97 protein-coding genes, 1 tRNA gene and 1 pseudogene (2 of these 99 running past the window's edge) are annotated in these 114,851 nt (G+C 67.0%); 48 read left to right on the plus strand and 51 right to left on the minus strand.

Translation table 11 applies throughout. The features are described 5' to 3' along the window. From Q333_RS0109025 to arsH, 5 genes are all read left to right on the plus strand, one after another. Positions 1-114 carry the 3' portion of a bleomycin resistance protein gene (locus Q333_RS0109025; protein ID WP_029416418.1) on the plus strand. It extends 246 nt beyond the left edge of the window, so the window shows 114 of its 360 coding nt (coding positions 247-360); its start codon lies off the left edge, out of view; the stop codon is at positions 112-114. 78 nt (positions 115-192) lie between these two features. Beyond that, positions 193-528: an ArsR/SmtB family transcription factor gene (locus Q333_RS0109030; protein ID WP_029416419.1), complete on the plus strand. Its 336-nt coding sequence runs from the start codon at positions 193-195 to the stop codon at positions 526-528. Between the two features lie 8 nt (positions 529-536). Further along, positions 537-962: an arsenate reductase (glutaredoxin) gene (gene arsC / locus Q333_RS0109035; RefSeq protein ID WP_029416420.1), complete on the plus strand. Its 426-nt coding sequence runs from the start codon at positions 537-539 to the stop codon at positions 960-962. After that, positions 959-2,047, plus strand: a complete 1,089-nt coding sequence (arsB, locus tag Q333_RS0109040; protein WP_029416421.1) for an ACR3 family arsenite efflux transporter — start codon at positions 959-961, stop codon at positions 2,045-2,047. Before arsC ends, arsB begins: the two co-directional genes overlap by 4 nt. Then, entirely contained in the window at positions 2,047-2,793 is a 747-nt protein-coding gene (gene arsH / locus Q333_RS0109045) for an arsenical resistance protein ArsH (RefSeq protein WP_029416422.1), read from the plus strand. The genes arsB and arsH overlap by 1 nt, the downstream gene beginning before the upstream one ends. A gap of 10 nt (positions 2,794-2,803) precedes the next feature. Here arsH and Q333_RS0109050 read toward each other — a convergent pair whose 3' ends face one another. The 4 genes from Q333_RS0109050 to Q333_RS17615 all read right to left on the minus strand — a co-directional run bounded on the left by Q333_RS0109050 (position 2,804) and on the right by Q333_RS17615 (position 5,609). Further along, positions 2,804-3,007 (minus strand): hypothetical protein, encoded by a 204-nt coding sequence (locus Q333_RS0109050; RefSeq protein WP_029416423.1) that lies wholly within the window; start codon positions 3,005-3,007, stop codon positions 2,804-2,806. 547 nt (positions 3,008-3,554) lie between these two features. Then, positions 3,555-3,839 carry a hypothetical protein gene (locus Q333_RS0109055; RefSeq protein ID WP_029416424.1) on the minus strand — a complete coding sequence of 95 codons (285 nt, stop codon included), beginning with the start codon at positions 3,837-3,839 and terminating at the stop codon, positions 3,555-3,557. Then, positions 3,836-5,158 (minus strand): TolC family protein, encoded by a 1,323-nt coding sequence (locus Q333_RS0109060; RefSeq protein ID WP_245591515.1) that lies wholly within the window; start codon positions 5,156-5,158, stop codon positions 3,836-3,838. Before Q333_RS0109060 ends, Q333_RS0109055 begins: the two co-directional genes overlap by 4 nt. Positions 5,159-5,204: 46 nt before the next feature. Next, positions 5,205-5,609, minus strand: coding sequence for a hypothetical protein (locus Q333_RS17615; RefSeq protein ID WP_157072409.1), 405 nt, complete (start codon positions 5,607-5,609; stop codon positions 5,205-5,207). 207 nt (positions 5,610-5,816) lie between these two features. Between Q333_RS17615 and copC the strand changes: the two genes are divergently transcribed. The 4 genes from copC (at position 5,817) to Q333_RS0109085 (ending at position 9,483) form a co-directional block, all read left to right on the plus strand. After that, positions 5,817-6,179: a copper homeostasis periplasmic binding protein CopC gene (copC, locus tag Q333_RS0109070; protein ID WP_029416426.1), complete on the plus strand. Its 363-nt coding sequence runs from the start codon at positions 5,817-5,819 to the stop codon at positions 6,177-6,179. Between the two features lie 6 nt (positions 6,180-6,185). Beyond that, positions 6,186-7,127 carry a copper homeostasis membrane protein CopD gene (gene copD / locus Q333_RS0109075; RefSeq protein WP_029416427.1) on the plus strand — a complete coding sequence of 314 codons (942 nt, stop codon included), beginning with the start codon at positions 6,186-6,188 and terminating at the stop codon, positions 7,125-7,127. Between the two features lie 402 nt (positions 7,128-7,529). Beyond that, positions 7,530-7,934 (plus strand): four-helix bundle copper-binding protein, encoded by a 405-nt coding sequence (locus Q333_RS0109080; protein WP_029416428.1) that lies wholly within the window; start codon positions 7,530-7,532, stop codon positions 7,932-7,934. Between the two features lie 277 nt (positions 7,935-8,211). Continuing rightward, on the plus strand, positions 8,212-9,483 hold the full coding sequence (locus tag Q333_RS0109085) for a hypothetical protein (protein WP_029416429.1): 1,272 nt from the start codon (positions 8,212-8,214) through the stop codon (positions 9,481-9,483). 44 nt (positions 9,484-9,527) lie between these two features. On the opposite strand, the gene Q333_RS0109090 is transcribed toward Q333_RS0109085, so the two are convergent. The 4 genes from Q333_RS0109090 to Q333_RS0109105 form a co-directional block, all read right to left on the minus strand. After that, positions 9,528-10,256, minus strand: a complete 729-nt coding sequence (locus Q333_RS0109090) for a PepSY domain-containing protein (RefSeq protein ID WP_029416430.1) — start codon at positions 10,254-10,256, stop codon at positions 9,528-9,530. Positions 10,257-10,267: 11 nt separating this feature from the next. Then, positions 10,268-10,738, minus strand: a complete 471-nt coding sequence (locus Q333_RS0109095; RefSeq protein ID WP_035294032.1) for a DUF411 domain-containing protein — start codon at positions 10,736-10,738, stop codon at positions 10,268-10,270. 54 nt (positions 10,739-10,792) lie between these two features. Then, complete coding sequence (locus Q333_RS0109100; protein WP_029416432.1) at positions 10,793-11,266, minus strand: YybH family protein; 474 nt, start codon at positions 11,264-11,266, stop codon at positions 10,793-10,795. A gap of 94 nt (positions 11,267-11,360) precedes the next feature. Then, complete coding sequence (locus Q333_RS0109105; protein WP_051651211.1) at positions 11,361-12,011, minus strand: DUF2231 domain-containing protein; 651 nt, start codon at positions 12,009-12,011, stop codon at positions 11,361-11,363. Positions 12,012-12,130: 119 nt separating this feature from the next. Here Q333_RS0109105 and Q333_RS0109110 point away from each other — a divergent pair, with 119 nt between their 5' ends. From Q333_RS0109110 to Q333_RS0109130, 5 genes are all read left to right on the plus strand, one after another. Then, complete coding sequence (locus Q333_RS0109110; protein WP_029416434.1) at positions 12,131-12,412, plus strand: hypothetical protein; 282 nt, start codon at positions 12,131-12,133, stop codon at positions 12,410-12,412. Then, complete coding sequence (locus Q333_RS0109115) at positions 12,409-12,849, plus strand: Spy/CpxP family protein refolding chaperone (RefSeq protein WP_029416435.1); 441 nt, start codon at positions 12,409-12,411, stop codon at positions 12,847-12,849. Before Q333_RS0109110 ends, Q333_RS0109115 begins: the two co-directional genes overlap by 4 nt. Before the next feature lie 8 nt (positions 12,850-12,857). Then, complete coding sequence (locus Q333_RS0109120; protein WP_051651212.1) at positions 12,858-13,454, plus strand: RNA polymerase sigma factor; 597 nt, start codon at positions 12,858-12,860, stop codon at positions 13,452-13,454. Between the two features lie 84 nt (positions 13,455-13,538). Then, positions 13,539-13,871, plus strand: a complete 333-nt coding sequence (locus Q333_RS16470) for a hypothetical protein (RefSeq protein ID WP_157072410.1) — start codon at positions 13,539-13,541, stop codon at positions 13,869-13,871. Positions 13,872-13,897: 26 nt separating this feature from the next. Continuing rightward, entirely contained in the window at positions 13,898-14,308 is a 411-nt protein-coding gene (locus Q333_RS0109130; protein WP_051651214.1) for a copper resistance CopC family protein, read from the plus strand. A 491-nt stretch (positions 14,309-14,799) separates the two neighbouring features. Here the strand turns inward: Q333_RS0109130 and Q333_RS17305 are convergent, their stop codons facing one another. From Q333_RS17305 to Q333_RS0109160, 6 genes are all read right to left on the minus strand, one after another. Then, positions 14,800-16,419, minus strand: coding sequence for a copper resistance protein B (locus Q333_RS17305; RefSeq protein WP_245591516.1), 1,620 nt, complete (start codon positions 16,417-16,419; stop codon positions 14,800-14,802). Then, positions 16,416-18,284, minus strand: a complete 1,869-nt coding sequence (locus Q333_RS0109140) for a copper resistance system multicopper oxidase (RefSeq protein WP_029416439.1) — start codon at positions 18,282-18,284, stop codon at positions 16,416-16,418. The genes Q333_RS17305 and Q333_RS0109140 overlap by 4 nt, the downstream gene beginning before the upstream one ends. Before the next feature lie 139 nt (positions 18,285-18,423). Continuing rightward, positions 18,424-18,894 (minus strand): DUF305 domain-containing protein, encoded by a 471-nt coding sequence (locus tag Q333_RS0109145; protein WP_029416440.1) that lies wholly within the window; start codon positions 18,892-18,894, stop codon positions 18,424-18,426. 27 nt (positions 18,895-18,921) lie between these two features. Next, complete coding sequence (locus Q333_RS16965; protein ID WP_051651215.1) at positions 18,922-19,617, minus strand: DUF305 domain-containing protein; 696 nt, start codon at positions 19,615-19,617, stop codon at positions 18,922-18,924. A gap of 327 nt (positions 19,618-19,944) precedes the next feature. Beyond that, entirely contained in the window at positions 19,945-20,796 is an 852-nt protein-coding gene (locus tag Q333_RS0109155; protein WP_029416442.1) for a sterol desaturase family protein, read from the minus strand. Positions 20,797-20,841: 45 nt separating this feature from the next. Then, positions 20,842-21,558, minus strand: a complete 717-nt coding sequence (locus Q333_RS0109160) for a helix-turn-helix domain-containing protein (RefSeq protein WP_051651216.1) — start codon at positions 21,556-21,558, stop codon at positions 20,842-20,844. Between the two features lie 250 nt (positions 21,559-21,808). Here Q333_RS0109160 and Q333_RS0109165 point away from each other — a divergent pair, with 250 nt between their 5' ends. Next, positions 21,809-22,936, plus strand: a complete 1,128-nt coding sequence (locus Q333_RS0109165; protein ID WP_029416444.1) for an acyltransferase family protein — start codon at positions 21,809-21,811, stop codon at positions 22,934-22,936. A gap of 79 nt (positions 22,937-23,015) precedes the next feature. On the opposite strand, the gene Q333_RS0109170 is transcribed toward Q333_RS0109165, so the two are convergent. Genes Q333_RS0109170 through Q333_RS0109185 form a run of 4 tightly spaced genes read right to left on the minus strand, consistent with a single transcriptional unit; the run spans position 23,016 to position 28,372 of the window. Beyond that, a complete protein-coding gene (locus Q333_RS0109170) occupies positions 23,016-23,765 on the minus strand; it encodes an amino acid ABC transporter ATP-binding protein (protein WP_029416445.1) in 750 nt (249 codons plus the stop codon). Beyond that, entirely contained in the window at positions 23,762-24,985 is a 1,224-nt protein-coding gene (metC, locus tag Q333_RS0109175; protein ID WP_029416446.1) for a cystathionine beta-lyase, read from the minus strand. The genes Q333_RS0109170 and metC overlap by 4 nt, the downstream gene beginning before the upstream one ends. Continuing rightward, on the minus strand, positions 24,978-27,122 hold the full coding sequence (locus Q333_RS0109180) for an ABC transporter permease subunit (protein WP_084175875.1): 2,145 nt from the start codon (positions 27,120-27,122) through the stop codon (positions 24,978-24,980). The genes metC and Q333_RS0109180 overlap by 8 nt, the downstream gene beginning before the upstream one ends. 59 nt (positions 27,123-27,181) lie before the next feature. Further along, entirely contained in the window at positions 27,182-28,372 is a 1,191-nt protein-coding gene (locus Q333_RS0109185; protein WP_084175930.1) for an amino acid ABC transporter substrate-binding protein, read from the minus strand. On the opposite strand from Q333_RS0109185, the gene Q333_RS0109190 reads away from it, so the two are divergent. Beyond that, entirely contained in the window at positions 28,295-29,218 is a 924-nt protein-coding gene (locus Q333_RS0109190; RefSeq protein WP_029416449.1) for a LysR substrate-binding domain-containing protein, read from the plus strand. The genes Q333_RS0109185 and Q333_RS0109190 overlap by 78 nt on opposite strands. Positions 29,219-29,255: 37 nt before the next feature. Here the strand turns inward: Q333_RS0109190 and Q333_RS0109195 are convergent, their stop codons facing one another. From Q333_RS0109195 to radC, 9 genes are all read right to left on the minus strand, one after another. Next, positions 29,256-32,141 carry a TonB-dependent receptor plug domain-containing protein gene (locus Q333_RS0109195; RefSeq protein WP_245591525.1) on the minus strand — a complete coding sequence of 962 codons (2,886 nt, stop codon included), beginning with the start codon at positions 32,139-32,141 and terminating at the stop codon, positions 29,256-29,258. Then, positions 32,023-33,264 carry a DUF3363 domain-containing protein gene (locus Q333_RS0109200; RefSeq protein WP_029416452.1) on the minus strand — a complete coding sequence of 414 codons (1,242 nt, stop codon included), beginning with the start codon at positions 33,262-33,264 and terminating at the stop codon, positions 32,023-32,025. Before Q333_RS0109200 ends, Q333_RS0109195 begins: the two co-directional genes overlap by 119 nt. A gap of 327 nt (positions 33,265-33,591) precedes the next feature. After that, positions 33,592-34,539 (minus strand): DUF2493 domain-containing protein, encoded by a 948-nt coding sequence (locus Q333_RS0109205; protein ID WP_029416453.1) that lies wholly within the window; start codon positions 34,537-34,539, stop codon positions 33,592-33,594. A 1,228-nt stretch (positions 34,540-35,767) separates the two neighbouring features. After that, positions 35,768-36,184, minus strand: a complete 417-nt coding sequence (locus Q333_RS0109210; protein WP_029416454.1) for a single-stranded DNA-binding protein — start codon at positions 36,182-36,184, stop codon at positions 35,768-35,770. A gap of 36 nt (positions 36,185-36,220) precedes the next feature. Beyond that, complete coding sequence (locus Q333_RS0109215) at positions 36,221-36,586, minus strand: single-stranded DNA-binding protein (protein ID WP_029416456.1); 366 nt, start codon at positions 36,584-36,586, stop codon at positions 36,221-36,223. A 125-nt stretch (positions 36,587-36,711) separates the two neighbouring features. Further along, positions 36,712-40,974 carry a strawberry notch family protein gene (locus tag Q333_RS0109220; RefSeq protein ID WP_029416457.1) on the minus strand — a complete coding sequence of 1,421 codons (4,263 nt, stop codon included), beginning with the start codon at positions 40,972-40,974 and terminating at the stop codon, positions 36,712-36,714. A 155-nt stretch (positions 40,975-41,129) separates the two neighbouring features. Continuing rightward, positions 41,130-43,178 (minus strand): ParB/RepB/Spo0J family partition protein, encoded by a 2,049-nt coding sequence (locus Q333_RS0109225; protein ID WP_029416459.1) that lies wholly within the window; start codon positions 43,176-43,178, stop codon positions 41,130-41,132. Positions 43,179-43,227: 49 nt separating this feature from the next. Further along, entirely contained in the window at positions 43,228-43,968 is a 741-nt protein-coding gene (locus Q333_RS0109230) for a DUF7146 domain-containing protein (RefSeq protein WP_342667389.1), read from the minus strand. 175 nt (positions 43,969-44,143) lie between these two features. Then, on the minus strand, positions 44,144-44,836 hold the full coding sequence (gene radC / locus Q333_RS0109235; protein ID WP_084175878.1) for a RadC family protein: 693 nt from the start codon (positions 44,834-44,836) through the stop codon (positions 44,144-44,146). Positions 44,837-45,076: 240 nt separating this feature from the next. Between radC and Q333_RS0109240 the strand changes: the two genes are divergently transcribed. The 17 genes from Q333_RS0109240 (at position 45,077) to Q333_RS18040 (ending at position 59,305) form a co-directional block, all read left to right on the plus strand. Further along, entirely contained in the window at positions 45,077-45,460 is a 384-nt protein-coding gene (locus Q333_RS0109240) for a helix-turn-helix domain-containing protein (RefSeq protein ID WP_029416463.1), read from the plus strand. Between the two features lie 129 nt (positions 45,461-45,589). Next, positions 45,590-47,461, plus strand: coding sequence for a type IV secretory system conjugative DNA transfer family protein (locus Q333_RS0109245; RefSeq protein ID WP_245591517.1), 1,872 nt, complete (start codon positions 45,590-45,592; stop codon positions 47,459-47,461). Continuing rightward, positions 47,461-47,922 (plus strand): hypothetical protein, encoded by a 462-nt coding sequence (locus Q333_RS0109250; RefSeq protein WP_029416465.1) that lies wholly within the window; start codon positions 47,461-47,463, stop codon positions 47,920-47,922. The genes Q333_RS0109245 and Q333_RS0109250 overlap by 1 nt, the downstream gene beginning before the upstream one ends. Beyond that, positions 47,923-48,879, plus strand: a complete 957-nt coding sequence (gene trbB / locus Q333_RS0109255) for a P-type conjugative transfer ATPase TrbB (protein WP_029416467.1) — start codon at positions 47,923-47,925, stop codon at positions 48,877-48,879. A gap of 263 nt (positions 48,880-49,142) precedes the next feature. Further along, entirely contained in the window at positions 49,143-49,463 is a 321-nt protein-coding gene (locus Q333_RS0109260) for a TrbC/VirB2 family protein (protein WP_029416468.1), read from the plus strand. Beyond that, on the plus strand, positions 49,463-49,732 hold the full coding sequence (locus Q333_RS0109265) for a VirB3 family type IV secretion system protein (RefSeq protein WP_029416469.1): 270 nt from the start codon (positions 49,463-49,465) through the stop codon (positions 49,730-49,732). Before Q333_RS0109260 ends, Q333_RS0109265 begins: the two co-directional genes overlap by 1 nt. An 11-nt stretch (positions 49,733-49,743) precedes the next feature. Further along, positions 49,744-52,170, plus strand: a complete 2,427-nt coding sequence (gene trbE / locus Q333_RS0109270) for a conjugal transfer protein TrbE (protein WP_029416470.1) — start codon at positions 49,744-49,746, stop codon at positions 52,168-52,170. Between the two features lie 19 nt (positions 52,171-52,189). Next, positions 52,190-52,888 carry a conjugal transfer protein TrbJ gene (locus tag Q333_RS0109275; protein ID WP_245591526.1) on the plus strand — a complete coding sequence of 233 codons (699 nt, stop codon included), beginning with the start codon at positions 52,190-52,192 and terminating at the stop codon, positions 52,886-52,888. A gap of 53 nt (positions 52,889-52,941) precedes the next feature. After that, positions 52,942-54,312: a P-type conjugative transfer protein TrbL gene (gene trbL / locus Q333_RS16475; RefSeq protein ID WP_245591518.1), complete on the plus strand. Its 1,371-nt coding sequence runs from the start codon at positions 52,942-52,944 to the stop codon at positions 54,310-54,312. A 3-nt stretch (positions 54,313-54,315) separates the two neighbouring features. Next, positions 54,316-54,999 carry a conjugal transfer protein TrbF gene (gene trbF, locus Q333_RS0109290; protein WP_029416473.1) on the plus strand — a complete coding sequence of 228 codons (684 nt, stop codon included), beginning with the start codon at positions 54,316-54,318 and terminating at the stop codon, positions 54,997-54,999. After that, positions 54,978-56,054: a TrbG/VirB9 family P-type conjugative transfer protein gene (locus tag Q333_RS0109295; protein WP_029416474.1), complete on the plus strand. Its 1,077-nt coding sequence runs from the start codon at positions 54,978-54,980 to the stop codon at positions 56,052-56,054. The genes trbF and Q333_RS0109295 overlap by 22 nt, the downstream gene beginning before the upstream one ends. A gap of 115 nt (positions 56,055-56,169) precedes the next feature. After that, a complete protein-coding gene (locus tag Q333_RS16970; RefSeq protein ID WP_157072412.1) occupies positions 56,170-57,234 on the plus strand; it encodes a TrbI/VirB10 family protein in 1,065 nt (354 codons plus the stop codon). Then, positions 57,231-57,734: a S26 family signal peptidase gene (locus Q333_RS17310; protein WP_029416477.1), complete on the plus strand. Its 504-nt coding sequence runs from the start codon at positions 57,231-57,233 to the stop codon at positions 57,732-57,734. Before Q333_RS16970 ends, Q333_RS17310 begins: the two co-directional genes overlap by 4 nt. Next, complete coding sequence (locus Q333_RS0109310; RefSeq protein ID WP_029416479.1) at positions 57,728-58,357, plus strand: lytic transglycosylase domain-containing protein; 630 nt, start codon at positions 57,728-57,730, stop codon at positions 58,355-58,357. The genes Q333_RS17310 and Q333_RS0109310 overlap by 7 nt, the downstream gene beginning before the upstream one ends. Then, a complete protein-coding gene (locus Q333_RS0109315; RefSeq protein ID WP_029416480.1) occupies positions 58,354-58,632 on the plus strand; it encodes a hypothetical protein in 279 nt (92 codons plus the stop codon). The genes Q333_RS0109310 and Q333_RS0109315 overlap by 4 nt, the downstream gene beginning before the upstream one ends. Then, positions 58,629-58,850, plus strand: a complete 222-nt coding sequence (locus Q333_RS0109320; protein WP_029416481.1) for a hypothetical protein — start codon at positions 58,629-58,631, stop codon at positions 58,848-58,850. Before Q333_RS0109315 ends, Q333_RS0109320 begins: the two co-directional genes overlap by 4 nt. Continuing rightward, the gene (locus tag Q333_RS18040; RefSeq protein WP_084175884.1) at positions 58,847-59,305 is read left to right on the plus strand and encodes a helix-turn-helix transcriptional regulator; all 459 of its coding nucleotides are present in this window, start codon (positions 58,847-58,849) and stop codon (positions 59,303-59,305) included. Before Q333_RS0109320 ends, Q333_RS18040 begins: the two co-directional genes overlap by 4 nt. Positions 59,306-59,418: 113 nt before the next feature. On the opposite strand, the gene Q333_RS17620 is transcribed toward Q333_RS18040, so the two are convergent. Then, the gene (locus Q333_RS17620) at positions 59,419-59,751 is read right to left on the minus strand and encodes a hypothetical protein (RefSeq protein WP_029416483.1); all 333 of its coding nucleotides are present in this window, start codon (positions 59,749-59,751) and stop codon (positions 59,419-59,421) included. A 274-nt stretch (positions 59,752-60,025) separates the two neighbouring features. Here Q333_RS17620 and Q333_RS0109330 point away from each other — a divergent pair, with 274 nt between their 5' ends. Together Q333_RS0109330 and Q333_RS0109335 are read left to right on the plus strand one after the other, a co-directional pair. Then, a complete protein-coding gene (locus Q333_RS0109330) occupies positions 60,026-61,030 on the plus strand; it encodes an AAA family ATPase (RefSeq protein ID WP_211249705.1) in 1,005 nt (334 codons plus the stop codon). Then, positions 60,936-63,446: a S8 family peptidase gene (locus Q333_RS0109335; RefSeq protein WP_051651221.1), complete on the plus strand. Its 2,511-nt coding sequence runs from the start codon at positions 60,936-60,938 to the stop codon at positions 63,444-63,446. Before Q333_RS0109330 ends, Q333_RS0109335 begins: the two co-directional genes overlap by 95 nt. Before the next feature lie 271 nt (positions 63,447-63,717). On the opposite strand, the gene Q333_RS0109340 is transcribed toward Q333_RS0109335, so the two are convergent. The 4 genes from Q333_RS0109340 to Q333_RS16485 form a co-directional block, all read right to left on the minus strand. Further along, on the minus strand, positions 63,718-64,857 hold the full coding sequence (locus tag Q333_RS0109340) for a hypothetical protein (protein ID WP_029416488.1): 1,140 nt from the start codon (positions 64,855-64,857) through the stop codon (positions 63,718-63,720). A 4-nt stretch (positions 64,858-64,861) separates the two neighbouring features. Next, complete coding sequence (locus tag Q333_RS0109345; protein ID WP_211249706.1) at positions 64,862-65,668, minus strand: DUF3307 domain-containing protein; 807 nt, start codon at positions 65,666-65,668, stop codon at positions 64,862-64,864. Positions 65,669-65,779: 111 nt separating this feature from the next. Continuing rightward, complete coding sequence (locus Q333_RS16980; RefSeq protein WP_029416491.1) at positions 65,780-66,430, minus strand: hypothetical protein; 651 nt, start codon at positions 66,428-66,430, stop codon at positions 65,780-65,782. Continuing rightward, positions 66,430-66,840 carry a hypothetical protein gene (locus tag Q333_RS16485; protein WP_157072413.1) on the minus strand — a complete coding sequence of 137 codons (411 nt, stop codon included), beginning with the start codon at positions 66,838-66,840 and terminating at the stop codon, positions 66,430-66,432. Before Q333_RS16485 ends, Q333_RS16980 begins: the two co-directional genes overlap by 1 nt. 663 nt (positions 66,841-67,503) lie before the next feature. On the opposite strand from Q333_RS16485, the gene Q333_RS0109360 reads away from it, so the two are divergent. From Q333_RS0109360 to Q333_RS0109380, 5 genes are read left to right on the plus strand one after another with little or no spacing between them, the layout of a single operon-like run. Then, positions 67,504-69,078: an adenylate/guanylate cyclase domain-containing protein gene (locus Q333_RS0109360; RefSeq protein ID WP_029416495.1), complete on the plus strand. Its 1,575-nt coding sequence runs from the start codon at positions 67,504-67,506 to the stop codon at positions 69,076-69,078. Further along, a complete protein-coding gene (locus tag Q333_RS0109365; protein ID WP_051651222.1) occupies positions 69,075-70,790 on the plus strand; it encodes a ThiF family adenylyltransferase in 1,716 nt (571 codons plus the stop codon). The genes Q333_RS0109360 and Q333_RS0109365 overlap by 4 nt, the downstream gene beginning before the upstream one ends. After that, complete coding sequence (locus Q333_RS0109370; protein WP_084175887.1) at positions 70,762-71,322, plus strand: Mov34/MPN/PAD-1 family protein; 561 nt, start codon at positions 70,762-70,764, stop codon at positions 71,320-71,322. Before Q333_RS0109365 ends, Q333_RS0109370 begins: the two co-directional genes overlap by 29 nt. Before the next feature lie 11 nt (positions 71,323-71,333). Next, positions 71,334-72,260 carry a TIR domain-containing protein gene (locus tag Q333_RS0109375; RefSeq protein WP_029416499.1) on the plus strand — a complete coding sequence of 309 codons (927 nt, stop codon included), beginning with the start codon at positions 71,334-71,336 and terminating at the stop codon, positions 72,258-72,260. Beyond that, positions 72,257-72,790 carry a Pycsar system effector family protein gene (locus Q333_RS0109380; protein WP_051651223.1) on the plus strand — a complete coding sequence of 178 codons (534 nt, stop codon included), beginning with the start codon at positions 72,257-72,259 and terminating at the stop codon, positions 72,788-72,790. The genes Q333_RS0109375 and Q333_RS0109380 overlap by 4 nt, the downstream gene beginning before the upstream one ends. A 260-nt stretch (positions 72,791-73,050) precedes the next feature. Here Q333_RS0109380 and Q333_RS16490 read toward each other — a convergent pair. The 6 genes and pseudogenes from Q333_RS16490 to Q333_RS0109415 all read right to left on the minus strand — a co-directional run bounded on the left by Q333_RS16490 (position 73,051) and on the right by Q333_RS0109415 (position 79,604). Continuing rightward, positions 73,051-74,489 (minus strand): annotated as a pseudogene (locus tag Q333_RS16490) (IS1182 family transposase). A 127-nt stretch (positions 74,490-74,616) separates the two neighbouring features. Continuing rightward, positions 74,617-75,846, minus strand: a complete 1,230-nt coding sequence (locus tag Q333_RS0109390; protein WP_029416502.1) for a tyrosine-type recombinase/integrase — start codon at positions 75,844-75,846, stop codon at positions 74,617-74,619. A gap of 249 nt (positions 75,847-76,095) precedes the next feature. Then, a complete protein-coding gene (locus tag Q333_RS0109400; RefSeq protein ID WP_029416504.1) occupies positions 76,096-77,616 on the minus strand; it encodes a tryptophan halogenase family protein in 1,521 nt (506 codons plus the stop codon). A 128-nt stretch (positions 77,617-77,744) separates the two neighbouring features. After that, positions 77,745-77,821: transfer RNA gene (locus Q333_RS0109405), tRNA-Pro, on the minus strand. A gap of 50 nt (positions 77,822-77,871) precedes the next feature. Next, the gene (locus Q333_RS0109410) at positions 77,872-79,071 is read right to left on the minus strand and encodes an exo-beta-N-acetylmuramidase NamZ family protein (RefSeq protein WP_029416505.1); all 1,200 of its coding nucleotides are present in this window, start codon (positions 79,069-79,071) and stop codon (positions 77,872-77,874) included. Next, complete coding sequence (locus tag Q333_RS0109415) at positions 79,068-79,604, minus strand: DOMON-like domain-containing protein (protein WP_245591519.1); 537 nt, start codon at positions 79,602-79,604, stop codon at positions 79,068-79,070. The genes Q333_RS0109410 and Q333_RS0109415 overlap by 4 nt, the downstream gene beginning before the upstream one ends. Positions 79,605-79,654: 50 nt before the next feature. Between Q333_RS0109415 and tyrS the strand changes: the two genes are divergently transcribed. The 4 genes from tyrS to Q333_RS16495 all read left to right on the plus strand — a co-directional run bounded on the left by tyrS (position 79,655) and on the right by Q333_RS16495 (position 83,286). Then, positions 79,655-80,911 carry a tyrosine--tRNA ligase gene (gene tyrS / locus Q333_RS0109420; protein WP_029416508.1) on the plus strand — a complete coding sequence of 419 codons (1,257 nt, stop codon included), beginning with the start codon at positions 79,655-79,657 and terminating at the stop codon, positions 80,909-80,911. A gap of 11 nt (positions 80,912-80,922) precedes the next feature. After that, a complete protein-coding gene (locus Q333_RS0109425) occupies positions 80,923-81,378 on the plus strand; it encodes a peroxiredoxin (RefSeq protein ID WP_029416509.1) in 456 nt (151 codons plus the stop codon). Positions 81,379-81,584: 206 nt separating this feature from the next. Beyond that, on the plus strand, positions 81,585-82,730 hold the full coding sequence (locus Q333_RS0109430; protein ID WP_029416510.1) for a M23 family metallopeptidase: 1,146 nt from the start codon (positions 81,585-81,587) through the stop codon (positions 82,728-82,730). Beyond that, on the plus strand, positions 82,720-83,286 hold the full coding sequence (locus tag Q333_RS16495; protein ID WP_029416511.1) for a bactofilin family protein: 567 nt from the start codon (positions 82,720-82,722) through the stop codon (positions 83,284-83,286). Before Q333_RS0109430 ends, Q333_RS16495 begins: the two co-directional genes overlap by 11 nt. A gap of 41 nt (positions 83,287-83,327) precedes the next feature. Here Q333_RS16495 and prfB read toward each other — a convergent pair. From prfB to Q333_RS0109450, 3 genes are all read right to left on the minus strand, one after another. Beyond that, positions 83,328-84,450, minus strand: a protein-coding gene (gene prfB, locus Q333_RS0109440) for a peptide chain release factor 2 (RefSeq protein WP_157072414.1) whose coding sequence is annotated in 2 segments (ribosomal slippage) — positions 83,328-84,380 and positions 84,382-84,450 — 1,122 coding nt in all. Because the reading frame shifts where the segments join, the coding sequence is not laid out codon by codon here. A gap of 72 nt (positions 84,451-84,522) precedes the next feature. Beyond that, a complete protein-coding gene (locus Q333_RS0109445; protein WP_035294044.1) occupies positions 84,523-86,946 on the minus strand; it encodes a PBP1A family penicillin-binding protein in 2,424 nt (807 codons plus the stop codon). Positions 86,947-87,028: 82 nt separating this feature from the next. Further along, on the minus strand, positions 87,029-88,234 hold the full coding sequence (locus tag Q333_RS0109450; RefSeq protein ID WP_245591520.1) for an N-acetylmuramoyl-L-alanine amidase: 1,206 nt from the start codon (positions 88,232-88,234) through the stop codon (positions 87,029-87,031). Positions 88,235-88,717: 483 nt separating this feature from the next. On the opposite strand from Q333_RS0109450, the gene Q333_RS0109455 reads away from it, so the two are divergent. Genes Q333_RS0109455 through Q333_RS0109465 form a run of 3 tightly spaced genes read left to right on the plus strand, consistent with a single transcriptional unit; the run spans position 88,718 to position 93,616 of the window. Further along, positions 88,718-91,336, plus strand: coding sequence for an Rne/Rng family ribonuclease (locus Q333_RS0109455; RefSeq protein ID WP_029416515.1), 2,619 nt, complete (start codon positions 88,718-88,720; stop codon positions 91,334-91,336). 56 nt (positions 91,337-91,392) lie between these two features. Next, on the plus strand, positions 91,393-92,805 hold the full coding sequence (locus Q333_RS0109460; RefSeq protein ID WP_029416516.1) for a M48 family metalloprotease: 1,413 nt from the start codon (positions 91,393-91,395) through the stop codon (positions 92,803-92,805). A 22-nt stretch (positions 92,806-92,827) separates the two neighbouring features. Beyond that, positions 92,828-93,616, plus strand: a complete 789-nt coding sequence (locus Q333_RS0109465) for a DsbA family protein (RefSeq protein WP_029416517.1) — start codon at positions 92,828-92,830, stop codon at positions 93,614-93,616. Here Q333_RS0109465 and Q333_RS0109470 read toward each other — a convergent pair. The 6 genes from Q333_RS0109470 to Q333_RS0109495 all read right to left on the minus strand — a co-directional run bounded on the left by Q333_RS0109470 (position 93,613) and on the right by Q333_RS0109495 (position 102,151). Beyond that, on the minus strand, positions 93,613-94,998 hold the full coding sequence (locus Q333_RS0109470) for an ABC transporter permease (protein ID WP_029416518.1): 1,386 nt from the start codon (positions 94,996-94,998) through the stop codon (positions 93,613-93,615). The two genes, Q333_RS0109465 and Q333_RS0109470, sit on opposite strands and share 4 nt — an antisense overlap. After that, positions 94,995-95,960 (minus strand): ABC transporter ATP-binding protein, encoded by a 966-nt coding sequence (locus Q333_RS0109475; RefSeq protein ID WP_029416519.1) that lies wholly within the window; start codon positions 95,958-95,960, stop codon positions 94,995-94,997. Before Q333_RS0109475 ends, Q333_RS0109470 begins: the two co-directional genes overlap by 4 nt. Positions 95,961-96,049: 89 nt before the next feature. Next, on the minus strand, positions 96,050-96,670 hold the full coding sequence (locus Q333_RS0109480) for a M23 family metallopeptidase (protein WP_029416520.1): 621 nt from the start codon (positions 96,668-96,670) through the stop codon (positions 96,050-96,052). Positions 96,671-96,883: 213 nt separating this feature from the next. After that, the gene (locus Q333_RS0109485) at positions 96,884-98,707 is read right to left on the minus strand and encodes an SGNH/GDSL hydrolase family protein (protein ID WP_029416521.1); all 1,824 of its coding nucleotides are present in this window, start codon (positions 98,705-98,707) and stop codon (positions 96,884-96,886) included. A 90-nt stretch (positions 98,708-98,797) separates the two neighbouring features. Next, positions 98,798-100,687, minus strand: coding sequence for a phosphoglycerate dehydrogenase (serA, locus tag Q333_RS0109490; protein WP_029416522.1), 1,890 nt, complete (start codon positions 100,685-100,687; stop codon positions 98,798-98,800). A 75-nt stretch (positions 100,688-100,762) separates the two neighbouring features. Then, entirely contained in the window at positions 100,763-102,151 is a 1,389-nt protein-coding gene (locus Q333_RS0109495) for an SDR family NAD(P)-dependent oxidoreductase (protein ID WP_029416523.1), read from the minus strand. A 120-nt stretch (positions 102,152-102,271) separates the two neighbouring features. Here Q333_RS0109495 and Q333_RS0109500 point away from each other — a divergent pair, with 120 nt between their 5' ends. Then, positions 102,272-103,189 (plus strand): Hsp33 family molecular chaperone, encoded by a 918-nt coding sequence (locus tag Q333_RS0109500; protein WP_029416524.1) that lies wholly within the window; start codon positions 102,272-102,274, stop codon positions 103,187-103,189. A 134-nt stretch (positions 103,190-103,323) separates the two neighbouring features. Here the strand turns inward: Q333_RS0109500 and Q333_RS0109505 are convergent, their stop codons facing one another. The 4 genes from Q333_RS0109505 to rpoB all read right to left on the minus strand — a co-directional run. Further along, positions 103,324-106,035, minus strand: coding sequence for a beta strand repeat-containing protein (locus Q333_RS0109505; RefSeq protein ID WP_051651224.1), 2,712 nt, complete (start codon positions 106,033-106,035; stop codon positions 103,324-103,326). Between the two features lie 139 nt (positions 106,036-106,174). Continuing rightward, positions 106,175-108,016 (minus strand): gamma-glutamyltransferase family protein, encoded by a 1,842-nt coding sequence (locus Q333_RS0109510; protein WP_029416527.1) that lies wholly within the window; start codon positions 108,014-108,016, stop codon positions 106,175-106,177. A gap of 145 nt (positions 108,017-108,161) precedes the next feature. Then, positions 108,162-112,355 (minus strand): DNA-directed RNA polymerase subunit beta', encoded by a 4,194-nt coding sequence (gene rpoC, locus Q333_RS0109515; protein WP_029416529.1) that lies wholly within the window; start codon positions 112,353-112,355, stop codon positions 108,162-108,164. Positions 112,356-112,489: 134 nt separating this feature from the next. Beyond that, positions 112,490-114,851, minus strand: the 3' portion of a protein-coding gene (gene rpoB, locus Q333_RS0109520; protein WP_035294047.1) for a DNA-directed RNA polymerase subunit beta. Its footprint extends 1,754 nt past the window's final position; the window shows 2,362 of its 4,116 coding nt (coding positions 1,755-4,116); its start codon lies beyond the right edge, outside the window; it ends in the stop codon at positions 112,490-112,492.

Consider the following 114,851-nt stretch of genomic DNA (forward strand, 5'->3'; position numbering starts at 1 on the left):
GAGACGTGCATGGGCCAACCACGCCTGCACGCACCTAAGACCGAGGAGTCGGGATTGCGGATAGGTGCCCTGGTAGACCCGGACGGGACCTTGATTAGACTGATCCAGAACTAAGATCACGTCGGACTGGAAAGTCACCGGGGGCTTAAGACTCACCTTGCAATCCTCCGACTTTTCGAGGATTGTCGAAGAATGGATAACGAACTCGCCGTCAGATGCTTTTCCGCGCTTGGGCACCCTCGGCGGCTTGATGTCCTTCGGCTGCTTATCAAGAACGCTCCCGACGGACTGAAAGCCGGCGAGATCGCCGATAAGTTCGGCCAGCCCGCTAGCACGATGTCATCCCACCTTCGGATACTCACCGAGGCCGGTCTGGTGTCGTTCGAGCGAAAAGGCCGCGAGATTTACTTCAGGCCGAATATCGACCGTGTTCGGGGTTTGATTCTGTTCCTCGTCGCCGACTGTTGCGGTGGCCAGGCCGACAAGTGCGAGCCGCTGCTGGCCGAACTCCTGCCCTGCTGCCCCTGAAGGTCGCCATGGACATCGTCATCTATCACAACCCCGCCTGCGGGACGTCTCGCAACACCCTAGCCCTGATCCGACACGCCGGGATCGAGCCGCACGTCGTCGAGTATCTGAAAACGCCACCGGCCCGAGAATTGGTGGGCCAACTGGTCGTTCGCATGGGGATCGCCGTGCGCGAGGTGCTACGGGAGAAAGGCACGCCCTATGCGGAACTCGGTCTCGGCGACCCAGCGTTGACCGACGACGACCTGCTCGACGCGATCGAAGTCCACCCGATCCTGTTGAACCGGCCAATTGTCGTCGCCCCTTCGGGGGTAAAACTGTGTCGGCCGTCTGAAGCAGTCCTCGACTTGCTCCCCACGGAAGGACTGAAGCCCTTCGTCAAGGAGGACGGCGAAGTCGTCATCGACGAGTCCGGGCACAGGGTGCGCCGATGATCGACACCCCCGTGACCTACGACAACGCGCCACGCCGGCTCTCCTTCCTCGACCGCTGGCTCACCCTGTGGATTTTCGTCGCCATGGCGCTGGGCGTGCTTCTGGGCACGGCGGTTCCCGGCCTGCCTGCGTGGCTGGACAGCTTATCGGTTGGATCGACCAACATCCCCATCGCCATCGGGCTGATCCTGATGATGTATCCGCCCTTGGCGAAGGTGAAATACGAGGAACTGCCGCGCGTCTTCGCCGACAAGCGGGTGCTGGCGCTGTCGCTGTTCCAAAACTGGGTTCTCGGCCCGGTGCTGATGTTCGTGTTGGCGGTGATCTTCCTGCGCGACCAGCCGGAATACATGACCGGGGTAATCTTGATCGGTCTGGCTCGCTGCATCGCCATGGTGCTGGTCTGGAACCAACTGGCGCGTGGCGACAACCAGTATGTCGCCGGGCTTGTGGCCTTCAACTCGGTCTTCCAGATCGTCTTCTTCAGCGCCTACGCGTGGTTCTTCCTGTCGTTCCTGCCGCCGCTGCTCGGCTTGGAAGGCAGCGTCGTGGATGTCAGCTTCTGGACCATTGCCGGCGCCGTCCTGATCTACTTGGGGCTACCGTTCCTCGGCGGTTTTCTGACCCGCCGCACCCTCATCGGGCGCAAAGGCGCCGACTGGTATGAGCGTCGCTTCCTGCCGCGCATCGGGCCGATCACCCTGATTGCTCTGCTGTTCACCATTGTCGCCATGTTCAGCCTGAAAGGCGGGGACGTCGTCGCCCTCCCGTTCGACGCCCTGCGCATCGCCATTCCGCTGACGATCTACTTCCTGGTGATGTTCGTGGTCAGCTTCCTGATGGGCCGCTTGATAGAGGCGGACTATCCGCGCACCACCGCCCTTGCCTTCACCGCCGCCTCCAACAACTTCGAACTCGCCATCGCGGTGGCGATCGCCGCCTTCGGCTTGGCCTCTCCCGTGGCCTTCGCCGCCGTCATCGGACCGCTAGTCGAGGTGCCGGTGCTGATCCTGCTGGTCTCGGTCGCCCTGTGGCTGGGCCGGCGGTTCTTCCCGGCGACCGCCCCCGGCAAGGACGTCTGTTGATGAGTCGTCTACGCACCCTACCGGAGCCGGACAACCTGCCCGCGCTGGACCCCGCCTACCTGTCGCTCACGCCGGCCGTCGGCCTCGGTCCGAACGACCACCCGCCCCGCATCCTGCTGCTCTACGGCTCCTTGCGTCAGCGGTCCTTCTCCCGCCTCTGCGTCGAGGAAGCGGCCCGCCTGCTGCGCCTGATGGGCTGCGAGACCCGCATCTTCGATCCGTCCAACCTGCCACTGCCCGGCTCGCCCGGCGACGATGAGCACCCGGCAGTGAAGGAACTGCGCGAGCACGCATTCTGGTCCGAGGGGATGGTCTGCTGCAGCCCCGAGCGCCACGGCCAGGTGTCCGGCCTGATGAAACTTCAGATCGACCACTTGCCGCTAAGCATCGGTGGCCTGCGGCCGACCCAAGGACGCACACTGGCCGTGATGCAGGTCTCCGGCGGCTCGCAGAGTTTCAACGCAGTGAACACCCTGCGCCTGCTTGGCCGCTGGATGCGCATGATCACCATCCCGAACCAATCAAGTGTCGCTAAGGCGTTCCAAGAGTTCGATGAGGCGGGCCGGATGAAGCCGTCCAGCTACTACGATCGCATCGTCGATGTGATGGAGGAACTTGTGCGCTTCACCATTCTCACCCGGCCACATGCCACCGCGCTGGTCGATCGGTATTCCGAACGCAAGGCCGCAAAGCTGCCCGTGGATCACGAGGCCGACTTGTCCGCCATCGCCGTCCGCGCCGGCTGATGCCGGCTCACTAGTCGTCGGCGAGCGGGGGCATTTGCTGCGCGAGTCGCCTCGCGATCGCTTTGATCTTCTCTGGGGAGGGGCGCGGGTGCTGGCGCGACAGGCCAGGGTCCACGGTCCCCTCGGGATCGACATAGGGCGTCCCGTCGGGGTTCACCTCGCCGACCAGCTTGTCCACTTCGCGGGCCAGCGCCGCGCGCTCCGCCTCGTTCATTCTGCCTTCTCCGGCAACCAATGCGACCATATCAAGCGGTCTCCACTTCATCAATCACGACACAGTCGTGCATCTATTTCACCCGAACGAGTCAACCAGCTTACGAAACGAGTCTTCGCCCTGACGGAACGCTATAAAGATCGTTAACGCGGAGTCCAACCTAATTATTGACGGTAAGAATTGCTCTCTCATATAATTGAAACAACTTCGATGATCGTAGAAAGGACTCCGCGTCGGTTTCTGTCGCCGCAATACATCTCAAGTAAACTCGATGTAACTGCGATTTCCGCGACAATTGTCGATTCACGACTTCAATGAACTACTGCATGGCAGGCCCGCCGCAACAGCGCCTGGACAGCACCCTCGAACGTCGGCGAGCAAACGCACTCGCGCCCGTCTATGGCACCGACGAACTGCGAGGCGCCGTTCACCCAGCGACGCCGCACCGCCAACCCCGCCATCGGCGCGGTCACCACATCCATCCTGTATCGCATTGGCACAATCCTTCGGTTCAGGTCGAAGGTCGTGTCGCGGGCTGGGACGCCCCTCAATGCCTCATTTCAAACTGTGCCAGTGCCCGGGGATCGAGGGGCTTGTCTTTCAGATAGGGATAGAGCCGGAACAGCGGCTCTGGCCCTTCCTCATAGAGGGTGATCTCCAAGGCGAAGTCGCCGTCTCGCAGCAGGCGGCCGTTGTGCGGGCCGCGCTCGTAGTCGCCGGCTTCGGCTTCGGCCTTTTCGGCGGACGGGGCGTCCGAGCAGGAGGCGACGCCGACGACGCCGGCCAGGAACAGGGCCGCCGCAGCCGCCCGAACGAGATTGGACGGGCTCATCGGCGCGCCTCCGATTGCAGGATGAAGGGATCGTGGGCGCCAGTCAGCCGATCGCGTCGCGCGACGTCTCGATGGAGTTCGGAAAGGACCTCGACCAGCCGCAGCCGCAGATCGAGTAGGGCGCGGTGCGCGGAGACCACGTCGTTGTAGGTGAAGCCGCCTCTCGCGAAGCCGGCCTCAACCTCGGCGACGGCGCGCTCGGCCAGCGGCAGGGCGTCTTCGCGCAGGCGACTGGCCTCGCTGGCCCCGGCCGAAATGTCCACCTGAAGCCGGGCGACCTCGCGGTCCTTTTCCACGCGGAACGCGTTCCGGTCCGCTGTCGCGGCGGTCGCCAGAGCCTCCGCTTGGTCGATGGCTCCCTGGTTACGATCGTAGCGCTGAAGCGGGATCGACCCGCCGATCACCAGGCCGACACCCCCCGTGTCCCAGTCGTGCCGCAGGCCGACGTCGACCGTGGCGTTGGGCACGGCGGCGGCGCGCTGGACCGCGGCGTCCGCCGCCGCCAGATTGCGCCGCGCATCGAACACGAGCAGGTCCGCCTGGGCGATTTCGCCGACGGGCGCCCGCGACGCGGAAGTGTCGTAGAACAGGTCCGACGGGATGGAGAAGTCCACCGTGCCGTCCCAGAACTTAGCCAGGGCGATGCGGGCGACGCGCAGCCTCGTCTCCGCCTGGTCCAGATCGATCTGGGCCTCGACCAATTCCGCCTCCGCCCGCGACCCTGCGAACAGGGGATCGCGCGCCGCCGCCACCCGGCGCGACGTCTCGACGTGAACCCGCTCCGCCAAAGCAAGCCGTTGCCGGGCGACGTCCAGTTCCGCTTCGGCGACCAGCACCTCGACATAGGCGAGCTGCGCCTGCTCCAGGCGGTCCAGCCGCCTGACCCGGGCTTCCGCCGCGACGAGATCGGCTTCGCCGCGCGCCCGGCCGGTTCGCGCGACCCGATCGCCGCCCCGCTCCAGCTCCTGGGAATAGGTCAGTCGCACCTCGGTCCGGTCGATCAGTCCGCCGCCGCCGACCGTCGGCAGGTTCTCGACTGCGACGCCGAGGCGGGGGTTGGTGCGCACATCGGCCTGACGGACGCCGGCCTCGGCGGCACGGGTGCGGGCGTCCGATCCAGCGATGGCCGGGTCGGACTGGGCCGCTCGGACCAGCGCGTCAGGCAGCGTCAGGGTCGGAAGCGGTGCCTCGGCAGCCGGCGTGGCGTTCTGGGCCAAGGCCATGCCGCAGGGCAGGCCAAGGCCTGCGGTGATGGCGAGCACGGACGCCATCGCGGCTCGCGCCCGCCGTCCGGCCAAGCCGGCGGTTGGGTGTCTCAAGGAAATCTCCGGAAAAGGGCGCGCGCGACCGCTCGGCCGCGCCGGTTCAGATGACCGTCAGCGTCCGTTTCGGAGGGTCTTCAAGGCCTTCTCGGTCCCAGCCAACCAAGGCGTGATCCGCGCCGGGCGTCAGCGGGTCGGCCGCCAAGGCGAGAACATGAACCGGAGACCGCGAAAGCGTCGGGATCGCGGCGTGCGGATCACCGCCGCTGTGGTGATGGTGCCCGATGGGTTGTTGTTCGCCGTCCGTCTCCGGGTCTTCGTCTGGAGCCTCAGCCGGCGCGACATGCACGTGAACCCCGTGGTCGTCATCGACAGACGTCAATGAGACAGGCGGCCAGCCGGCACCGTGACCAAAGGAGTGCTGCGCTTCCGCCACCGCATGCGCGTTCAACGCCGCCAAAAGGGCGACGCTGAAGCAGATGCAGATGAGACGGAAGACTCGCGGCAAGATCGGCGCTCCTCAGAGTCCTGTAGCGAGTCGACCGGCGACGGCAACGACCGTTCCCAAATTGGGGGCGAAACTTGCTCGGTCGTCGTTTCGCTTGGCTCGCACCGCTATTAAGCGGACGCTTGGCTAAATTTTGAAGAGAGAGAGGGGCCGGCCGCAAGCCGCCGTATTATCTAGTGGGGCCCGTAAATCCGTGGAGTTGTTCCTATGCTTAATCGCCAAGCTCTGTCCTTCGTCGGCGCGGTTGGAGCCGTGTTTCTCATCGCGACCCAGGCTGACGCGCACGCTCGGGTCGTCGCATCGACGCCGGCGGCGAGCGCCACGGTCAACTCGACCCGTTCGATTTCGGTGACCTTCAGCGAGCGCGTCGCCCCCGCGTTTTCAGGGCTCGACCTTGTCGGCGCTTCAGGCTCGGAGATCGCCGTGACCTCCAGCGTGTCGGCCGATGGAAAAACCATCACCGGTCAGACCGCCCGGCCTCTCTCCGCCGGGGCCTACACGGTGAACTGGCGCGCTGCGTCGGCGGACGGACATCGGATGACGGGCAACTTTACCTTCACCGTCCGGTAACCTGCGGTGCTCGACATTCTGGTGATCGCCCTGCGGTTGGCGCAGTACGGCGGGGCGGTCATCCTGCTCGGCGCCCCGCTGTTCCTGCTTTACGGACTGCAGGAGCGCGATGCCGCTTCCCAGGCCTGGTCACGTGGCCTGATCGCGTCGGCCGCCGCCGTGGTTGCGATTGCCTCGGCGGCGGGCTTGATCGCGCAGACCTCCGTGATGGCGGGGTCGATCACCGAGGGGCTCAAACCCTCGTCGATCGGCTTCATGATCACCGGGACGAGCCTGGGACCCGCCTTCGTTGTCCGATCGGCGATGGCCTTGGCGGCCTTGGGCGTGGTCCTTTTCGTGCGACCCTCAAGACTCCAGTGGATGGGTCTGGTCTTCGCGGGTCTCGTGATCAGCGCGAGTTTTGCCTGGACGGGTCACGGAGCCGCGACCGAAGGCGCGGGCCGCTATCCCCACCTCGCCGCGGCCATCCTGCACAGCTGGGCCGCCGCACTCTGGCTCGGAGCGTTGGCGGCGCTCCTCATCATGACCTTGCGGCATCGGCCGGGCGATGCTCGATCGGATCGAATCTTGCATGCCGCGCTGCACGGGTTTTCGGGTGTTGGAACCCTCGCCGTCGCTCTCTTGATCGTAAGTGGAGCCGTGAACAGTCTGTTCCTGGTCGGCCTTGATCGGATCAGCGGGCTGTGGACCACCCTCTACGGCGGCCTGCTTCTGGCCAAGCTCGGTATGTTTGGGCTCATGCTGGCGATGGCAGCGTCGAACCGCTTCCTGTTGACCCCCGGCCTGTCGGACGCCCTCGACGATCCGGAGGGTCTGCAAGCCGCCGTGGCGCGGCTGAAGGGGAGCCTTGTGCTGGAAACCCTTCTCGCCCTGGCCCTTCTTGGCCTCGTGGCGATCATGGGCACGCTGGCGCCGGTGTCTGCGATGGATATGTCCATGTCGTCGTGAGCGTCGGCGGTCGCGACGGCTGGCTACCGCCCAGCTACACCGCCGCTCAACGACAAACATTCCGGCGAACGGGAGGGTTTCAACGCTTCATCATGCCCAGCCGAGGTGACTTGATGGCGCGTGTGCAACACAGCACGGCCCCCTCTGCTTCCAAGGTTTTGCAACCCGGTCTGCGGACGATCACATCATCGCCGCCTCGCCGGGGCATAACGCCGACCCGTTGATTGCAGGCTTTCGGGAATTCGAGAATGACCGGCGATCTCGCTGATGAAAAAACAGGCGGCCCAGCGTCGCTGGACGACACGCTCCCTCTCCTGCGCGAGCATTTTACAGGACAAGGCACCAACACGCGGAACGACCGCCTTCGCCTGGGATTGACCAAGTTCATCCCCGGAGAGTTCGATGCATATCCAATCCATGATCAGCACCCATCCCCACGTCGAAGGTTCGACCAATGACGCGCTAATCCGCGCCGTTGAAGCGGCCTATGACTGCGCCGCGACCTGTCGCATCTGCGCCGATGCGTGTCTCGGCGAAGCCATGGTGGCCGACCTCGTCCAATGCATTCGGCTGACCCTCGATTGCGCCGACGTTTGCGCGTCGGCGGGCGCGGTCGGTGCCCGACGGACGGGAAGCAACGAGGCCGTCATCAAGGCTCTGCTCGAGGCTTGCGCCGACACCTGCGCCACCTGCGCGGCGGAATGCGACAAGCACGCGGATATGCATGAACACTGCCGTATTTGTGCCGAGGCATGCCGACGGTGCGAGACCGCCTGTCGTGAAGCGGTTGAGACAATCACGCCATAGGACAACTGATTGGGCACCGGTCTCTTGCTGCCCTTGAACAACGCAGACGTGGGGCGGTGCCCCCTGCTGGATAGGTGGCGCTGCCCCCCCCCAAGAGCGACGACTGTGGCCATTGGTCCTATCCGCTCTCTGTAAAGACCCAGTCACTGGCTGCCCGTACGGACACGCGGGCTCCGCAGCTCGGCAGGCATGAAGCGCCTGAACGACCCTTTGTTCCCGTGGCGCGGCCGGATCGATTCGCCTAGGCTAGAAGGCGTGGGCGACTGAGGGGACGTGCGTGCAGGATCGACTTCGAGACCTTATCGAACGGTGGCGTGACGACCCTGCGGCGACCTACCAAACCTGGTTTCTGTGGGACGAACGGTTGAAGAACTTCCGGTCGATCCGCAGAGGCATCGGCCAAGTGGTTGAGGAAATCGAGACGGGCCGGTTCGGCGTCGCCTATCGCGGCTCGTCTCTGGAGACCATCGTCCATTCGGTCGCTGAGCAGCGCCAGATCTTCAAGGGCGCCGACCACGCTTTTCTGTGGAAGCCCAAGCTGCGGATCCCCGACATCTACGAGAACTCGGCGAACCAGCGCGCCTTTGGCCGTCTCCTGCATCATTGCAGCGGCTGTTCGACGGCCGACGAGATCCTCTCAGGCATCCGCACGATCGATCAGCTGAAGATCAAGGGCCTCGGACCGGCCGTCGCCAACCTCATCTACTTCCTGCACCCCACCCACGCGCCACCGTTCAACACCGCCATCGTCAACGGCTACAATGCGATCACAGGCGCAAAGGTGAAGCTCGGCAGTTGGGACCACTACCTGGCCATGCGGGAAGGTCTGCTGGCTTTGAACGCCCGGTACCGCGACCTGCTGTCGAACGATTTGGGCGCGATCGCAGGATTTTTGTTCGATGTGGGTTCCGGCCGGTACCCGGCCCCGCCCCTCGAGGGCGACACCCTCCCTCGTCAGGACTGGGAGGACCGGCTCGCACAGGCCCGCTTTGAAGCGATGAAGTTCGAGAAAGCAACGGCGCAGCAACGCGAGACGGACCGCACGCATACCGAAATTCAGGCCTGGCTCCGCGATCTGGGACGGGCGCTCAGCTACCGTGTCTGGATCGCCGCCAACGACCGAGGCCGGTTGCACGACGGCGCGCGCCTCGGCGAGGGATGCCTCGATCAACTTCCCGCGGCCCTAGCGAACGGCGCGGGGGCGGAGTCGATCCGCCTGATCGACGTCCTGTGGCTGGACGCCGCCGCGGATCGGGTGGCGGCGGCCTTCGAAGTCGAACACTCCACCACCATCTATTCCGGCGTGGTGCGCATGCTGGACCTGGCGCTCTCGGGCGAGTTGCACTCGTCAGCGGGGCTGTTTCTGGTGGCCCCGGACAGCCGGGAGGGCGACGTGCGCGCCCAGCTGCAACGCCCGGCTTTCAGCCGGATCGCGGATCTGGATGTCCGGTACCTGCCCTATGGCGAGCTGGATCGACACCGGGGCTCGATCGCGCGTTTCGCCTCCGACCTGCGGGCCCTGACCGAGATTTCCCACCGCCTGACATGAGCGCTGTCTGCGCGATCCCGCGACCGGCGTCCGCGCCGGACGGATCACCCTGAACTGCTCGTCCGTCGAGAGGCTCGAAGCGCTTTGAGATCGCGTCCCACGCGGATCCACAACAGGATGATCCCCGTGATGACGATGCTCAGAGTGAGGAGGGTCGTGACGATGATCAGCGGATGGTTGAAGTTTTCGCCCGCCTGCCAGTCCATGATGTGGAGCCGCCAGAAGAGGTCATAGAAGCGCCAGACGTCCGAGCGGCGCGTCACCACCTCTCCCGTCGTTGGCGACAAATAGAAGCTCGTCCGTTCCCGGTCGGCAAAATCGACGCGCCAAAGCGGTCCCGTCCGCCCCGTCTCCTGCGGGGCCTGGGGCAACAACGCCGTGCCCGAGATATCGGCCTCGCCCCTGTAGGCCTGCTTGGCGAAAGTCGACGCCTCGACAGGGGACATCGGCGCGAACGGGACGCCTGTCGCGGCGGATACGACGACAGGCTCCCCGTCGGCAGGCGTCAACGTCCAGGCAGGACCGCGCGGCGTCGTGCTCAACTCCGCCTGCACGGGGTCCACACCGGCCCGAAGCGCCACGGCCGCGAGCGTCGGAAGATCGTCCAGATAAATCGCGCTGGGTCTGACCTCGGCCGCGCGATGCTCGCTGCGCACGGTCTCGATCGGAATGACGGTCATGACAAGGCCGCCGCCGACCCAGAACAGGACCTGCAGCCCCACGACCAGCCCGACCCATTTGTGAAGCTGGGTCGATAGCTTGAGCACCTTCATCGGAACGCCCGTCAGGCGTGGCGGGCGAACACGCGCGTGCCGCCGCCCTCGAGGATCAACAAGGTCTCATAGGGCTCGCGCTGCCCGTCCGGCGTCTCCATGCCCGGCGATCCCAGCGGCATCGCCGGCACGGCGAGGCCCACGGCGCTCGGGCGCTCGGCCAGAAGCCTTCGAACATCCTCGGCCGGCACATGACCCTCCAGAACATAGCCGCCGATCAGAGCGGTATGGCAGGACGCCAGGGCCTCCGGCACGCCCTGGGTGCTGCGGGTCGAGCTCAGAGTCGGCAGCTCGGTGATTCGGGCCTCGAAGCCGGCCGACCGCATATGATCGACCCAGGCCGTGCAGCAGCCGCAGGTCGGCGTCTTGTAGACCGCGAGCTCGCTCGACGCGCGGCTGATGGGCGCGCACGCCGCGACGGCGAGGGCGCAGGTCCCGGTCGCCAGGAGGCTGCGGCGCGACAGCGGTAGAGAGAGTTCCATGAGGCCTCGAGGAAACGATCTGTCGAACAAGCCCCAGCTCCGGGCCCGGGCGGCTCAGGCGGCGGGCCGGAAGGGGCGCGCCGAGGAATGATAGATGTCGAACCGCCACTCATCGCCGCGCTTGCGCAGGACGCTGGTGGCGACGCCGCGGCGCTCTATGGGGGCCCGGGCGTCGTCCTCGAAGGTGATGTGGTAGGTGTAGGTCTCCGATACGAAGGCGGTGTCCCCATCGATCTCGACCTTCACTTCATGGTCGCGGAAATCGAAGCCCGCGAGTTCGGAAAACTCGGGTCCCAGGTGGTGCTCCAGATAGTGGGCGAACGAGCCCTCGACGCCGCCATTCTCGAAGACCTCGGAGTCTGACCAGAACAGGGTCGGGGTCTGCGACACGTCCATCTGCTCGATCGCGGTCTTGTAGGCTGCAACGACGGCGCGGACGGCCTGCTCGTCGGAGGCTTGAGCCTGGGCGGGAGGCGCAATGGCGAGACTGGCGGCGATCGCCAGTCCGGCGAAGGTTGAACGAAACATCGTGGATGGCACTCCTGGTGGCTATGGCTGTGAAGGCGGGTCTGATGAAAGAGAGGCAACCGAAAGGCGACTGAGCAGGGCGTGGTCGTGACCGTCAGAACATCAGATGCCTCATGCCGTGGGTGAGCATGCCGCCCAGCAGGCCGTTGATCACGACAGCTCCGGCGGTCAGGGTCAAGAGACCGAGGTAGACCACTTCTCGTGCCGCTTCCGGTCGTCGAACCCAATGTTCCTTGGCCCACCAGCTGAGAAGACCCAGGGCCGCGATCGAGGTCCCTAGCCATCGATGATAGGCGTGGGTCGCGTCGTCCCGTCCAGGCAGGCCCATGGCGAACCACCCCAACGCCACGGCGGCGATACCGGAGATCGCGGCCAGTGCGATGATCACGCGCGTGCCTTGGGTCAGGACCGGGCGACGAAGCGTCAGGGCGGCGATCTCGAGAAGGGCGGCGACGAGAAACAGGGCGATGGGGAAGTGGACGGCGGCCGGATGCATGGCGCCGAGCCAACGATACAGCCGCTGCGGCATGGGTTTAGGGCCCTGATCCGCCATCTCCGCATGATCCATGTCGGAGGCCATGCCCGGCATGGCCGTCGTGCCCGACAGAGGTCCTTCGGCGGCCGGCGCGGCGCTTTGGCTGCGGGACGACGTTGCCGGCTCATGAGCCTCATGCGCGGTTGCGGGAGCGCCAAGCGACAAGGCCAGTCCGAAGACCAGCCCGATGAGGAATTTGCGTCCTCCCATAATCTCGCTCCAATAGGCGTCCCTTCCTAGACCTACGCAGCACCGGGCCTCCTCCCCTCGTTGGAGGGATTGCGCGGGTCCAGCCGTATGAGACTCTAGGGGCGCAAGGAGAGTGTTCGATGTCGGTTGATCTGGATGACATTCTGACGAAGTCGGCGGCGGCGCCGATCGGTCGGTCTCTCGACGGGCTGGAGTCCCTCGTCTGGAGCCGGGTCGAAGCCCTGCGTGGCGAGCGACTGGCTTCCCAGCTGCGTGTGGGGGCTGTAGCGATCGCCATGGTGACGGGTCTCACCGCGGGCGGGGTCGGCGCGACCGCCGCACCCCAGCCGCCCGGGGAAATGGCGATCTTCACGGTCGATGCGGGTCTTTCGCCGCTGGTGAGACTGGAAACCGGTCGATGATGCGCGGCTGGCGGGCGATCGCCCTCACGGCCGTGCTGGCGGCGCTGGCCAGCGGCGTGGGCACCTGGATCAGCGCGAGTTGGGTTCTGAGCCAGCGCGAAGCGCCGTCCCTGCACGACATCGTGCACCATGACCTGGAACTCTCGCCCGAGCAGCTGACGCGGATCGAGGCGATCGAAGCTCGGTTCGCGACGCGTCGACCCGCGCTCGAAGCGGAGGTTCAAGCGGCCAACTTGGAACTGGCGCGCGCCATTGAACAGAGCGATGGCGACGGTCCACAGGTGCAGGCGGCGGTCGATCATTTCCACGTTGCGATGGGCGCCCTGCAGAAGGAGACGATCGCCCACGTCTTCGAGATGCGGTCTGTGCTGACGCCTGCCCAGGCCGAGGTCTTCGATGATCGCATCGTCTCCGCGCTTGCGCCCGACGAGCGATAGCGGTCCAGGTGGATGATCCAGGCCCCCTTTCCGCGCGTGCGGCTGGAGGCGACCGCGCGGCCTTCAGCGAATTGATGCGACAGACCAAGACGGCTTTGTTCCGGGTCGTCCGCCGCTACGCGGGGGATGAGCAGGACGCTTGGGATCTGCTGCAGGACACCTACGCGGCGGCCTGGATCAACATCCACCGCTACGATCCCACGCGGCCGTTCGAGGCCTGGATCCGGACCATCGCCCTCAACAAATGCAGGGACTGGAGCCGGCGGCGGATGGTGCGACGACTGATCCGAGGCGACGTGGATTTGGCATCGCCCGAGGCGATGTCGGTGGCGGATGGGCAGGAACCGGCGGACGACCAGATTGAGTCAAGCCGGAGGTTCTCCCGGTTGAACGAGGCGATGAATCGCCTCCCGCCTCATCTCAAAGCCCCACTTCTGCTCACCGCGATCGAAGGCCACAGCCAGGCGGAAACTGCCGACATGCTCGGCGTGTCGATCAAGGCGGTGGAGACACGGGTGGCCCGTGCCCGTCGAAAATTGCTGGAGCTTCTCGGCGACGATGAGCGTCGGGTCTCCAATAACGTCGCCCCGCGGTCGCGGGTGTGAGGGCTGGAGCCCGCCGCCGCGTAATTCAGTATGAAGGTGCTGCCGGAGTTTGGATCCGACAGTCGCCATCCAGGAGTTTGTCGCATGAGAGTTTTGATCCTGGCCGCGGGCGCGGCCTTCACCCTGGCGGCCTGCCAGCCCGCCGCCGATCCGCAGCCTGTCGACGCCGAGGGGACGGCCGACGCGACGCCGACAGCCCCCGCAGAGGCGGCTCCGGTGGCCGCAGCGGAGGAAGCCGCTTCGCCTGCGGCCGCCGCGGTCGAGGCGGATCCGCCGGCTCGGGCGCCGGCGCCCCGCCCAAGCCGCCCGGCGCCCACGGCTGCGCCGGAGCCCGCTCCGACGCCACCGCCCGCCGATCCGATGGCCGGCCATGACATGTCCAAGATGGACGGCATGACCATGCCGCCCAAGCAGTAGTTCGCCTCAAGCATCAGGAGTTTTTCATGAAGTGCTCAATCCTTGCCGGTTCCGTCGCCCTCGCGGCCTTGGCCCCCCTCTCGATCGCCCAAGCCCAGAGCCATTCCCATTCGGGCATGTCGGCTCAAGAACACGCCGCCATGCAGGCGCCGACCTCTGGCGTCGTAACGAGCCCGGCGGACAACGCCATGCTCGCCGCTGCCCCTACGACGTTTTCGGCGACCTTTCCCCACGCCATGGTTCTGACGTCGCTGCGGCTGACCGGCGCGCCCTCCGGCGAGCCGATCGAGGTGGCGGTCGCCGCAGACGTGCAGCCGGCGACCACCGTCACCACCCCCCTCCCCGGCTTGGCCCCCGGCTCCTATTCCGCCGCCTGGAGCGCCAAAGGCGCCGATGGCCATGAGATGACGGGCGTCGTGCGGTTCATGGTTCACTGAGACGGCGGCCTCCTCCCCCGAGGGGCCAAGGCCGACGTGAAGAAACGCCGCGCAGTTCGCTGTGCGGCGTTTTTCGCGTCAGTGCTCAATGTCTCCCCTGGCGATTGATCTGACGGAGCGGTGTCGCGTCTGAGATGTTACTCGCCGCTACATCGAAGCACCCGCAAGGTGGAGGCGTTGCAAAAGTCGATAGGTACTGCAGGCGGCGCCAGACGAGCTTGCCGGCTTGATGGCCGTCCTTGGCTTTGATCGCCCCGGCACCCTTACTGGACATCTCGCCCGACCCGACTTTGTTGGAGAGCCGCTCATCGGAAACGCCGATGGCCACTAACGAGGCAGACCTCAACGTTAGGAACGCACCCCGACACGCTGCGGTCACCTTGGACCCGACGACGACCCGCACAGGAGAGCCGCTGCGCCGAGCCTGCGAGCAGCCGCTCCCTGGCTCGATGAGCCAGGGAGCGGACAACGTCAGCCGAAGAAGATGTGCCCTAGAACCACGTCCGGATGCCGACCACGAACCGGGTCTCTTCCGAATTCTTGCCTTCGGCTTCGAGGAAGTCTGCCGTGCCCCCGAAGCTCTTGGTCCACTCCAGACCGACGTAGGGCGCAAATTCCTTGCGGAACTCATACCGTAGCCGCGCCCCGACCTGGAGCGTCGATAAGCCTGACCCGATCCCCAGCTCGGGGATGTCCTCCGCCGAAAACACCACCTCCGCTCGAGGCTGGACGATCCAGCGGTTGGTGATGCGTTGGTCGTACTCGGCCTCCGCCCGCGCCGTCAGCTCGCCCTTGTTGGAGAGGAACGCCGCCGCATCGACCTCGAACCAGTAGGGCGCCAGCCCTTGCACACCCACGACGAGGTCGGTCCGGTCGCCCTCGGGGCGATAGGTCTGGCGCACGCCCGCCTGGAAGTCGAAGAACGGTCGGAACGCGCGGCTGTAAAGGGCCTGGAGCTCGGCCTCTTCGACGTCGCCGTCGAATGCCCCCTCCCCTTCAGATTTCCACCAGAAGCGGGTGATGTCTCCGCCGATCCATCCTTGGGCATCCCAGGCGAATCCCTCTTCGCCGTCTCCAAAGCTGGCTTCGAGCTGGTCGAGGATGACGGCGGTGGTGCGCACGTCCCCATTTTCGACCCGCAGCTGCTCGCGCGCCGCCGCCATTTCCGCAGGATCAAAGAAGGCGTCGGCGGCGTGGGCCGGGCCGCGCGTCGCACCCGGCGGGAGAGGCATCTCGGGCGGGCGACCCGGATTGTCCGCGCTCGTCGGCACGTTCGGCGGCATGGCCATGGCGGACATATCATGCCCAGGGGGCATCTGGCCCATGGCGGACATGTCGTGCCCGGCGTGAGGATCCAGCTGACCGGCCGTGGCCGGCCGCTGGCCAGCCTGCATCGCCGACATGTCGTGGCCGGCGTGTGGATCCGGCTGGCTTCCCGCGGACGACTGTTGGCCGCTCTGCATGGTCGACATGTCGTGGCCCGCCGGCATAGCCGGGGCCGCCGCCGCCTGACCCATGGCCGACATGTCATGCCCAGCGTGAGGGTTCGGCTGAACGCCGGATGAGGCTGGCGGGCTGGCCTGCATCGGCGACATGTCGTGGCCGGCGTGTGGATCCGGCTGGCTTCCCGCGGACGACTGTTGGCCACCCTGCATCGTTGACATGTCGTGGCCCGCCGGCATGGCCGGGGCCGCCGCCGCCTGACCCATGGCCGACATGTCATGCCCGGCGTGAAGGTTGGGCTGAACGCCGGCTGGGGCTGGCTGGCTGGTCTGCATCGTAGACATGTCGTGGCCGGCGTGAGGATCGGACTGGTCGGCCCCTGTCGGCGCAGCCTGCCCCATCGCCGACATATCGTGGCCCGCGTGCGGATCCGTCGCCGCCTGCGCCCGCTCGGGCACGGCGCCGATCGGGCAGACGGGCGCGCCAGGCGCGCCAACCCGGGACGGATCTCCGGTCGGTGCGCCGCGCCGCACACAGCCGGCTGGCAGCGGGGCGGCGGGCTGTGCAGCGGCCGATGCCGATCGGTGCCCGGCGTGGCTCTGAGCAAAGACCGGGCTGGCCGAGGCGGCGATCAGCAGGGGAACGAGACCGACAGATCGGCGGATCATGACGCGCCTCCTTCCAAGGGACGAACAGTGACGACGTTGAACATGCCGGCGTGCATGTGCATCAGCATGTGGCAGTGGAAGGCCCAGTCGCCTGGGGCGTCGGCGGTCAGGTCGAAGGTGACCTTGCCTCCCGGCGCGACGTTGACCGTGTGCTTGAGCGGCTGATGTCCTACAGGTCCGCCCGTCACCAGCTCGAAGAAGTGACCGTGCAGGTGGATGGGGTGGGCCATCATCGTGTCGTTGACCAGGGTCACCCGCACCCGCTCGTTCAGCTCGAAGCGGATCGGCTCGACGATCTCTGAGAACTTGCGCCCGTCGAATCCCCACATGAACCGTTCCATATTGCCGGTCAGGTGGATCTCCATTGTCCGGGACGGCGGGCGCTGATCCTTGTTCGGCGCCAGCGACACCAGGTCGGTGTAAACCAGCACACGGTGGGGAACGTCCTGCAGCCCGAGCGGGCGCTCGCCAAGCCGGTTGGCCGGTGCCATGGCGATGGAGTCCACGCCCACCCCGACGGCCATATCAGGGGGCGCATTGTTGGGGTCGCGCATATTCATGCCCGCCATGCCGCCATGATCCATCCCGGCCATCGCACCCCCGGACTGCGTCGCCATGGCGCCGTGATCCATCCCCGCCATGGCTCCGCCCGCGGAACCGGCCATGGCACCATGGTCCATTCCCGCCATCGCACCATTCTGTGAGCCACCCATCGCGCCATGGTCCATTCCGGCCATGTTCCCGTGATCCATGCCGCCCATACCCATGTCGCGCATGGTCAGGTTCGGGACCTCGCGAAGCGGCGGAACCTCGGCCGTCATGCCTAGGCGGGGGGCCAGGGTGGCCCGGCCCATTCCGGAGCGGTCGATGGCCTCGGAAACGATGGTGTAGGCGCGGTCCTCGGTCGGCCGGACGATGACGTCATACGTCTCGGCGACCGAGATCTGGAACTCGTCGGTCTCGACGGGACGCACGTTTTCGCCGTCGGCATTGACCACCGTCATCGGCAGGCCGGGGATGCGGACGTTGAAGATCGACATGGCCGAGGCGTTGATGACGCGCAGGCGGACCCGTTCTCCCGGCCGGAACAGGCCCGTCCAGTTCTCCTGGGGCCCGTGACCGTTGATCAGATAGGTGTAGGTGGTGCCGTTGACGTCGAGGATGTCGCGCGGATCCATCCGCATTTCGCCCCACATCCGGCGCTCTTCCAGGCTGAAGCGGTCGCTGCCGTCGAAGAGACCTGAAAGGCTGGTCCGTTGCCGGTTGAAGTAGCCTGGGCTCTTCTTCAGCTTGTCGAGGATTTCATGCGGATTCATGAAACTCCAGTCCGACAGGACCAGCACATGCTCGCGGTCGTAGGCCACGGGGTCGGCGCCCGCCGGGTCGACGACGATCGGGCCGTAGTGCCCCAGAGCCTCCTGAAGGCCGGAGTGGCTGTGGTACCAGAAGGTGCCCGATTGGATCAGCGGGAACTCGTATACGAAGGTCTCGCGGGGGCGGATGCCGGGGAAGCTGACCCCTGGAACGCCATCCATGTGGAACGGAAGAAGAATGCCATGCCAGTGGATGGAGGTGTCTTCGTCCAGGGTGTTGGTCACCGAAAGCCGCACATTCTGGCCCTCCCGCAGGCGCAGGAGCGGCGCGGGGAGCACGCCGTTGATCGTGGTGGCCGTAGCGGTGCGCCCGTTCACGGTGAAGGGGGAATGACCGATGGTCAGATCGACGTTCGGGCCCGTCAGCGTGGGCAGGTCAGCGCGCAGCCCCAGTGAGCCCGTCTGGGCCCAGGCGGGCATCAGGCCCTGCAAAGCCGCAAGGCCCGCCCCCGCGGTGGCGCCGCGCAGCAGCATTCGACGATCCAGCTTCATAGGATGCTCCTGAAAGACAGGATCGCCGCCTCCGCGAGACGGCGATCTATAGGGTCTTACGCAGACGCGACGGTCGGCCCTCGCGACAGGCTGCCGCAGTGCCGGCCCGACGAACGATTTCCGACGCCAGGCGCGGGACCTACCGCCGCGCGAGGAGCGCCTTCATCTGCGCGATCTCCTGTTCCTGCGATCTGACGATGTCCTCGCAAAGACCGCGGACCTCCGGATCCGTCAAGGACGCCTGCTGACACATGAGGATTGCGCCTGAATGGTGCGGGATCATCGAACGCAGGAACTCGGTGTCGCCCACCGCCGCCTGCGTCCGCATGCCGTAGAAGCTGCCCAGGAACACCAGGGCGGCGGCACCGCCGATGAGCAGATTGGTCCGCTTCGACGGATACATCGATCGCATGAAGATCAACATGAGGATCGCCATGGGCGAAACCATCATCAAGGTCATGTAGACGTTGTTTAGATTGAAGTAAAAATGATCGAGCGAGGCGATCATCGTGTACATCACCAAATACATGATGATGAAATCCAGGACGAGCTCCAGCCCGAACGACCGGTAGCTCCCCTTCATCGTGTGTCCTGCGTTCATGGTCTCCATGGATGCGCCCTCCTTCAAACGCCCATCTTACCCAGCCGCCGGTCGAACGGCGCCGGCCGGGCGGGCGTCCAGCCAAGCGCGCAGCTCAGCGATGTCCGCCGTCTGCATCTCGACCGTCTTCTGCGCCATGCGCCGGATGTCGGCGTCGTCACTTTCGCGCAGCACGACCTGCGACATGTCCAGCGCGCCCTGATGATGGGCGATCATCTTGCGGGCCCAGGTCTCGTCCGTGTCGGCGCCCACCGCGGCCATCATGGCGTCCTTCATCTTGGCTTCGGCCGACATGAAGGGATTTTCGGCGTCCGCCCCTGTCGCCGCCGCTCCGGCGGCCGCGCCTTCGTTCGCCTCGAGCCAACGCCGAAGCTCGGCGATGTCGCCCGTCTGCATCTCGAGGGTCTTCTGCGCCATCCGCCGGATTTCCGCGTCTTGGGTGTCCCGCAGAACGATCTCGGACATGTCGAGCGCCCCCTGGTGATGGGGGATCATCTTGCGCGCCCACGTCTCGCCGGCATCCGCTCCCGTCGCCGCCATCATCGCCTCGTGCATCTTCGTCTCGGCGGCCGCGAACGGCGTCTGCGCCATCGCCATCGGCTCTTGGGCGGGCGCCGAGGCCTCGGATGACGCCTGCGCGGCCGGCTCTGCGGCCGGGCTGCAGGCCGTGATCACGACAGAGGAACAGCTGAGGGCCAAAAGGGACAGACGTGTGAGGGTCGGGGTGTACATGAGAAGTCTCCTCTTGGCGCAATAGGACCGGGGTCAACGACCGGCTACGCGATGAATGTATCCGGCAGGGCTCACCAAGTGCGGATAGGATCGCCGCCTCGGTCGCCCGTGTCGAACGTCGATGCGGGCGTAATCCGGGCTCGCAGCCACGGTTCCGTCTCCAGAAAATATTCTCGAACACCGTTGCCTGAGATGAGGGAAGGCCGACCTGAATGCGTATAGCCATACAGAACTCGTCCTCTGCGCGGTGACTCCTCGGCCTTGAGGCGAAACAATCTGAGCAACGGAGCGTCTCGCCCCGGGCAGGCCACCATTCGCGCATGGGCGTCAGGAACGCCCCCGGAACGGTTCCGCGAGTTGTCGCAGATACGCGCGCGGATAGTCGGGGCGGCCTGACACTCCGATCTGCCCCGCACGCGGCGTATCGGACCCGTGGCGGAAGGTCCCGAGAAGATGGTCCCAAAGACTGGTGAAGAGCCCGAAGTTGACGTCGCCATCGCTTTGCGACGCCAGATGATGGTGCCGATGGGCCGGAGCGACGGCCCAGATGTACACCAGCGGCCCGATCCTCATGTCGACGTTGGAATGCTGGAGCATCAACTGGATGGCGACAGCGAAGGCCAGCAGCCAGGCGACGTCCATAGGCATGCCAAGAAGGACGAGGGGGGCGACACCCGCCGTCAGTTCAATGGCCTGATGCAGGGGGTGTTTCAACAGTCCGTTGAAGCCATACATCCTCTCCACGGAATGGTGCACGGCGTGAAGCGGCCATAGCGCCGGGATGCGGTGGCTGGCGTAGTGCGCCAGGGTGATCCCCAGGTCCGCCACCAGGATGGCGAGCGCCAACTGCCCGTACAGAGGCCAGTCTTCGGGCCACACGCCCGAATACGGGAGAAGCCCCGACAACAGCGGGAGAACCAGAACGGAGGCGGCGATCGACAGCTCGTTGAAGACCGCATGGGCCACGTCGCGAGCACGGTCACCATGCGGTTCGTTCCAGATCGGCTCATAGGGAGCCAACCGCTCCATGGCGAACGACACCCCGAGGGCCAGGCCGAGCAGAAGCGGCAGGACCCACGGGGGTTGGCCGGTTTGGACGGCGCTCATGGCCGCCCAGAGAAAGCCGACGAAAAAACACGGCGCATAGGCCAGGCGGATCACAAACCGTAGAGCGGACATCGAGGACTCCTTTGAGCCTCGAACCTCGCATGGGGCTGAGCAGGCCTATTGAACGGAACGCTTGTCGCTCGGTCGAACGACTTGGGCGGCCTCGAACGGCGTCACCCCGAACATGCGCTTCATCGTTCGGTTTAGGTGGGCCTGGTCCGCGAACCCACCCGCGAGCGCGGCCTCCGACAGAGGGGCTCCGGCCGCCAAGGCGCGACCGGATCGCTCCAGCTTCCGCCACAGCAGCCACTGCGACAAGGGCGCCGACAACTGAGACTGCGCGAGCGCCCGAAGCCGGGCCGTCGAGAGATCGAGCGCGGAGGCCGCCCGCGCGATGGTTCCGGGCGCCGGGCTCTGCGAGGCCCTTAGCAAGGCCCATTCCAGCCGGGGATCCAGCACTCGAGTCGCTTCGCCGAGATCCGCCTTCAGTCCGCGCATGATCTGGTCCGTCGGCTCATTGCTCAGCAGCCGATCCCGCACGATGGGCGGGGCCGGACCCGCATCGTCGGGGGCGATCAGCGCGACGAGTTTGGAGGCGAGCGGCGTATGGGTCTCGACATAGACGAGGAGGACCACGTCCGCGCTCGCCGGCATGCGGTGGCGGACGCGAGGCGCAAGGATGAGCGCCTCACCCCACAGCTCACGCCCTCTGTCCGCCGCCAGGTGAACCAGGCCCGAGCGCGCGGCCGTCAACTGAACCGCCACATGGGCATGGCTGTCGTGCGCCGCGCACGGGCCCTCGTAAGCGGCCCAGCCGTCGCCGAACACGAACACGGGTCTGGGGCTCGGAGACCACATCGGGTTTCACATAGGCCGTGTCGGACGCTGCAGCCAGCGAGGCGACGCCGAACGCAGAAGCGGGCGCCGTCCCCAGTGCGCGGCAAGCCGGTCGACCTGTTCCACCGACAGACCTGCCCGTGTGACACTTCATCCGGGGCCGGCGCGCCCGGCTGAGGGATAAGCGAGGCCGGTGCGTATATCCGAGGGGCAGGACGGCGATGGCCGTCCTTCATCGGGGCTGACCATGACCTCCATCTCGCCTTCCAGCGAAGGCTATCCCGCCGACCTGCGCGCCCTGACGAGCCTGCGGGCCTTCCTGGCCTTGGGCGTCGTGCTGTTTCATTATCAGCTCCAATGGGATCCGGCGCTCGGCTTCAGTCCGATTATCGAGCGCAGCAGACTGGCGGTCGACGCCTTTTTCTTTCTGTCGGGGTTCATCCTCGCGCATGTCTATGGACCGTCCTTTGCGGCGGGCACGTTCAGCTACCGGCGCTTCATCGTGGCCCGCCTCGCGCGGCTGTACCCCTTGCATCTCGCGGTTCTGGCGGGAGCGACGGTCATGGTTTTGGGAGCGATGGCGGCCGGGGTCCGCTACGATCCCTCGACCTACACCCTGGAGGGTTTCCTCAAGACGCTGTTCCTGGTGCAGGCCTGGTTTCCCAGCGAGATCGGATACAACTGGAGCGGACCGAGTTGGTCCCTGTCGGCGGAGTGGTTCGCCTACCTCCTCTTTCCCGCCTACGCCTGGCTGGCTCTGCGGATGCGACGTCATCCGGGGGTGCTGCTGATCTTGGGCATCGTGGCCTACGTCGCCATCGACGCCCTCTATCGGGCAGCGTTCGGCAAGGTTCTGCCTCGGGCCGAGGATGACATGGGCATCCTGCGGATCGGGCCGGCCTTCCTCATTGGCGTGGCCATGTACGGTCTTGGCCGCAGCGTCGTTTGGCGTCCCCTCGTTTCCGTCGCGGCCTGCCTGGCGGCAACGGGACTGCTGCTGGCGGCCATGCAGATGTCGCTCGACGACCGTCTGGTCGTCGCCTTGGCTGCTCCCGTCGTCTTCTCCTGGTCCATGCTCGCCAAGACGCAGAGCGAGGGCTTTCTGGCGTCAGAGCCCCTGGTGTTTGCTGGTGAAGTCTCTTTCGCCTTCTATCTGGCGCACATGCCGCTCCTCGTCGCCTACAAGGGGATCGCAGCAGAGATGCGCGGGATCGACAGCGGTTTTTACATGGTCCCATGGGAGCTGGCTGGCCTGCTCCTCGTGACCGTGCTGGTTTCCGTGGCGTTGCATATGTTCGTCGAGCGGCCGGGCCGGAGCGCGATCCGCAGATGGTTTGAGAAACGCGACGTCAGACCTGTTGCGATCAGCGAGTAAGGGATGTGGCCGGAACGTCTTCTGCCGTTCACGCCCTCTCGACAGTCCGATCCGGGCCTCGGGGCTTGTTCCACCGCAGTCAGTGGACGATCTGACTCAGGAAGGTTCTGGCGCGGTCGCTGACTTCGCCTTTGAAAAAGGCTTCCGGCGGGGCGTCATCGATCAGGGCACCCTTGTCCATGAACAACACGCGGTCGGCAACCTGACGGGCAAAACCCATTTCGTGGGTGACGCAGATCATGGTCCGGCGTTCTTCGGTGAGGGCGATCATCACCTCCAGGACCTCATTGACCATCTCCGGATCGAGCGCGGAGGTGGGCTCGTCGAACAGCAGGATCTCCGGGTCCATGGCCAGGGCGCGCGCGATGGCCGCGCGTTGCTGCTGTCCGCCCGACAGCTGGCCGGGGTATTTTTCCGCCTGATCGGCGAGGCGCACGCGCTCGAGAAGAACCCGCGCCCGAGCTTCAGCCTGCGCCCGGCCTTCCTTACGCGCCAACCGAGGAGCGAGGGTGCAGTTGTCGAGGACGCTCATGTGGGGAAACAGATTGAACTGTTGAAACACCATACCCGTCGTCTTCAGCGCGGCCTGGCTCGCGGCGGACTTGGAGGTCACATCCGCTCCCCCGATCAGGATCGCGCCCTCCTCCGGAACCTCCAGCCGATTGAGGCAGCGAATGAGAGTGGATTTTCCGGAGCCGGACGGACCACAGACCACCACGCGGGAGCCCGGAGCGATCTTGAGATCGATGCCGTGGAGCGCCTGGAAACTTCCGTACCATTTGCTGACCTGCCGCAGCTCGACGGCGGGGTGGGCGTGTTCGACGGTCATGCTGCGCTCTTCCGCAAGGCCCTCAGCCGGACAAAGGCCCGCTCGAGGTCCGTGACGAGATCCTCAACGGACTCCAGGCCGGCGTGCACCCGGACCAGGGCGCCCGGGTCCTGCGGGTGACGCCGGACGGGAGCCGGCCAGGCCGGGACAAGGAGGCTTTCGTACCCGCCCCAGCTCGACCCGAGGCGAAAGATCTCCAGATGATCGAAGAAGGCCGACGCCTGGTCTCCGGACAGCGGCTCCATGTAAAAGCCGAAGAGGCCGGAGGCGCCCCGGAAATCGCGTCGCCACAGGTCGTGTCCTGGATCCTCCGGTAGACCGGGATGGAGGATCCGACGGACCTCCGGCTGCGCCCGCAACCATTGGGCAAGCGCGAAGCCGTTGCGTTCATGCCGCTCCAGCCGCACCTGCAAGGTTCTCAGGCCGCGATGCACCAGATAGCAGTCGTCGGGGCTCGCCCTCTGGCCCCACCGGCCCGCCGTGTCCTTGATCCGACGATAAAGCCCGTCGTCGAGGGTGCAGATCGAGCCGATCATGGCGTCCGAATGCCCCGAGACGTATTTCGTGGCCGACATGATGGAGACGTCCACGCCGAGGTCTAGCGGGCGGAGGTACAGGGGTGTGGCCCAGGTATTGTCCGCCAGGGTCAGAACCCCCGCGGCGCGACAGGTCTGGGTGATCGCCGGAAGGTCCAGAATCTCGAACGTCTGAGATCCCGGCGATTCCAGATAGACCGCCCGCGTCGTCGGCCGCAGGAGACCGCTCAGCGCTGAAGCATCGCCCGGCGCGAAGAACTCGACCTCGACCCCAAACGCGCAAAGCACCTCCTCGCAGAATTTCCGCGTGGGTCCATAGACCGTATCGACGACGAGCAGGTGATCTCCCGCCTTCACGACCGCCGCCAGGGCGGTCGAAATGGCCGAGGTTCCCGATGAGGTCAGAACGCATCGGCCGCCGCCCTCCAGAGCGGCGAGCGCATCGGCCAGGGCCAGGGTGGTCTGGGTCCCGTAGAGACCGTAGATGACCTCGTCATAAAGCCCGGCATGACGGTTCATGTATTCCGCCACCGTGTCGTAGATGATGGTCGAGGCGCGATAGAGGGGCGGGTTCAGGACGCCGCCCTGGGACCGGGGTTCCGGCCCCGCATGGGTCACGGCGGTCGCCATGTCCTCCAGCCCTTCCCCGAGGTTCTGAGATTGCGGTGCCGGCCGGTCAGTCATGTCGTGAGATACTCGCATTTGATCCAGCCTTGGCGCGTTCGATGGTTGCGGCGATCCGCGACAAGGCAAAGCAGAGGGTGAAATAGACGAGGCCGACGAAGAGGTAGGCTTCGACGAAGAAGGGCCGCCATTCGAGCGGCACATAGGCCAGACGCGCCATCTGCAGCAGGTCGAAGACGCCGACGATGAGCACAAGTGTGGTGTTCTTGACCTCGCTGATCGCGATAGACACCAGACTGGGCAGGCTGGCGATCAAGGCCTGCGGCAGGATGACGGCGCGCAGAGCGGCCCATCGGGACAGACCCAGCGCCTGTCCTGCTTCCGCCTGCCCCTTGTTGAGCGACAGCAGCCCGCCGCGAACGGCCTCGGCCATGTAAGCCGCCGTGAAGAGCACCAAGGCGATCTGCACGCGAAGGAAGGCGTTGATCGTCATCTCGGCGGGCACCAGCAGCGGGAACAGCACGGCGGCGATGAACAGCACCCCGAGGAGCGGGACGCCTCGAACCACCTCAATGAAGCCGGTCGCGATCCACCGAAAGACAGGGCTTCGCGATCGCCTCGCCAAGGCCAGCAGGACGGCCAACGGGAAGGCGCCGACCACGGCATTGCCGGCCAGGAGCAGGGTCACTGGCAGGCCGCTCCATTTGTCCGTGGCCACGCCGACCAGGCCCAGACCGCCCGCCATCAGCCACGGGCTGGCGAGCAGCGTGATCGCCCAAAGCGCCGGGACGACATGGCTCCAGAGCCGGCGAACGAGCGACGCCAGCAGAGAGACGGCGAACAGAACGATCACCGCTGCCGGTCGCCATTGCTCCGGCTCTGGATAGCTTCCCAGCAGAATGAACCGCGCGTTCTCCTGCACGAAGGGCCAGCAGGCTCCGGCCGCGCGTCGGCAATCCGCCGCGTCTCCGACAAACACCGCCTGCAGCACCAACCAGTCGAACGCGGCCCAGACGCCCAGGCCGACCAGGGCGGCCGTGGCGAGGGTGAGCGCCGCCTGGCGCGGCTCCGCGAACAGATGACTTCGCCATTTCGGCCAATGAAACTCCGGCGGCGCGAGGCTCGTCCCGGGCCCCGCCGCAGGCTCCCAGATGGCGTTGCGGCGCGCATAGAGGTTCATCGCCAGGGACAGGATCAGCGAGGTCGAAAGGAACACCAGGATGATCAGCAGGACGCCTTCGACCGCCTGCCCGGTCTGGCTGATGATGGTGTCGATGACCGACACGACCTCTGGATAGCCGATCGCCACCGCCAGCGAGCTGTTCTTGACGGTGTTGAGATGCCAGCTCGTCATCGGAGGCAGGATGATCCTGAGCGCTTGCGGCAGCACGACATGCCAAAGCCGCTGCGGGGCGCTGAGGCCGAGCGCCTGGGCCGCCTCGCCCTGCCCGCGCGAGACCGTCGACAGCCCCCCACGCACGATCTCGGCGAGATAGGCCGAGGTGTAGACCGACAGCGCCACGACCAAGGCGATGAACTCCACGGAAAGCTGAAGACCGCCTTGGACCTCAAAGGCTCCGACGACCGGGGCCTCGTATCTCAGAAAAGCGAGACCCGCCGCGCCCGCAGACAACAGGGCGCAGGCCGCCCAGGCGGTCGCCCTTCGAGCGCCGGTCTGACGTCGCGACCAGACCAGGAGCCACGCCGCAGCGAGGGCCAGCAGCGGACCCTCCCAGCCGAGCGACGGAAGCGCTGCGCCGCGGTTGGTGATGAAGGCCCCGACATCGCCTTCCTGGAGCGTGGCTACCGCCGGCGCGCCATGCAGGAGCAGTGCATACCAGACGAACAGCTGGAGCAGCAGCGGGAGGTTCCGAACGACCTCGACATAGGCGCCGCTGACCGACCGCACGAGCGCGTTGTCGGACAGTCTCGCCAAGCCGATCAGAAGACCCAGACCTGTCGATATCACGATGGCCCATGCCGATACGCTCAAGGTATTGCCGAGGCCGGCCAGCAGAGCCCGACCGAAACTGTCGGCGGGCGCATAGGAGAACAGGGTCTCCCCGATGGCGAAACCGGCTCGGTTCTGAAGGAAGTCAAAGCCGGTGCGGATGTTGCGGTCGGCCAGGTTCTCCTGGGTCGCCAAGGCGATCGCGGTCACCACGGCTCCGACCACCAGAGCCGCTGCGATCTGCAAGGCCCAGGCGCTCCAGGGCGTCCTGTGCGTCCAAGGCTTCAGGCGGGGGCTGAGGCTGGTCACCGCATCGGCAGCGGATACATCAATCCGCCGTCCCGCGTCAGCTGGTTCTGACCGCGCTCCACGCCCAAAGGAGCGATGTTGCGCTCGTAGATTTCGCCGTAGTTTCCGACAGCGCGCAGGGCTTGGTACGCCCAGGTTTCCGGTAGCCCCAACGCCCGTCCAAATCCCGGCGTCGCGCCCAAGAGGCGCTGGATTTCGGGATCGGGAGAGGATGACCGCAGCGTCTCCACATTCGCCTGGGTGATCCTCAGATCCTCGGCCGCGATGAGCGCGTTGAGCACCCATTTGTTGATGTCAAACCACTGTTCGTCATCGCTTCGCACCACCGGTCCGAGTGGCTCTCTGGAGACATAGTCGGGCAGGACCACATAGTCCTGCGGCCGCTCGGCGTCCGACAGGCGGATCGTGGTCAAGGTGAAAGCATCGGTGGTCATGGCGTCGCAGCGATCAGCGAAGAACGCCAGCTTGGCTTCTTCCGGATTCTCGTAGACGACGGAACGGTAGCGCAGGCCGTTACGGCTGAAATAGTCCGCCGTGTTCAGCTCCGACGTCGTCCCCTTGCTGATACAGATGGCGGCCCCGTCGAGGTCCTTGGCGCTCTCGATGCCTTCGTCGCGCTTCACCAGGAAGCTCTGACCGTCGTAGTAGAAGACCCCGACGAAGTTGAGACCGAGTTCGACGTCGCGCGTGAGGGTCCAGGTCGTCGTCCGTGAAAGCACGTCGGCTTCGCCCGTCTGCAGTATCGTGAACCGCTTGTTGGACGCCGTTGGCAGAAACCGGACTTTGGTCGGGTCGCCGAGCACGGCCGCGGCCAACGCGCGGCAGTAATCGATGGTGAAGCCCCGCCACTCTCCCGAGGGGGTGAGTTCGGACATTCCGATCTGACCGGGATGGATGGCGCAACGGAGAACGCCGCGAGCCCGGATCTGCGCCAGGGTCGAGCCTTCGGCCGCAGCGGGGCCCTCGCTTTCACTTTCCGTCGCGACGGGCGCCGCGCAACCCACCGCGAGAAGCGAAAGGGCCAGCGCCGCACCGATGGCCCGGGCTTGATCCCGCGCCGTATTGCGCGCTCTGGTCGATGGACGTCTTGCTGCACCGGGAGCGCGCGCTTGAACCTTCGACACCTGGAAGCCTTCAGCGCCGTGATGCGCGCCGGGTCGGTCAGCCAGGCGGCCAAGGACATGCATCTGTCGCAGCCCGCCGTCAGCAAGCTCCTGGCGGACCTCGAACACGCGATCGGGTTCGCGCTCTTCCTGCGCAGCCGCGGGGCGGCCCTCCTGCCCACGCCGGAAGCGGAACTGTTTCACCAGGAGGTCGAGCGGTCCATCGTCGGCGTGGCGGCGCTCAAGAGGATCGCTCAGGACATCAGGAACCTCAGCACCGGCACCGTCCGCATCGCGGCCCTGCCAGCCCTGGCGGTGAGTTTCCTGCCCGCCGTGGTCAAACGCTTCCAGGACCGGCATCCCAACGTCACCATCCAGATTCAGACGCGCTCCTCCTCGACGGTCCGGCAGTGGGTGGCGCGTCAGCAGTTCGATTTCGGCCTGGCGACCCCCGCGCGGGAGATGGAGGGCCTGCATTCCACGACCTTCCTCAAATGCTCGGGTGTCTGTGTTCTTCCGCCGGGTCACCGCCTTTCCTCCCTGGAAACCGTGACCCCGCACGATCTGGCCGGCGAGGCCTTCATCTCGCTCGCCCTCGAGGATCCCACGCGTCGACGGGTCGACAGGGTGTTCGAGGACGCCGGGGTCGAGCGCGAACTCCTTGTCGAAACCCAATACGCGATGACGGTCTGCGCCATGGTGCTGGAAGGCGTCGGGTGCTCCATTCTCAATCCGGTGACGGCCGCCACTTTCGCGGCGCACGGCTTGGTGCTCCGGCCGTTCACGCCGCGCATCGTGTTCGAATACAGCCTCATAACACCCAAATCCCGCGTCGCTTCCCAAGCGTCTCTGAACTTCGTTCGGATCATGACCGAGATGCGGGACGCTTTCACCGAACGGGGCGCCTTTGACGGCGCGGCTCGCGACTGAAGCGCCGCGAGCCGCGGACATCGTTCCTGCGGACGATCTAGAACTCCGCCTTGGCGCGAATGTACCAGAACCCGCCGTTGAAGCCCGTCGGAGCAAAGCGGAGGTACTGGATGCCGTTGTTGGTCTGAGACACACGCGCTTCCCGGTCGGGATAGTCGTCGAACAGGTTCTCGGCACCCACGGTCAGCTGGATCCGATCGGTCAGCTGATATCCGAGTTCGGCGTCAATGAGCACTTCCGCACCACCGGTCTGATCGGCCGAAGGGACGCCGCCGAAGTCGGTCCATTCCCCATAATAGGTCGCCTGGGTCGAAGCGGTCAGTCGGCCGCGCTGATAGTTGAACGACACGCTGCCCTTCGTTTCGGGGACAAAGTCCTCAAGCTCAAGGAGGCGTTCGCGGTCGGCGCTGATCACCGGAGTGGCGCGCGTCACTTCGGTCTTGGTGTAGTTCAGGTTTGCATTGACCCCCAACGATCCACCCAGGAAGTCGATGCCGTTGTAGCTGACCACCAGGTCAAGCCCGCGCGTCCGGGAGTCGAACGAGTTGGTGAAGAAGCTGATTTCCTCGAAGGAACCCCCACCGGGAATCCCCAGCGCCGCCAGCTGATTTCGTTGCGCCTGAGTGAGACGGAAATTGCCCGACAGGGCGATGCGGTCGTCGACCTCGATCTGGAAATAGTCGAGGGTGACCGTCAGTTGGGACGTCGGTCGCAGAGCGAGGCCGGCCGCGACGTTGAAGGACTCCTCGGGCTGCAAGGCCGTAGCGCCGAAGAAGAGCGCCACGGGATTCTGCGGCGACACAATGCCGGTCGTCAGGGGGTTGCCAGTCACCGAGTCGATGTTGGTCTGCACCAGCGACGCATTGGCTTGCCCCGGCGTGGGGGCCCGGAAGCCGGTGTTGACCGACCCACGCACCGCCACCGCGTCGTTGAACTCATACCGTCCGCTGACCTTCCAGCTGAAGTTCTCGCCGACATCGGAGAAGTCTTCATATCGTGCGGCCAGACCGAAACTGAACGCGTCGGTCAGGTCGCCTTCCAGCGCCCCGTAGGCGGCCCAGTTGTCGCGCTCGAAAGTCCCGGCCTGCGATGGGCTGAAGCCCGGAAAGCCGTTCGAGCCGACCGGCAGTCCGACCCGGCGTCCGGTGTCTGGGTCGACCACCGAGGCGAACGGCCCGACCTGATAGGAGGCCAGCTCTCCAGCGGTGACCTCATAGGTTTCCTTGCGGTACTCCAGACCGCCCGCGACGCTCAGCGGAGAGGCCAAGCCGATCTCCCAGGGATAGCTGAGGTCCAGATTGCCGATGAACTCGCGCTGCTCCAGCGATCCGGGGTTGAACGTCGTCGGCGAGTTCAAGCCGAGGGACGGATTGACGGTGTTGCTGATCACGTAGTCGGCGGTGTTGCGTCCGACACTGGCGCTCAGGTCATAGGTCAACTGACTGGGAAGCTCCCCCCGAATGCCGCTGACGAAAGACGCGTCCTCGATCGTGGCGCCGAAGTTCGGAGCAAAGCCGCCAGGGAAGCGCTGGCGGAAGCTGAAGCGTGGCCCGCCCGGTGTCGTGGTCGTCGGAATGCTGGTCGCAATGAAGCTGGTGTTCGGATTGCGATAGAAGAAGGCGGTCGTCCCCTCGCTGCGGCTGTAGTTCCCGAACGCGTAGAGCTCCGCCTCCGGCGACAGGTCGAGGCCGGCATTGACGAACACTCGCGCCGCCTCGCTGTCCGGATTCCCCCAGCGCTGGGCGGGCACAGGCACCCCTGCGACGCCGGCGTTGATCAAAGCCTGGGCATCGGGCCGCTGGGTGCCCCGCGAGGTCTGATCGCTTTCGGACAGTTCGGCGCTGATGTTCAGGAAGCCCTGATCCGTCAACGGCAGGCCGAGATTGCCCTGCAGGAGGAGATCCTGGCCGTCGCCGGCGTAGAACTGTCCGTACCGTGCGATCAGGGTCGCGCCTTCGCGGTCGGTTCTCAGGCGAAAGTTCAGCACCCCGGCGATGGCGTCGGAACCATAGACTGCAGATGCCCCATCTCTCAACACCTCCAGCTGGCCGATGGCGATGGACGGTATGGCCGACAGGTCCGGACCCTGGGAGCCACGAATATAGGGCACATTGGTAAACTGAACCGTCGCCCCGCGGTGGCGCCGCTTGCCGTTGACCAGGACCAGGGTCTGGTCAGGCGGCAGACCGCGCAAGCTGAACGGTCTGGTGAAGGCGGCCCCATCGTTCGTCACGAAGCGCTGAATGTTCAGTGAAGGCACCTGCTCGCGCAGGATGTCGTTGATGTCGGAGGTCCCCTGGTTGACGAGGTTGTCCCCGCTGATGATGTCGATGGGCAGAGGGGACTCGGCCGCCGTGATGTCGCGCCGTCGCAGGCCGGTGACGACAATCTCGTCGACGACACTGGCTTCCTGATCGGTGTTCGACGCCGTTTGGGCCGCAGCGGCGCTCGGTGTCATCACGCTGATCGTGCCGACAAGGCTTGTGACGCAGGCAGACGCTAAAAGGATCGCTTTGGTTCGCATGGTCCCCCTCCAGGACGCGACCGTTTCATGACGGTCTCGTTGCAGTGAGGAGAGCCTCAGACCGTCACCGGAGGGAAGAGGTGAAAACCAGCTATGCCAACAAACAGCCAGGGCATTCCGTTCGGTTATGGGTCGGCAAGGAGCGTCACGCTTGAAGCGGCGGACCTGCAAACGCCAGCCGCTCCGCCGCCTCGTTGCCGAAAAGGCCTGACCAGTCGGCTCTGGTGACGCCGCCTCTGCACTGATCGAGAGTGACTCCGGGGTTGGTCGCTTGCACCCGTCACATCGAAAGATCCGCCCCCCGGTCGAGTGCTCGCACACCCGCGCCGCGCGGTGAGCCCACGAGTTCGACGCTGCGTCCCACCGCCGGCGCCGCGTGGCCCATTCGCAGCCGCGCATAGTGCTCGACGCCCTGTCGATCGCGAACAACCACGAAGGCCGATCCGCCAAGCTCGTCATGCGCGCCCTGAGCCACCACCCGGCCGCGGACGGGCGCGGCCCCGAGTTCCCTGACGTCGCCTGCGCCGAGAAGGCGGCGTTGCGCCAAGGTGCGGATCACGTCCCTCCGCAGCTGAAGGACGCGCAGACGCCGTTCCAGGTCTTCATCGAGCCGGTAATGCGAGCCCCGGCGATGTGCCAGACCGAGCCGCTCAAGGTGCCGCAGTCGACCTCGGCTCAGCGCCGCCCAGGCGTTGGAGCGTCCCACACCATCCGCCACCAGCCCGTCTGCGTCCTTGGTTTCGAGCAACCGCCGATCGAAACCGGTGAACCGGTCTGCCTGCGTTTCCCGCCAGACCCGACGTTCGGCGTCCGCCCGCGACAGGTCCCCGAGCCGCTCCTGCGCCACCTCCTGGGCGCGCGCCCGAAAGCCATAGGCCACATAGTCTCGCGGGATCAACAGATCCTTGCCGCTTGCCCGCTTCCCCCGAATGAGCACATGAGCGTGCGGTTGGTCGGTGTCGAAATGGCAGGTGGCGATCCACCGCAGCTCCGGCTGACCGAGGTCCGCCGCCACCCGATCCATGACATCGCGGGTGTAGCTGCGCAGATCGGCGATCCGGTCACCGTGCTCGGGTGACACGATGAAGCGGAAGTGGTGGCGGTCCGCCGACCATCCTTCCGTCATCCGGACGGGATCGACCCCGTCTTGATCGCGGTCGAAAAACTCGGCCTGGGTGCCCTGAACGCCTGCGCCGGCGCGCCCGAGATAGACCACATGCCGCGCCAGGGCGACGCCGCGCTCCGCCCCCTTGCCCATGTGCCGCGACACCATCGCCTTGACGATCACCTTCTGCCGGACATCGACGCGGAAGGGCCGGCCTGAACGCGCCTGCGCCGACCGGAGCACGCCAGATCTATCGCCGCGCGTCAGAAGGCGAGAGGCCGCGAGCTTCTGAAACAGCGCCGTCCGCACGGCGGTCTTGTCAGACTTCAGCGCGTGCGGAAGTCGGACTCGACCTGCGCCCTCGTCGCCGGGCTCCCGTGCGGACAATCGCGCTTCAATGGCCGCTCGAACCGACATGCGTCACCTCCCGATCCAACCGACGCAAGGCTCGACCAAAGGTGCGTCGCCGCACGTCATGATCGGTCGTCGCCGTCATCGTAAATCACTGACACCGTACAGCAAAATGAACGCCAAATACCTCCTTTTATCTTGCCATCAGACCTCAAAACAGAGGAATAAATGCAGCGCCATCAACACTGATCAACAGCCAACAACAACACGCAAACACAGAACACGCATCTCGCTTACAGCCTTCGAACGCGAGTCGAAGGGCCCCACAATGGCCAAACGCAGGAAACCCGCCCGGCCGAAGCCGAGCGGGTCTCTGTTGTCGGTCTCAATTTGTCAGGCGGCTCGCGCCTTGATGGGGACGTGCCGCAGCCCGGACTCCATCGCCTTCTGCCCGAGGTTGAGCGCCGGTCCGAATGGCCGTTGATCTCCCGAGCGCGTCCGGTCCACCGAATGCACCAGGGTGAGGCAGCAGGTGGGCTCGAGCGCGATCAGCTCATCATTCGCCCGGAACGGAGCTGCCTTGCCGTGGGTGTCGAAGTCCGCCCGAGCGAGGATCAGTTTCACCCCCTTCTGCTGGGCCCATTTGATCGCCAGCTTCTCCGACCCCTTCGCCCCGGTGGTGGCCAGGGCCATGTCGGGCCACTCCTGCTTTGCCCAGTTCAGGGCGTCGAAGATCCGGCCTGCGTCGTCCGAGGTGTCGGCCGTCGGCGCGCCCCTGAAGGCGATCACCGGACCGCCCGGATCCGCCTCCCCTGACTTCCGATTGCGGATCGCCCGGATCGCCTGCTTGGCTTCTAACTGCGCCGCCGTGAGATGGGTGCCGCGCCGCGAACCCCGCCAGGCCGTCCAGACCTCGCCGGTCGCAATCGTCCAGGTCTCCGAGGCCGCATCCCGGATCATCTCGCAGGCCTGGGTGGCCGCGTCGCCGGCCCGAGCCTTCGCCGTCGCTTCCTGCAGCTCGGCGTCGGCCGCCTCCGATCCGTCGAAGTCCCGATCGATCGACCGCATCGTATCGCGGGCCCGGTCGGCGTCTCGTTCAATCCGCCCGGCCGCCGAGTGAAAGGCGCCGATCAGGGCCTCTCCCAAGATTGTCTGGTAGTCCTCAAGGGCGGTGTCGGAGATCACGTCCACCAGCTCGGTCATGAGGGCTCGCCCGAGTTGAACCAGGGCATCCTCGGTCGGATGCGGACGCTGATCGCCGAGAGAACCCGTCAGGTCGTCGAAGGCGGAGTTGGACTTCTGGGAGGCGGAGGCGGTGAAGGGATTGCTGAAGTAGGTCATTGGAACATTCCTTGAGAATGTCGAGCGCCCCATGCGCAACGACCCCGATTTTCGGCACATTGGGCCCCGGAAAGTCACCGGAGCGGACCGCCCTTCGCGGGCCGCGCAGGGCATAAGGCGAAGCCGTTGACTTTCAGGGTGATGTGACAAAATCGGAGGGCGTTGTGTGGGGGCAAGTCGTCGTCGCCCTTCGCGACGACGACACCGTTCGGCGCCGTTGCGCCGATGCGAACAGACGGACAACGATCTTCCTGTCCGTCGACGGCGGCGAGCCGCTGTCGTCGCAGGTCAAACGATCTCAGACTTTGGCCAAAAGCACCGAGGGGGATCGAGCTCATCGGCCAATGACCTCGTTCGGCCCGAAGCGGACTTGGGCAGCGAGGCGGTAAATCCATAGAAAAACGCCCGGCCTTTCGACCGGGCGTTCCACCTTGTTCAACGGCTAACTTAGCAGCAGGAGCAAGCCGCAGCGACCGCATCGCAGCAAGCGCAGATGGCTTGAGCGACAGCCTCAGGGGAGGCGGCCATGGCGGCAGTGCCGGAAGCCAGCAGAAGCAGGCTGGCGATGGTCAGAGTTCTTTTCATGATGTAATCCATTTCGTTGATTGAGTAAGTTCGACTTCAGATAAAAGCCTGTCCTTTATCGGGGTGGCGGGTCTTCCGCTTCAATACTGAGCGATCCCAGAACGGCCGTGCTGGCACGGTATGTCGTTCGATGATCGCTCGCGACCTGAGCAGTGATCGGCGACCGCAGGAGGATTGCGTGACAGAGAGCGGCACAGCTCAGCTCGCAGTCCGCCGTCTCTGGCTCACAAGGCATCTCCGCCGACATCGCTGCCGCCGCTGTCACATGATGTGCAGGGCTGCGTGCTAAGGTCGTCGTCGCGACGAAAAACGTTGCCAAAAGCGCAACCACGCTAGCAGTCAAAGCGGGCAAGCTGTGGCGGAGGCTGTTTATCAATCTCTCTTCCCGAAAGCTCGCTGCACCCTACGCCCAAAGTCTCATTCGCTCGAATATATCGACGAGTTACGCAGCACCGCCGTTCGCGATTGCCACTGAGTTGAAAGTCGGGAGCGTCCGCTTTCCACCCATATCGGCTACGTCTGCGTCCGCTGTTAAGACGATAATCTCGTCGTCGGCAAAGGGCGTCGACAAATCTAGTAGCAAATGAAATGACGGCCCGACGCTTGAGCCGGGCCGTCTAAGGACTTGATGGCGGTGGGTGGATCAGAACGGGATGTCGTCGTTTAGATCGTAGCCACCGGCAGGTTCCTGCACTTGGTTTTCGCCAAAGGCCGCCGCTTCCGCTGGGGTCCGCCGGTTCTTCAGGCGGATATCACCGACGATCAGGCGCAGGTCGTAGTGCTCCACCCCGTCCTTGCCGGTCCAGGTGTCGTTTTCGACGTGGCCCTGGATGACGACGCGGCTACCCTTCTTGGCGAAAGGCTCGATGTATTTCTCAGTCGTCGCTTCGTTAAAGCACAGGCAATTGAAGCCGGTGGTGCGCTCGCTCGGCGTGCCGTCGGCGCGTCGAAACCGGGTCGTCTCCAGGACGCGGAAACTCGCCCGTTTCCGGCCGGAGCCCTGTGCGGACAGGATGGACGGGTCGGCGGCCAAATAGCCTTCGAGGGTGAGGGTCTGCATGGTTCAGTCTCCTGATGATGAGGGGTTGAGGTCGGGTCAGGCGGCGAGGCGATCATCGCCGAGGTCACGATCTGCGTCGGTCTCTCGATCTTCGGCCCAGTCGAGGACGGTCAGCCGGTTGATCACCAGCTCCTTGGCGGTGCGTTCCTGGCCGTCGCGAGTGGCGTAGGCAGTGTCGATGAAGGCACCGATCACAACCACCTCGCATCCCTTGGCCAGACCACGGGCGATGACCTTCTCGTTCAGCCCCTTGGACCAGCTGACGCAGTTAACGCCGACGAGCCGGTCCTTGCCGGTGTTGTCGACGCCGCGTTTCTCGAGCAGCCGGAACACCGCCTTGGCGAAGTCCTCGCTGATCTGGGGGTCGGCCGCCAGTCGGCCGATGAACACCATGGTCTGCATGTCTGTCTCCTTGATTGATCCGAGGCGCTTGGAAGCCGTTCTCCTCAAGCCCGCCTCGCCCTGAGACCTCCCTTCCTCCGGACCTCCTCTTGACCGGACGGGGCCTTCGCCCCGCCCGGTCCCGCTCATGCCGCCACGCCGTCGAGGACGGTTTGCACCGGATGGCGACGCAGCACCGCCTCCACCACCTCTGGCCGGTCCACGGACACGAACACTCGGGGCGTGAAGGCGATGATCTCCACGAAGCATCCAAGCGCGACCAGGGCGTCGCGATCGGTGCGGCCGCCGACCACCTCGATCCGCCACCGATCCATGACCCGGGCCCGTTTCAGCCACAGGCCGCCTTCCAGCGAGAGCTGGACGGACCGGTCCAGCAGCGTCGCGGCGGTCTTGGCGCCGTCCGCCCAAGCCGCGCTGACGTCGGTCAGCCCAAGGCTCGCCTTCAGCGACCGGACCTGGACCTCGTCGAGGACCCGCCCCAGCCAACGCCGTCCGTCCGGCCCCCGCACGCGCCGCACAGAACAGCCGCGCGCGGGCAGACGGCCCCAAATCGGCAGCAAGAGACCGGTCGCGAGCGTCAGCTCGCGGGTTCGCCAAGGATCAGTCGCGGCCACCTCCTCGTCCCAGATGCGTCGCCAGTCGGCGGGCTCCGCCGGCTTCCAGGCGGACTCCTCGAACGTCTTCTCCGGCATCGTCTGGCGCCCATCGGGACGCACGAGCCGGACGGCAGGGACCAGCCGGTCCTCCTCCGTCGCCGTGGTCAGGCCGAGCTCGGCGATCGCGGCCCGATGTGACTTCTCATTCACCACCAGCTGGTGCGCAACCTCAGCCGCCCGGGCGAGCGCGTCCCCAGATCCGAGGAGGTCGCGTCGCACCTTCAGCAGGAAGGTCACCAGAGCCGTTTCTGCTCCGGTGACGGTATCCGTTCGGATCGTCTCCTCAGCCAGCACCTCCAGCTCTTCGGCCTCGATGTCTTCAAGACCTCGATCCAGATCGCCCGACGCCGCTGCTCGCTCCAGAATCCCCGAGAGGATGCGGTCGAAGTCCTCGAACAGAGCGTTCTGGTCCGCGATCCGGAGCGCCAGCAACCGGTTCAGGAAGGTGTGGATCGGCGGCAGATCGTCGGTCGGCTTCAGCCCGCCGTCGGCGTCGAGGAGCTTCAGACCGGTCTTGGTCATGAAGGTCTCCAGCGTCATGGAGGCCAGCTCGCCGAAGGCGAGGGCGCCGTAGAAGACCAGAAGCGCCCGTCGCGCCCAGGGGCTCTCCAGATTGTCCTCGGCTCGGAACAGGCCGGCGCCGGCGGTCCGTCGCTCCCCGCGCGTCAGCGCCCCGAGCGAATCCAGACGCCGCGCGATGGTCGAGGTGAACCGCTTCTCGCCCTGGATGTCGGTGGTGACCGGACGGAACAGTGGCGCGGAGGCCTGATGCGTCCGGTGACTGCGGCCCAATCCCTGGATGGCCGCGTCGGCGCGCCAGCCCGGCTCCACCAGATAGTGGACCCGCCGCTGTTGGTTCGCAGCCGACAGATCCGCATGATAGCTACGACCGGTCCCGCCCGCGTCCGAGAATACCAGCACGCGCTTGCGGCCGCTCATGAAGGCGTCGGTCTCGGCGCGGGCGGTGGAGGCGCCCCGGCGTTCCACAACCCGGCGGCCGTCGCGCTCCACCACCCGACGCGAGCGCCCGGTGATCTCGGCGACGGCGTCAGTGCCGAAGGCGGACAAGACGGCGTCCAGCACGCCGGGAACCGCGGGCAGGCAGGCCATGCGTGTGATCAGGAACTGGCGTCTCTCGACGGCCTCGCGACTGACCGCCGGCTTTCCATCGACCATTACCGGGACGAGGGTCACCGTCCCGTCCTCGCCCTCGATCGCCTCCATCAGATGGATGGGGAAGGCTTCGCGCAGATAGTCGAGGACGTACTCGCGCGGGGTCAGGTCGATGGAGAGATTGTTCCATTCCTCGGGCGGGACCGACGCCAGCCGCCGCTCCATCACCGCCTCATTGGTCGAGACGATCTGGACCACGGCCGACCGGTCGTGAGCGAGATCGTCGCGGATCGAGGCGATCAGGCTCGGCGCCTTCAGGCCGGCGAGAAGGTGGCCGAAGAAGCGGAGCTTGGCGCCCTCGAAAGCCGAGTGGACAGCCGAGGCGGCTTGAGGGCTCTTCGGCTTGCCCTCGTCATCCGAGAGCCCCGTCGCCTTCAGCGCCTCGGCCAGATTGGCGTGGATGACCTGGAAGGCGTCGGCCCAAGCGTCCCAGATGGCGATGTCGTCCTCTGTCAGAGGATGGACGAGGGCCTCGTATTCGACGCCTTCGAACGACAGGCTGCGCGCCACATACAGGCCGAGCGCCTTGAGCTCGCGCGCCACGAGCTCCATGGCCGCGACCCCGCCCCGGTCCATGGCGTCGAGAAAGTCCGCGCGCGACATGAAGGGCGCCTCCGGACCGCCCCAGAGACCCAGCCGCGCGGCATAGGCGAGGTTCTCGGGCGAGGTGGCGCCCGTGGCCGAGACATAGAGCACCCGCGCGTCCGGCAGTCGGTTCTGCAAAGCCAGACCCGCCATGCCCTGGAACGAGGCTTTCTTGGTCCCCCGCGCGCCCTTGCCCCCGCCGGCGGCGTTGGCCATGGCATGGGCCTCGTCGAAAGCGATGACACCGTCGAAGTCTGTGCCCAGCCAGGCGACGATCTGGTCGAGCCGGGACGGACGCGCGCCGCGCGCCGGCTGGCGCAGGGTGGCGTAGGTCGCGAACAGCACGCCGCGATCCACCCGGATCGCCTCTTCCTGTTTCCAGCTCGACAGCGGCACGATGTCGTGGGCGTCGCCGCCGATCGCGGTCCAGTCGCGGCGTGCGTCCTCCAACAGGGCGTCGTTCCGCGACAGCCAGAGCGCACGGACGCGGCCCTGGGCCATGTTGTCGGCGATAACGGCGGCGATCTGCCGGCCCTTGCCGCAGCCGGTGCCGTCCCCGAGGAAGAACCCGCGCCGAACCGCGACGGCGTCTTCGTCTTCGTCCCGCGCGAGCGCCATCTCAGGAAGGCCTTCGATCGTGCGCCAACGGCTTGGGAGATGCGATCCATGGGCCTCGCCGGCGTAGATGACCGTCTCGGTCTGGGCGTCGGAAATCCGTCCCTCGTCTCGCAGGCTAGGCGGCAGGATCGGCCGATAGCTCGGCGCGGGCGGCGCCACCGAGGCCATTGGGCCGGACTCCACGAGAAGGGACGGGTGAGGCCGGGGATCGGGGAGAACGATGCGGGCCAGATCATGGGCCTGATACAGGCCGACGTCGCGGCCTTCGCCGCGCCACGGCCTTACTGCATAGGACAGGGGCGCCGCGCCGGCCAACAGAGCCAGCCGGCGGGCGGGCGCGGCGGGCCTGCGGTCGCGCGGACTGAGGAAGGCCTGGACGTCGACCTCGGTGCGAACACGCGGCCTGATGCCGTGACGCTCGGGCAAGGCCAGGATCGCTGCGATGGCGGCCGCCGGATCCTCGCCCTCGATCACCGGTGGAAGGCCTCCGGCCGCGTCGGTTCGATCAACGATCAGCAGGCCGGTTTCGATCGAGGTCCCGTGTTTGACGAAGCCGCGTGACGGAAGGGCGATCCGACCGATCACGGCTCCGTCCCGACCGAGACGTCGCAGCAGCGCCTCCTCGGTCAGGGCGACCAGGGGGACGATGGCCGCCAGCCGGCCATGATCCGCCAGCGCCTTAAGGCCGCCCACGAGGTGATCTGCAAGGTTCGTAAAGGGTGGATTGGCGATCACAACGTCAAAGGCGCCGGCGCCTTCGGCCAGGTCATGGATGTGGCGGCCATCGTGACGGGTGCGGACCGCCGAGCGAAAGAGGCAATCGAGCAGATCGGCGCGTCTCCCCGCGACCTCGTTCAAGGTCATCACGCCGCCGCAGGCCTCGGCGACGACGGCCAGCAGGCCGGTTCCGGCCGAGGGCTCCAGAACCCGGTCCCCTGGCTGAACGCGGGCCGCCAGGGCAACGAGCGCCGCGAGCTGGGGCGGGGTGGAGAACTGGTCCAAGGCGACCTGTTCCTCGCTTCGGCGCGTGTGGGTCAGGCCGAGCGCAGACACAGCGCCCAGCACGGTCGCGATCTCGGTTGGCGCGTCTTCCAGCCGCGCCACCTGGGGCGCCAGTCGGCGGATCTGCAGCACGGTCGCCGCCTCGATCGCGTCATAGGCGTCCCGCCAGGACCACACCCCTTCGGCGTCCGACGCTCCGAAAGCTGTGGTCATCACCCCGGCCACCAGGCGGCGGTCCAGGGGACGGGACCGCGCCAACTGCACGGCGAGCGACCGGGCGGCGGCGAAAAGGTTGGCGGAATGGTCGGACGCCGAGGGGGCGGCGAACAGCGACAGACTGGTGGTCGAGGACATGGAGGGCTCCGGATCGCCTGGAGCGGAGGGTGCCTCCCTCGCGGTCCTTCAGGCTCGCCCGAGCCCGCCCTCGCCTCCTCCTTTTCGAGACATGGCGATCGACACGCGAACACCGCCCCGGCGAGAGCCGGAGCGGTGCTCGACATCAATCGACATCAGGCGGCGACGGACTCCAGAACCGCTGTGCCGGCCGGGGTGACGACGAAAGCGCCGACGCCGTCGTCGTCGGCGAGGGTCGGGTTCTCATCGACCGGCTCAGTCACGACCGCTTCGCCATCCTGAACCGAGCCGGTCCAGGACAGGCCCGCCGGAGCCCAGCCACGCGACGCCGCCTGTTCCGCCACCCAGTCGACCAGTTCAGTCTTCTTCAATGCCCGGGCCCGTTCGTCCTCGGCACCCATAGCCTCCAGCATGCCGAGCAACAGAGGTTTGGAGTGAGACTGTAGGAAGGGCGTGTCCGGGGTCCAGTGGAGTGCGATGTCGGCGGCGCAGAGCTGCGCCAGCTCCACCGCCTCGGCCCGGGCGCGCCGCCGGATCAGGGTGGTGCGTTCCTCCCGCACGTCCAGGCTGATGGCCGTCAGTTCGGCCAAGAGACCCATCTTCTCCCCATGCGGCAGGGCGTGAACCCAGGCCATGACCGTGCGGCCCGAGGCCTGCCAGTCCGCTCGGCGACTCTCCAGTCGATCCCGAACCTCGCCGTCCAGTGTGTCGATGACCCGGCCGCCGGTCGGCGCGAAGGCCGTGGCGACGATCGTCAGCGCCGCCTCGGACCGCGCCACATGGGTTCGCAGAACCAGGACGCCGAACAGCCGGGAGATCAGCGCGGTCAAGGCGGCGCCGGGATCATCGGCCAAGGCGCGGATCAGGCCCCGGGTGGCGACGTCCGTCCGCGTGCCGTGCAGGGCATGGTTCACGCCGTGGGTGTCCGGCTCGGGCGCATCGACCTCAGGCGGCATGTAGGCGGCTGGCCGCGCGGGTGGGGTGTACGCTGCGTCCTCGTCCACGGTCTCCAGTTCCGGCTCCTCCGGTGTGTAGCACCGGACATCAACGCCTGTTCCGTTGGCCGGCCAGAGGACGAGGGTGGTCACCACGCGCCCTCCGCAACCGGTCTGGTCGGCCGCGATCTTGGCGCGGATCATGTCGACGATTGCGAGATCGGCGACATCGGGGCTGTCGGCGCCGAGCAGCGCGCTTCGCACGGTTTCGGCGCGTTCCGTCAACACCTCGCACTGGGCGCGATAGCGCGCCATCTCCTCTGACGGCAGGGCGCTGCCGTAAACATAGCCCAGAGCTTCCAAATCCTCCGGCAGCTCGGGCTCGGGTCCGGCCGTCACATGGACCGCAACGCCTTCAGCCTCGAACACCGCAGCGATGCCTCGCATCCGCTCGGTCCACAGACGGGTGAGAACGTCCGGATCGAGAAGGACCGGGGCCCGTTCGCCAAACAGGTCGATTTCGCTGCGCCCGCCCGCTTCCGCATAGGCCTCGGCATCGACGAGGGCGCAGCGGCGGTCGTGGGTGGTGACCTGACCTTGATCCAGCCGCTCATGAATGCGCCATTCCTGGAACCCATGGCCGCTCAGCGCGGCCTCCGCGAGTTCGATCTGCTCGGCCGGGTCCGGCAGACGGGCCAGCAGCTTGGCCTGTTTCAAGGTCAGCCGGCCGGCCTTCATCGCCTCGAACGCGGCCCCAGGCAGGGTGGACAGAGCGGCGAGGCGCTTGATCTCTATCTCCGCATAGCCCAGGGCCTTGGCGATGGCGGCGACGGTCAGCTTGGATTTCAGCATCCGACCGATGGCGATCACGACGTCGGCGATGTGAACCGGCAGGGCGGTGTTGGTCAGGACGATCGCCGCCGCTTGGCGCGCGGGATCGGTCTCGACATAGACCCGCACGGGAAAGTCACCGTCGATCTCGCCCGCGTCGAGCAGCAGGCCCCAGGCCAGGCGGCGGCGGCGGCCGTCCAGCGCCATCCAGGGCTCCTCCTTCTTGCCGCGGCCCGGTCGCACGGTCAGGGGGTAGAGCTGCCCCGCCGCCTTCAGGGTGGCGGCCAGGAGGGGGATGTCGTCATCCGGCGGCTCGCCGGCGCGCAGATTTTCGCGGGCGATGCCGAGGTCGCCCAGTCGGACGACCCGCTCGTCTCGCTCGATGACAAGCGCTGGGCTCGAACCGGCGTCGGGGAGCGTGGTGGGAATGTCAGTCATGAGGCGTCTCCTGCCGGCAACGGGGCCCATCCCCGCCGCTCCGGCACCCTCAGCGCCCTTCCTCCCTCCTCTTCTTCGCTTCGGCGGCTTCGACCTCGTTCCAGTCACCGAAAGGCGGCTCAGGCAGGGCGACAGTGACGTCCAGGCCGGTGACCCGCAGGCGTCGTTCGAGTCGCGCCGCCGCCGCCTCGCCCGCCCGCCCCCGATCGGCGGCGATCAGGACTGCGCGGACCGAGGGCGGCGGCATCCAGCCCGCGAGATTGTTGGCCGCCATGAGAGCCCAGCCAGGTAGATTGAACCGCTTGATGGCCGACAAGGTGGTTATGGCTCCCTCCCCGACCAGCATCCGCGCCGCGGCCGGAGCGAGACGAACGGCAGCGCCGACCGGAACCCGGCCAATGGTCTTGCGCGGGAGATAGAGGTGGCGGTGAGGAAGACCGTTCGATGTGAGATAGGTGAGTTCCACGGCCGTCAGCCGATCCTCGTCGTCGCTGATCCGGGCGACGAGCGCTGCGCATGTGGGTACGTCCGGCCCACGATAGACCGAAATCGGCGCACGAGGATGAAAACGGAGGTTGAATGCGCCGAGGGCATGATCGACGGATCGGTTCTGGAGATAACGAGAGGCCGCACTGCCCGGTCCGAGAGGTAGGGCGTCCTCCCATAGCCTTGCGGCCGTGGCAGAGCGGATCGCCGGAGCGGGTCTCGGCGGGCACGGAGCGCCGACAACAGCGCCCACCAGCCGGCCCCTTGGGTCAATAAGGCCGCGCTTGCACAGGTCGTCGCGCACGACGCGCCAGTCTGCCCCGCCGAAACCGTGAACGACGACCCGCCCTTCGGCCAGCAGGAGGGAGACGGAGCGATCGCGCCTGCTGTGACCGGGACCTGGGACGTTGGCGCGACGCCCGTTCTGATAAAGGTCGCCGCCCAGGGCGGCGACGATGGCATGCAAGGTCATGGCCCCCTCAGAACAGGCCGAGGGCTCGGAAGCTGGCCGTGCCTTCGCGGCCGACGATCAGGTGATCATGGACCTGAAGACCGAACAGCTTGGCCCCGTCCACAACCTGCCGGGTGATCTTGATGTCGGCCTGGGACGGCGTCGGGTCGCCGGAGGGGTGGTTGTGGACCAGAATCAGGGCGGAGGCGGAAAGCTCCAGTGCCCGGCGGATCACCTCTCTCGGATACACCGGGGCATGGTCGATCGAGCCGTCGGCGACCCATTCATCCCTCAGGAGGATGTTGCGTCGGTCGAGATAAAGCACCCGGAACTGCTCTCGCGGCAGGTTGGCGAGCGCCAGCCGGGCATAGTCCACGACAGCAGCCCATGAAGACAGGACCGGACGGGCGCTGGCGGTGTGGCGCGCCAAACGGATGCTGAGCTGTCGCAAGAGCTTCAGGTCCAGAATGCCCGCAGGACCGAGCCCGGTGATCCGTCCGAGCTCGGAGACCTCGGCGGCGGCGATGTCGCCGAGGTTGCCGAAGCGGTTCATCAGATCTGTGGCGGCCTGCTCCACCACATGGCCCTGAAGAGAGCGCGCCAGCAGGAGGCAGAGGAGGTCGCGATCTTCGACTTCGTCCAAGGTCGAGGTCTGGGCGACGGCGGGCGGGGTTCTGCTGTCCAGATCAATCGGAACAGAACGGGCGGCAATCGGTCTCATGGCGGCATCCTTTCACGCTCCCAATGGAGCGTCGGCCGCCGCCCTCCCTTTCTTCTCCTGTTCTGTTGGGCAGGGACGGTACTCTGCTGAGAGTGTGCGTGATATTTCATCTTACCACGGATCATCTCTCCGTGTGATTGAGAAGAAAGCCATTTATACTTACGGCCTTTTCAACCAACATGCGAACCTATAGTGGCGCTTCGCGTTCTCCGGAGATCAGGAATCTTTCGGGAGTGATCCATGCGGACGAGCTCGGAAACCAAGCCTGAAGCTCGTGAGGAACGCCCGTCGTTTCCCCAGACGGGGGGGCTCGCGGGGTGGCAAAAGCGGCTGGTCGAAGCCGCCGCGCGCGAACGCCTCGCCGAGCTGACGGTCGGCAAACTCGCCGACGAGGTTCGCCTGAGCCGGTATTGGTTCTCGCGCGCGTTTCGCTCGAGCTATGGAATACCTCCGGCCGAATGGCTTCAGGACCGCCGCCTCCGGGAGGCCGAACGGCGGCTCCGCGTTACCGACGATACCGTTGAACGGATCGCCCTGGATGTGGGCTATCGCAGCGGGTCTCAACTCGCCCGGATGTTTCGCCGGCGCATGGGCGCGAGCCCGAGCGTCTGGCGCCGTCGCTGAAGCGTAGCCGCAATTGACCGCACGATTGGAACGAACACCGCACGAATAGAACGAGCTTGGGCGTTTTCTTGAAGACCTTTGTCAGGCTTTGTTCAGGGCACGCGGCCGGGGGCAATCGGAAGCGTGATCGTGAGCTCAGGTGTTCGTTTAGCGGGCGCGGCGGCCGGCGTCCTGATCGGCCTGCAGGCGGCGTCTCAGTACGTCGGATGGACCTTTGCCGATGCCCCCGCGCTCGGTCCCAGGGTCCGGCTGACGTCGGATCTGAGCGTATATCCGCCCTGGGCCATCGGGCCCTGGCGAAAGCGGTTCGGGGCGGAAGAGCCGAAGACGTTCAATGCGGCGAGCGCGCTCATCCTGCTCGGGGCCAGCGCGGGCCTTGGGTTGGGCATGATCGCGAGCGGCGGCGGGGTCCATCGACGGGTTCGGGGATGGGGCGACCTGCAAGACGCTCGCAGCGGGTCCCTGCTGGACGACGGCGGCTGTGTGGTCGGGCGCTTTCGGGGGCGTCTTCTGGCCACCAGTGATCTGCGGCCGACGCTCGTCACCGGCGGCACCCGCTCGGGCAAGGGCCGCGGCCATGTCATTCCGACGCTTCTCAGTTGGGGCGGATCGGCGCTGGTCCACGACCCCAAGGGCGAACTTTGGAAGGTTACGGCCGGTTGGCGCGCCGGATTTTCTCACGCCCTGTTCTTCGCCCCCCGAGACGCCGCTTCGGCCCGCTGGAATCCCCTCGCGGAGATCAGGCCCGGAACCGGAGAACTGGCCCAGGTCCAGCGCCTTGTCGCCATTCTGTCCGACCCCGGCGGTCGTCGCGACGATGAGGCGATCTGGGACAAGTCGGCCTCGGAGATCCTGGAGGCGGTGATCCTTCACGTCCTCTACACCGCCGACGATGGGCACAAGACCCTGCTCAAGGTCCGTGAGCTCCTGGCCGACCTCGACAAGGCCGCAGAGACGATGCTGAAGACCCTCCACCGCGCGGGTCCGGACGGCGAGCCGGAAATCCACCCCTTCATCAAGACCGCCGTGACCGGCTATGCCGCCATGCATGACCGGTTCCGCACCTCCGTCCAGGGCACCGCGCGGTCCTACCTGAAGTGGCTGGCCGGCGAGGACGTTGAGAGAGCTCTTTCGGCTTCTGACTTCGCGCTCGGCGATCTGATGTGCGCCCAGGCGCCGGTCAGCCTCTACATCCAGGTCGCGCCGGCCGACGCCGTCGCGCTGCGCCCGCTGGTGCGGCTGCTCTTCTATGCGGCATCCCAATCGCTCACGATCCAAGAGACGACGGACTCGGCTGGCCGCGACAAGCGCCACAAGCTCCTCCTCCTGATGGACGAGTTCCCGCTTCTTGGCCGGGTCGAATTCTTCGAGAAAGCGCTCCGCCTTATGAGCGGCTACGGCCTGAAGACCATGTTCGTGGCCCAGAGCCTGAACGACATCGTCGAGACCTATGGGCCCAACAACACCATCCTCGACAACTGCCACGTCTTCACCGCCTTCGCCGCCCTGGACCCTCTGACGCAGGACAAGGTCTCCAAGCTCTCGGGCAAGGTCACCGAGGTCCGCACCAGCCGCAGCGGGCCGGCGGGCTTCGGCGCCGGCCATGCCTCGGTATCCCGCTCGGAGATCGAGCGGCCGCTGCTGGAGTCCGGCGAGGTCCGCGCGCTTCCCGACGACGAGCAGATCGTCTTCATCGCCGGCCGGCGGCCCCTGCGGACCAAGAAGGTCCGCTATGACCGAGAGCGCCCGTTCCGGGGCCGCGCGGATCAGGCGCCGCCGGATCAGAGCATGGCGATCGATACACCGGGCGCCCCGCCGCATCCCTGGGCCGGGCGGCGTGGGTTGGGTCAGGACCCGACAGCCGAGCTGCCGCTGTTCAAGGAGGCGATGGCGGCGATGGATGAGAAGGCGGCCGCCCGGGCGGCGGCCATCTACGAACGGGTGGGGGGTGAATTGGCCGCGCAGCAGGCGGCCCTGGATCATCTGCAAGGACTGGAATGATGCCGAAGCGTGACGACCAGCAGACCGCCCGCGTGCAGGTCTATTTCGAGAACCCCAAGACGGAACTGGCGCTGAGGCGCGAGGCCCGGGCCGGCAAGCTTACCCTCAGCCGCGCCGCCGAACGCGCGATCGAGCGCGGTCTACAGCTAAACCGCAGCAAGGGCGAGAGCCCCGACGACGTCCTGCGCGCGGTGGCGCGCCGGCTCGACGGCCACGCCAAGTCGACGGCGCGGGATTTCGGCTGGCTAATGGAGCTGAACGTCGCTTTGGCCCGCACCCTCTTCGTGCGGCTTCCGGAGCATGACGCCGACCGCGATCCGGACCTCCTGGCCGCGACCGAGGCCCGGATCGAGCGTCTCCTCGACGACGTGGCGTCGCGTCTCGAACGCGGCGGGCGTCGCCCTGTGGAGCCGGACACGCGCCCCGAAGAGCCCCGGTCCTTCCAGATCGCGGCGGAATAGATGACGCCGGACGATCTGGCGGCGCGGCGCAAGCTGGACGCGCTCCAGCATGCGCTCGGCGAGCCGATACTGGCGGCGCTCAGCGAGCCGCTTGTGGTCGAGGTGCTCGCCAATCCGGATGGGCGCCTGGTTCTGGATGCGATCGGCTCCGGCAGGCGCGACACCGGACAGCGCCTCAGCGCCGAGGCCCGCGAGCGCGTCATCCGCCTGATCGCCGACTTCGTCGACGAGCCGGTCACCCGCGACGACCCGCGCCTGTCCGGCGTCCTGCCGACCGGCGAGCGGTTCCAGGCCTTTCTGCCGCCGGTTTCGTCGGCCCCGGCCTTCTCGATCCGGAAGCGCCCGGCCGCGATCTACACTCTGGATGACTATGTCGGGCGGTCAGTGATGACCGGCGATCAGCGCGACGCGCTCCGTTCGGCCGCCGCCGAGCGCCACAACATCCTGATCTCCGGCGGGACCGGCTCGGGCAAGACCACCCTGGCCAACGCCATCCTCGCCGAACCCGCCTTCGCCGACGATCGGGTTTTCCTGATCGAGGACACGCCGGAGCTTCAGTGCGCGGCGTGGGACACGGTCTCGGTCCTCACCCGCCGGTTTCCCAAGGTCATCGGCGTGGTCGATCTGGTGCGCGATGCCTTGCGCATGCGGCCGGATCGCATCGTGGTCGGCGAGCTCCGCGAGGGCGCCGCCGCCCTGGAATGTCTGAAGGCCTGGAACACCGGCCACCCCGGCGGCCTGACGACCCTCCACGCCAACTCAGCCGAGGACACCCTCACCCGTCTGGAGGATCTTCTGCGGGAGGTCGTCGCTCAGCCCTCTCGCCGCACCATCGGCCGGGCGGTTGATCGGATCGTCCACATCCGCCGAACGCGCGAGGGTCGGCGCGTCGACGCCGTGTTCAATGTCCGAACGAGCGCGGGCAGCGAAGACTATCGCCTCGAGCGTCTGGCATGACAACGATCCAAGACCCATGCCTGACCGCGACAAAAGCCGATCCAGAGCAAGTTGTCGGCACGTCATTTGCTTGGGATGACATGCCGACAACTTACGACCGGGCGACGTGCCGACGACGTAATCATACGTCGGGCACAACTCGCGCTTATGTCATCAGCAACGTATCCAATAAATATTCACACCCACTGTTGACAACCTGCGCTAGGATTTGCTTGCCTTGATTTGTCGGCGCGATCTCCGCGCCAAGACAAAGGACAGTCATCATGCAGCGGATACTTTTCCGCGGCCTTCCGGCCGCGCTGGCGACTTGCGGCCTGCTTATGGCCGGACCCGCCCTCGCGGGCGGTTCGGGCATGCCCTGGGAGGGCCCGCTTCAGCAGATCGTGGAATCCGTCACCGGACCCGTGGTGCAGGCTGCGGCCGTCGTCGCCGTCGTCGTCTTTGGGGCCGGGATCGCCATGAGCGAGAACGGCTCGTCCATGCGGCGCGGCCTGGGCATCCTGTTCGGCCTGTCGATCGCCTTCGCGGCGGGCACCTTCTTCCTCGACTTCTTCGGCTTCGCCGGCGGGACGGAGATCGGCTGATGCGCGCCGATCCCCGCCCCGAAGGCTATGAACTGCCGGTGGCCCAGGCGCTCGCCGAACCCGTGCTGATGGCCGGCATGCCGCGCGACTACGCCATCCTGATGGGCACCATCGCCCTGATGCTCGGCCTGGCGCTGCGGCTGCCGTGGCTCGGGTTGATCTGGTGGGCGCTCGCCCACGCGGTCGGGCTCTGGGCGACCCGGGCCGACAAACGCTTCTTCGATGTCGCGCGGCGCCACCTCGCCAAGCCCGGCCATCTGGACGCCTGACGGAGGACGCCATGCGGTTCCTGGATGAGCATCGTCGTCGCCCCGCCGCTCTGGCGGATCATCTGCCGTGGGCGGCGCTCGTGGCCCCGGGGATTGTATTGAACAAGGACGGCTCGTTCCTGACTGCCTTCCGGTTCCGCGGGCCGGATCTGGAGTCCTCGACCGAGGACGAGCTGATGGCGGTGCGCGCCCGGCTCAACAACACCCTGCGTCGGCTCGGCACGGGCTGGTGTCTGCATGTCGAGGCGCGCCGGCGGCCGGCGGCCCCCTATCCCGACAGCGATCCGGAGCCGGAGGCCGCCTGGCTGATCGACGCCGAGCGTCGAGCCCTGTTCGAGGGCGCCGAGCCCGCCTTCGAGACCGACTTCCACCTGGCCCTGACCTGGCTGCCGCCCGCCGACGAAACGCGGCGTCTGGAGCGCTGGCTGTTCGACGGCTTGGACAAGGCCGACCGCGACTGGAGGGGTAGTCTCGATCTGTTCCGGCGCGAAGCGGAGGTCATCCTGGACCTCATCTCCGACGCCCTGCCGGAGGCGGCCCCACTCGATGATCAAGCATTGTTGCCCTGGTTGCACGCTTGCGTCTCGCCCGATCCGCATCCGATCCGCCCGCCCGAGACGCCGATGTTCCTCGATGCCCTCTTGGCCGACGCGCCCATGGCCGGCGGTGTAGCGCCCCGGCTCGGCGATCAGTGGCTGAAGGTGGTCTCGGTGCGCGCCCTTCCGTCGGCCACGCGGCCGGGGCTGCTGGACGCCCTGTCCACCCTCCCGTTCGCCTATCGTTGGACGGCCCGCTGGATCGGCCTCGACAAGCCGGAGGCCGAACGGGAGATCGTCAAGCTGAGGAAGCGCTGGTTCGCCAAGCGCAAGGGCGTCGGCACCCTGCTCCGCGAAGCGATCACCAAGGAGGAGGTGCCGCTTCTCGACACCGACGCCGCCTCCAAGACCGAGGAATGCGACGGCGCGCTGGAAGCGCTGGGCGCCGAGGCCTGCGCCTACGGCTATCTGACCCTGACCGTGACCGTGATGGATCCAGACGCCAAGGTCGCGGCCTCCAAGGCTCGCGCCATCGAGGCGGCGCTGAACGCCCAGGGCCTCGTCGCGCGGGAGGAGACGCTGAATGCGGTCGAGGCCTGGCTCGGCTCCTTGCCGGGCGAGCCCTACGCCGACGTCCGTCGCCCGCTGGTCTCGACGCTGAACCTGGCCGATCTCCTGCCGGTCTCGGCGGTGTGGGCCGGTCCGGACGCGGACGTCTGCCTGAACGGGCCGCCGCTGGCGGTCGCCCGAACGACCGGCGCCACGCCCTTTCGGCTGGTGCTCCATGTCGGCGACGTCGGCCACGCCATGATCGTGGGACCCACGGGCTCGGGCAAGTCCGCGCTCCTGTCCTTCCTGGCGCTGCAGTGGTTCCGCTATCCCGACGCCCGCGTCGTCTTCTTCGACAAGGGCCGCTCGGCCCGGGCCGCGACGCTGGCTGCGGGCGGCGCCTGGCGGGCGCTGGAGCCCGGCGGCGACCTCGCCCTCCAGCCGCTCGCCCGCATCGACGAGGCGGCCGAGCGCACCTGGGCGGCCGAATGGCTGGCGGACACCGCGCGTCTGGCCGGCGTCGAACCGACGCCGCGAGTGCGCGAAGAGATCTGGGGCGCGCTCAGCGCCCTGGCCGCCGGCCCGGTCTCCCAGCGCACCCTGACGGTCTTTCGCGCGCTCGTGCAGGACCGGACCGTCGCCGCGGCCCTGGAGCCGCTGACGCTGAAGGGGCCTCATGGCGCCTTGCTCGACGGCGCGGACGATCAGCTGGAGCCGACCCGCTTCGACACCTTCGAGCTCGAGACGCTCCTGGCGACGCCCTCGGCCGTCGCCCCGGTGCTGTCGGCCCTGTTCCATGGCCTGGAGCGGTCCTTCGACGGCCGGCCGACCCTGCTGGTTCTGGACGAGGCCTGGCTGTTCCTCGACCAGACCTTGTTCGCGGCCAAGATCCGCGAGTGGCTGAAGACGCTCAGGAAGAAGCGGGTCGCCGTGGTCTTCGCCACCCAGTCGCTGGACGACGTCGCCGCCTCGACCATCGCCTCCAGCCTGGTCGAAGCGTGTCCGACCCAGGTCTTCCTGCCCAACCCGCGCGCGATGGAGCCTTCGTCCGCCGAGCTCTATCGCGGCTTCGGCTTGAACCGACGCCAGCTTGAACTCCTGGCCTTCGCCACGCCCAAGCGCGCCTATTATTGGCGCCAGCCCCAGGGACGCCGGCTGTTCGACCTCAAGCTCTCCGGCGCGGCCCTCGCCTTCTGCGGAGCCTCGTCCCCCGAAGACCAGACCCTCATCGATCAGACCCTCCAGCGCGTCGGCCCCTCTGGCTTCGCGCGCGCCTTCCTGCACGCGAAAGGACTTCAGCATGTCGACCCCGTCTTCGACGTCGAGCCCCTCCATGTCTTGGCGGCGGAGTAGAGCCGCGCTCTTGGCGGCGATGCTGACAGCCGTCTCCGCCTGTTCGGAGCCCGAGCCGGCCAAGGCGCAGCAGGTGGTGTTCGACCCGCGCAATCACGTCGAGAACGCGCTCCAGGCCGCCCGACAAGCTCAGAGCCTGTCCAACGAGGCGCGCATGCTGCTGAACCAGGCGCGCGAACTGGCGGCCTCGCCCTATTCCCACCTCGGCGAGACCACCCAGGCGCTTCGCGACATCGGCGAACTGGCGCGCGAGGTGAAGGGCGTGGCGTCAGACATTCAGGACGTCCAGCGCCAGTTCGAGGACCTCTATCCCACCGCCGTCGAGGGCCTCTCGCCCGAGCGGGCGCTGCAGCAGGCGACAGCGCGCAACGCCAACGCCCGCGAAACCGCCGAGGACCTCGCCCGCACAGCGGCCGAGCTGGAGCGCCTCTCCACCGCCCGGACCGGCCGCCTGCAAGGCGCGCTTTCGGCGTCCGAGCGAGCGGAAGGCCAGACCGCCGCCATCCAGTCCTCGACCCAGGTGCTCGCCGTACTCGCCGAGGACCTGGGCTCCATCCGCACCATCCTCATGGCCCAGAGCCGTCTGATGGCCGAGGCCACGGCGCGCGACGCCGCCGAGAGCGCGGCCGCCGCGGAGGCCAGGCGGCAGTTCTGGGGACGGGAACGCACGACGGTCGCCGCGCCCTCCTTCGACCCGCTGCCGCACGCGCGCGACTGACCCCCGGGAACGAAGCGATGGCCGGCCCCAGCCCACAGACCGCGAATGACCTGATGACGGTGTTTTCCAACACCGTCTCCGCCGGGTTCGACGCCTTGAATGGTGCGGTCAACGGCGTCTTCGGCCTGATGATCGTCCTGGTCGTCGCGCTCACAGGTATCCAATGGGCGCTGTCCGCCAACCGCGAGGTGCTGGCGGCAGGCTTTGGCAAGGTGCTCCTGATCGGCATCTTCGCCTATCTGATCAACGACTGGCAGGCGCTGTCGCAAACCATATTCGCGGGCTTCATCGACCTGGGGCTTACCGCCGGCGGCGGCTCGCTCTCGCGCGGCGACTTCCTCAACCCCGGCCAGATCCTCCAGCAGGGCTGGGAGATCGTGAAGGCGCTCGGCGAGACGCCCGCGCCCGTGGCCAATCCGCTCGACGTCGCCGGCAACCTGGTGGACGCTCTGATCCTCGGCCTTGCCATGATCGGCATCATGCTGGCCTTCGGGGTGCTGGCGATCCAGATCGTCGTCACGCTGCTGGAGTTCAAGATCGTCACCCTGGGCGGTTTCGTCCTCCTACCCTTCGGCATCTGGTCCAAGTCCGCCTTCCTGGCGGAGCGCCCGCTCGGCTATGTCGTGTCCTCGGGGCTAAAGGTGTTGGCCCTCGCCATCGTCGTCTCCGGCGCCCGCACCGTCTTCGATCAGCTCCAGCCGAGCGCCAATCCCGATCTCTATGAGGCCCTGGCGATCCTCGTCGCCTCCATGCTGCTGGCCATGCTCGCCATCTTCATCCCCAACCTGGCCTCGGCCCTGGTCACCGGCGGCCCGGCGCTGGGCGCGGGCGCGGCCCTGACCGGCGCGCTCGCGGTCGGCGGGGCGGGCGCCTTGGCCGCCGGAGCGGTCGCCGGCGCGGGCGGCGCAGCGGCGGGCGCCGCGGCCCGGGTCTCCGGATCGTCGCGCGCCGCGGCGGGAGCCGGGGCGGGCCGGCCGCCGACGCCGCCACCTGCGCCGCCTTCGGCCCCGCGCCGGTCCAACGATAATCCACCGCCGCGTGGTCCGGCGCCGACCTCGAGCGCCCCGACGCGACCCGCCGGCGGCGTCTCCGAACCCGCCTCGGCCTGGGCCGGCCCGAGCCCGGCGACCACTTCCGGCGGCGAAGACGCCGCCCCGGCTCAAGGCGCCGCGCCCTCGTCCGCCGGCTCCCAGCGCGCGCCCGGACGGATCGCCGCCGAGGCCGAGCAGGCGCGCGGCGACTTCCATCAGGCGCTGGCGGCCGAAGGCAAGGCCAAAGGAAGCCGCATGGCGACGGGCGCCGGACGCGGCGGACGGTCGGCGGCCTTCCAGACCTATTTCGCGGCCAACGCCGGCCGCTCCCTGTTCCCAGGCGCCGAGACCAGCGGCTCGGTCTCGCCCCAGCTCAAGTCGGAGGACAGCTGATCCATGCACCCCTTCTTCAAACCCAAGCGGGCGCTGGCCGCCGCGCCGGAGAGCACCCCCTATCAACGGGCGGGACAGGTCTGGGACGACCGCATGGGCCTCTCGATCGCCCACGCCCGCAACTGGCGCCGCATCGCCTTCGCCAATCTCGTTCTCGCCGGCGCGCTCGGCGCCGGCTGGTGGGCTCAGGCCCAGCAGGCTGTGGTCAAGCCGTTCGTGGTCGAGGTCTCCGACTGGGGGCAGACCCAAAGGATTACCGCCATCGACGGCCGCTATGAGCCGACCGAGGCCCAGACCGGCCATGCCCTGGCCGAATGGATCAAGGACGTCCGCTCCAAGTCCACGGATCCGGTGGTGATCCGGCAGAACTGGCTCCAAGCCTATGACCTGGTCACGCCCAAGGCTGCGGCCTTCCTGAACGCTCACGCCCAGGCCCACGACCCCTTCGCCGAGGCGGGTCGGGAGGCCGTGAACGTGGAGGTGCTCAACGTCGTTCGCCGCACCGAGCGCACCTATGACCTGCAATGGCGCGAGACCCGCTTCGTCAATGGCCAGCAGGCCGGCCAGGACCGCTGGCGCGCCCTGATCACCACCCGGCTTCAGGCCCCGCGCACCGAGCAGGAGCTGATGAAGAACCCGCTCGGCATTCGTATCGAGGACATCTCATGGACCCCCGACGCCTCCTGATCCTGGCCGCGCTCGGCCTCGCCCTTTCCGGCTGCGCCTCCGTCCGCGAAAGCCTCGGCTTCGGCCGCGCCTCGCCGCCAGCCGCGCCGATGCTGGCCAGCGTCCCACCATCGGCCTCATTGACCCCGCCGCCGGAACCCGTGGTCGCTCGGAGCTCGACCGAGCGGCCTTACCTGGCGGAGGTCTCCGGGACCGCGCACGCCTCGCTCCCGTCAGAGGCCGCCGCAGCGCCGGAGCGCCCAACGGAGTCTGTCCCGGAGAGCGCACCGCCCGAACTCACCCGTCGCACGGCGCGCACGCCCGCCGCCACGGGTCCCACCGCCATCGCGGCCGCCAACACCGAGGCGCGCGCCCGGTCCCAATCCGATCAGTTCGTCGGCGGGGTCCAGGTGTTCGCCTGGGAGCCCGGCCGCGTCTATGAGGTCTGGACGGCTCCCTTGCGGGTCACCACCCTGACCCTCGGACCCGGCGAGACGGTCGTCTCCAAAGCCGCAGGCGACACCGTCCGCTGGCAGATCGGCGAGACCACCTCGGGTGAAGGCCCCTCGCAACGCGGCCACGTCATGATCAAGCCGCTTGAGCGCGGGCTAGAGACCAACCTGGTTCTCACCACCTCGCGCCGCGTCTACCTTCTGCAGCTGAAAAGCGGTCCGCCCGAAGGCTTCAACGCCGCCGTGGCTTGGGACCTGGCCAGCGTCTTTCCCAACGGTCCGGACGGGTCGGTCGGGGCGATGCAGACCGAGCCCGACCCGCTGGTCGAACCAGCCGGGCCGCTGGACGCCCGCTACCGCATCGAATCCCGCGGCCGCCGCCCGGCCTGGACGCCGGCGTCCGTGGTCACCGACGGCGTGCGCACCTTCCTTCACTTCCCGCCGGATCTGCAGGCGACCGAGGCTCCGGCGCTGTTCGTCCTGGGACCCAACGGCCAGACCCAGACCGTCAACTACCGCCAGCAGGGCGGGCTCTGGGTGGTGGATCGGGTGTTCGACCGCGCTGAGCTTCGGCTCGGCGATCGCCGCCCGCAGATCGTCCGCATCACGCGTCTCCAACCCTAGCCCGAGGTCCGACATGTCCTCAGATCCCGTCAGTTCACCGCCGCCGGCCGCTCCCGCTGCAAAAGCGCCGCCGCCGCCTCTGACGGCGCGCGCCCCGCGTCCGGCCGCCGTTCGCGTGAGACGCTCCGTCGTCATGCTCGCCGTGCTCGGCGCGTCGGGCCTGCTCGCCGGCGCCTTCGCCTGGGCCTTCATCGTCAGTCCGGAGCTTCGGGCCGAAGCGCGCGAGCGCAAGCTCGAGGGTCGGACGGAAGAGGCCCGAGGCGCGGTGCGTCCATCGGAGGCCGTCACCGACGGACCGGCGACCTACGGCCAGCTCGACCAACTGCCGCCGCCACGACGGCTGAACGGCGAACCGGAAGATTCGGCCGATCCATCCGCTTCAGCCCCTGCCCCCGCCCGCATCTCCAGCCCGCGCTACGACGCCTATCCCCCGTCCTCGCCGGTGACGCGCGGGCCGAACCCGGGCGAGGAAGCGCGTCGCTCCGGCCTGTTCTTCGGCGGCGACGGCGGCCGCCCTGCCGCGCAGGGCGAGGGCGAAACCGCTGCCGCGTCGTCCGCGATCGGCCGCGACTACGCCGCCGTCTACAACGGCCACCAGCTGCTCCAGCCGCTCAGTCCCTATGAGCTCAAGGCCGGGGCCGTGATCTCGGCGGCCCTGTTGAATGGCGTCGACACCACCCGACCCGGCCCCGTGGTGGCGACCGTCACCCAGCATGTCTTCGACACCGTCTCCGGTCGGCACCTGGTCATCCCCCAGGGCTCGCGTCTGATCGGGCGCCACGAGGGTGAGAGCCGCTATGGCGATCGTCGCGCCTTCCTGGTGTGGCACAGACTGATCCTGCCGAACGGCAAGAGCCTCATCCTGACCGACGAGTCCGGGGTCGACGCCCAAGGCACGGTCGGCGTCCAGGGTCGTGTCGATCGCCGGCTGGGCGCCCTGGCCGTCGCCACCCTCTTCGCGGGCGCCATCACCACCTTGGGCACGATCGCGCGCAGCGACGATGACGGCGGCGGCGTCTGGGGCGACGTCGGCGACGCCGCCGCTATCGAGGGGGCCGAGATCGGCGGTCGCCTGATCGGCCGCGAACTGGAGGTCCGTCCTTCGATCCGCATTCGCCCCGGCGCGCCGGTCCGCGTGCTGCTCACCCGCGACCTGATCCTGGAGCCCTATCGGCCATGACCCGCGACCGACGCCTTCTCCTGTGGACGGCGGTGCCTGCCGCGGCGCTGCTGCTACTCGGAGCGACCCACCGGGCCGGACCGCCGCTCTTTCTCGTCAACGAAAGCCCAAGCCTGCCGGAAGGGGTCTATCTCAGCACCCGTACACCGGCGCTGGAGCGGGGTGCGGTTGTGGCTGTGCGCCACCCTCCATCCGCCCGACCCTATCTCGCTGGTCTCGGCATGCCGCGAGACACGGCGTTGCTCAAGCGGGTCGCCGCGACCGCCGGCGACCGGGTCTGCGCCAGATCGCATGCGGTCGAGGTCGCGGGCCGGCAAATCGGAGTTCAGGCCGTTGATCGGCTCGGCCGTCCTCTGCCCCGGTGGAACGGTTGCCGCGTCCTCGCGCCGGGCGAGCTGTTCCTGCTCGGCGACACCCCTTCCAGTTTCGACAGCCGCTACTTCGGGCCGGTTTCCCGGAACGATGTGGTCGGCGCCTATCGGGAGTTCCTCCTATGGTAAAATCTCTCCGTATCGCGCTGCTGACGGCGGGTCTTCTCGCGACCTCCGCGCCGGCCCTTGCCCAGACCGTCGTGGACTGGCGACCCGCCGGCGGCGATCTGTTCGCCGGCGGCCCGCTCGAACCGGAAACCGCACCCGTAGCGGCGGACCTGAACGCGCCTGCCGAGCGCGCCCGCCTCGCGCCTCTGTCTCAACCCTTCATGAGCGCCATCGCCGACGCCGCCGAGCGTCACGGCCTTGATCCTAAGCTTCTCCATGCTTTGGTCGTCGTCGAAAGCGCCTATCGCCCGACCGCCTGCTCCCACGTCGGGGCATGCGGCTTGACGCAGCTCATGCCCGCGACCGCCGCCGAAATGGGCGTCGCGGACCGGTTCGATCCAGCCGCCAATCTGCGCGGCGGGGCGGACTACCTCGCTCGGCAGATGCTACGCTTCGGCGATCTGCGTCTCGCTCTAGCCGCCTACAACAGCGGTCCGGGCCGGGTCGCTCGGCTCGGGCGCGTCCCCAGCATCCCCGAGACCCAGGCTTATGTGGTGAGCGTGGTCGATTGCTACCTCGCCCTGACCGTCGGGCGGAGTGTGCGATCGTCGCGCGAATGCCGCACGCCGGAGGCGGCTCGATGATCCCCCACGCCGAGCCGGACCCCTCGCGCCTCGCGGCCGAGCACGAGGAGGATCGCCTCACCCGCGCCGAGGCGTCGGAGTATCTGCTGCGCTTTCGGATCCAGCTGAAGCCGGCGACACTGGCGCGCATCCTCTGCACCGGCGGCGACGGACCGCCTGTCGAACATGTGCGTGGCAAGCCCTGGTACCCGCGGGGCGCGCTGCGGCGATGGGCCGAAGCTCAGACCTCGTCTCGCCCCGTGAGCCCAGCTCAAACGACCGGCGGTCGCGCATGAGCGTTCGCGACGCGCGACCCAGCATCGACGAGCTCGTCCGCGACCCCGCCGTTCGCGGCTCGGTCAAGGCCGTGCTTCGCGCCTGGGCCGATCGAGACCCTCTGGACGCGGCCGAGGACGCCACTCTTTTGGCCCAGGCCCTCGAGCGCGCCGCTGACGAGGCCCTGGCCGCAGCCTCACGGGATCTACGCAGGAATGGATCAGGAGCGCCAGCATGAGCGGGCATTGGACCGACTTTCTCGATCCCGAGGGCCCGATCGGACGCTACCTCGACTGGAGCGAGGTGGCGCACGACGCGGGCTTGTCGCGCACCACCGCCTGGCGGCTGCGCCGCGCCGGTGAATTCCCGGATCCCTATTCTCTGTCCGCCGGACGGGTCGGCTATCGCGAACCGGAGATCGAGGCCTGGAAACGCTGGCGTGCGCACCATCGGGCCGCGCCTCCAGACCGACGATCAAGCGGCCGACCCCGGTCCCCATCACGACCGACCGAGCCGTCCCCGGAACCGGCGCTACGATCCATGACCGCGAAAGGCGCGCCGCCACCCTCCTCGCCTGTCTCCGAGCCACCGTCGTTGTTCGATACATGCCCGCCAATAGCGCCCGAGCCGACCGGTCGTCGGAGAGGTCGAAAAGACGACAGGGAGCGCGGTCAGTTCGCCTTCGATTTCTAGGCGCCTCTGTGGAAGGCCTGCTGTTGGTCTGGGCGACCGTTTTGGCCTGGCCGCATTTCGGGCGAGGTGATCCCTGCGAAGGCCCGTTGCCGCACCGGCCCGGGCAGGTCTTCTCAGGCGTTGTGCGTTATGTGGGAGACGGCGACAGCCTCTGCCTGAGCGAGGCAGGAGGTCGCGTGGGGTGGATCGAGGTGCGTCTCGCTGACTTCGACGCACCGGAGTTGTCCGCTCCTGGGGGTCAGCAGGCCCGCACGCGGCTCCGGGGTCTTGCACTCGGCCGCCGTCTGGACTGTGTCGCGGTTCTCGGCCGGGCGGGTCGCGTGGTCGTCTATGATCGGGTCATCGCCGCCTGTCGGCTCGATGGCCGACCGATCGGCGAACGCCTTCGCGCCGCCGGAGGCCGAGAGGGCGGACGCTGAGACAGCCGCTTCGCCGGCAGCCGCCATAGGCGTGAGTTCAAAAACAGTCGCTGTCGGCGAACAGGAAGACCCTGCGTCCGATCCTGACGCATTCTGCTCTTACGCGTCGGCGAGACGGTCCGTTCACATCGGCGCAGCTCTCGCGGCAGGGCGAGGGGCTGGGCCATGTCGATGGCTCCACGACTCGCAACGAGCGTGTTAGGTATTGAATGGGCGGCCGTGCGAGGTCGCGGGACAGGCAATGGCGCGTAGCGATCTTCTGATTTCCTTGGTCCGAGCCGGAGCCGCCGGCGATCGCTCGATGCTGACCTCGACCGTTGAGGCCATCGTCGCCGAAGAGAAGTCGCGCAGCCATCATGTGCTGGCCGACCGTCTTCAACGCGCGTTGCAGTCCGTGCCCGTGACGAACTCGGCGGAGTTGCGCCGGACGGGCGGCGCCGGCGGCCGGGATTTCGTCATCGAGAGCGAACCGCGCGTCGAACTGGGCGATCTGATCCTGCCGCTGCCCGTTCGGCGGCTGACGGAGCAGTTGATCCAGGAGCAGCTCCGCTCGGATCTCTTGCGGACCCAGGGGATGCAGCCTCGGCACCGTATCCTGCTGTCCGGTCCTCCCGGCAACGGCAAGACCTCGCTCGCCGAGGCGATCGCCCAGGCCGCCTCCCTACCCTTGTTGACGGTGCGATACGACGCCCTGGTCGGCGCCTATCTGGGTGAAACCAACGCTCGTATGGCGAAGCTCTTCGAATATGCGCGCGCGACGCCGTGTGTTCTGTTTTTCGACGAGTTCGATGCGGTCGGCAAGGAACGAGGCGACGTCCACGAGACCGGCGAGATCAAGCGCGTGGTGTCCTTCCTCCTGATGCAGCTCGACCAGTTGCCGAGCTATGTGATCGCCATGGCGGCCACCAATCATGCCGAGCTCTTGGACCGGGCCGTTTGGCGCCGCTTTCAGCTTCGCCTGGACATGCCGGCCCCCGAAGTCTCGGGCCGCGCCGTCCTCGTGTCGCGGTTCATGGACGCCTGGCCTGAATCGGTCGGGCTGTCCGCCGAGGCTGTCGCCCAGAGGCTGGGTCCCGTCAGCTACGCGGAAGTGGTCGAGTTCTGCCAAAACGTGCGGCGTCGGCATATCCTTGCTCAGGGTTGTGAGTCGCTGAAGCAGGCGCTCGGCGACGAACTTTCACTGTGGGCGTCCCGCGTGACGCCGGAGGGCCATGGCGAGACCGACAAGACCCCTGCTGCGGCTGGACCCGCCGACGCCGCGCGCCCGCGTCACAAGACCCGGCTTTCCAAGCCCGCGCACGATTGATCGCGACCTCCAGATCGCGACGCCGGCAGGTCAGCGTCTTCAGGCCCTGTCCCGCGTTCTGTCGTCTGGAACGCCGGCCCTGCAGCTGCGGGCGGATCCTTCCGGTCTGGCCCCGGAACGGCTTCTCGTCTTCGAACTGACCGCAGATGTCGGCGGCTTCATGCGCGCCGCGACCCGCGTGCCCGGGCTTGAGTTCGTCGGCGCCGACGAGCTCGAGCCTGACGGCCTTGACCGGAACCCGGCGCTCTATCTGATGATCCCGGATGGCCGCGCCCTGACGCAGATGGCCAGTCTTTGGCGCGAGTATGCGGCGGGGCGGGAGTTGCCCTACGGCTTCGCACCTTGGCGCGACCTGTTTCAGCAGATGAAGGATCTGCGTGCGTGGGGACCACAGGACCGCCTCACGCCCGAGGACGCCGCCGTGTTGGCCGAGCAGCGCGCGGACGCGCGCGGCCGGGTCCGCCTGGAAATCGAGCTCGTGTTTCGCGCCGTCGGGGGAGCCGAGGCCGAGGTCTCCGGTCTTTTGGCCGAACGCGGCGGCACGGTCATCTCAACGAGCCGGATCGACGGCGCTCGCTACCACGCCCTTCTGGCCGATGTGCCCTTGGCTGAGGTCCAGGCCGTTCTCGCGCGCGGCTATGTAGGCCTGATCGCCTCAGAGGCGGTGATGCACATCCGCCCCCAAAGCGCGGTTCACCTGACTGTGGTGGAGCCGGATGACGCCCAGCCTCCCCCGGTCGCCGGAAATCCCACAGGCGATCCGATCGTCGCTGTGTTCGACGCGGTGCCGTTGGCCGGTCATCCACGGCTTGCCGGACGCTTGTCTGTGGAGGATCCCTTCGACCTCGAAAGACGATCGGTGGGTCCTCGGATCCATGGGACGGCTATGGCCTCCGCCGTGCTTCATGGCGATCTGCAGGCGTCAAGCCCGCCCCTCGACCGCAGCGTTCATTTCGTCAATGTGATGTACGCGCCCGCCCCGATCGACGATGCTGAGCGGTTCCCGGATCGGCTTCCCGCCGACCTGTTCCACGCCGCGGTCGCGCGGATGAAGACCGGACCGGACGCGACGGCTCCCCACGTCATCGTCATCAACGCCTCGCTGGGCGACAGAAACAAACCGTTCGCGGGTCGGATGTCGGGTTGGGCGCGAGTCATCGACTATCTGTCCTACGCCTACGGCGTGCTGTTCGTGATCAGCGCCGGCAATCACGGGGCCGAACTCGAGACGATCGACGTCGATGTCATCGCCTTCGAAAACCTCTCGCCGGCCGAACGCGCAAAGGTGGCCTTGCGGGCGAGCGGATCGGCCATGGCCTATCGTCGCGTTCTGGCTCCGGCGGAGTCTATGAATGCCTTGACGGTCGGGGCCTTACACGGCGACGCCGGCGGCCCGACACCCGAAGCTGCCTTGACCTTCGACGTCTGGGCGGACACCGGGTTGTGCACGGTCTCCAGCGCGCTCGGCCCGGGTCATGCCGGTGCGGTGAAGCCCGACATCCTCGCTCCGGGAGGGCGACATCACGTCCGGTTGAGCCCCCGCGGCCAGGGCCACGCCCTGACACCCCTGCGCAACGCCGGCGCGTTCGGCGGGGTGCTGGTCGCCGTTCCACCGGACCAGCGGGTCGCCCGACCCGACGCCGTCGGCAAGTCGATCGGGACCAGCGTCGCCTCGGCCTTGACCACCGGCCTCGCGGCGAGGGCTCACGAGGCGCTCGAGGCGGTCTATGAGGATTTTCTCGACATCCCGGCAGCCCACCGCGCCGTGCTGATGAAGGCCCTGTTGGTCCATTCGGCCCGATGGACGGTCGCCAGAGACCTGATCGTCGAAACGCTGGGCCCTGCGGACAATCGGCTCCACGTGCGCCAGAAGGACAACGTCCGCCGGTATCTTGGATTCGGCGCGATCGACGGGGATGTCGTGCTGGACTGCACCTCCGACCGCGCGACGCTATGGAGCGTCGGCCGGCTCGGTTCGGACGAGGCGCATACGGTCAGCATCCCGATCCCGGCGGCCATGGCGGGCCGGGCCACCCCTCACGAGGTCTGCGTGACCGTCGCCTGGATGGCGCCCCCGCGGATCGGCGCGCCCCGCTATCGCGGCGTTCAGATCAAGATCGTCGAGCCTCATGACGCCGCCGCCCTGCTCGCGGTATCCGCTGATGGGCTGCAGCCGGATTACAACCAGGCTCACAACGGGACGGTCGTCCATCGCCGTTGGGAGGGGGCCCGGGCGGCGGCATTCGCCGAAAACGCGACCTTTGACGTCGTCGTCCAGCGCCAAGTCGACGATTTCGCGGACCTCACGCCGTATGCCGTGGCGACGACAGTGAAGATGGCGGGCGTTAACGACATCTACGCCCAAGTCCGAGATCGCCTGGCGGTACGTCCACGAGTACCTGTCGTCGGCACCTGAGCCGAAGAGAAGCAGGCGCCGCTCCTCTTCGCCTACCGAGAACCGCCACTCGTATTCTCGCATAGCGTTTCCGCGCCGATTTAACGGGAAGACTGCCCTACCCGCGAAAATCTCATGACTGGAGAGCGCCAGGAGCGGACATTGTCGCCAGTCCGGTAACGCGACCTTCGGCTTTCTATCAGCGTCAAAACATCGCCGGAGCACTCGGCGAGATCAGACAGCCCGGCCTCAATAGCAGGATCGGTGAATGTGTTGATCAGCTTGAGACACCTCAGGCGCCTTTCAACGTGTTCAGCTGATTTGGAATTTCCCAGTAGTGCGCTGCCCTGACGACGTCGCAGAGCAGACCCCGCAGTTCCAGCATCCCGGGCGTAGCTCGCCGGAAATTCTCCAGCCGACGCTTATCGACATAGAGGCGATCCACATAAGGAGCCAGGGCCGCCAGATAGCCGTCGTTCACATCGCTTCCCGGACGGCGCAGACCTTCCTGGCGACTTCGATCCAGGGCCTTCGTCAAGACCCAGTGCGGGCAGTGCTCCATGGTTACGGTGCCTCGCAACACCTCGAAAGGCCGGCCAGTCGCTTCGGCGATCACAGCGAGCTGAGACCGGAAGACACAGAGATCACCGAGCTCGTCATTGGTCATGTCGAGGCGAAGTTCCTCGCGTCGAACGCCTCGCGCCTCTGACGTCCGCACGATGAACTCCCAGATATCCGTCTCTTCCCAAGGGCGCATGTCGGCCACGTCGTTGAAGAACTCGGCGGCGATTTCATGGGGACGCTGGATGCGTCCGTCTCCCTTTGAGGCGATCTCCTGTCCCATTGCGGCCTGCATCGCAGCCAGCGTGCGGTGGCTGTCTTCTGGGGTTCGAAACCGGCTGGAGATCAACGCCGATAACGGTGCCTGGCCGTTGCCGAACGTCATCGGAGCGATGGCGGCGATGGTCCGGGCCCTTCGCGCGCTCGCGCGCAGCAAGGGTCGCAACTGACGCCAGAGATCTGGGTCACCCAAGGCCTCGCGCGCCGCGCCGTAACGGAAGAGATCGGGCCTGACGCGGTCTCGCACGGCTGTAAGGCTGGAGGCTCCTTCGCATTGTGCGACGGCTTCGGCCGCCATGATGTCGGTAATGGCACCGGGACCGTGAGGGGCCCGCGCCGAGCGGAGCCATGCGATGAAAGGCAGGTCAAGCATATAGGCCAGCCGCGCCTCGGCGAGGTCCTCTTTGTCATGATTGAGCAGCTCCTCCAGGTGATGGAAAGCGAGCGTCAGGACATAACCCTGGTCAAGCAGCCGGTCGGGAAAGCTGCGGGCCTTGTCGCGCATGGCTGAGGACGGCGAGACGGCGTCGCGGATCAGATTGGCCCAATGGGAGGTGTCGAGGGTCAGGCGCCGTGGTTGGGCGAGATCCAAGACGTCAGCCGCCCCAGTGAAGCAAGGCGGCGCGCGTCAGGACGGCGGAGGCGATCGCCCAGCCGAAACTCAACAGGGTTCCGATGATGACATATTCGGTGTTGGCTCGGGCATGTGCGTCCGAGAAGCGCAGGATGGATTTCGCGGCCAGCAGCAGCCCCACCCCCTCCGGTTGGCCGATGAGGATCAGCAGCAGGGCGACCGCGCGCTCTAGCCAGCCGATGGCCTGACCTCCGCCCGGCAGCCCCAGGCCATCCTGGGACGTGGAAGATGGCGCCTGGGTTTGGGGCGGTTGTCCCGCCGACGGGCCACTCGGGGTAATCCGATGAGGACCAAACCCGGCCAGAAGCTTGTCGATGAAGATTCCGCCCGCGGCGACGGAGAGGGCGACGCCGCCGATGACGGTGAAGGCCTGGAAGAGAAGACGTTGCTGTTCAGCGGGGAGACCGCCCCACCCGCCTGTCGAGACGGTCGAAGGCCAAGCGATGGCGACACAGACGATGAAGGCCAGATGGACCAGCTGATCGATGAGAAAGGGCCAGAATCCGTCCCGAGCCTTCTTGGCCTCGGGCGTGTTGCCTCCGTTGATCCAGGCGAGCTTGGCCCAATCGGTGAGAGCATGGGAGACCACGATCACCATCAACGGCCAGGGATTGATGGCGGCCGTGAACAGCCAGGCGGTCAGGCCAACGATGAGGATATGAAGACCGAAGCCCTTCCAATGGCGCTTGTTGTCCAGAATCCAGGGGGTCTGCAGGACGAAGTCCGCCAGCACATGAGCGACGAACAAGGTCAGGAGGGTCTCAAGCACGGGCCATTTGCCCAATCGGTCGCTTCTCCAAAAGCAACTTCATTCGGTTGCTATTCCAAAAGCAACCCATATCGGTTGCGGTACCCACAACAGCTTCATGCCGCGCCCGGCTCACGCGCGACCCTCGAACACGTCCAAAGCCATCATGACGGATGAGAGGCCATATTGACGATGCACCTTGCTGACGAACTGGCGGGACACCCCCAGGGCGTCGGCCAACGCCTCCTGGGTCTTGTCCAACGGCCGCAACATTTCCAGCGCCACCTTCGCCTGGGAGGAAGACCAGCCTCCCACGACATGGCTGCAGAACGAAAGGACGGTCGGCAGATAGGTCTCATCGGGTTCAGGCTGCGCCGTGGCCAGCCTGAACCCCTCGAACCGGGACATGTCGTCGAGCGCCCGCCCGGACAGCACGAAGGCCTCCCCGGTCGATTGGGACACGGCGTCTGCATCCAGCGCGTCCATCGCGCCGACCCCTACGGAGATCCGGGTGTCGGCATCCTCCTCCAGGGCGCGAAGGGTGGTGCGCAGATAGAGGACGGCGCGCAGCCAAAGATTCGGTTGTGTCAGAACCAGCTGCCAAGAATCCCCCCGGAAAAAGTCCGGACCATGAACCGCTCCGCGCCCCCAGCCCGCAATCTCCCGGGCCGCGCGGCGCAAGGATTCGCGAGCTTGCAGCAGACCTTCATGGCTCAGAGCGGTCGATCGCACCAGGTCGCCGGTCAACACGGCAACGGCCGTCCCCTTCACGCTGCGGGCCATCAGAACCGCGGGCCTTGCGGCTGGCCGGCGCAGATCCAGTCGCTTCGCCTGTTGGACTTGGGAAGAACTCCTGCCTGAAGAAACGGCGGCCGCCCCTCTTCCATCTTCATTCGCCCGTCGAACCTGTTCACGGCCGCTCCGCCTGTGACGAAGGTCAGCCCATAGCTTTCATCCGTCACTGTCAGCCTCCCCTTTGGCGCACCCGGTCCATTGGACCAGGCCACGGTACGCGCTCCGGTGTCGAGCCGAAAGACGCGCGTCGGCGCCCCCGACGGCGCGCCGACGCGAGAACAGGAGATCTGCACGACGCGGGGCGGATCGACATCCGGATTCCAGTCGCCGCAGCCAGCCAGAGGCACGGTCAAAGCCATCCCTGCCAAACCCCACCGCCTGAAACCGAACACCGCCATACTCCGACCTTAGCGTGTGTCGAAACGTCCGGGAAACCGCGATCTTGCGTGAGAGAGGACTATGGGCTCTAGGCTTCAAAGACCCACGATCTCGCGTCGTGAGGCGTTTCGGCCACTACATCTTGACGCAGATGTCGACAGATGGTTCGAATCGGCTCACAGAAGCAGATGGATTAACAGGACGTGTAGAAACGTCTTTCGGTCGGCTGCGACTCAATCTACCGCTATGGTGGAGCTGGGTTCGGGCTGTTCATCCCTCCCATTAGGCTTAGAGCGTTTCAGGTCGATCGACCGCGTCGTGATGTGCGACGCCGGCGGCCCTGAGGAGGCCGAGAGTACGGCGACGGACGTCGCTGAAGGCGGAAGGGGGACGGCGGGCTGACTTTGCCGGTGCATGCAAGCCGCCCCCTTCCGGCACCGACTCGTTAAAGTGCGGCGGTCGCGATCCTATGCCGCGATCACCGGGGGCGACAACACGCAAACGTCACGCCGACCGTTTCCGCTTCGACGAGTCTTCATCACACCTAGGTGGAGCGAAGACCCATGACCCAGAGCTGATCGTCAAAGATTGAACACCACGCGTCGCCCGGCGCGTGCCCGTCGTCCCGCGCGAAAGACGCCGCGGACGCCATACATGCCGCATTCAAAGAAAGGGCAAAGCCGATGGCCGCCCATACCTGGAACAGCGCGCGCGCCGCCAAACGCATCGCCGCGCGACTGAAAGAAGTCAAAGAGATCGAGATCAAAGACTACGTCCGCGACACCGACCTCACCACCCTACCCCGCAACAAAGCCTATCGGGTCAGCGGCGTTCACCTCTACGTCGACATCAAGAACCTCGAGGCCATGCTCGCGACCACCGCGGTTGAGGGGGAAACCTGTCACAAGCGGACGCTGCGGTTCCTCAACCTGCATTTCCGCGCCGTGCGTCGCATCCTGACGGCCGTCGGGGCCATTGAGGTCGATTTCCACAATCAACGCCTTCACGCCGTCATCACAAAACCCTACGGCGACGAACCCGGCCGTCTCCACCGCGCCATCGCCATCGCCCAACTAATCATCGACGTCCTGGCCCAGACCGGCGAGGAAGGCGACGACGTCATTCCCGCCGCTAGGGTCCGCGTCGGCATCGACAGCGGGATCGCCCTGGCCGTTTGCAATGGTCGCCGGGGCCATGTCGAACCGCTGTTCCTGGGTGCCCCGGCCAATCTGGCCGCCAAGCGCGCCGGCGGCGGCAAGGCCGAAGGAATCTATCTGACCAATACGGCCCGTGGCGTGATCGACCTGTCGGAGGACGGCGTCGAGGACCGCACACCTCTGTCCGCCGACGAGATCGCCGACAGCCAGGACGAGGCGGCGCTTACCGTCACATCCGATCAGATCGTGAAGGACTGGCGCACCGACCTCGCCAACAATCCGATCGCCAAATTCGAGTTCTCTGGCCACACACCGCCCTTCAGCAACCTCGACTTCGAGGTGCTGACGCCGAAGAACTCGCGTCGCCAGACGGCGATCTCCGTCTATGCCGACATCGACGGGTTCACCGACTTCGTCGCCGCGGGAGTCTGCGACGATGAGGCGGCCAGGGACGTGGTGCGGGTGCTCCACGTCCTGCGAAGCGAGATGGACGCCGTGCTTCACACCGATTTCGGGGGTCGCAAGGTGCGCTTCGTCGGCGATTGCGTCCACGGCGTGCTGGGAGAAGGCACGGCCCAGACCACTAATGAGGAAGAAAGCGTAAGCACGGCCACCTTGTGCGCTGCCGGCATCCGCAGCAGCTTCGACCAGGCGATCACCGCTCTGGAAGACGAAGGTCATCTTGAAGCGGGCCACGGGCTGGGCGTTGCGATCGGTTTCGACCTGGGTCCGATCGCCCTGACCCGTCTGGGCATGAAAGGCTCCATGGTGCGCTGCGCCGTGGGCCGCTCGGTTCTGGGGTCCGAGGCCCAGCAACGACGCTGCAACGGCGAGGAGACCGCGATCGGCCTTGCGGCCTATGACGCCGCCAGCAACGCCGTCCAGACCGCCTTCGGCTCGGCCCGCAAACGCGGCAGTCTGACCTATGAGGCGGCGGTCGAGGAACTGGCCAACCGTCAGGACGAAACGGCGAAGGTGGCCAAGGCGGTGGCGAAGGCCGCGGCCGCCGGTGGGCTCTTGCAGTCGAGTGCGGCTCCGGCCGCAGACTACGCCTTCGCGCCGCGTCGCATCGAGCCGACCAAGCCGGCGGGCTTTGCATGACGCTCTGGTTCCTCCAGGATCCCGGCCGCCTCGCCGCGGAGCGGGACGCCCTGCTCGCTCTGGCGGGCCGGGCGTCCTGGCTTACGGTTGAGAGCCCGCGCTTCGACGACAGCGCCCGACTGTGCGTCGCCATCGAAATCCAGGGCGAAGGACGGCTCTATCGCGCCGAGCTTCGCTACCCCGCCTCCTTTCCGTATTCGCCGCCCTCGGTCGTTCCCGCCGACGAGGAGCGGTGGTCCGGCCATCAATACGGACCCGGGGGCGAGCTTTGCCTCGAACATGGGCCAGACAACTGGACGCCCGAGCTGACCGGGGCCCATATGGTTGAGAGCGCCCAGAGGCTGCTTCAGGTTGAGGCCCCGGTCGCCGGCGTTCCCCAACCTGCGGCCCAAAGCCGCCACGCCACCACCCTGGGGCAGGACCTGCGCGCCCGCGCTGTTCGCTTCGTCATCACTCAGGCCTTCGCCGGCCATATGGCCGAGGCGGATGACGGCGCCACCCTGGCCGTGGACGCCTACTGGCCCACCCGCGACAGGCAACACACCTTGACCCCGGTCAGGACCTTGGACGCGCAAGGCGGGACCTGGTCCGATCCAACCGTGCCGAAGGCCCTTTGGGCCGAAGCAACCCTGCACAAGGCGACCGCTTTCCGCCTGCCTCGCGGCGCACGTCTTCCCCGCACGTCCTCGGCGTCAGTCTGTCGGGAAGACCTGGCCGCGCTGGGGTTTCAGCCGGAACCGAATGACAAGGCCTTTCCGCTGCTCCTGCTGTGGTCGGACGACGGGGCCCGTCTGATCTGGCTCACCGACGACGACACGGTGATGGCCTTCGCCAACGTCCCCGCGACCGGCGGCGTGCGGCTTCCCTCGCGTTATGCGGCCCTGAAGGCCCGCAGCGTAGGCCTCGTCGGCTGTGGATCGGCGGGCGGAAAGATCGCTGTCAGCCTCGCCCGGGCCGGCGTCGGCCGGTTTGTGCTCGTCGACGACGACGTGCTTTTGCCAGAGAATCTCGTCCGTAACGACCTAGACTGGTCTCACGTGGGTGAACACAAGGTACGGGGCGTCGCCCGTCGCATCGCATTGGCCGGCGACGCCGAGATCGAGATGGAGATGAAACGGCTCGCCGGCCAGGAGGCGAGCGGCGTGGCGGACAGCGTGCTGCAGAAGCTCCAGGGTTGTGATCTGGTGATCGACGCGACGGCGGACCCGGCTGTATTCAACCTTCTCGCGGGCATTTGTATCGCCGCGCGAAAGCCGCTGTTCTGGCTGGAGATCTACGCCGGCGGAATCGGGGGACTGATCGCCCGCTCACGCCCCGGCGAGGATCCCGCGCCGCATCTGGCCCGCAACCGCATCCAGGCCTGGTGCGACGCCCTGGGCGTCCCGCCGCCGGTCGCCGCACGGCCGTATGAGACCGGGGGCGAGGCGGACCCTCTCATCGCCGACGACGCGGACGTCGGTGTCATCGCCGCCCACGCGGCGCGGTTGGTTCTGGACCATCTGATCGGCGCTTCCCCATCGGCTTTCCCCAGCTCGGCCTATATGATCGGCCTGGGCGCCGAATGGATATTCGACCAGCCCTTCGACACCCGCGCTATCGATCTCGGCGGTCCCGCTCCCCCGTCGGCGCCCACCTCTGATTCCCTGGCCGGCGTCACCCTTCTCGCCCAGATGCTCAAGGACCATGGCGCTCAGTCTTCACATTCCGCCTGACCTTCTGGAACGCCTCGCGCGAGAGCTTGCGCGCGGGGGGCGCCGCGAGATCGGGGGGGTTTTGGTGGGCGAACACCTTGGGCCCAACACCTTCCGGATCGTCGATCTGTCTGTCCAGCGGCAGGGCGGCGAAGCCGCATGCTTCGTGCGGCGCCCTGCCGCTCACAAGGCTTTTCTGGACGCCTTCTTCCGCCGAACGGGCGAGGACTACGGTCGGTTCAACTATCTGGGCGAGTGGCATTCGCACCCCTCCTTCTCCACCGACCCGAGCGTCACGGACGTCCGGCAGATGTTTGAAATTGTATCCGATACGTCCGACGCGCCGCCCTTCGCCGTGCTGTTGATCGTCAGACTCGCCGCCTCCGACCGCGTCATCTGTGGCGCAACCGCCTTCCGCAGCACCGGGGTCGCCGAAGCGGCGACCCTGGTCGTCCAGCCGCGCCTGGAGGGCGAGGCCCTTCTACCCCCGACCGGTTGGTTCGCCAGACTGTTCGGCGCGCCCGGCCGCAAACCTTCCGTCCGTCTGATCTGATCAAGGCCGCCATGTCCCTGAAATCCCGCTTCGAAAGCCGGGACGACCTCACTGAGGCTCTGCTCGCCCAGCGCATTGTTCCAGACGCGGCCGTCGCCGCCGCTCTCGCCCAGCAGGGTGAGTTGATCGAGTTCGCGCCCGGCCGTGCGATCGTGGAACAGGGGGCGGCTGACCGCGACCTCTATTTCCTGCTCGCGGGCAAGGCCCAGATCATCGTCAACCAGGTCCGCCTCCATTACCGCGAGAAGGGGGTGACGATCGGGGAGATGTCGGCGATCACGCCGCATATCAGCCGCGCAGCGACTGTGGAGGCGGCGGAAACGACGGTCTGCTGGAAGGTCAGCCACACCCGTCTCGCCGAGGTCGGTGCCGATCATCCGCACATCTGGCGACGGATCGCCCAGGATCTGGCCGAACGGCTTGAACAGCGGAACCAGTATGTAAACCGGGCCAACCTCCGCCCGCGCCTGTTTCTGATCTGCTCTGCCGAGGCCTTGGCCATCGCGAAGGCGATCCGGGTCGGTCTGGAACACGACGCCGAGGTGGTTATCTGGAGCGACGACATGATTTTCGCGCCCGGAGCCTACCCCCTCGAAGCGCTCGAGGAACAGGTCGGCCTGGCCGATTTCGGCGTCGCCCTGGCCGAACCCGACGACCTAGTCCTCTCGCGTGATCGCCTGTCCGCCACGCCGAGGGACAATGTCATTTTCGAACTGGGATTCTTCATGTCGCGGCTGGGTCGCCATCGCACCCTGCTGCTGGTTCCCCAGGCCGAGGACGTCCGCCTGCCTTCGGACTTCAAGGGGCTCACCCCGCTTCCCTACCGAACGGCCGAAACGCCCAGGGATCGGGCCGTCGCCCTCGGCCCGGTCATCGACAAGATCAGCGCCGTGATCGCCGAGAAGAAGGTGCGCTCCTCGATGAAGGAAGCGAAATGACCCTGCCGGCGTCCCCGCACACTGCGACCGATGCGGAGAATCTGACTGCCGCCCTCGCCCAGCTCGACCGGATCCAGGGTCTCTTCGGTCGAGCCGAAGGCAAGGCGTCCTTCCTGATGGCGGTTGACCTGGCTCTTCTGGGATCAGTCGCAGTCTCGTTCCCCGTGCCGGCGCCCGTTTCTCCGGCCGGCATTAGCGGCGTCATCGCCGCCAGCCTGCTCGGATTTAGCCTCATCAATCTCTACGCAAGCTTCTACCCCCACCTCAGAAATCCCAAGCCGTCGATCCTGTATTTCGCGGACATCGCCGCCCTCGGTTCCGACACTTACCGTCGGCAGCTTCGCGGAACATCATCTGCAGACCTCGCCGACGACGCCCTTTGCCAAGTCTGGCGCAACGCCGAAATCCTCGACAAGAAGTTCAAGCGCTCACGGTCCGCCTTTCTGCTGATCGCCGCCGCCCTTCCCTTCTGGCTGGCGACCCTGGCGCTCGCCACCGCCCGCTCCAGCAGCATTCCCGGTCTTGGATGACGGACGCTGCAGCCTCCTCTGAACGGCCCCGACCGCTTGGCCAGTCCGTCGAAGGTCTCACGCGCGAGCCTAGCGAGACGGTTGCGTGTTTGCAGACCTTTGCAATGTCGTTTTTTAGCCAGGTTACGGGCATCTAGAGCGAAAAGAGGTGTTCGCTGGATAGCGGACACAGCGAACTTCCGCTTTGAGTCGAGGCCGTGTAAGAACGCATCAAGCCGAGGCTCCGCGGAGGTGGCGGCAAGGCGTGGAGCGCCTCCGTCTCAGGCTCTGATCGCTTTCATGAGGGGCTGCGTTCCGAGCACCGCCATCATCCGCTTTATGTTGTAGGCCAGGATGTGGAGGCTGATCTCAGTCTTCACGTTGGGCAGGCGCTTCATCAGGAAGTGGGTCTGGCCCATCCAGGCCTTGATCGTGCCGAAGGGATGCTCGACCAGCCGTCGTCGGATGCGCATGGCGCGGGGCGCCAGGTCCATCCGTGTCTGCAGGGCGTCGATCACCGCTTCATGTTCCCACCGGGTGATCCGGCGCTCGACGGCGGGCGTGCACTTGGGCTTCAGCGCGCAGCCGGTGCAACTGGCCCGATCCCAGTAGCGGTGCAGCGTCATCCCCTTCTCAACGGTCGTCATATGACGCGGCAGGAGCGCCCCGGCCGGGCAGCGATAGACGTCCTGATCCGGCTGGTAGACGAAGTCCTGCTTGCCGAAGCGGCCCGCCGCCTTCGCGCCTGAGGTCAGGGGCTTAGGCACGTAGGGCGTCACGCCCATGGCCTCGCAGGCCAAGATCTCCTCGCCGGAGAAGTAGCCACGATCAGCCAGCACATCGAGCGCTTCCACCCCCATGGCGTCTCTGGCCTTTCCGGCCATCGAGGCCAGCTGCTCGCGATCACTGCCGGTCATCACCACCTCGTGGGCGACGATCAGGTGATGCTCGCCCTCGACGGCGGACTGGACGTTGTAGCCGACGATCCCGCTGCCCCGGCCGACGTCGCCATGGCCCGAGCGTCGGGATCGGTCAGGGAGACCTGGCCGTCGGGTGACGCCTCCACCTCGGCCTCCATCGCCTTCAGCATCGCCATCTGGGCGCGCAGCCGTTCGATCTTCTCGACCAGCCGTCCCGACCGGGCGTCGGAGGCATCACTGTCCTGCCGATCCGCCGTGTCGAGCTCCTGCAGATAACCGGCGATGTGCTCGGCGACCTGTTCGATGCGCCGCTTCACCTTGTAGGCGGTGAAGTTCCTGTCGCGGGTGTTCACCGCCTTGAACTTCGATCCGTCGATGGCGACCAGGGCCGATCCGAACAGGCCGAGCTGTCGGCACAACACGACGAACTGAGCGCAGGCCGCCTGGATCGCCGGGCCGTTCTCTCGGCGGAAGTCGGCGATGGTCTTGTGGTCCGGGGCCAGCCGCCCCGTCAGCCACATGAGCTCGACGTTGCGCTGCGCCTCGCGCTCCAGCCGACGGCTGGACTGCACCTTGTTCAGATAGCCATAGACGTAGAGCTTCAGCAGCATGGCCGGGTGGTAGGCCGGCCTGCCCGTCGCCGCCGGCGTCATGCCCTCGAACCCCAGACCCTTCAGGTCCAGATCGTCGATGAAGACATCGACCACCCGGACCGGATTATCCTCGGCCACATAATCATCGAGACATGCGGGGAGCAGCGTCTGTTGCCGACGGTCCGCGCCCTGAACGAAGCGGTCCATGTCCACCTCCTGCTGACCCAAGAGGCTAACCTAATTCGCTCAAGCAAGACGCGTTTTCACACAGCCTCAGTCAGAAGGAGACCCTCGCCCGGTCAAAAAGGGGCTGATCAGTTCCGGCTCTGTCCGATCAAAGACCGCTCAAGCAATAGGCCGACCAAGCCTCGAGCACAGTGCGCCGTTTCTTTAGTGCATCGCCTCTCCGATAGGCCCGCTCAGTCTCATCGCCGACAGAATGCGCGAGGCATTCCTCGATCACCTCGCGAGCGAAGTCCGTTTCATCGCCAGCCCAGTCGCGGAAGGTTGATCTCATGCCGTGCGGCGTCCAAGGCGGAGCGAGGTCGCGCAGCAGCATGTCCATCGCCATGTTGGACATGACGCCCCCCCGCTGTGAGGGAAAGACGAGGTCGTTGGGTCGGCTTTCCTCCGGCCGGACCTTGGCGAGCACGGCGAGCGCGCCTGCCGACAGAGGTTGACGGAAGGCCTTTTCCTTCATTCGCTGGGCGTCGAGTTCCCAGAGATCCCCAGCGATCTCACGCCAGGTCGCTTCGAGCGTCATTGTCTCTCGAGCGACCGTCAGGATGGTGAACTCCAGGGCGCGGGCCGACATCCCCTTGCTGGCCGACAGCTTGACCATGAAGGCGGGGACATCCTGATAGGGCATCGCCCGCATGTGACCCCTCTGCAGCTTGGGCCTCGGCGGCAAGAGGTGAACCAGGTTGCCTTTCCAGAGGGCCGGGTTCTCCCCGCTCCGCAACTTCCGAACCCGTGCGTAGTCCAGCACCCGTTCCAACCGCTCGCGCAGCTTTCCGGCCGACTCCGCTTTAGTCATCCAAAGCGGCTCAAGGACCCGAATGACGTCGTCAACATCGATCTCAGCCACGGGCCGGCCCTTAATCGCCGCCGCGTGACTTTCAATCGACCGCATCCAACTGGCCTTTGTTTTTCGACCGCGCCAGCCACCTTCTTGAGCGCGAACGTAATCAGTCCAGCATACCTCCAGAGTCGGGGCTTTCGCCGAAACGATAGACGCGCTTGCCGCAGCGGCCACAGATGAAACAGACTGAACCTGGTGAAGTCTGCCGCGAGCGCGTTTCGGTCGCTCGCCGAGAGGGTCCGACCCTTTGATCACGCCTCGTTTGATTTCGTCCCGCGCCAGCCTTGCCTCGGCGAGTGTAACGTCATGGAACGAGCCGAGCCCCATTTCTCGCCGACGACCACTTGCCGAATAGCGGTACACCCAGCTTCGCGACCCTCCCTCTGTGACTTGCAGATAGAGCCCGTCGCCATCGGGGTGGTAGCCCGGCACCTTGATTGCGCGAGCACCGCGATCGGTGAGTTTGTTGACGCTGTAAGCCACGCGGACACACCAAAAAGGTTCGACTCCCTTGTACCCACAACAGGGTCGAAAATCCACTCCTTACCCACCAGGCTACCCACCAGGCAGACAGAAACTCCGAAAAACGCCATGGAACACGGCGAACCAAGACAGGCTCATAACCTGCTGTTTCAACGCGTTTTATTGGAGATCAGGGGTTTAGATTGAAAACGGACGAAACAGCCGTTAAGCTCCTACCCGCGGAGCCACTCGGATGTTCGGCGCGAGGCATCAAGCCGCCGCCGTCTCTTCCGCCCACATGCCCTTGGTTTTCAGATAGTCCTCGTGCGCGGGCAGGGCGTCGGCCGTCGCCGCCCACGCCTGCCGCGTCTGCTCGAAGCCGGCCGCGACCTGGTCCAGGTTCTGATAGTCGTACAGCGGATTGTAGGCGCGGGGCGTGATCCCCTGCCCCATCATCACCGCCATCCAGGATCCCTGGCTGAAGTATTCGTCGGCCCCGACCTGGAACAGCAGACCCCGGTCGCGGAACATCTCCACCCGCTCGCTCAGGCTGTCGGGGATCGGCATCTGCGCGACGTTCCGCCAGAACGGCGTGTCGTCCCTCTGGGTCGCGTGATAGTGCAGGATGACGAAGTCGCGGATCAGCTCGATCTCGCGGATCAGGCGCCGGTTGTAGCCGTCGATGTTCGGCTGGCTGAAGGCCGTGTCCGGCCAGTGCTGCAGCAGTCGGATGATCCCCACCTGCACCAGATGGATGCTGGTCGATTCCAACGGTTCGATGAAGCCGGACGACAGGCCCAGCGCCACGACGTTCTTGTCCCACAGCTTCTTGCGCCGTCCCGTCACGAACCGCAGCGGCCGGGGTTCGGCCAGTGCCTCTCCGTCCAGATTGGCCAGCAGCGTCTCGCGCGCCCGGTCGTCGTCGATGTAGTCGGAGCAATAGACGTGGCCGTTGCCCGTCCGGTGCTGCAGCGAGATGCGCCACTGCCACCCCGCCTCCCGCGCCGTCGACGAGGTGAAGGGATCGACCGCCCTTACCTTGGCGCAGGGCACGGCCAGCGCCCGGTTCATCGGCAGCCAGCGCGACCAGTCCTCGTAGCCGGCCTTCAGCGTCTGCTCGATCAGCAGGCCCCGGAACCCCGTGCAGTCGATGAACAGGTCGGCCTTCAGCGTTCGCCCGTCCTTTAGGACCACATGGTCGACGAAACCGTCGTCCGGCCTCTGCACCACCTCGACGATCTCGCCCTCGATCCGCTCGATGCCGCGCCCGGCGCAGACTTTCCGCAGATACTGGCCATACAGCACCGCATCGAAGTGATAGGCCGTGTGAAACCCTGCCAGCGCCGAGCGCGGATCGTTGGATCGCTCCCCAACCTTGCCCCGCCGCGCCGCGTGCGAGGTGACCGAATAGGCCTCCAGGCTCGCCGCCTTGCCCCGCGCCTTCAGGGCGAAGTAGGAGCCTGGAAACTCCCCCAGCGTCGGCCCGCGCCCGAAGGTGCCGAACGGATGGAAATAGGCGCTGTCGGCCCGACCCCAACCGTTGAACTCGATGCCGAGTTTGATGGTGGCCTTGGTCTCGCGCATGAACTCGGCCTCGTCGAGGTCGATCATGGCGTTGAAGTCGCGGATCGGCGGCACCGTCGCCTCGCCGACGCCGACGATGCCGATGTCGGCGCTTTCGACCAGCCGCACCTCAGCGTTCGGCCCCACCGACCGCTTGATCGCCGCCGCCGCCATCCACCCGGCCGTCCCGCCGCCGACGATGAGGATGGATTTGATGGGTTCGGGCATGCACGCCTCCGGTCTTACTCGGACCGCACAATGAAGTGGGCTCCGCCACGACGCCAGAGGCCAGCAGCGTCAGCCGGGCTCAAGCAGCGAGCGCCCGCGGCGCGAGCGGTAGCCCAACAAAGAAGGCATGGTCGGAGTGGCAGGATTCGAACCTGCGACCCTCTGCTCCCAAAGCAGATGCGCTACCAGGCTGCGCTACACTCCGAAGGCGCGCTCTCTGCCACGCGCGCTGCCTGCGGGCAACGCGCGATCGGTTCAATAGAGCAGATGCGGCCGCCGCGCCTCGATCCAGGCGGCTTCATCGGGCCGGGTCACGCCGTTCAGATCGCCCGGCGTCGCCGCCGTGTCGTCGACCCACTCCCGCAGGCCCGGCCCACCATTGATGGTATCGATCGGCAGTCGGTCGAAGGCGTATTCATAGGGGAAATCACGCCACAGGTCGTAGTCCGGATACAGCCGCCGGATCGCCTTGAAGCCCAGCGCCTGCACCCGCCACGGCCGGAAGGCGTGGTGGCCATAGCGCGGCCCCTCGACATGGATTTGCACGCCGGAACACAGTTGGCCAGCGTGCTTGTGGAAGGTCGGCTGGAACCACATGTCCCTCAGCACGCACCCGCCCAGCCAGTCCGGCTCCAGCCGGTGCATCTCCGCGATCACCGCCCGGGCGTCGATGTCGGGCGCTCCGAACAGCTCCAGCGGCCGCGTCGTGCCCCGCCCCTCCGACAGCGTCGCGCCCTCCAGCATGACGGTGCCGGCATAGCACCGCGCCATCGAAAGGTTCGGCGCGTTCGGGCTGGGGTTGATCCACTCCCTCTGACCCAGCGGCCAGCCGAAGCCCGGAGCCGCCTCGGGGTCGTAGCCCTCCATCTCGATCACGCGATAATCGACGTCGAGCCGGAAGTGATCGATGAACCAGCGGCCCATCTCGCCCATAGTCAGGCCGTGGCGCATCGGCATCGGCCCCGCGCCGACGAAGCTCTCGAAACCGGATCTGAGCGTCAGTCCCTCGACCGGCCGCCCGGCGGGGTTGGGTCGGTCCAGCACCCGGACTGACTTGCCGGTCTCGGCCGCTGCTTCCAGCACATAGAGCAGCGTCGTCAAGAAGGTGTAGATGCGGCATCCCAGGTCCTGCAGGTCGACCAGGATGACGTCGAACGTCGACAGCATCCGCCCTGTCGGCCGCCGCACCTCGCCATAGAGGCTGAACACCGGAAAGCCGTGGACCGGATCGGTCTCGTCTGGCGTCTCCATCATATTGTCCTGCAGGTCGCCCTTCATCCCGTGCTGCGGGCCGAAGGCGGCGCTGATCGTCACGCCCGCCGCGATCAAGGCGTCGATGGAATGCGTCAGGTCCGCCGTCACCGAGGCCGGATGGGCCAGCAGCGCCACGCGCCGCCCCTTCAGTTCGGCCAGCAGGGCGGGATCGGCGAGCAGACGGTCGATGCCGAACTTCATGGAAGCTCCAGGACGAAGGAGTCGGGATGATGGAAGTCGGGCTTATCCGAGGGATGGGACAACGCCCAATAGGAGAAGGTGCCGTCGACGGCTTCGATGACGGCGGACAGCCCAAGCCGCCGCGCCCCGTTCGGCAACTCGATGCGCGTCTCCAGCGAGAGCATGTCCCACGCCAGGTCAAGCTGGCCGGGCGTGGCGACCTCCAAGGCGTTCCGCATGCCCTGACGCGGCGAGTCGAAGCGATAGGTGGCCCACTGCCCGGACGGCGAGAGATTGTATTCCACATAGCCGTCGTCGGCCTCGACGAAGGCCTCGAAGCAGCTGTGTCGCCACAGATCGTCGGCCCGGCCGGGCTCGGCGTCCTCCGGCCACACCACCTCGGGCATCTGTCCCTCGGCAATGAACCGGAGCCACAGCACCAGGCCATCGCGCTCGAACCGCACGGCCAGGGTGTCGATCGGGCTATCCGGCGAGCTCGGATGCGGCTTCAGCCGGACTTCCAGCATCGTCGGACTGTCGGTTCGCTCCGGCATCCCATCGTGCTACACGCCCCCTCCTCCCAAAGCCAAGCCCGCCTAACGCCATGACCGAGCCCGCCTTCCAGTCCGACTTCCTCCAGACGCTCCAGGCGCGCGGCTATATCCACCAGATCACCCACCCGGCGGAGCTGGACGCGGCGGCGAAGGCCGGCGTGATCTCGGCCTACATCGGATTCGACGCCACCGCCCCGTCGCTGCACGTCGGCAGCCTGATCCAGATCATGATGCTGCGCCGGCTCCAGCAGGCCGGTCACCGTCCGATCGTCCTGATGGGCGGCGGCACGACCAAGGTCGGCGACCCCACCGGCAAGGACGCCTCGCGCCCCCAGCTGACCGACGAGACCATCCAGTCCAACCTCGACAGCATCAAGCAGGTCTTCTCGAAGTTCCTGACCTTCGGCGACGGACCCAGCGACGCCGTCATGGTCAACAACGACGACTGGCTGTCGGGCTACGGCTACATCCAGTTCCTGCGCGACTTCGGCACCCAGTTCACGGTCAACCGCATGCTGGCCTTCGACTCGGTCAAGCTGCGGCTGGAACGCGAGCAGCCGATGACCTTCCTCGAGTTCAACTACATGCTCATGCAGTCGGTGGACTTTCTGGAGCTGAACCGGAAGCTGGGCGTGACGCTGCAGATGGGCGGCTCGGACCAGTGGGGCAACATCGTCTCGGGCGTCGATCTGGTCCGCCGCGTCGATCAGAAGGCGGCCTTCGGCCTGACCACGCCGCTGCTGACCACGGCGTCCGGCGGCAAGATGGGCAAGACCGCGCAGGGAGCGGTGTGGCTGAACGCCGACCAGCTGTCGCCCTTCGACTACTGGCAGTTCTGGCGAAACGCCGAGGACGCCGACGTCGGCCGCTTCATGCGCCTGTTCACCGACCTGCCGCTGGACGAGATCGCCCGCTACGAGGCGCTGCCCGGCGCCGAGATCAACGAGGCCAAGAAGGCGCTGGCTGACGCCGCCACGACCATGCTGCACGGCGCGGACGCCGCCCGCGCGGCCCGCGAGGGCGCCGAGGCCGCCTTCGAGCGCGGGGTCGTCTCCGGCGACCTTCCGACCGTCGAACTTCCCTCGTCCGAGGTCATCGGTGCCATGATCGCCGCCGTCGCCACCCGCGCGGGCCTGACGGCGTCGAACGGCGAGGCCCGTCGCCTGGCCCAGGGCGGCGGCCTGCGACTGAATGACGAGGCGATCGCCGACGGCGCTCGGCTTATCGAGGCGTCCGACGTCAACGCCGACGGGGTGCTCAAGCTCGCCGCCGGCAAGAAGAAGCTGCTGCTCGTCAAGCCGATCTAAGAGGACTTGCCATGACCGAGATCACCGAAGGCTCAAAGGCCCCCGCGTTCGACATGCCCGCCGACGGCGATGGCCGCGCCACGCTGTCGGGTCCGACCGTCCTCTACTTCTACCCCAAGGCCGATACCCCCGGCTGCACCAACGAGGCCAAGGACTTCACCGCCCATGCCGACGCGTTCGCCAAAGCGGGCGTCACCGTCATCGGCGTGTCCAAGGACCCGGTGAAGAAGCTCGACAAATTCAAGGCCAAGTACGATCTCAAGGCCACCCTGGCGTCGGACGAAGAGACCGGCGTCACCGAGGCCTACGGCGTCTGGGTCGAGAAGAGCATGTACGGCAAGACCTACATGGGCATCGAGCGCGCCACTTTCCTGATCGACGGCGCGGGCGTCGTTCGCCGCGTTTGGCGCAAGGTGTCGGTCAAGGGCCACGCCGAAGAGGTTCTGGCCGCCGCGCAGGCGCTCTGAAAGCAGGCTCTTCCGGTCGCGGACGGTTTTACAGTCCAGTTTCTGAAACTCACAGATGTAACAAATCGCCCGGCAGGCGAACTTTAACCCTCTCTAGATTCGTTCACGCGAAAACCGGCCCCGAACGTGGTTAAGATTGCGTGAACGGTATTGCCGTCGGGCAACAGGTCACGGATAACGCTTCCCGTGCATGGGGGCGTGTTCACATGGTAGAAGAACAGGGAGTGGTCAGGCGCTCTTTGATCGACCGCTGGTTTCCGGAACGGCATGTTTATCTGCGTCAGAACGGCGAGACGCGCGGATATGTTCTGACCTCGGGTCGCCAGATGATGATGGCGACGGTCGCCATCGTCGGCGCGGCCTGGACCCTGGTCGCGTCCGGCGGCTTCCTGTTCGACATGGTCATGGCTAGCCGGGCTGACGATGAGGTCGCCCGCGCCCGCGCCGCCTCGGAGCGCCTGAACGCCGACCTGCAGGCTCGTCTCGAGACCGCTGTCGTGCGCATGTCCGCCACCACCGGCGGGTTGGAAGACATGGCCCAGATGGTCGAGCGCCGTCACGCCGCCCTGTCGAACGTCATGGGCATGTTCCGAGGCGTCGACGGGGCCGAGACCGTTATGGCCCCCGCCCCCGCCCCACCCGACGGCGCCGCCTCCCCTGTCCAGCGTATCGTGGCCGTCCGCATGGATCAGGAACGCCTGATCGAGCGGGCGGGCGATTTCGCCCAGTCCCGCGCCGAGCGCCTGCGCCTCGCCTTCCGCCTCGCCGGTCTGAACCCCGCCGCCTACGCCCCGACCGGGTCGGCTCTAGGCGGCCCGCTGGTCGAGGCCGATGACGCCAAGGCGCTCGCCACCATTCTCGACGTCGACGAACCCTTCGCCGTCCGGATCCGCCACGCCGCCGATAACCTGACCGAGATGCGGCGCCTCGCCGACTCCGCCGAAGGCCTGCCGTTCGACCGCCCCACGAACGCTCGCACCACCTCCAGCTTCGGCGTGCGCTTCGACCCGTTCAATGGTCGCCCGGCGGTGCATCAGGGCCAGGACTTCGCGGCACCGCTGAACACGCCGATCTACGCCACCGCTCCCGGAATCGTGTCTTTCGCCGGCGTTCGTTCAGGCTATGGCAACACCGTTGAGATAGACCACGGCCGAGGCTTCAAGACCCGCTACGCCCATCTCAACTCGATCGCCGTCCAGGCTGGCCAGCGCGTCGGCCTGACCCAGCGCATCGGGGCGATGGGCTCGACCGGTCGTTCGACCGGCGTTCATCTGCACTATGAGGTGTGGATGGACGGACGTCCGCAAAATCCCGCCCGCTTCATGAGAGCCGGAGACACCCTTGTTCAATAAAGCCAAACCCGCCGCCACGCCCGACCGTCCGTCGAACGCCCTGCCGATCCCTCCCCTGCCGGATCTGCCGTCCTCGAACGCGGCGCGCCCACCCGCGCCTCCGACGCCGGCGCCCTCGCCGGTCGCCTCCTCGCGCGGCCTGTCGACCCTGTCCTCGGACCTCCAGTTCGAGGGTCACGTCACGGGCGCCGGCGACCTTCAGGTCGACGGCGCGGTCAAGGGCGACGTCCGCGTCGGCCGCCTGATCGTCGGCGAGACCGGCGCCATCGAAGGCAATGTGACCGCCGACTATCTGGAAGTCCGCGGCCGCGTCGTGGGTGCCGTCGCCGGCAAGCAGGTCAAGCTGGTCTCGACGGCCTACGTCGACGGCGACATCACCGCCGAGCAGTTGTCCATCGACATCGGTGCCTACTTCCAGGGCCGCGTGCTGCAGAGCCGCCGCGAAGCTCCGGCTCCGGTCGCGCCAGCGCCGCGTCCGGCCCCGGTTGAATCGCCGGCTCCGATACCGATCCCTGCGGCCGAGGCCCCGCAGACCATCGAGATGAAGACGGTCTGAACTGATCTCCCCCTCCCTTTCGGCGAGGGGGAGCATCCGACCTATTCCACCGTCGATCCGCGCGTTTCGCCGACCCGCGCCGCCAAGGCCGCGCCCATGAAGCAGTCCAGATCACCATCCAGCACCCCTTGCGTATCCGAGGTCTCGACCTCGGTGCGCAGGTCCTTCACCATCTGATACGGCTGCAGGACGTAGGATCTGATCTGGTGACCCCAGCCGATGTCGGTCTTGGCGTCGGCCAGGGCCTGTGCCGCGGCCTCGCGCTTCTGCAGTTCCAGTTCGTACAGGCGGGCGCGCAGCATCTTCCAGGCCTGCTCGCGGTTCTGGTGCTGGGATCGTCCGGCCTGACAGGCCACGACGGTGTTGGTCGGGATGTGGGTCAGACGCACGGCCGAATCGGTCTTGTTGATGTGCTGTCCGCCCGCGCCGGATGCGCGATAAGTGTCGGTGCGCACATCGGCGGGGTTGATGTCGATCTCGATGGCGTCATCGACGACCGGTGAAACGCCGATCGACGCGAAGCTCGTATGCCGCTTGGCCGCCGCGTCATAGGGGCTGATGCGGACCAGGCGGTGCACGCCCGACTCCGACTTCAACCAGCCGTAGGCGTTGGGACCCTTGATCTGGATCGTCGCTGACTTGATCCCGGCTTGCTCGCCCGATTCCTCGGCCTCAACCTCGACCTCATAGCCGTGGGCCTTGGCCCAGCGCGTGTACATGCGCAGGAGCATGCCGGCCCAGTCGTTCGACTCGGTGCCGCCCGCGCCGGAGTTCACTTCCAGATAGGCGTCGTTGCCGTCGGCCTCGCCGGACAGCAGGGCCTCCAGTTCGGCGCGCGCCGCGCGCTCCTTGATGGCCTTCAGCTGAGCGCGGGCCTCCTCCAGCGTCGCCTCGTCGCCTTCCTCGTCGGCCATGTCGGCGAGCATGACGCCCTCCTCGAGGCCGGTCTCCATCTCCTTGACGGTGTTGATCTGACCCTCGAGCCGCGAGCGTTCGCGGCTCACGGCCTGGGCCTCGTCGGGCTTGTCCCACAGGGTCGGGTCCTCGACCCGGGCGTTCAGCTCATCGAGCTTTCTGACGGCGACATCCCAGTCAAAGACGCCTCCTGAGCAGAGCGACGCTCTGCTCGATGTCGGTCTTCATGGCCTCGACATCCGGTCTCATCGCAAACTCCGCGATCCAAAGGTGAGGCGCGGAGATAGAGGGGTCCGCCCGCCTTGGCTAGGGCCGACCGTGTCAGAACAGGCCGTCGAGGTCCTCGGCCGGCTCCTGCCGCTGCGGTTGCTGCGGCGACGGCTCGGACGGAGCCTGGCCGGCGGCGGCGGCGGCGGCTTCCTGCTCGCGGCGGACGACGTCGTTGTAGTTCTGCGGACCGGTCGGCGTATCGGGGCCGCGCGGACCTTCCTCTTCCCCGCGCCGGCGCTCCGTTCCGGGGCGGAAAGCCTCCTCGATGCCGCGCACCGTGCGGAACACCGCGCCACGCGGACGCACGAACGGCCGCGCCGGACGTTCACGGAGCGCATCCTCCATGAAGTCGGTGAAGATCGGCACGGCCGCCGAGGCCCCTGCCTCGCCGGAGCCCAGCGAGCGGTTGTCGTCGAAGCCCACGTAGATGCCGACCACGATGTCGGTGGTGAAGCCGACGAACCAGGCAGAACGATACTCGTTGGTGGTGCCGGTCTTGCCGCCGACCCAGCGGCCGAGGCCGCGCGCGCTGGCGGCGGTCCCGCGCTGGACCGCGCCTTCCAGCATGGAGCTGATCTGATAAGCGGTGATCGGATCGATCACCTGGGTCCCCCGCGGCTCTAGGAATGGCGAGGCCTGACCTGTGAAGGCCCGGCCGCAGTCGCGACAGCGGCGCGGGTCGGCGCGATAGATGGTCTCGCCGTCGCGGTCTTGGACGTACTCGATCAGATAGGGCTCGATCCGACGCCCCCCATTCACGAACGCGGAATAGGCCGCGGTGATGTCCAGGGCCGTCACCTCTCCGGCACCGAGCGACACCGAGAGGTTCGGCTGAAGATTGTCCGCGACGCCCATGCGCTCAGCCAGTTCGACGACCTTGTCCATGCCGATGGAGTTGGCCAGCCGCACGGTCATGACGTTGCGCGAAAGCTCCAGCCCGCGTCGAAGCGTCTGGGGGCCATAATACCGGCGGCTGTAGTTCTCTGGCGTCCAGCGACGACCGCCGGGGCCGCCCGCGAAGCTGATGGGGCCGTCCACGACGATGGAGGCCGGCGTGAAGTCGCCTTCGAGCGCGGCTGCATAGACGAACGGCTTGAACGACGAGCCAGGCTGGCGCTCCGCCTGCGTCGCGCGATTGAAACTCGACAGGGCGAACGAATAGCCGCCTACCATCGCCAGCACTCGCCCCGACTGCGGTTCGATCGCCACCAGCGCGCCGTTGACGTTCGGGATCTGCTTCAGGGCGAACTGGCCGTTGCGCGGTTCAACGAAGATCAGATCGCCGCGCCGCAGCGGCCGGTTGGCGTTAGCCCAGGCCGCGTCTGCGGCGATCAGGGTGCCGGTCTCGTCATCGCGCGCCGTGCGGACACGGACCGCATTTCCAGAGACGCTCTCCACGGCGGCGGCGCGCCACTCCCGGCGTTCAGGTGGGGCTGTCTGGCGCAGGGCAACCGCCTGCCAACCCGGCGCGAAGTCCGTCGTGCCCCAGGGACCGCGCCAGCCGTGACGGCGGTCGTAGTTCTCGAGACCACGCATCAGGGCGTCGCGCGCAGCCGTCTGGAGAGAGGGGTCCAGCGTCGTGCGCATGTAAAAGCCGCCGGCGTTCAGCTGGTCGCCGAACTCCGGATTGGCTCGGGCGATGCGGCGCGCCTCTTCCACAAAGAAGTCGGCATCCTGATACTCGGCCCGACGCGGCGCCTCGCGGGTGGTCAGGGGCGTTGCCACGGCCGCGTCATAGGCGGCCTGGGTGAGGAACTGGCTCTGCAGCATCTCGCCCAGCACCCAGTCGCGTCGGCCCCTAGCGGCTTCGGGGTGCCGCTTGGGGTGATAATTATTCGGGCCCTTGGGCAGAGCCGCGAGGAAGGCGGCCTCTTCTGGCGTCAACTGCTGGAGCGACTTGCCAAAATAGTTGAAGGCGGCCGAGGCCACGCCGTAGCTGCGATAGCCAAGGAATATCTCGTTCAGATAGAGCTCGAGGATCTGCTCCTTGGAAAGCGTCGCCTCCAGACGGCTGGAGAGAATGGCCTCCTTCAGCTTTCGGCCGATGGTGGACTCGTTGGTCAGCAGAACGTTCTTGGCGACCTGCTGGGTGATGGTGGAGCCGCCCTCCAGACGTCGGCCGGTTGCGAAGTTGAAGATGTTCTTGAACATGGCCCGGCCCAGGCCCGAAACGTCGATGCCGCCGTGCTGGAAGAAGTTACGGTCCTCGGCCGCCAGGAACGCCTGAACCAACTGGGGCGGAATCTGCTCGTAAGGAACGTAGATTCGGCGTTCGTCGGAAAACTCGCCGATCAGGGTGCCGTCGCCGGCATAGACGCGCGTGGCCGTGGGCGGCCGGTAGTCGGCCAGCTCGGACGCATCGGGCAGGTCATGCAGCAGCCAGGCAGCATAGACGGCCACGATCAGCCCGGCGAGCGCGATGGCTCCCAGCAGGGCCACGCCAGCCATCACGAACCAACGCTCGGCAACCTTCACTTCGTGGCTTCTCCGACTGACGCCCGAGAGCGGGTTTAGCCCGCGCCGGGGCCGCCGCAAAGGCCGGAAACGGCTTCTTGGATCAGCCGCCGTTCGCAGGCAGTCCGGCGATCATCGTTCCACCCGCCGGCTGGCTGAAGTAGCGGTCTATGCCCTCCGCCACGGCCCGCATCAGCCGCTGGCGGCGGCGATTGTCGGCTAGCGCTCGCTCGTCGTCCGGATTGGTCATGAAGCCCATTTCCAGCAGCACGGCCGGAACATCCGGCGCCAACAGCACGGCGAAGCCGGCATCGCGATGGCTGCGGCGCAGCAGCGGATGATCCGCCGCCTCGATGTGGGTCAGCAAGACCCGCGCGAACTGGGCCGAGCGGTTCTGGGTCGCCCTCTGGGTCATGTCGAGGAGGATGCGGTCCACCGACGGGTCGCGCCCCGGCAGGTGCAGGTCGCGGTGCCAGTCCTCCGATCGCGTGACCTCGCGCACAGCCCGCGACGCACCCTGTTCGGACAGGGTGTAGACCGAAGCGCCGCGCGTGGCCGGATCGGCGCCGGCGTCGGCATGCAGCGAGATGAACAGATCGGCGTCGGCCTGACGCGCGATGCGGACACGGCGGTTCAGCGCGACGTAGGCGTCGGTCTCGCGTGTCAGCAGCACGCGATAGCGGCCGGTGCGGTTCAGCTCGTCGCGCAGGGCGAGCGCGGCGGCCAGCGTGACCTCGCTCTCGTTGCGGTCCGCGCCCCGCGCGCCCGGGTCGTGTCCGCCGTGCCCGGCGTCGATGACGATCAGTGGACGTTCGGCGCGTCGAACCGGTGCGCGACGCGGCTCGCGCATCGCGGCGGCCGGGGACCCTCCGGTCGAGGCGATGTCGATCACGTAGCGATAGTGGGCGACCCCGTCGCCGGGCGGCAAGAGGAAGCGCCGCTCGATCCGCGCGGTGCGCGCCAGACCCAGCTGAACCCGGGAGGCTGAACCCGACGAGCTGACACGCCAGTCGCGCACGAGGCCCGTCCCGGTGCCGTCGACGCCTCGACCCGCGCCGACGCCCGCGAGCGTCAGGACCAGGCGACCGTCGTCTCCGGCTTCGATCACCTCGCCGCGCGCGGAGCGGTCCAGGTCGATGACGACCCGGGTCCGGCTCATGTCGCCGCCGAAACGGACGCTGCGCACATCGCCGGTCGCCCCGGACGCCATGCCTTGCCCGGCCACCGCCAGAACGGCGGCAAGGATGCCGAGGGCGAGTAGCGTCATGGCCCACTCGCGCAGGCTCCAGGCGGACAGGTTGAAGCGCATTGGACGCGGCATTCTGACGGCGACCCACCATTATCGTTGCCGACACCATGACCGATCGCGGTGAGCATGGGGTTAAGGCGGGCGCGAAACGCGTGCGCCTTTTCATTCACGTTCCACATGCTTATGCTCATGATTGTCCGCGAACGATCGCGCCCCGTCCTGTTGGACCGGCGCGGCCCCGGCGCGGTGCACGCTTCCCGCCTTTCGAGAGCCCCTCGGCCATGCCCGAGAATCGACGGAGTCGGGTCATTCCGAACCGGAGCCCTCGCCCTTGCGTGAGATCGCTCCAGGACCGACCAGAACCCATGGGCCCAACCGCCTGCGCAACCCTCCGACCGTTAGCCCGTCCCGGGCCGGTCGCCGTCATGGGCCAAGGCCATGACGCGGGGACGACACGCGACGTGAGCGCCTCTTACCCCATTCGGCGAGCCGCCAAGACCCCGCACCTGCGGGCAGGCCGAGCGCGCCAGAGAGAAAACTTCCATGTCCAAGACAATGCTGATCGATGCAGCGCACGCGGAGGAAACCCGCGTCGCCATCGTGGACGGCCGCCAGGTTGAGGAATTCGACTTCGAGTCGAAGACCAAGCGCCAGCTTCGCGGAAACATCTACCTCGCCAAGGTCACGCGCGTAGAGCCCAGCCTGCAGGCCGCCTTCGTCGAGTACGGCGGCAATCGCCACGGCTTCCTGGCCTTCAACGAAATTCACCCGGATTATTACCAGATCCCGGCCGCCGACCGCGAAGCCATCGCGGCCGAAGCCCATTCGGACGAGGACGATCAGGACGATCTGGGCCGCGAGTCCGACGACGGCGAATCCGAAGGCGGCCTGGCCGAGGAGGAGCGCCTAAAGCGCCGCCTCATGCGGCGCTACAAGATCCAGGACGTCATCAAGCGCCGCCAGATTTTGCTGGTGCAGGTCGTCAAGGACGAACGCGGAGGCAAGGGCGCGGCCCTGACCACCTGGCTCTCGCTGGCAGGCCGCTACTGCGTGCTCATGCCCAACACCGGCAAGGGCGGCGGCATCTCGCGCAAAATCACTCAGGCGTCTGACCGGAAGCGACTGAAGGCTGCCGCCGCGGCGCTCGACGTGCCGCGCGGCATGGGCCTTATCATCCGCACAGCCGGAGCCAAGCGCACCAAGGCCGAGATCAAGCGCGACTACGAGTATCTGCTGCGTCTGTGGGAGACCATCCGCGAGACGACCCTCGCCAGCCACGCGCCGTCCCTGATCTACGAGGAAGAAAACCTGGTCCGTCGCGCGGTTCGTGACATGTTCGACAAGGACTTCGACGGCATCCAGGTCGAGGGCATCGAGGGCTTCAAGGAAGCCCGCGACTTCATGCGCGTGCTGATGCCCAGCCAGGCCAAGAAAGTGCACCTGTATCAGGGCTCCAAGCCTCTGTTCGCCGCCAACGGCATCGAGGAACTGCTCACGCAGATCCACCAGCCGGTCGTGCCGTTGAAGTCCGGCGGCTATCTGGTGATCAACCAGACCGAGGCGCTGGTCGCGATTGACGTCAACTCCGGCCGCGCCACCAAGGAACGCAACGTCGAGGCCACGGCCTTCAAGACCAACTGCGAAGCCGCAGCCGAAGCCGCTCGCCAGTTGCGGTTGCGCGACCTGGCCGGTCTGATCGTCATCGACTTCATCGACATGGACGAGTCCAAGAACAACCGGACCGTCGAGCGCATCCTGAAGGACGAGCTGGCGCGGGACCGCGCCCGCATCCAGATGGGCCGCATATCGAGCTTTGGCCTCATGGAGATCAGCCGACAGCGTCGTCGTCTGGGGGTCATCGAAGGCGCGACCGAAGTCTGCCCGCACTGCGCCGGGGCCGGCCGCGTGCGCTCTGCCGAGAGCGCGGCACTCATGGTGCTGCGCGCCGTCGACATCGAGGCCGGCAAGAACGGCGCCGGGTCGATCAATCTGAGGGTTTCCTCCGCCGTAGCCCTCTACATTCTGAACCACAAGCGGGATTACCTGCAGCACCTGCAGAAGACGCGCGGCCTTGCCGTCGTCATCCAGATTGATGATCGCCTGGGTCAAGGCGAGAGCCTGATCGAGCGCACCGAGACCAACGAGGACTTCACTCCGCCGGAGACAACGATCTCTCAGGTCGATCTCGAGGATGACTTCGACGAAGCGGCCCTCGAAGACGAGGAAGAGGCCGACGACGAGGATGACATCGCGCTCGACGACGAGGACGAGGACGAGGACGAGGACGATCTCGACCGCGAGGACACCGACGACGACGAAACGCCCGAGCGGGCTGAGCGTCACGACGGCGAGGGCCGTCGGGGCCGGGGCCGCCGGCGTCGGGGCGGACGTCGGGACGAGGCACCGGTCGAGGACGCCACTCCGGCGAATGATGACGACGACGCCGAGGGCCGCCGCCGTCGTCGCGGTCGGCGCGGCGGACGCCGCATCCGCGAGGACGGCGAGGGTGAAACGGGTTCGAGCGCCTTCTTCTGGGTGCGCGGCCGCACGCCGTCGCTGGAAGACCCCTACGTATGGTTCGATCCTCTGAACCCGCAGCCGCGCGGGGAGCGTGGGCCTGCGCCTGCTTCGGCCGAGGGCGACGCCGAGCGTCCGGCCCGTACCCCGGAAAGCCTGGAGGCCGGGGTGTCCGGCGACCGCGAGGGCGGGCGTCGCCGCCGTCGTCGCGGCCGGGGTCGCGGTCGTGATCGCTTCGAACAGGATGACGCGGGCGCTGCGGAGGCATCCGATGCCGTCGCCGCCGAGACCGAAGGCCCGGTCGCCGACGCCGCACCCGCCATCGCCGCCGAGCCGCAGCGCCGCCGCGTGCGCCGCAAGTCTGCGGCGGCTACGGCTGAGGTCGAAACAGACGCCGAGCCCGTGGAAGCGGTCGTCGAGGAGGAAGCCGTCGCCGCAGCCGGGCCGGACCCCGAGGCGGTCCCGGAGGTCGCTCCGGAACCCGTGGCGGAGCCCGAGCCGAGGCCGGAACCCGAACCCGTGGCCGCGGTCGCCGAGCCCGAGCCGGCTCCTGCCGCGCCGAGCCTGACCGAGATCATCGCCAACGATCCGGCGCAGATCACCGCACCCCCGCCCAAGCCGAAGCGCGGGTGGTGGCGCCTGTGACCGATCCGCACTAGCTTGGGGAGACGAGGCGGGGGCGCCTGTCTGAGGAGTTCGCCATGATCGGGCTGACCCGTCTCGCCTTGAAGCCCCTGACCGGGCTGATCGCCGCCGCGGCCATGGTCGTGGCGGCCACGCCCGCCTCGGCCCAGTCGACCATCCGCGACACCGAGGTCGAGGGCATCATCCGCGAGTGGTCGGACCCGGTGTTCGTGGCCATGGGGCTGGAACCGGCCGACGTCGAGGTGTTGCTGGTCGCCGACAATGACCTCAACGCCTTCGCCACGCGCGGGCGGATCATGGGCGTCAATACCGGCCTGATCCTGCGGACCGACAACCCCAACCAGCTTCTGGGCGTGCTCGCCCACGAGGCGGGCCACATCAAGAACCGCCACACCCTGCGCGATGGGGCGTCCAGCGCGGGTATGCAGCCCTTCCTGATGTCGATGGCGCTGGGGGCGCTGGCGGTCTTGGCGGGCGAGCCGGGCGCGGGCGCCGCCCTCCTCGGCTCAGGCCAGTACTTCGGCACCCTGGGCGCCCTGCGCTATCTCCAGGGCCAGGAGGGCGAGGCCGACATCACCGCCGCCCGCGGTCTGGAAGCCGCCGGTGAATCGGGTCGCGGCCTGGTGGAGTTCTTCGAGAACTTCCGCAGCCAGGAAGTCTTCTCCGACGCCCGCCGCTTCCCCTATTTCCGCAGCCACCCGCTGTCCGGCCAGCGCATCGAGGCCCTGCGCCGCCCCGTGGAGGCCATGTCGAACTACGACCGCGTCGACAGCCCCGAGCGCATGGCCCAACACGCCCTGATCCGCGCCAAGATCCAGGCCTTCATGAACCCGCCGACCCAGACGTTGCGGACCTTTCTGGAGACCGACACCTCGTTTCCGGCGCGCTACGCCCGCGCCATCGCCTGGTACCGGGATGGCCAGACCCAGCGGGCGCTGGACGCCACTGACGCCCTGATCGCCGAGGACGACGACAACCCCTACCTCTGGGAGCTGAAAGGCCAGATCCTGTTCGAGGAAGGCCGCCCGGCCGAGGCCATCGCCGCCCATCGTCGTTCGGTCGAGCTGCTGCCCGACGCGCCGCTGCTGCGCATTAACCTCGCCCATGCCCTCATCGAAACCAGCGATCCAACCCAGCTGGACGACGCCGTCGACAACCTGAAAATGGCCACCGCCCGCGAGCCGGAGAACACCCTGGCCTGGCGTCTGCTGTCCCAGGCCTACTCCAGCCAGGGCAAGGAAGGCGAGGCTCGCCTGGCCTCGGCCGAGTTCTACTTCGCAGCCGGAGGCGAGGAACAGGCGACCCAGTTCGCCCTGCGCGCCCGCGATCTCCTGCCGCGCGGTTCGATCGAGTGGCGTCGCGCCATGGACATCGTGCTCGCGTCTGGCGCCACCATGGACGACATCGACGACCTGGACCGCCGCCAGGAACGCCAGCGCGGAACCGTCATCGCCCCGCCCGGCGCCTGACCCCGACTTCTCCGAGACCCGCATGACCGACGATACGTCCTCGCCGCCTCCGCCCACGCGCGACCCCTTCGCCTTCTTTGCCTCAGGTCACGGGGGCGCCCTGGCCGTCGCCATGTCGGTCGTGGCGCTCGGTCTGGCGGCGGCGCCCTACGCCACCGGCGGCTCATTCGGCGATAAGGTCCGGGCGTATCTGATCGCCAATCCCGAAGTGCTCGATGAAGCCGTCCAGGCCCGTCAGCAAGGCGAGGAAGCCAAGCGGGTCGAGACCATCAACGCCGCCGTCGCCGCCAACGCGGCGCTGCTCGCGCCCGACCCGCGCGATCCCGCCATCGGCCCGGCCGACGCCAAGGTGACGGTCATCGAGTTCTTCGACTACCGCTGCCCGGGCTGCAAGGCGGTGTCTGAGGACTACCTTGCCCTGATCCGCGCCCATCCGGACGTGCGCTTCGTGTTCAAGGAGTGGCCCATCCTGGATCGCGGCGACGACACCACGTCGAACTACGCCGCCCGCGCCGCGCTCGCCGCCCATGCCCAGGGCCGCTACCTGCCGGTGCATCAGGCCCTGATGGCAGAGCCTGCCCTGGACCCTGAGACGGTCGATCGCATCCTGACGGAGAACGGCGTCGACCTCGCTCGCGCCCGGGAGGTCATCGCATCACCCGAGACCGACGATCTGATCGGCGACATCAACACAGCCGGCCAGACCCTCGGCCTCGTCGGCACCCCGACCTTCCTGATCAACGGCCGCACGACGTCGACCATCAACCCGGTCGAGGTCTCCGCGGCGATCGAAGCCGCGAAACGGAGCTAGCTCCCGCCCCCGGCGATGGCCTGGCCAAAGCTCTTCCAGCTCAGCTTCACGTCCGACAGAGCGCCGGCCCGGAACGCCCGGCCCGCCAGCCACACCATCAGCAAGGCGACGGCGAACATCCCCGCCATGGTGCCGATGATCTCGATCAGCGGCGGCCCGGACGGCGCGCGCGCGGCCATAAGGAACGGCGTGAAGAAGGGCACCCAGGACGCGAACCGAACCATCGGCGCATCCGGGTTCACCAGGGCGAACTGCACCAGCAGGATGGGGATCACCAGCACCATCATGATCGGTCCCATCAGGGTCTGGGCGTCACGCGGCGTCTCGCAGAAGGCCCCGATCGCGGCGAACAGCACCGCGTACATCAGGTAGCCGCCGACGATGTAGGCCAGGAAATAGAAGATCAGGCCATCGCGGGTCAGGATCTCCCAGATGTTCGCTGCCTGCTCCGGCACAGTCGTGATCAGCCCCGCCGCGCCGATCCCGCCCCACACGACCAGCACGGACAGCGTCAACATCGCCACGCCCAGCACCTTGCCGGTCAGGATTTCGGTCGGCGAGGCCGACGACAGGAGGACCTCAAGGATCTTGTTCGACTTCTCCTCCATCACGCTGTTCAGCAGGATGGAGGCCCCCGTGATGATCAGCGACCACAACAGGAAGCTGAAGGCCAGGCCGATGATGCCCGGCAGCCGATCCTTGAACGACACCTCGCCCCCGTCCGACGCCCGGGGCGAAAACAAGGTGACCTCGGGTCGGAAGGCGTCGGTCGCCTCGACCACGGCCGGATCGATCCCGGCCTGGGTCAGGACGGCGTCGCGATTGGCGTCGCGCAAGGCGGCGCGTACGAAGTCTTCCACCGTGTCGTCGGTGGCCCGAGCCGCCCACACCCGCGCCGCCGGCCCTTCTGCCGTGCGGTCGAGAAACACCACGGCGTCCAGACGCTGTTCCTTGGGCGTCTCATCGGTCAGATAGCGGCGTACGACCGCATCGCGCGCCTCGCCGGGCGCGGCCGCCGTCAGGTCGGCCGGAGCCTCGACGATCCGCATGCGCTGGCGGGTCATCTGGGCGATGGCGCCCTGTGTCGCGCCGGCAGGCGCGCCTGACGCCTCAGCGGCCTTCTCGGCCGCTTCTCGCGCGCGCTCGGCCGAACGCTCGGCCTCATCGGCCAGACGGCCCTGGACCGCGGCCGCCAGCCCGGCGGCCTGCGGCCCCTCCTCGATCAGGACCACGGCTCGAACCGGGTCGGCGTTGTCCATCAAGAGGGGGATCGCTCCGCCCAGCACCGCGAACAGCGGAAACGCCAGCAGCGACAGCCAGAAGCCGACTGTCCGGGCGTAAGCCATGAACTCGCGGCGCGCGATCAGGAGAATGCGGTTCATCGGGCGGCCTCCGAAGCCACTTCATTGCGGGCGACGCTCTGGTCCTGATCGGGATGGTCGCCGGTCAGGTCGATGAAGGCGTCGTGCAGCGTCGGCTCCTTCAGCTCGAAGCGGCGAACGTCCAGCCCGTTCAGGAAGGCCGCCTTGAGGGCCTCCTGCCCTGCGGCGCCCTGCGCGAGCGCGGCCTTCAGGGTGCGAACGCCGTCCTGTTCGGAAACGACCTCGACGCCGGTCACCCCCGGCAGGGCCGCCGCCTGATCGACAGCGATCGCCCCTTCCAGATCGAGGAAGCGGCGGCTGGTCGCCCGCGCCTCGCTCACCGTTCCGTCGAACGCCTTCCTGCCCCGTGCGATCAACACCACTTGGTCGCACAACCGCTCTGCGTGCTGCATGACGTGGGTGGAGAACAGCACCGTCGCCCCGTTCGCCGCCAGATCGCGGATCACCGTCTCCAAGCCCTGCTGATTGACGGGATCGAGCCCGCTGAACGGCTCGTCCAAGATCACGAACTCCGGCTGATGCACGACCGAAGCGATCAGCTGGACCTTCTGGGCCATCCCCTTGGACAGCTCCTTCATCTTCTTGTTGCGCGACGCGCCGAGGCCCTGCGCCTCCAGCATTTCCTTCGCGCGTTTACGCCCTTCCCCCGTCGGCAGGCCCTTCAGCGAACCGAAGAAGGCGATCGCATCGACCGGCGTCATCTTCTTGTAGAGGCCCCGCTCTTCCGGAAGGAAGCCGATCCGGTCGCGCACCATCCGTCCGTCCGGCGCGCCCAGGATAGAGATGCTCCCCGTCGTCGCGGGCTGCAGCCCCAGGATCATGCGGATGGTCGAGGTCTTGCCCGCGCCATTTGGCCCCAGGAACCCGCAGATCGCGCCCTTGCGGACCGAGAAACTCAGGTCGCGCACGGCCTGAAAGCCGCCGTATCGCTTGCTCACGCCCTCGAGCGTCAAGGCATCCATGCGTGTCCCCACTGCTTACAGGCCTAAGGGGTAGCAAAGGACGCTTTACATGCAAACTGTATTCGCCGTCATCTGCGGCGATATCGGCGTCAGCCGACGACCGGCGTCTCCACCGCGACCTCGAAGCTCTGCCCCACGACTCGGCTGGGGTTGATCTGGACGCCGTCGCGGCGGACCTCGAAGTGCAGATGCGGCCCGGTCGAGTACCCGGTCGAACCCACCAGCCCGATTCGCTCACCCGCCAGCACCCGATCGCCCGACGCCACGTCGATACGGCTCAGGTGAGCATACAGGGTGGTCATGCCGTTGGGATGGCGCACCTCGATGAAGTTGCCATAGCCATCGGGCTGCCGGCCGATGCGAACGATCTCACCTTCGGCCGAGGAATAGACGGCAGTGCCCGTAGGGGCTGCGATATCGACGCCCTTGTGCATGCGCGCGCCCCGCTCGCCGCCCAGCCGGCGCATGCCGAAACGGGAGTTGATCGGGAAGCCGCGCACGGGCTCTTCGAACATGATCATCCGGGTCACCGGACCCGCCGGCTCGGCCACGGCGGTGACGGGCGGAAGTTCTGGCAGGCTGCCGGGCTCAATGGCTGGCTCGGGGATGGCCGGAGCCATCGCCATGGCCAGGACGGCGACGCCCGCGAGGGCCGCTCCTTGGCTGGATTGAACGAGAAGGCCACGAAGGCTCGGCAAGGGTCGGCGCATGAAGTCGTCGGCTCTGTCGGCGCTTTGGGTAAAGCTGTCAGGAGCGTCGCTGTTACGATCGGTAACCGTCCGCGAGCGGCGCAGGCCGCCGTTCTAAGGTTTCATGGGGCGACTTTGGGGCGGGGGGCGCGGCAGGGGGTCGCACCCTGGAACCCAAAGGAAAGGCGCGCCGGATCGACCCGGCGCGCCTCTCAGTCGCTTTGGCTGAGCAGGTCAGCCCAGAGGCAGAGTGATCGTCACGCCCCCGGTGTGCCCGTCCGCCTGGTCGCCGAAACGACCCCGGTAGCCGATCTCGATATCCAGGATACCGACTTTGCCGGTGACCCCGGCGGCCGCGATGAAGGAACCGCCAAACGGATCCTCATAGTCGCGCGCCAGCACCTGCGCCGGGTTGTTCAAAATGCCGACACGCACAGCCTGAGAACTGTCATCGAGGCTGTCGCGATAGCCGCCTTCCGCAAAGACGCCGAAGCCGCCGACGTCGCCTTCCGCCCGCAATGCGACCTCTCCGGTCACGCCTTTCACCTCGCGATCCCGGTACTCGTAGGTCGCCGCCAGCCCCTGTTCGACATAGCCGTCGATATCGGACGAGGCATAGGTGACGGCCACGCGGGGCGAGACCCGCAGGCCGCCCATGTCGAACCACAGACCCGCCTGGCCCCGGACGCCGACGCTGGATCCTTCGGTGACGCCCGATTGCACCAGGACACCGAGCGCGCTCTGACGGCGGATGTCTTCGAAATCCTCGGCAGCGATGCCGGCGGCGGCGTTGACGAACAGCGCGCCTGAGCGCCAGCCGCCGTAGACGTCAGCCGACAGCGTCTCCAGCACGAAGCCGGTCGCTCCGGCCTCGACATCGGCGCGGCGATAGCCGCCCGCCACGCCGAACCGCCAGGCCTGCGTCCCCGTCTCGAACGCCATCCGCCCGCCGTAGCTGGTCGCTTCGGCCGCGCCGACTGGTCCGCGCGCGTCCGTCTCGGTCGTGTCATAGAGGCCGCTGACCGAGACCGAAGTCCCCGCCTCCCACGCCGCCGAGCCCGACAAGCTGGCGGTCGCCATGTCCAGCGCGTCCTCGCGGTGGCGATAGGCCGTCTCACCCTGCAACGTGGTGGGCGCGCCGCGATCGCCGTAGTACAGGTAGTCGTTGGCCAGGTTGGCAATCAGGGCATGGCCCGCCGCCGTCGGGTGAACGCCGTCCCAGTAGAGATAGTTCTGCGGGTCCGGGCACACTGTCACGCCGTTGAAGCACGAGGCGGTGACGTTGGTCAGACCGAACAGACCGGGATTGGACGCCAAGGCGTCTCCGACCTTGGCGAGATCGAACAGAATGATGTTGGTGTTGGGCCGCGTCGGAGCCAGCGTCAGCAACGCGCTTTGCAATCCGGTGTTGAAGGCGGTTCCGGCGAAATCGGCCAGCGGAGCCAGCGGCGTGGGACGGAACTGCGGCGTGACGCCCAGGCGGGGCAGATTGGTCACCAAGATGGTCCCCGCTCCGCGCGAAGCGATGTCGCCGACGATGAAGCTGATGTCCGATACCGCGCCTGTCACGAAGGGTGTGATGTAGCCCGTCGGATTGGCCTGAACCGCCGCGGGCTGGGTGGGAAACGCGCCCAGAGCCTGGAAGATGTTGTTCGCGCCACCCAGCACGCTGACCAGATCGCCGGACCGGAACGTGCCGCCCGCCGTGGTATAGGTCGTCAGCTGCTGGCGCATACCCGGTGGGAAGGCCACGACGTTGTCCGTGCGCGAGCCGCCGTAGGCGTAGTTGATGCTGCCGTTGACCGAGCCATTGAACCTGGCTGCGTTGAAACCCAGCAGCTCCGTGAATACCGGCCCGTTCGAGAACCGCCCCCGGAAATACGGCGGCGACGTCGGCTGCGTCCCGCCCGAGGCCAGGAACAGGTTGCCGTTGTCGCTCAGCGAATCACCGAACACGACGAGGCGGTTGTAGGTCTGGGCCGAAGCGGTGCCAGACAGTGCGGCAGCGGCGGCGAGCGTCAGGGCGCCGAGCGCGGCCCCGCGAAGAAAGCGTTTCATGATGTCCTCCCGTCGGCCGCCTTGTTTGCAACCGTTGTGCAACACTGTGCGCCGTCTACGGACAGACGCAAGATGCCGTAGGGGAAGGCTCTAGTGGAGCAACCGGAAACGCAGCGTTCCAGCAACACCCTTCAGCACCCGCAGCGCCTGCGGATCATAGTCGCGGTCCACGTCGGTGATGACATAGCCGGTCCGCTCGTCGGTCTTGAGATGCTGGCCCAGGATGTTCAGACCCGCTGCGGAGAGTTCACGGTTCAGCTCGGCCAAGACGCCCGGCTGGTTCCGGTGGATGTGCAGAATGCGGTGCCCGCCCGAGACCTCAGCCAGCTGTACGTTGGGCAGGTTGACGCAGAACGTTGTGTCGCCTCGGTTCAGATAGCCCAGCAGCCGCTCCGCCGCGAACTCGGCGATGGCTTCCTGCGCTTCCTCGGTCGAGCCGCCAATGTGCGGGGTCAGGATGACGTTCTTCAGGCCCCGCAGCGGGCTATCGAAGGGATCGGCGTTGGTGCGCGGCTCCTCCGGAAAGACGTCGATGGCCGCCCCGCCGACCCGACCCGAGCCGATGGCCTGGGCCAGGGCGCCGACGTCCACCACATGCCCCCGCGACAGGTTCAGGAACAACGTCCCCGGCTTCATCGCCTGGAACTGCGCCGCGCCGATCAGGTTGGCGTTCTCCTTGCGCCCGTCGACGTGCAGGCTGACCACGTCGGCCTCCGCCAGCAGGGCGTCCAGCGACCGCATCCGCCGCGCGTTGCCCAGCGCCAGACGCTCCGACAGGTCGTGGAAGATCACCCGCATCCCCAGCGCCTCGGCCAGCACCGACAGCTGCGACCCGATCGCCCCGTAACCGACGATGCCCAGCGTCTTGCCGCGCAACTCGCGTGATCCGTCCGCCGACTTGTTCCACTTGCCCTCGTGCATCGCTGCCGATTTGTCGGCCACATCGCGCATCAGGGCGACGGTCAGGCCGATGGCTAGTTCCACCACGCTGCGGGTGTTCGAATAGGGGGCGTTGAAGACGGCCACGCCCCTGCCCGCCGCCGCCTCCAGATCGATCTGGTTGGTGCCGATGCAGAAAGCCGCGACGGCGAGCAGCCGGTCGGCTTCCGACAGCACCCGCTCGGTGACGTTGGTCTTGGACCGGATGCCCAGCACATGGACACCCTTGATCGCCGCGATCAGGTCGTCCTCGTCCAGCGCGCCCTTCTGGGTTTCGACCGAGTATCCGGCGTCCTCCAGACGCTCCACCGCCGCCGGGTGAATGTTCTCCAGCAACAGCATGCGGATGCGGCTCCGCGGATAGCTCCACCGCCCGGCCAGACCTTCGGCATGCAGCAACTCGTCGATGGACCGCGCCTCGGCGTCGGCGACCTCGACCACGCGCTCACGCCGCGCGATCTCGGTGAAGGCGTAGAAGCGATCCGCCGCACCGGCCAGCTTGACCTCGGCGTCGGTCCAGCCGTCCCCGACCATGACGACGGGACCTGTCAACCCCAGCGCCTTGATGACCTCCGGCTTGCCGCCCTCGCGCGACAGGGGGTTGACCTCGTCCACGCCGATCACGCGGCCCGCGTCGTCATAGACGAGATCGTTGCACAGCACCCTGTCCGCGCGCACGCCCAGCCGCTGGGCGATGGGCGCGATGATCTCGCGGAATCCGCCCGAAAGAATCACGAGCCGCTCGGGGTTCTCATTGAAGAATTTCAGGTTCCGCCGCACCGACGGCGTGCCTTCGTCGAGAATGCGGTCCGCCAGGCTCAGCACATGCTCCCGCGTCAGCGGCAGGAGCTTGAGGCGGGTCCGCAACGCTTCGCCGAAGCCGATCTCGCCCGCCATCGCCCTATCGGTCAGCGACGCGACCTCGGCCCGGATCGCCTCGGCGTCCGCATAGCCGGCCAAGGCGATCTCGGCGAGCGCCTCCAGCGTTTCGATCCTCACCAGGGTCGAGTCGAAGTCGAAGATCAGCGTGGGGGCGGCCATGCCCCTGTTAAGCGGACCTTCGCAGATGCAGCAAGGCCGCAGCCACGCCTGCGGCCTCGATAGCGTCGAACGACTTTAGAGCCCGGTGATCCGCCGCACCCGGCTGTCCGGCCGCTGGCTCTCCAGCGCCGCCGCGCCGATGGCCGCTGCGATGGTCGCCACCGCCAGCAACGCCCCGCCCTCCTTGGCGTGATCTCGGGCATAACGACCGGCCTCGTCGGCATAGCGACGGGCCTCACGGGCGTACTTGCGACGCTGCTTTTCCGACACCGCGCGCTGACCGCGCTTCAGCAGCTTGCGGGCGCCATATCGTGCGTCGTCCGACAGGTCGCTCGCCCGGTCGCCCAGATCGGCGGCGCGTTCGCCAAGACCCCGCGAGATGTCGCTGAACCGGTGGCGCAGCGTCTCGGCGTCGATCCAGCCGCGCGGGTCGATGCGGTCGCGGATCGCCTCATAGCGGCGCGGGCCCGTGCGCTGGGTCAGCAGCACCGCCGCCGCCGCCGCCAGCACGACAACCGCAAGAGAACCGGCCGTGACGCCGGGATGTTTCCTTACCTCGGCCAGGGCGCTGAAGTTGCGAACCATGGGATAGATCATCTCCTCGTCGGTATCCTCGCCGTCTGGCCCGTCCAGGCCCTCGGCGTCCCACGCGGGATCGTCGCCCCGCCGTGCCACAGGAGCGAACCGGGCCAGCAAAGGTTCCGCGAACTCCGGCGCCGCCGCCGAGATCATGGCGATCAAACGCCCCGTCCCGCCGACCGTGATCTCGGTGATCGGATGGTGCGCGCACCACAGGGCCGCGTCGGCCACCACCTCGGCCGCATAGACCGGCTGGGGCGGCAGGCCCGCTCGCCGCGCTCCGGCCGGGTAAAGCACCGGCCCCGGCTTGATCAGCGACACCGACACCGGATGGTCGTCCCGCCTTAGCCGCGCCCGCAGGTCGTTGATGAAGGCTTTGGTCGCCGCCTTGGCCGCCTCGTGCGCGACCCAGCCGGGTTCGGGGAGATCCGAGAGGCTGGGGCCCACATTGACGATCGCCCCTCCCCCCTTGCGCCGCGATAGATGCTCGGCGGCGATCAGCGAGCCGTTGACTAGGCCCTCATAGCCCGCGTGTTCGCCTGCCCCGGCGTCGTCGATTCCGCTATCGTCAGCGACGGGCGTCTGGACGGGTCCGACGATGTTGATCCAGCTGGTGAAGCCCTCGAACAGCCGCACGCACTTCTGGGCCGCCGCCGACAGGGCGTCGTAGTCAGCCGGGTCCGCCGCCGCATAGGCCGCCCGCCCGCCGTCCCGCTGGATCGCCTCCACGAGATGGCGCAGCGCCCGCTCGTCGGTGTCGATCAGGAAGACGCAAGCCCCCGCCCGCGCCGCCCGCCGCGCCGTGGCCAGTCCCACGCCGTGCGCCGCCTGGGTGACCACGATCGCCTGCTGCTTCAGGGGCTTCAGCGACGGTCTGTCGAACATGGGCGGTCTCTCGGAAGCAATGGTCGCGACACAGATAGCCACGCGAACCGGCCCTTACCATCGCGCTTGTGGTTTCCTATCTTGCCCCCTTCACCGATTTTCTGCTTCCCAGGATCCGCCGTGACCGATCACGCGCCGGCGCCCAGCGCGCCCACCGACAACCTCGCCGCCGCCTTCCAGATCGAGGGCTGGCCCGTGCGCGGCCGCCTGGTGCGGCTGGGCGATGCCATCGACACCATTCTGTCCGCCCACGCCTATCCGGAGCCGGTCGCGGCCCTGCTCGGCGAAGCCTGCGCGCTCGCCGCCCTGGTCGGCTCCAGCCTGAAGTTCGAAGGCCGTCTGATCGTCCAGGCCCAGGGCGACGGCCCGGTCCGCTATGTCGTCGCCGACTACGACACCGAGGGATTCCTGCGCGGCTACTGCCGCTACGACGAGGCCGATGTCGCCGCCGCCTCGAGCGGCTTCGCGCGCCCCGGCGCCCGGACCCTACTGGGCCAGGGCGTCTTCGTCATGACCCTGGACCGCGGCCCGGACTTCGAGCGCACCCAGGGCATCACCCCCATCGAGGGCGAGAGTCTGTCGCTGGCCGCCGAGCACTACTTCGAACAGTCCGAGCAGATCCCGACCAAGGTGCGCCTGGCCGTCGGCCCCGTCACCACCGGCGCCGGCACGCATTGGCGCGCGGGTGGCGCTCTCATCCAGCTGATCGCCGCCGACGACGCCCGCGGCTCGACCGAGGAAGCCTGGGACCGCACCCGCGCCCTGTTCCACACCCTGGCCGACGACGAACTGATCGATCCCACGATCACGCCCCAGACGCTGCTGTTCCGCCTGTTCCACGAGGACGGGGTGAGGCTGGAGGACGCCCGCCCGCTCAAGGCCCAGTGCCGCTGCTCCGCCGACCGCGTCGAGACGGTCTTGGCCTCCTTCAGCCCGGAGGAACGCGCCGACATGGTCGAGCCGGATGGCAAGATCCATGTCACCTGCGAGTACTGCGCGCGCGTCTATGCGCTGGAGCCCCAAGCGGCCGGGGCTTAAAGAGCCGGCCTCGCGGATGGAGAGGCACACGTAGGCCTCAGTGCCAGAACGTCATCGTAGGCCCGAGCCCTTCGACAAGAAAAAGGGGCCGGACGTCGCCGCCCGGCCCCTTTCCCTTGGAGTCTCCGTCCGGCCTAGACGAAGTTCGTGAAGTCGAGGTTGGCGAGCGTGCCCCCTACGACGAAGAACGCGGCGTTGGAGGTCGTGGCCGCCGCGTCGACGGCGGTGAAGACCCAGGCCCCCGAGCCGTCCGACAGGGCCACCACCACGACCGTCACGTCGTTGCCGACGATCGAGAAGGTGCCATTCGCGGCCGTGAGGGCGGCGGCGAAATCGGCTTGGGTCGTCTCGGCGTAGTTCACCGCCGTGATCGGAGCTCCGGTGATGTCGAAGACGTCCCCGGCGTTGAAGTCAAGGTACCGGTCGGCGTCGACCAGCGTCGGATTGGAGTCCGTCGCCGTGGTGATCACGAACACATCATTGCCCGCGCCGCCCGAGATCGTGTCGGAGCCGACACCGCCGATGATGGTGTCCGCGCCGTCGCCGCCCGAGATGTTGTCCGCGCCGTCGCCGCCCGCGATGCTGTCGGCCCCCGCGCCACCCGAGATGGCGTCGTCGAGCAGACCGCCATCGATGGTGTCGTTGCCGTCGCCGCCCGAGATGGAGTCGGCGCCGTCGCCGCCGATGACAATGTCGTTGCCGCCGCCCGACGAAATCGCATCAGCGCCGAGGCCGCCGTCGATCGAGTCGTTGCCCGAGCCGGTGGTGATGCTGTCCGCGCCGTCACCCGAGACGACGGTGTTGTTGCCTTCACCGCCCTGGATGTTGTCGCCGACCGCGCCGCCGGTGATCGAGTCGTTGCCGTCACCGCCAGACAGAACGTTCAGGCCGTCACCCGCAACGATGGTGTCGTTGCCGGCATCGCCGTTGATCGTGTCAGCGCCCGTGCCGCCGGTGATGTTGTCATCGCCGTTGCCGCCCGAGACGTTGTTGGCGCCGTCGCCCGCACCGATCGCGTCGTTGCCGTCGCCGCCCGAGATCGTGTCAGCGCCCGATCCGGCGGTGATGGTGTCGTTTCCAGCGCCACCGGCCAGGTTGTTGGCACCCGAACCAGCCGAGATGGTGTCCTCGCCGTCGCCGCCGGATACCACATCGTTCCCGACACCGGAGACGATGCTGTCGTTGCCTGTACCACCGACAAGGGTGTTGTTCCCGTCACTTCCGTCGATGGTATCGTTGCCGTCACCACCGTCGATCACATCATTGCCGATCAAGGCCAGGATGTTGTCATTGCCGGTGCCACCGTTGACGGTGTTGTTGCCGTCGCCAGCGTCGATGAGGTCGTTGCCGTCATCGCCGCCGATCAGGTCGTTGCCGGACCCACCCGTGATATTGTCGTTGCCGGCTTCACCGTTGATCGTGTCATTGCCTACGCTGCCGTTGACGGTGTCGTTGCCATCGCCGCCCAGCAGGACGTCGTTGCCGAAACCGCCATCAATGTCGTCGTTGCCTGCACCCCCCGATGCAGTATCGTTTCCGTCTGACGCCACCAGCTGGTCGTCGCCCAGATCACCAAACAGCTGATCATCGCCGACATCGGCCGAAATGGTGTCGTTGCCTTGGCCGCCAAGCAGGGTGTCATTGCCTGAGCCGCCTTGAATGAAGTCGTTACCCAAGTTGCCCTGGATGAAGTCGTTGTCAGCGCCCCCTTCCAGGGCGTCGTTGCCCTGACCGCCGAAGATGAAATCATCACCAGCGTCACCGAAGATGCTGTCGTTGCCTTGGCCGCCCTGCAGCAGACCGTCATTGCCGTTTCCGCCACGAATGGTGTCATCGCCGTTGCCGCCGAACACGGTATCCGCCCCGTTCGAGGCCCCGATGTCGTCATTGCCGTTGCCACCGTCGATAACGTCGTCGCCGTCCTCGGTGGCGCCGCCACCAAAGGCCGTGCCGATGACATCATTGCCTTCGCCGCCGTTGATCGTGTCGTTGCCGTTGTTGCCGATCAGGACGTCGTCGCCATTGTCGCCGTTCAGGACGTCGTTGCCGTTACCGGCACCGACCGAGTCGTTGCCGTTGCCGCCATTGATGGTGTCGTTTCCGTTTTCAGTTCCGCCACTGGAGGTGTTGATCTGGTCGTTGCCGTCACCGCCGTTGATGACGTCGTCGCCTTCACCACCCACCAGGGTGTCGTTGCCAAGGTCGCCGAACAGCAGGTCGTTGCCATTGTCCCCGGAGAGGTTGTCACCGCCCTGACCGCCGATCAGGGTGTCGGCACCGGTACCGCCAGAAAGGATATCGTCGCCGAGGTTGCCCTGCAGGTAGTCGTTGCCGTTCTCGCCCAGCAGGCTGTCGGTGCCCTGACCCCCATAGAGGAAGTCCGCCCCTTCACCCCCGCGCAGGGTGTCGTTGGCGGCGTTGCCCTGCAGCAGGTCGGCACCGTCGCCGCCCAGCAGGCTGTCGGCACCGTTGCCGCCGAAGATCTGGTCGTCTCCATTGTTGCCGGTGATGACGTCATCGCCGTCGTTGCCGAACAAAAGGTCCGCGAAGGCGTCGCCGTCGATGGTCTCGTTGGTGCCCAGCCCATAGACTAGGATCGAACCGTCGGCGAACTGGAAGCTGTTGACCCCCGACACCGCCGCGCGGCTGAAGTTCAGCGACGTCGTGCCCGTCCCCGGGTTAGCGATGGTGATCGTCTCCGGATCCGCGCCCAGCGCCGGGTTCACCGTGATCAACGTCCCCGTCGCCGTCCCCGACGAGAAGAAGATGATGTCGGTTCCCGCCGCATCGCCAGTGTAGGCTGTGGCTTGCGCCTGGGTGGCGGTACGGAAATCGAGATTGGCCATGGGTCTCTCCGGAGACGCCCCGCCCGGCCTCGGACGGAACGATCAAGTTAACAGCGCAGCTTGCGGCATAAGGCAACGCTTGCGCCTTGTCGATACCGACGTTCGCAAAGTTCCAGATTGTTTCAATGCAACCCGGGACTTAGTAGGCCAGGGCGATACCGTCCTTGCGCATCTCCGTCGCCGCGCCATAGGTCCACGGCCCCTCCGCGTTCACCTGACGCATCACGTTCTGATAGCCGCCGAAGCCGCCGTTGGGCTCGCCCAGCGTCCAGCCCATAGCCCTCAGCTGCGCTTTCGTATCCTCCGGCACGCCGGTCTCGAGGTGCAGCACGCCCGAGCCCTCCCCCCGATGCCCGGTCGGCTCCGACGAGCCCTCGTGCTGCCAGCGCGGCGCGTCGCCGGCCTCCTGCGGGTCGAGGCCGTAATCGACCATGTTGATGATGATCTGGGCCTGGCCCTGCGGCTGCATGCCCCCGCCCATGACGCCATAGGCCATCCATGGCTGGCCGTCCTTGCAGGCGAAGCCCGGGATGATCGTATGGAAGGGCCGCTTGCCAGGCGCATAGACATTGGGGTGGCCGTCGCGCAGGTTGAACAGCTCGCCCCGGTCCTGGAACATGAAGCCTAGCGTCCTTCCGTCCACGCCGTCGGGCACGAGACCGGAGCCCATGCCGCGATAGTTGGACTGGATCCAGCTGACCATCATCCCGTCCTTGTCGGCCACGCTGAAGTAAGTGGTGTCGCCCTGCGTCGGCGCATCGACAGGCATGACGCGGTCCATCACCCGATCCGACCGGATCAAGGCCGCGCGCTCGGCCGCATAGGCCTTGGAGTTCAGATACTCGACCGGCGTCCGCGCGAAGTCCGGATCTGCGAACCACTTGGCCCGATCCTCGAACGCCAGCCGCTTGGCCTCGGCCTGGACGTGGATCGATGCGGCAGACTGAAAGCCCATGCCCGCCAGGTCAAACCGCTCGCAGACGTTCAGGATCTGGTTGGTCGACAGCCCCTGCGTGTTCGGCCCTAGGCTATAGACCTCGACGCCCCGATAGGTCGTCATGATCGGTTCGACCCATTCGCTCCGGTGCACGGCCAGATCGGCCCGCATCATCCACCCGCCGATGCGCCGGAAATAGGCCTGCATCTGATCGGCCAAGGGCCCGTCATAGAAGGCGTCCCTGCCGCCCTCGGCGATGGCGCGATAGGTCCGGCCCAAGTCCGGGTTTGCGAACACCTCGCCCACGCGCGGCGTCCGGCCCGCCGGCGCATACACGCGCTTGCGGTTATCGTTGTCCTCGATGATCCCGGCTGACCGGTCGAAGCCGGCCATATTCCGCTCCAGGTACCAGGCGATCAGCTGCGGCATGGGCACGCCCTGCTCGCACATCTCCGCCACCGGCATCAGAACCTCCCGCCACGGCAGCTTGCCGTAGCGCTGATGCGCCGCCCACCAGGCGTCGACCGTGCCGGGCACGTTGACGGTGACAGCGCCGTAGCGCGGCAGAAAGCCATCCGAACCCGCCTTGGACCGCGCCGCTTCCAGCGACAGCCCGCGCGGACTGGCCCCCGATCCGTTCAGCCCGACCACCTTGCTCTGCGCCGGGTCCCACATCAGGCAGAAGGCGTCGCCGCCGATGCCGTTGGCCGTCGGTTCCAGAAAGCCGAGCGCCGCATTGATGGCGATGGCGGCGTCGATGGCCGAGCCTCCGCGTCTCAGGGTGTCGATGCCGATCAGGGTTGCCGCCGGATGCGCCGTGGCCGCCGCGCCCTGCGGTCCCCATACCGTCGAGCGCCCGGCGAACGGGGCGCCCATGATCCGGTCTCCGGGTCCGACGCCGGCATAGGGATAGGCCCGCGCCACTGGTGGCCCCGCCTGCCCCGACCCGCCCGATGTCCGGGCTGGCGCGGCCTGGGCTCCGACAGCCGCTCCCGCGGCCAGAGCGCCCGCGGGCAAGGTGGTCAGAAAGGTGCGTCTGCGCATCGGCCGTGTCTCCCTCACGAAGAGCCGACCCTACGGCCTTCTTTGCACCTGTGAAGCGTCTGATCGACGCGGGTGGACCGAACCGAGAAAAAGGGCGGCCCCGTCGCCGGGACCGCCCTTCTCAGTTTTCATGCGGCGAAGGCGATCACTCGCTCTCGGCCAGCTCCAGTTGCAGGTCGGCCGGCAGAGGCTCGACCGCCGCTTCGCGGGTCGACGTCAGCTCTGCGTCGCGCTGGTTGGCGATCTTCTGCAGGCTCCGCAGATAGGCCCCCGTGCCCGCCGGGATCAGGCGGCCCACGATGACGTTCTCCTTCAGGCCTTCCAGCGTGTCCTTCTTGCCGTTGACCGAGGCGTCGGTGAGGACGCGGGTGGTCTCCTGGAAGGACGCCGCCGAGATGAAGCTGCGGGTCTGCAGCGAGGCCTTGGTGATCCCGAGCAGGACCGGCTGCACGGTCGCCGGACGGCCCCCGCGCTTTTCGACCTTCTCGTTCTCGGCCACGGCCTCGGCGATCTCGACCGTGTCGCCCTTGATGAGCGTGGTCTCGCCCGAGTCGGTGATCTCGACCTTCTGCAGCATCTGGCGAACGATCACCTCGATGTGCTTGTCGTTGATCGGCACGCCCTGCAGGCGATAGACCTCCTGCACCTCGTTCACTAGATACTCGGCCAGCGCCTCGACGCCCTGGATGCGCAGCAGATCGTGCGGATCGGGGTTGCCGTCGATGATGTAGTCGCCCTTCTGGATCAGATCGCCGTCGTGGACGGAGATGTGCTTGCCCTTGGGGATCAGGAACTCGACCGCTTCGCCCTGGTTGCCGTCCGCGTCCGGCTCAGGGGTGATCTTGATGCGGCGCTTGTTCTTGTAGTCGCGACCGAATTCGACGCGGCCGTCCATCTCGGCGATGACCGCGCAGTCCTTGGGACGACGGGCCTCGAACAGCTCGGCCACCCGCGGCAGACCGCCGGTGATGTCGCGCGTCTTGGCGCCTTCCGTGGGGATACGGGCCAGGATCTCGCCGGGCTTCACCTCGTCGCCGTTGGCGACCGACAGGATGGCCCCGACCGGCAGCAGATAGCGAGCGTCCGAACCCGAGGCCAGCTTGGCGTAGGCGTCACCGGTGGTGATGCCCATGGCCGGACGCAGGTCCGAACCCCGCGGGCTGGCGCGCCAGTCGATGACGACGCGCTGGGCGATGCCCGTCGCTTCGTCGGTCTCCTCGCGGAACGACAGACCCTCGGCCAGGTCCTCGAAGCGGACGATGCCGCCCACTTCGGTGATGATCGGGGTGGTGTAGGGGTCCCACTCCGCCAGGCGCTGGTTCTTCTTGACCTCTTCGCCGTCCTTGACGCGGATCCGGGCGCCGTACGGAGCCTTGTAGGACTCGCGGTCCTTGCCGTCGACGACGACGGTGATGACGACGTTGCGGCTCATCGAAACCAGGTCGCCGTGGGCGGCCGTGACCGTCGGGCCGACGATCTTGGCCGTACCTGCGTTGGTCGCTTCGTAGAAGCTGGTCTCGGCCACCTGGGCGGTGCCGCCGATGTGGAAGGTCCGCATCGTCAGCTGGGTGCCCGGCTCGCCGATCGACTGGGCGGCGATGACGCCGACCGCTTCGCCGATGTTGACGTTGGTGCCGCGCGCCAGGTCACGACCGTAGCAGTAGGAGCAGATGCCCGCTTCCGCCTCGCAGGTCAGGGCTGACCGGACCTTGACCGACTGGACGCCGGCCGCGTCGATGGCCTCGACCTCCTCTTCCTGCAGATAGGTGTCCGCCGGGAACAGGACGTTGTCCGTGCCGGGCTCCTTGATGTCCTCGGCCGCATAGCGACCCAGGACCCGCTGACCCAGCGAGACCAGCACGTCACCGCCCTCGACCACGGCGCGCAGCGTGATGCCGCGCGTCGAGCCGCAGTCGTCCTCGGTGACGATCGAGTCCTGCGCCACGTCCACCAGACGACGGGTCAGGTAACCCGAGTTGGCGGTCTTCAGGGCGGTGTCGGCCAGACCCTTGCGGGCGCCGTGGGTCGAGTTGAAGTACTCGAGCACGGTCAGGCCTTCCTTGAAGTTCGATACGATCGGCGTCTCGATGATCTCGCCCGAAGGCTTGGCCATCAGGCCGCGCATGCCGCCCAGCTGCTTCATCTGGGCCTGCGAGCCGCGGGCGCCGGAGTTGGCCATCATGAACACCGAGTTGATCTCGGCGGTCCGGCCCGACGCCAGAACGCGAGGCTGGGCGATCTCGCCCATCATCTCGTCGGCGACGCGGTCGGTGGCCTTGGCCCAGGCGTCCACGACCTTGTTGTACTTCTCGCCCTTGGTGATCAGGCCGTCGGCGTACTGCTGCTCGTACTCCTCGACCAGGGTGCGGGTGGCGTCGACGATCTCGGTCTTCTTAGCCGGGATGACGATGTCGTCCTTGCCGAAGGAGATGCCTGCCTTGGCCGCCTCGCGGAAGCCCAGGCCCATCATCTGGTCGGCGAAGATGACCGTCGCCTTCTGACCGCAGTGGCGATAGACCTGATCGATCAGGTTGCCGATCTCCTTCTTGGTCAGGTTCTTCTCGAGCAGGCGGTAGCCGATGTTCGGGTTCTTGGGCAGCAGAGCGCCCAGCTTCATCCGACCCGGCGTCGTGTCGATCACCTTGGTGACCTCGTTGCCGTCCTTGTCCTGCTCGGTCCAGCGCGCCTTGATGCGGGTGTGGAGCGTCACGACGCCGGCATCCAGCGCCGCGTCGATCTCGCCGATGTTGGCGAACAGCTTGCCCTCGCCCGGCTCACCGTCCTTGACCAGCGACAGGTAATAGAGGCCGAGCACGATGTCCTGCGACGGCACGATGATCGGCTTACCGTTCGCGGGCGACAGGATGTTGTTCGTCGACATCATCAGGACGCGCGCTTCCAGCTGGGCCTCGAGGCTCAGCGGGACGTGCACGGCCATCTGGTCGCCGTCGAAGTCGGCGTTGAAGGCGGCGCAGACCAGCGGGTGCAGCTGGATAGCCTTGCCCTCGATCAGCTTGGGCTCGAACGCCTGGATGCCCAGACGGTGCAGCGTCGGGGCCCGGTTCAGCATGACCGGGTGCTCGCGGATCACCTCTTCCAGGATGTCCCAGACCTGCGGCTGCTCGCGCTCGACCATCCGCTTGGACTGCTTGACGGTGCCCGACAGGCCCTTGGCGTCCAGGCGCGCGTAGATGAACGGCTTGAACAGCTCCAGCGCCATCTTCTTGGGCAGGCCGCACTCGTGCAGCTTCAGGTCCGGTCCCACGACGATGACCGAACGACCCGAGTAGTCGACGCGCTTGCCGAGCAGGTTCTGGCGGAAGCGGCCCTGCTTGCCCTTCAGCATGTCGGCCAGCGACTTCAGCGGACGCTTGTTGGCCCCCGTGATCACACGGCCGCGACGGCCGTTGTCGAACAGGGCGTCGACCGACTCCTGCAGCATCCGCTTCTCGTTGCGGATGATGATGTCCGGCGCCCGCAGCTCCATCAGGCGCTTCAGGCGGTTGTTCCGGTTGATGACCCGGCGATAGAGGTCGTTCAGGTCGGACGTGGCGAAGCGGCCGCCGTCCAGCGGCACCAGCGGGCGCAGTTCCGGCGGGATGACCGGCACGACCGTCAGGACCATCCACTCCGGCTTGTTGCCGGATTCCAGGAAGGCCTCGATGAGCTTCAGGCGCTTGGACGCCTTCTTGGCCTTCATTTCCGACGGACTGTCTGCCAACTCGGCGCGGTGCTTCTCGGCCTCGGCGTGCAGGTCGATGCCCATCAGCAGGTTGCGCACGGCCTCGGCGCCGATCTCGGCGGTGAAGCCGTCATCGCCGAACTCGTCCTGATAGCGATAGAACTCGTCCTCGGTCAGCAGTTGGTTCTGCTTCAGCGGGGTCAGACCCGGCTCGGTGACGATGTAGTTCTCGAAGTAGAGCACCCGCTCGACGTCCTTCAGCGCCATGTCGAGCATCAGCGAGATGCGGCTCGGCAGGGACTTCAGGAACCAGATGTGGGCGACGGGGCTGGCCAGCTCGATGTGGCCCATCCGCTCGCGGCGAACGCGCGCCAGGGTCACCTCGACCCCGCACTTCTCGCAGATGATGCCCTTGTACTTCATGCGCTTGTACTTGCCGCACAGGCACTCGTAGTCCTTGGTCGGGCCAAAGATGCGGGCGCAGAACAGGCCGTCACGCTCGGGCTTGAACGTGCGGTAGTTGATGGTCTCGGGCTTCTTGATCTCGCCGAACGACCACGAGCGGATCTTCTCCGGCGAGGCCAGGGCGATCTTGATCTGGTCGAAGGTCGGGGTGACCGGGACCGCGTTGAAGATGTTCAGGACTTCCTGGTTCATCTTGGTTCCTTCTGCGGCGGGGAGCCGCGTAAATCAGGTGATTGGTGACTGGTGACTGGTGATTGGGGCGGTGTCGGCGGCGTTCAGCCACCAATCACCAACCACCAATCACCCTGAGGCGCGCGCCGCGCGCCTCAGCTGTTCTCCAGCTCCACGTTCAGGCCCAGCGAGCGCATTTCCTTCACGAGCACGTTGAAGCTCTCCGGAATGCCCGCCTCGAAGCTGTCGTCGCCGCGGACGATGGCCTCGTAGACCTTGGTGCGGCCGGCCACGTCGTCGGACTTCACCGTCAGCATTTCCTGCAGGGTGTAGGCCGCCCCGTAGGCTTCCAGCGCCCACACCTCCATCTCGCCGAAGCGCTGACCGCCGAACTGGGCCTTGCCGCCCAGCGGCTGCTGGGTGACCAGGCTGTACGGCCCGATGGAGCGGGCGTGGATCTTGTCGTCCACCAGGTGGTGCAGCTTCAGCATGTAGATGTAGCCGACCGTGACCGGACGCTTGAACTGCTCGCCGGTCTGGCCGTCGTACAGGATCGACTGACCCGACCGCTCCAGGCCCGCCTGTTCCAGCAGGTCCTCGATGTCCGAGATGTGCGCGCCGTCGAACACCGGAGTGGCGAAGGGCACGCCCTTGGACAGGTTGCGGGCCAGTTCGACCAGCTCTTCCTCGTCGTCCGGCAACGGGGTGTCCGCGCCGTAGATGTCGGTCAGCCGCTCGATCAGCGCCTTCTTCTGTCCGCCGTTCTGCCAGGCCTCCAGCAGACCCTGGATCTGCTTGCCCAGACCCGCCGCGGCCCAGCCCAGGTGCGTCTCGAAGATCTGGCCGATGTTCATGCGCGACGGCACGCCCAGCGGGTTCAGAACCAGGTCGACCGAGGTGCCGTCTTCCAGGTGCGGCATGTCCTCGATCGGCAGGATCTTGGAGATGACGCCCTTGTTGCCGTGACGGCCGGCCATCTTGTCGCCGGGCTGAAGCTTGCGCTTCACGGCCACGAAGACCTTGACCATCTTCATCACGCCCGGCGGCAGTTCGTCGCCGCGCTGCAGCTTCTCGACCTTGTCCTCGAAGCGGCGGTCCAGAGCCTTGCGGTTGTCCTCGAACGACTTCTTCATCGCCTCGAGTTCGCCCATCGCCTTCTCGTCATCGAGGGCGATCTGCCACCACAGGCCGCGCGACAGCTCGGCCAGCTTCTCCTCGGTGATCTCGCCGCGGCCCAGGCCCTTGGGACCCGAGACGGCGTTCTTGCCGAGCAGCAGCGGCTTCAGGCGGCCATAGACGTTGCGCTCCAGGATCTTGAGCTCGTCGTCGCGGTCCTTGCCCAGGCGCTCGATCTCGTCGCGCTCGATCGACATGGCGCGCTCGTCCTTATCGACGCCGTGGCGGTTGAACACGCGCACGTCGACGATGGTGCCGGCGACGCCCGGCGGCAGGCGCAGGGAGGTGTCGCGCACGTCCGAGGCCTTCTCGCCGAAGATGGCGCGCAGCAGCTTCTCTTCCGGGGTCATCGGGCTTTCGCCCTTCGGCGTCACCTTGCCGACCAGGATGTCGCCCGGCTGGACCTCGGCGCCGATCGCCACGATGCCCGCCTCGTCGAGGTTGCGCAGAGCCTCCTCGCCGACGTTGGGGATGTCGCGGGTGATTTCTTCCGGCCCCAGCTTGGTGTCGCGGGCCATCACCTCGAACTCCTCGAGGTGGATCGAGGTGAAGACGTCGTCGCGCACGATGCGCTCCGAGATCAGGATCGAGTCCTCGAAGTTGTAGCCGTTCCACGGCATGAAGGCGACCAGGGCGTTGCGGCCCAGCGCCAGTTCGCCCAGCTCCGTCGACGGACCGTCGGCGATGACGTCGCCGGCCTTCACCTCGTCGCCCACGCGCACGATCGGGCGCTGGTTGATGCAGGTCGACTGGTTCGAGCGCTGGAACTTGGACAGGCGATAGATGTCGACGCCCGAGCGCCCGGCTTCCAGTTCGCCGGTGGCGCGCACGACGATGCGGGTGCCGTCGATCTGCTCGACCACGCCGTCGCGGCGGGCCACGACCACGGCGCCGGAGTCACGGGCGACCACGGCTTCCATGCCCGTGCCGACCAGCGGCGCGTCGGACTGCACCAGCGGCACGGCCTGACGCTGCATGTTGGCGCCCATCAGCGCGCGGTTGGCGTCGTCGTTCTCCAGGAAGGGGATCAGGGCCGCAGCCACCGACACCACCTGCTTGGGCGACACGTCCATCATGTCGACGTCGGCCTTGGTCAGCAGCTGGGATTCGCCGTTGATCCGACCGGGGACCAGGTCCTCGACGATCTCGCCGTTCTCCAGACGGATGTTGGCCTGGGCGATGGTGTACTTCGCCTCTTCCATCGCCGAGATGTAGATCACCTCGTCAGTGGCCTTGCCGTCCTTCACGCGGCGGTACGGGCTCTCGATGAAGCCGTACTTGTTGACCCGGGCGTGGGTCGCCAGCGAGTTGATCAGGCCGATGTTCGGGCCTTCCGGCGTC

Origin of the sequence: Brevundimonas bacteroides DSM 4726, assembly GCF_000701445.1 — a bacterium.
GTDB lineage: Bacteria > Pseudomonadota > Alphaproteobacteria > Caulobacterales > Caulobacteraceae > Brevundimonas > Brevundimonas bacteroides.

What these genes read in the sequence shown, in the direction of transcription:
- Q333_RS0109205 (WP_029416453.1), bottom strand. Translation starts at nt 34,539, where the DNA reads ATGACCTACTTCAGCAATCCCTTCACCGCCTCCGCCTCCCAGAAGTCC.
- Q333_RS0109335 (WP_051651221.1), top strand. Translation starts at nt 60,936, where the DNA reads ATGGCGAGACCGACAAGACCCCTGCTGCGGCTGGACCCGCCGACGCCG.
- arsB (WP_029416421.1), top strand. Translation starts at nt 959, where the DNA reads ATGATCGACACCCCCGTGACCTACGACAACGCGCCACGCCGGCTCTCC.
- trbB (WP_029416467.1), top strand. Translation starts at nt 47,923, where the DNA reads ATGACGCCGGACGATCTGGCGGCGCGGCGCAAGCTGGACGCGCTCCAG.
- Q333_RS0109080 (WP_029416428.1), top strand. Translation starts at nt 7,530, where the DNA reads ATGCATATCCAATCCATGATCAGCACCCATCCCCACGTCGAAGGTTCG.
- arsH (WP_029416422.1), top strand. Translation starts at nt 2,047, where the DNA reads ATGAGTCGTCTACGCACCCTACCGGAGCCGGACAACCTGCCCGCGCTG.
- Q333_RS0109480 (WP_029416520.1), bottom strand. Translation starts at nt 96,670, where the DNA reads ATGCGCCGACCCTTGCCGAGCCTTCGTGGCCTTCTCGTTCAATCCAGC.
- Q333_RS17620 (WP_029416483.1), bottom strand. Translation starts at nt 59,751, where the DNA reads ATGGCGGCTGCCGGCGAAGCGGCTGTCTCAGCGTCCGCCCTCTCGGCC.
- Q333_RS16965 (WP_051651215.1), bottom strand. Translation starts at nt 19,617, where the DNA reads ATGTACACCCCGACCCTCACACGTCTGTCCCTTTTGGCCCTCAGCTGT.
- trbF (WP_029416473.1), top strand. Translation starts at nt 54,316, where the DNA reads ATGCACCCCTTCTTCAAACCCAAGCGGGCGCTGGCCGCCGCGCCGGAG.
- Q333_RS0109110 (WP_029416434.1), top strand. Translation starts at nt 12,131, where the DNA reads ATGTCGGTTGATCTGGATGACATTCTGACGAAGTCGGCGGCGGCGCCG.
- Q333_RS0109030 (WP_029416419.1), top strand. Translation starts at nt 193, where the DNA reads ATGGATAACGAACTCGCCGTCAGATGCTTTTCCGCGCTTGGGCACCCT.
- Q333_RS0109400 (WP_029416504.1), bottom strand. Translation starts at nt 77,616, where the DNA reads ATGCCCGAACCCATCAAATCCATCCTCATCGTCGGCGGCGGGACGGCC.
- Q333_RS0109155 (WP_029416442.1), bottom strand. Translation starts at nt 20,796, where the DNA reads ATGTCCGCTCTACGGTTTGTGATCCGCCTGGCCTATGCGCCGTGTTTT.
- Q333_RS0109430 (WP_029416510.1), top strand. Translation starts at nt 81,585, where the DNA reads ATGGTAGAAGAACAGGGAGTGGTCAGGCGCTCTTTGATCGACCGCTGG.
- Q333_RS0109095 (WP_035294032.1), bottom strand. Translation starts at nt 10,738, where the DNA reads ATGGAACTCTCTCTACCGCTGTCGCGCCGCAGCCTCCTGGCGACCGGG.
- Q333_RS0109460 (WP_029416516.1), top strand. Translation starts at nt 91,393, where the DNA reads ATGATCGGGCTGACCCGTCTCGCCTTGAAGCCCCTGACCGGGCTGATC.
- Q333_RS0109050 (WP_029416423.1), bottom strand. Translation starts at nt 3,007, where the DNA reads ATGAACGAGGCGGAGCGCGCGGCGCTGGCCCGCGAAGTGGACAAGCTG.
- Q333_RS0109425 (WP_029416509.1), top strand. Translation starts at nt 80,923, where the DNA reads ATGACCGAGATCACCGAAGGCTCAAAGGCCCCCGCGTTCGACATGCCC.
- copC (WP_029416426.1), top strand. Translation starts at nt 5,817, where the DNA reads ATGCTTAATCGCCAAGCTCTGTCCTTCGTCGGCGCGGTTGGAGCCGTG.
- rpoC (WP_029416529.1), bottom strand. Translation starts at nt 112,355, where the DNA reads ATGAACCAGGAAGTCCTGAACATCTTCAACGCGGTCCCGGTCACCCCG.
- Q333_RS0109220 (WP_029416457.1), bottom strand. Translation starts at nt 40,974, where the DNA reads ATGTCCTCGACCACCAGTCTGTCGCTGTTCGCCGCCCCCTCGGCGTCC.
- Q333_RS17310 (WP_029416477.1), top strand. Translation starts at nt 57,231, where the DNA reads ATGACCCGCGACCGACGCCTTCTCCTGTGGACGGCGGTGCCTGCCGCG.
- Q333_RS0109265 (WP_029416469.1), top strand. Translation starts at nt 49,463, where the DNA reads ATGCGCGCCGATCCCCGCCCCGAAGGCTATGAACTGCCGGTGGCCCAG.
- Q333_RS0109410 (WP_029416505.1), bottom strand. Translation starts at nt 79,071, where the DNA reads ATGAAGTTCGGCATCGACCGTCTGCTCGCCGATCCCGCCCTGCTGGCC.
- Q333_RS0109310 (WP_029416479.1), top strand. Translation starts at nt 57,728, where the DNA reads ATGGTAAAATCTCTCCGTATCGCGCTGCTGACGGCGGGTCTTCTCGCG.
- Q333_RS0109275 (WP_245591526.1), top strand. Translation starts at nt 52,190, where the DNA reads ATGCTGACAGCCGTCTCCGCCTGTTCGGAGCCCGAGCCGGCCAAGGCG.
- Q333_RS0109295 (WP_029416474.1), top strand. Translation starts at nt 54,978, where the DNA reads ATGGACCCCCGACGCCTCCTGATCCTGGCCGCGCTCGGCCTCGCCCTT.
- serA (WP_029416522.1), bottom strand. Translation starts at nt 100,687, where the DNA reads ATGGCCGCCCCCACGCTGATCTTCGACTTCGACTCGACCCTGGTGAGG.
- Q333_RS0109485 (WP_029416521.1), bottom strand. Translation starts at nt 98,707, where the DNA reads ATGAAACGCTTTCTTCGCGGGGCCGCGCTCGGCGCCCTGACGCTCGCC.
- Q333_RS0109370 (WP_084175887.1), top strand. Translation starts at nt 70,762, where the DNA reads ATGGCGCTCAGTCTTCACATTCCGCCTGACCTTCTGGAACGCCTCGCG.
- Q333_RS16470 (WP_157072410.1), top strand. Translation starts at nt 13,539, where the DNA reads ATGAGAGTTTTGATCCTGGCCGCGGGCGCGGCCTTCACCCTGGCGGCC.
- Q333_RS0109100 (WP_029416432.1), bottom strand. Translation starts at nt 11,266, where the DNA reads ATGTTTCGTTCAACCTTCGCCGGACTGGCGATCGCCGCCAGTCTCGCC.
- Q333_RS0109330 (WP_211249705.1), top strand. Translation starts at nt 60,026, where the DNA reads ATGCTGACCTCGACCGTTGAGGCCATCGTCGCCGAAGAGAAGTCGCGC.
- trbE (WP_029416470.1), top strand. Translation starts at nt 49,744, where the DNA reads ATGCGGTTCCTGGATGAGCATCGTCGTCGCCCCGCCGCTCTGGCGGAT.
- radC (WP_084175878.1), bottom strand. Translation starts at nt 44,836, where the DNA reads ATGAGACCGATTGCCGCCCGTTCTGTTCCGATTGATCTGGACAGCAGA.
- Q333_RS0109505 (WP_051651224.1), bottom strand. Translation starts at nt 106,035, where the DNA reads ATGGCCAATCTCGATTTCCGTACCGCCACCCAGGCGCAAGCCACAGCC.
- Q333_RS0109455 (WP_029416515.1), top strand. Translation starts at nt 88,718, where the DNA reads ATGTCCAAGACAATGCTGATCGATGCAGCGCACGCGGAGGAAACCCGC.
- Q333_RS0109250 (WP_029416465.1), top strand. Translation starts at nt 47,461, where the DNA reads ATGCCGAAGCGTGACGACCAGCAGACCGCCCGCGTGCAGGTCTATTTC.
- Q333_RS0109495 (WP_029416523.1), bottom strand. Translation starts at nt 102,151, where the DNA reads ATGTTCGACAGACCGTCGCTGAAGCCCCTGAAGCAGCAGGCGATCGTG.
- Q333_RS0109170 (WP_029416445.1), bottom strand. Translation starts at nt 23,765, where the DNA reads ATGACCGTCGAACACGCCCACCCCGCCGTCGAGCTGCGGCAGGTCAGC.
- Q333_RS0109260 (WP_029416468.1), top strand. Translation starts at nt 49,143, where the DNA reads ATGCAGCGGATACTTTTCCGCGGCCTTCCGGCCGCGCTGGCGACTTGC.
- Q333_RS0109320 (WP_029416481.1), top strand. Translation starts at nt 58,629, where the DNA reads ATGAGCGTTCGCGACGCGCGACCCAGCATCGACGAGCTCGTCCGCGAC.
- Q333_RS0109365 (WP_051651222.1), top strand. Translation starts at nt 69,075, where the DNA reads ATGACGCTCTGGTTCCTCCAGGATCCCGGCCGCCTCGCCGCGGAGCGG.
- Q333_RS0109380 (WP_051651223.1), top strand. Translation starts at nt 72,257, where the DNA reads ATGACCCTGCCGGCGTCCCCGCACACTGCGACCGATGCGGAGAATCTG.
- Q333_RS0109165 (WP_029416444.1), top strand. Translation starts at nt 21,809, where the DNA reads ATGACCTCCATCTCGCCTTCCAGCGAAGGCTATCCCGCCGACCTGCGC.
- Q333_RS0109225 (WP_029416459.1), bottom strand. Translation starts at nt 43,178, where the DNA reads ATGACTGACATTCCCACCACGCTCCCCGACGCCGGTTCGAGCCCAGCG.
- Q333_RS0109215 (WP_029416456.1), bottom strand. Translation starts at nt 36,586, where the DNA reads ATGCAGACCATGGTGTTCATCGGCCGACTGGCGGCCGACCCCCAGATC.
- Q333_RS0109090 (WP_029416430.1), bottom strand. Translation starts at nt 10,256, where the DNA reads ATGAAGGTGCTCAAGCTATCGACCCAGCTTCACAAATGGGTCGGGCTG.
- Q333_RS0109470 (WP_029416518.1), bottom strand. Translation starts at nt 94,998, where the DNA reads ATGAACCGCATTCTCCTGATCGCGCGCCGCGAGTTCATGGCTTACGCC.
- trbL (WP_245591518.1), top strand. Translation starts at nt 52,942, where the DNA reads ATGACGGTGTTTTCCAACACCGTCTCCGCCGGGTTCGACGCCTTGAAT.
- Q333_RS0109210 (WP_029416454.1), bottom strand. Translation starts at nt 36,184, where the DNA reads ATGCAGACCCTCACCCTCGAAGGCTATTTGGCCGCCGACCCGTCCATC.
- Q333_RS0109115 (WP_029416435.1), top strand. Translation starts at nt 12,409, where the DNA reads ATGATGCGCGGCTGGCGGGCGATCGCCCTCACGGCCGTGCTGGCGGCG.
- Q333_RS0109200 (WP_029416452.1), bottom strand. Translation starts at nt 33,264, where the DNA reads ATGTCGGTTCGAGCGGCCATTGAAGCGCGATTGTCCGCACGGGAGCCC.
- metC (WP_029416446.1), bottom strand. Translation starts at nt 24,985, where the DNA reads ATGACTGACCGGCCGGCACCGCAATCTCAGAACCTCGGGGAAGGGCTG.
- Q333_RS0109450 (WP_245591520.1), bottom strand. Translation starts at nt 88,234, where the DNA reads ATGCGCTTCAACCTGTCCGCCTGGAGCCTGCGCGAGTGGGCCATGACG.
- Q333_RS0109195 (WP_245591525.1), bottom strand. Translation starts at nt 32,141, where the DNA reads ATGCGCGGCTGCGAATGGGCCACGCGGCGCCGGCGGTGGGACGCAGCG.
- Q333_RS17305 (WP_245591516.1), bottom strand. Translation starts at nt 16,419, where the DNA reads ATGATCCGCCGATCTGTCGGTCTCGTTCCCCTGCTGATCGCCGCCTCG.
- Q333_RS0109185 (WP_084175930.1), bottom strand. Translation starts at nt 28,372, where the DNA reads ATGCATGTCCTTGGCCGCCTGGCTGACCGACCCGGCGCGCATCACGGC.
- arsC (WP_029416420.1), top strand. Translation starts at nt 537, where the DNA reads ATGGACATCGTCATCTATCACAACCCCGCCTGCGGGACGTCTCGCAAC.
- Q333_RS0109130 (WP_051651214.1), top strand. Translation starts at nt 13,898, where the DNA reads ATGAAGTGCTCAATCCTTGCCGGTTCCGTCGCCCTCGCGGCCTTGGCC.
- Q333_RS0109105 (WP_051651211.1), bottom strand. Translation starts at nt 12,011, where the DNA reads ATGGGAGGACGCAAATTCCTCATCGGGCTGGTCTTCGGACTGGCCTTG.
- Q333_RS0109140 (WP_029416439.1), bottom strand. Translation starts at nt 18,284, where the DNA reads ATGAAGCTGGATCGTCGAATGCTGCTGCGCGGCGCCACCGCGGGGGCG.
- Q333_RS0109475 (WP_029416519.1), bottom strand. Translation starts at nt 95,960, where the DNA reads ATGGATGCCTTGACGCTCGAGGGCGTGAGCAAGCGATACGGCGGCTTT.
- Q333_RS16485 (WP_157072413.1), bottom strand. Translation starts at nt 66,840, where the DNA reads ATGGCGGTGTTCGGTTTCAGGCGGTGGGGTTTGGCAGGGATGGCTTTG.
- Q333_RS18040 (WP_084175884.1), top strand. Translation starts at nt 58,847, where the DNA reads ATGAGCGGGCATTGGACCGACTTTCTCGATCCCGAGGGCCCGATCGGA.
- Q333_RS0109465 (WP_029416517.1), top strand. Translation starts at nt 92,828, where the DNA reads ATGACCGACGATACGTCCTCGCCGCCTCCGCCCACGCGCGACCCCTTC.
- Q333_RS0109055 (WP_029416424.1), bottom strand. Translation starts at nt 3,839, where the DNA reads ATGAGCCCGTCCAATCTCGTTCGGGCGGCTGCGGCGGCCCTGTTCCTG.
- Q333_RS0109375 (WP_029416499.1), top strand. Translation starts at nt 71,334, where the DNA reads ATGTCCCTGAAATCCCGCTTCGAAAGCCGGGACGACCTCACTGAGGCT.
- Q333_RS0109360 (WP_029416495.1), top strand. Translation starts at nt 67,504, where the DNA reads ATGGCCGCCCATACCTGGAACAGCGCGCGCGCCGCCAAACGCATCGCC.
- Q333_RS0109415 (WP_245591519.1), bottom strand. Translation starts at nt 79,604, where the DNA reads ATGCCGGAGCGAACCGACAGTCCGACGATGCTGGAAGTCCGGCTGAAG.
- Q333_RS0109510 (WP_029416527.1), bottom strand. Translation starts at nt 108,016, where the DNA reads ATGCGCAGACGCACCTTTCTGACCACCTTGCCCGCGGGCGCTCTGGCC.
- tyrS (WP_029416508.1), top strand. Translation starts at nt 79,655, where the DNA reads ATGACCGAGCCCGCCTTCCAGTCCGACTTCCTCCAGACGCTCCAGGCG.
- Q333_RS0109145 (WP_029416440.1), bottom strand. Translation starts at nt 18,894, where the DNA reads ATGGAGACCATGAACGCAGGACACACGATGAAGGGGAGCTACCGGTCG.
- Q333_RS0109240 (WP_029416463.1), top strand. Translation starts at nt 45,077, where the DNA reads ATGCGGACGAGCTCGGAAACCAAGCCTGAAGCTCGTGAGGAACGCCCG.
- Q333_RS16980 (WP_029416491.1), bottom strand. Translation starts at nt 66,430, where the DNA reads ATGGCCCGCAGCGTGAAGGGGACGGCCGTTGCCGTGTTGACCGGCGAC.
- Q333_RS0109315 (WP_029416480.1), top strand. Translation starts at nt 58,354, where the DNA reads ATGATCCCCCACGCCGAGCCGGACCCCTCGCGCCTCGCGGCCGAGCAC.